Source organism: Dactylosporangium aurantiacum (genome assembly GCF_000716715.1).
GTDB classification, from domain to species: domain Bacteria; phylum Actinomycetota; class Actinomycetes; order Mycobacteriales; family Micromonosporaceae; genus Dactylosporangium; species Dactylosporangium aurantiacum.
Genome location: NZ_JNYJ01000004.1, coordinates 113,704 through 229,046, shown reverse-complemented (window position 1 = coordinate 229,046; position 115,343 = coordinate 113,704). Strand labels below are relative to the sequence as shown.

The window sequence follows — 115,343 nt, the reverse complement described above, 5'->3', positions numbered from 1 at the left end:
GGCCGAGGACGGCACCTTCAACGTGGTGCGCCCCAACGACGAGCGCAAGGCCAAGGAGCTGCACGGCCTGTCCCGCACGCTCATCGCGAACATGGTCATCGGCGTCACCGAGGGCTACCGCAAGAGCCTTGAGATCGCGGGCACCGGTTACCGCGTCACGGCGAAGGGTTCCGACCTGGAGTTCGCGCTCGGGTTCTCCCACCCCGTGGTCGTGACGCCCCCCGCGGGCATCACGTTCACCGTCGAGCGGCCGACGCTGTTCCACATCGCCGGCATCGACAAGCAGCAGGTGGGCGAGGTCGCCGCCAACATCCGCAAGATCCGCCCGCCGGAGCCGTACAAGGGCAAGGGCGTGCGGTACCAGGGCGAGGTCATCCGCCGTAAGGCTGGAAAGGCAGGCAAGAAGTGAGCGCCACGCTGCTCAAGCGCCGCAACGCAGGCGGCACCGCCGCGGCGCGCCGAGTCGGGCGCGCACGCCGGCACTTCCGCATCCGCAAGCACGTCAGCGGCACGGCCGAGCGTCCCCGCCTGGTCGTCACCCGCTCGCTGCGCAACATCACCGCGCAGATCGTCGACGACCTCAAGGGCCACACGCTGGCCTCGGCCTCGACGCTCGACGCGAGCATCCGCGGCACCGACGGCGACAAGAAGGCGCTGGCCGGCAAGGTCGGCACGCTGCTCGCCGAGCGGGCGAAGGCCGCGGGTGTCGGCAAGGTCGTCTTCGACCGTGGCGGTAACCGTTACGCCGGCCGCATCGCGGCCCTGGCCGAGGCCGCCCGCGAAGCCGGACTCGAATTCTAGGAAAGGGAACGTTCATGCCTGGTCCTCAGCGCAGGGGCGGCGGGTCCGGTGGGAACACCGAAGGTGGCGGCCGTCGCGAGAACCGTCGCGACGGAGGCGGCCGCGGTAACGCGCCCGCCGAGAAGACCCCCCACCTCGAGCGGGTCGTCGCGATCAACCGTGTCGCCAAGGTCGTCAAGGGTGGTCGGCGCTTCAGCTTCACCGCCCTCGTCATCGTCGGTGACGGCGACGGCACCGTCGGCGTCGGTTACGGAAAGGCCAAGGAGGTGCCCGCGGCCATCGCCAAGGGCGTCGAGGAGGCCAAGAAGCACTTCTTCAAGGTTCCGCGGATCGCGGCGTCGATCCCGCACCCGGTGATCGGCGAGGACGCCGCCGGTGTCGTGCTGCTCAAGCCGGCCTCCGCCGGTACCGGTGTCATCGCCGGTGGCCCGGTGCGCGCCGTCCTGGAGTGCGCGGGCATCCACGATGTCCTGTCCAAGAGCCTCGGGTCCTCCAACGCGATCAACATCGTCCACGCGACGGTGGCGGCGCTGAAGAAGCTCGAGTCGCCCGAGGTCGTGGCCGCGCGCCGTGGCCTGCCGGTCGAAGACGTCGCGCCCGCGGCCATGCTGGCCCAGCGTGCCGGGGCGGGTGCATGACCATGGCTCGCCTGAAGGTCACTCAGATCCGGTCCGAGATCGGCACCAAGCAGAACCAGCGCGACACGCTGCGTTCGCTCGGCCTGAAGCGGATCCGCGACGTCGTCGTCAAGGAAGACCGTCCGGAGATCCGCGGCATGATCCACACCGTGACGCACCTGGTCACCGTGGAAGAGGTGGAGTAATCCGATGACGATCAAGCTGCACCACCTGCGGCCCGCCCCGGGCGCCAAGACCGCGAAGACCCGTGTGGGTCGCGGTGAGGGCTCCAAGGGCAAGACCGCCGGTCGTGGCACCAAGGGCTCCAAGGCCCGGAAGAACATCTCGGCGGCGTTCGAGGGTGGGCAGATGCCCCTCCACATGCGCCTGCCGAAGCTCAAGGGCTTCAAGAACCGCAACCGCATCGAGTTCCAGGTCGTCAACCTGGCCCGCCTGGCGGAGCTCTTCCCGAACGGCGGCACCATCGGGGTCGACGAGCTCGTCGACGCCGGCGCCGTCCGCAAGGGCGAGCTCGTCAAGGTCCTCGGCGACGGGGAGCTCGGCGGAGTGAAGCTGCAGGTCAGCGCGCACAAGTTCAGCGCGACGGCCCGCGAGAAGCTGGAAGCGGCGGGCGGCTCCGCCACGCTGCTCGGCGGCTCCGCAGCTGAGTAGATAACGCGCTACCGTGGCGTCCACCGGAGTGGTTTTGGTGGGCGCCACGCGGCGCCTAAGGATCGGTACCAGTACTACCTGAAAAGCTGAGGGATCGCCGGGGCGTGATGTGCTGCGGGCATCCTGTTAGAGTCCGTTGTCGCAGTAACACACTCGACTCATCCGCTCAGCCGCACCACCCGCACCAAGCACCACCAGGACCCCACCTCGTCGGCCCACCTGGCCGCCTTGCGCAGGAGGAAGAACGTTGCTCTCCGCCTTTGCCAGCGCGTTTCGCACGCCTGACCTGCGCAACAAAATCTTGTTCACATTGCTCATGATCGGCCTGTACCGGGTGGGCGCCACGCTGCCCAGCCCCGGTGTGTCGTTCGGCAACGTGCAGAAGTGCCTCGACATCGTCGAGAGCGGTGACAGCGCCGGGGTCGCGACCCTGCTGAACCTGTTCTCCGGTGGCGCGCTGCTGCAACTTTCAGTCTTCGCGCTCGGCATCATGCCGTACATCACCGCGAGCATCATCCTGCAGCTGCTGACCGTGGTGATCCCGCGCCTGGAGCAGCTGCGCAAGGAAGGCCAGTCCGGCCAGGCGAAGATCACCCAGTACACGCGCTACCTGACCCTCGGGCTCGGCGTCCTGCAGGCCGCCTCGATCGTCGCCCTGGCCCGCTCCGGCCAGCTCTTCGGCGGCGCCTGCGACCAGAGCCAGTTCCCGGTCATCCCCGACACCGGCAAGATCCCCCTGTGGCTCACCCTCACCGCCCTGGTCGTCACGATGACCGCCGGCACGGGCATGGTCATGTGGTTCGGCGAGCTCGTCACGGACCGCGGCGTCGGCAACGGCATGTCCGTCCTGATCTTCACCTCGATCGCGGCCCGCCTCCCCAACGAGGGCATCCAGATCTGGCAGGACGACAAGACGACCTTCTTCGTGATCGTCGGACTGGCCGTCGTCGTCATCGCCTTCGTGGTCTTCCTCGAGCAGGCCCAGCGTCGCATCCCGGTGCAATACGCGAAGCGGATGATCGGCCGCCGCATGTACGGCGGGACGTCGACCTACATCCCGCTGAAGGTCAACCAGGCGGGTGTCATCCCGGTCATCTTCGCCTCCTCGCTGCTCTACCTGCCGCAGCTGGCGACCTCGTTCGCCGGCGCGGACACGACGAACCGCACCATCCTGTGGATCCAGCGCAACATCGTGGCCCAGGACAAGGCAGCGCACATCATCCTGTACTTCACGCTGATCATCTTCTTCACGTACTTCTACGTGTCGATCACGTTCAACCCGACCGAGGTCGCGGACAACATGCGCAAGTACGGCGGCTTCGTGCCGGGCATCCGCCCCGGCAAGCCGACCGCCGAGTATCTTGACTTCATCCTCAGCCGCATCACCCTCCCCGGCGCGCTCTACCTGGGCATCATCTCGATCCTGCCCAACCTGCTCATCGGTATCGTCGGTGGCGGACAGGCTCTGCAAAACTTCCCGTTCGGCGGCACCGCGGTGCTCATTATTGTTGGTGTGGGCCTCGAGACGGTGAAGCAGATCGAGAGCCAGCTCATGCAGCGCAACTACGAAGGGTTCCTCCGGTAGTGAGGCTGGTGCTGGTAGGTCCCCCCGGGGCGGGCAAGGGGACCCAGGCCGAGTTCATCGCCGCGCACCTCGCCGTGCCCAAAATCTCCACGGGCGACATCTTCCGGGCCAACGTCGGGCAGGGCACCCCGCTCGGCGTCGAGGCGAAGCGCTACATGGACGCCGGTCAGCTCGTCCCGGACGAGGTCACCATCAACATGGTGTCCGACCGGCTGGCCGAGGGCGACGCCGCCGACGGGTTCCTGCTCGACGGCTTCCCGCGCACGGTCCCGCAGGCCAACGCCCTGGACAAGCTCCTGGCCGACCTCGGCACCGGCCTCGACATCGTGCTCGAGCTGGTCGTGGAGAACGAAGAGGTCATCCGGCGGCTCTCCGGCCGCCGGACCTGCCGCGGCTGCGGCAAGATCTGGCACGTCGAGTTCGACGCCCCCGTGCACGAGGGCGTCTGCGACCGCTGCGGCGGCGAGCTCTTCCAGCGCGACGACGACAAGGCCGAGACGATCGCCGAGCGCCTGAAGGTGTACGCCCGCGACACGTCCCCCCTCGTCGACTACTTCGGCGCGCAGGGCAAGCTGGTGGGCATCGACGCCACCGGACCGGTCGAGGACGTGACCGTCCGCGCGATCGACGCCCTGCGCTCCTACGGCGGCTGACCCCGTGGCGCACCAGGTCGAGATCGAGCTCAAGACGCCCGACGAGATCGGCCGCATGCGCCGCGCCGGTCTCGTCGTCGCGGACGCCCTGGCCCGCATGCGGGCCGCGGTGGCGCCCGGGGTTTCCACCGCCGACCTCGACGCGATCGCCGAGGAGACGATCCGGGCCGCCGGCGCGATCCCGTCGTTCAAGGGCTACCACGGCTACCCGGCGTCGATCTGCTCGTCCGTCAACGACCAGGTCGTGCACGCCATCCCCAGCCCCCGCCAGGTGCTGCGCGCCGGCGACCTGATCTCCATCGACTGCGGCGCCGAGCTCGACGGCTGGCACGGCGACGCGGCAATCACCGTCGGCGTCGGCGAGATCAGCAACGACCTGCGCCGCCTCGTCACCGTGGCCGAGGACGCCATGTGGGCCGGCATCGCCGCCGCCGCCCGCGGGGTCCGCTCCGGCAAGGGGCGGCTCACCGACATCTCCTTCGCGATCCAGTCCGCGGTGCGCAAGGCCGGCCGCTACGGCATCGTCGACGGCTACGGCGGCCACGGCATCGGCAGCGCGATGCACCAGGACCCCTTCGTCGAGAACTCCGGCCGCCCCGGCAAGGGCCCCGCCCTGCGCCCCGGCATGGCCCTCGCGATCGAGCCGATGATCACGAAGGGCAAGCCGAAGGTCGCGGAGCTCGACGACGGCTGGACCGTGGTCACCGTCGACGGCTCGATCGCCGCTCACGTCGAGCACACGATGGCGATCTGCGACGACGGGGTCTGGGTGCTCACCGCCCTCGACGGCGGCCGTGTCCGCCTCGGCGACCTGGTCACCGCCCGCCAGCAGGTCAACGCGTAACCCTCGGACCCTTTTGCGCCGGTGGGGTGGAGGAGCGGCATCGGCGGATGGGATGCTGCTCGTGCGGCAACGCGACTCGGGGAGGGTGGCAATGGCGGTGGCGGACCGGCGGGCGAACCTGCGTGCAGCCGACGTCGACCGGCAGTTCGTGGCGGAGCGGCTCAAGGCCGCGCTCGACGAGGGCCGGCTGTCACTCGGCGAGTACGACGACCGGCTCAAGGAGACCTACGCCGCCCGGACGTACGGTGACCTCGACGTCATCCTCAGCGACCTGCCGGGATTCCACCCGGTGGACGAGGCAGCCGTGGCACCGGCCAGTGGTTACGCCGCCGCGCCCGCCGACCCGGAGCAGGTGACCGGCGGCAAGGGGCAGTTCGGCCGGCAGCCGAACTGGCTGCTGGGCATCTGGAGCGGCTGGCTGATCGCCGTCACCGTCAACGTGGTGATCTGGGCCCTCGTCAGCATCTCCAGCGGCGAGGCCGTCTACTTCTGGCCGATGTGGGTCGCCGGGCCGCTCGGCGCCGTGCTCCTCGCCACTTCGGTGAGCACCTATCTGGCGGGTGGCCCGGACGCCGCGAGGGAGCTGCGGCGCGAGCGCCGGCGGCAGCGCCGAGGGGATTGACACCCCGATTTGGTGCAACGCGTTCACCGCGCGTAGACTCGTCCATTGGCGCAAAGCGTCCACTCAGGCATGCCCCCACGCGCTTCTAGTGGCAGGCCTGAGCCGCGGCTGGCGCGGTCCCTCCATGGGGACCGTGAAAAGGATGCGAGCGTCAACACCCAACCCGATCGTCAGGTAGCGGAGGACATGCCGAAGAAAGACGGGGCCATCGAGATCGAGGGCCGAGTGATCGAGCCACTCCCGAACGCCATGTTCCGGGTGGAGCTCGCCAATGGCCACAAGGTCTTGGCGCACATCAGCGGGAAGATGCGGCAGCACTACATCCGTATCCTGCCCGAGGACCGAGTGGTCGTCGAGCTGTCGCCGTATGACCTGACTCGCGGGCGCATCGTCTACCGCTACAAGTAAATCGGTGTCGGTTCCCAGGAAACGGTCGGGACTGTCGCTCCCATGTAGGGGTGCGCAGCGAGAGTTAGGCACACCGTGAAGGTCAAGCCGAGCGTCAAGCGGATCTGCAACAACTGCCGGATCATCCGGCGGCACGGCCGGGTCATGGTCATCTGCAGCACTGACCCGCGCCACAAGCAGCGCCAGGGCTGAGCCCAGGCGGCGGATCCACCTAGCACCACCTGTTTTAGCCCGTTCCAGCCCCGGGCCACCGCGCGTCGTGCGCGCGGAGCGCGTGGGCTGCACCCCCGGTCGGAGGCCGGGGCCCGTCTGTGGGCAGACGGGAGTGGAGCGGGCTCAGACCTCCGCACACGCAAGGAGCACGCCCACCTATGGCACGTCTCGTTGGTGTTGATCTCCCGCGCGAGAAGCGCACCGAGATCGCACTTACCTACATCTATGGCATCGGGCGCACCCGATCCATCGAGCTGCTCGCCGCCACCGGCATCGATGGCAACAAGCGGGCTCGTGACCTGACCGATGAAGAGATCGTGCAGCTGCGCGACTACATCGAGGCCAACTTCAAGGTCGAGGGCGACCTGCGCCGCGAGGTCGCCGCGGACATCCGCCGCAAGGTCGAGATCGGCTGCTACCAGGGCATCCGGCACCGCAAGGGCCTGCCCGTGCGCGGTCAGCGCACCCGGACCAACGCCCGCACCCGCAAGGGTCCGAAGCGCACGGTCGCCGGCAAGAAGAAGCCGGGCAAGAAGTAGTAGTCGGTCGGTAGAAGAAACAATCTAGGAGCGCATAGAGAATGCCGCCGAAGGCTCGCGCCGGCGCGACCGCTGTCAAGAAGGTCCGGCGCAAGGAACGCAAGAACGTCGCCCACGGGCAGGCGCACATCAAGAGCACCTTCAACAACACCATCGTGTCGATCACCGACCCGACCGGTGCTGTGATCTCCTGGGCCTCGGCCGGCCAGGTGGGCTTCAAGGGCTCGCGCAAGTCGACCCCGTTCGCCGCGCAGCTGGCCGCCGAGGCCGCCGCCCGTCGCGCGATGGAGCACGGCATGCGCAAGGTCGACGTGTTCGTCAAGGGCCCCGGCTCCGGCCGGGAGACCGCGATCCGCTCGCTGCAGGCCGTCGGCCTGGAGGTCGGGCAGATCTCTGACGTCACGCCGCAGCCGCACAACGGTTGCCGTCCGCCGAAGCGCCGCCGGGTCTAAGGGAAGAGATAGAAGATGGCTCGTTACACAGGTGCCGACTGCCGTCGCTGCCGGCGCGAGAAGATGAAGCTGTTCCTCAAGGGCAGCAAGTGCGACGGGCCGAAGTGCCCGTTCGAGTCGCGTCCCTTCCCGCCCGGCCAGCACGGCCGCGGCCGGCCGAAGGAGACCGAGTACCTCCTGCAGCTGCGCGAGAAGCAGAAGGCCCGCCGCATCTACGGCGTCCTCGAGCGTCAGTTCGCCGGCTACTTCGACGAGGCTGTGGCCAAGCCCGGCAAGACCGGTGAGGAGCTGCTCAAGATCCTCGAGTCGCGCCTCGACAACGTGGTGTACCGCGCCGGCCTCGCCACCTCGCGTGACGCGGCCCGCCAGCTGGTGAGCCACGGCCACATCCAGGTCAACGGCAAGAAGGTCGACATCCCGTCGTACCGGCTGCGCGAGCACGACATCGTGCAGGTGCGGCAGAAGTCGCGGGAGCTCACCCCGTTCCAGATCGCTCAGGGCCTCGCGGGCAGCAAGACCGTCCCCGCCTGGCTCGAGTTCATCCCCAGCGAGCTCAAGGTCCTGGTGCACAGCCTGCCGGCGCGGCAGGTCATCGACACCCAGGTCCAGGAGCAGCTGATCGTCGAGCTCTACAGCAAGTAGTTCTCGGCTTGCGGGGGCGGGGCGACCACGTTCCGCCCCCTCAGGCGCACCGAACAGCGTGCGCTTACTCGGAGCGCGTCAAATAGCGGGCGCGCAACGAACTGGAGGAACCGAAAGTGCTTATCTCCCAGCGTCCGAGCCTCGCCGAAGAGTCCATCAGCGAGACCCGGTCCAAGTTCACCATCGAGCCGCTCGAGCCGGGCTTCGGCTACACCCTCGGCAACTCGCTGCGTCGCACCCTGCTCAGCTCGATCCCGGGCGCGGCCGTGACCAGCATCAAGATCGACGGTGTCCTGCACGAGTTCACCACCATCCCCGGTGTCAAGGAGGACGTGGTCGAGCTCGTCATGAACGTCAAGGAGCTGTGCGTCAGCTCCGAGCACGACGAGCCGGTCTCGATGTACCTGCGCAAGCAGGGCCCCGGCGACGTCACGGCGGGCGACATCCAGCCCCCGGCCGGCGTCTCCGTGCACAACCCCGACCTGAAGCTGGCCACGCTCAACGGCAAGGGCCGGCTCGACATGGAGCTGACCGTCGAGCGCGGTCGCGGCTACGTGACCGCCAACCAGAACAAGCAGCAGGGCCAGGAGATCGGTCGCATCCCGATCGACTCGATCTACTCCCCGGTGCTCAAGGTCACCTACCGCGTCGAGGCCACCCGCGTCGAGCAGCGCACCGACTTCGACCGGCTCATCATCGACGTCGAGACCAAGGCGTCGCTGACCCCCCGCACCGCGCTGGCCTCCGCCGGCTCGACCCTCGTCGAACTCTTCGGCCTGGCCCGCGAGCTCGACGAGACCGCAGAAGGCATCGACATCGGCCCGTCGCCGCAGGACGCGCAGCTCGCTGCCGACCTGGCACTGCCGATCGAGGAGCTCGACCTCACCGTCCGCTCGTACAACTGCCTCAAGCGCGAGGGCATCAACTCCGTCGGGGAGCTGATCAGCCGCACGGAAGCAGACCTCCTCGATATAAGGAATTTCGGTCAGAAGTCGATCGACGAGGTCAAGATGAAGCTCGCCGGGATGGGTCTGGGTCTGAAGGACTCCGCCCCGACGTTCGACCCGGCACACGTCGTGGACTCGTTCGCCGATGTTTCCTACGACGACACCGACGACTACCGCGAGACCGAGCAGCTCTAAACCGGCTGCTGTTCGATTTGAGGAGCCCCAATGCCCACGCCCACCAAGGGTCCCCGCCTCGGCGGCAGCCCCGCGCATGAGCGGCTGATGCTGGCGAATCTCGCCACCTCACTGTTCAAGCACGGACGCATCACGACCACCGAGACGAAGGCCAAGCGGCTGCGCCCGCTCGCCGAGCAGCTCATCACCAAGGCCAAGCGCGGCGATCTGCACGCGCGCCGTCAAGCGCTCGCCGTGGTGCGCGACAAGGACGTGGTGTTCCAGCTGTTCGACCAGATCGCGCCGCGGTTCCACAACCGTCCGGGTGGCTACACCCGCATCGTGAAGACCGGCCCGCGCAAGGGTGACGCCGCTCCCATGGCGATCATCGAGCTGGTCGAGGAGCTCGAGGTCGCCGCCGCGCCGGCGCCGCGCAAGGCCGCCGCCCGGAAGGCCGCCAAGGCCGACTCGATCGCGGTCCTGGCGGGCGAGGACACGGACGAGGCTCCCGCCGCGGCTGCCGCGGACTCGGCTCCGGCCTCCGCGTCGGCTTCGGACGCTTCGGACGACGACGCCGCGGCGTCCGCCGAGTCGGACGAGGACGGCGAGAAGAAGGCCTGATCACAGGCCTGTATTCGACGGCCCGGCACCCTGCGTAATCGGGTGCCGGGCCGATTTTTTTGAAGGGTGTAGCGTTGAGGAGAATCCGTGTCCGCCTCGACGTGGCGTACGACGGGACCGACTTTTCAGGGTGGGCCGTGCAGCCGACCCGCCGCACCGTCGCCGGTGAGCTGACCGCCGTCCTGACCCGCCTGTTCGGCACGGTCGAGGGCCTGACCGTCGCCGGCCGCACCGACGCCGGCGTCCACGCCACGGGCCAGGTCTGCCACGTCGACGTCCCCGCCGACCGCTGGGACGCCCTCAGCGCCGCGCTGCTGCGCAAGCTCGCCGGTCTGCTGCCGCCCGACGTGCGGGTGCTCGCCGCCGCCGAGGTCCCGCCGGAGTTCGACGCCCGGTTCTCCGCCCTGTCGCGCCGGTACGAGTACCGCGTCACCGACGCCGCCTGGGGCGCCTCGCCGCTGCGCCGGCACGACACGGTCGCCTGGCCCCGCCCGCTCGACCTGGACGCCCTGAACGCCGCCGCCGAGGGTCTCGTGGGGGAGCACGACTACGCCGCGTTCTGCCGGCGCAAGGAGCACGCCACGACCATCCGCGCCGTCAACCGCCTCGACTGGCGCCGCGACCCCGACGGCATCCTCGTGGCGACCGTCCAGGCCGACGCGTTCTGCCAGCAGATGGTCCGCAGCCTGGTCGGCGCCCAGCTCTTCGTCGGCGACGGCCGCCGCCCCGCCGCGTGGCCGGCGGGCCTGCTCACCCGCCGCGTCCGCGCCGACGAGGTGACGGTCGCCCCGGCCCACGGGCTGGCCCTGGTGGAGGTGACGTACCCGGACGACCCGGCCGACCTGCTCGCCCGCGCCGAACTGACCCGCCGCCGCCGCGACGCCGACGACCAGCCCGCGCCCCCGGCCGACGGGACTGAGCCGACGGGACTGAGCCGACGGGACTGGCCGGCGGGACTGACGACGGGACTGAGCCGACGGGACTGAGCCGACGGGACTGAGCCGACGGGACTGAGCCGACGGGACTGAGCCGACGGGACTGAGCCGACGGGACTGGCCGGCCGGGACCCGCTCGTTTCGACCCGGACGACCCGCCGGGCGCTTGCGAAGCTCGTTTCGGTCTCGGGCGACCCGCCGGCACTCATGAAGTTCGTTTCGGTCCGGACGACCCGGCGGGCGCCCGCGAAGCCGCTCCGGACGAAACGCCGGGTGAGTTCGGCTCGCGGCCCGCTGGGCGCGTTCGGCCCGGAGAAGCCGCCGGGCGGCCACGATGCGGAGTGAGCCGACGTGGCCGTCTGCGAAGCCGCCGCGCGTAGCGGCCCGAAGCCGCCGCGCGTAGCCGCGAAGCCGCCGCCAGTAGAAGCCGCGCGTAGAAGCCGCGACGCGGAGGAACACCGGTGTGTGATCCCGGGGGTTCCTCCGCGTCGTGGGGAGCGGGCGGGCGGTCAGCTGGGTGGTGCGGCCGGCAGCGATGCCGCCGGGGTGGCGTCGGGCTGGACGATGGCCCGGTTGCCGATGATGCCGTTCTCCAGGTACGTCTCGACGATGTCGTACGTGATCTGGTTCGGGTACGGGTCGTCGGGCGCGAACTCCTTGCCGTCGACCCTGGCGATGACGACGAACGCGATGAAGTGGCCGCGGTAGTTCCAGCCGAGCTGGGTCGGGGCGCGCACGATGGCGTCGGTGCCGGTGCCCGCGCCGACGCTCATGCCGGCGAAGCGGCCCTTCTGACCGTCGACGATGGGCTTGACGCCGTCGAAGGCGGTGGCGGCGGCCTTCTCGGTGTCGAGGTTGAAGATGCCGGCGGTGATCAGGTACTCCTCGTTGGGTGACTTCATCGTCGCCCGGACGACCTCGGAGCAGCCGGCGCCGGCGAGCAGGGTGGCGAGCTCGTCGGTGGCGGCGGTCTTGCAGTCGGGGGAGGCCTGGGTCTTGAGGATCACGTACGGTGGCTCGTTCGCCACCGCGACGATGTTGTTCTGAGGGAAGACCTCGGCCTCGGTGAGCGGGGCGGGGTCGACCTGGCGGCTGCTGATGTCGCGCTTCTTCGGGCCGGCGGTGGCGCTGGAGCGGGCCGAGTCGGGGCCGTTCTTCTCGTCCTTGAAGATGAACCACGAGCCCAGGCCGCACGCGGCGAGCAGCACGAACACGCCGATGGCGCTCAGCGCGGCGATCCACCGGTGCGGCTTGTGCTCGACCCGCACGGGGTCGACGACGGCGGTCCGGGGCTTGCCGGGGCGGCGGTTGTCGGGGCGGCCCGCGGGGCGGGTCCCCGCTGGCTCGCGCAACGCGCGTTGGGTGCCGCCGCTGGTGTACTCCCCGGTGCCGCGTCCCCGTCCCCGCCGACCGGCGCCGGACGGCTCGTCGAACGGCAGCCCGTCGTCGAGCGGCCGGCGCTGGTGGGGTGCCTCGTCCGCCGCGGGGCGCCGCCGGGTGGCGGTGCCGCTCGCCTCGAACGCGGCGCTGTGCGGCTCGAACCCGGCGGGCTCGAACCCGTCCCGCCGCCGGGTGCCGGTGTCGTCGCGGCGGGCCGGGTACTCGTCGAAGCCACGCCCGCGCCGTCCGGTGCCGGTGTCGTCGCGCCGGAAGCCGGTCGTGTCGTCGCGCCGGAAGCCCGTCGTGTCGTCGCGGCGCCGGGCCGCGGGGTCGTCGCGCCGCCGATCGTCGATGTCGTCGCGCCGGAGGGCGGTGGTCTCGTCGGGTGCGCCGGTGTAGAAGCCGCCGCGCCGTGCGGTGGCGGGTCCGCCGGTGCCGGGTCCGGCGTGGCCGGGACCGGAGGCCGGGCCGGCGGCGGGGCCCGACACGGGGGCGCCGTACGCGGGACCGGAGACGGGACTGCCGTACGCGGGGCCCGAGACGGAGCTCGGGTCGGCGCCGGGGGCGTAGCCGGATCCGGTGGACGGGCCGCCGGCGAGGCCGGGGCCGGAGCGCTGCCGGCCGATGCCGGTGTCGGGGCCGACCGGCTCGAAGCCGCCGCGGCCGCGCCGCGAGGTGCCGGTGTCGTCGCGGCGCGAGACGCCGGTGTCGTCCCGCCGGGACGTGCCGGTGTCGTCGCGCCGGAGCGCGGCCGGGTCGTCGGCGGCGCGGGACCGCCGGCCCCCGGTGACGTCCTCGGGGGCGTCGGGGCGGGCCCGGCGCCCGGCGGGCTCGTCGAACCGCCGGCGGGCCCCCGTCGAGGTCGTGTCCGGCTCGTCCGCGGCGCGGCGGGCCCGGCGGCCGGTCGCGCCGCCGCTGGTCGGGCTGCTTTCGGGGCGCATCGACGGGAAGATCGGCACGAGCGGCGGCGGCTCGGTCGTGGTCCGTGGCGGGGTGTAGTCCGCGAGGGGTTTGATGATCGGTTCGAGGGCGGGGCCGTGGTCGTACGACTCGGAAGGGCGACGCTCGGGGGCGCGCCTGCCGCCGCTGGAGGGCTCGTCGTCGGTGCGGGCCCGGCGCCGGCCGCCGCCCTGCGTGGTCGGCTCGACGGGCAGTGGCGGCTCGATCGCGGCGCGTGCCGGCGGCGGTGCGGCCGGACGGGTGAAGACCCCGCTGGGCGAGTCGCCGCGGCCGGCCCGTGGACCGGCGGGCTCGTCGCGGACCGGCCGGAACGCACCACCGGCGGCGTCGTCACGCAGCGGCCGGAACGTCCCACCGGGCGGGTCGACCCGCGGCGCCCGGAAGGAACCGCTCGGCGATTCGTCCCGCGGCGCGCGGAAGGAGCCACTGGGGGACTCGTCGCGAGGGGCCCGGAAGGAGCCACTGGGCGAGTCGTCCCGCGGCGCCCGTCGCCGCCCGCCACCGGCAGGCCCCTCCGGCACCCGCGGACCGGCCGGCGGCGCGGCCCTGAACGACCCGCTGGGCGATTCGTCCCGCGGCGCCCGGAAGGACCCGCTGGGCGAGTCGTCCCGCGGCGCCCGGAAGGACCCGCTCGGCGAATCGTCCGGACGCGAACGACCCGGCCGCCCGCCACGGGGGCCGTCGTCGAATCCAGGTTCGTCGAACGACGGCGGCGGGGCCGAGAACGGGTCCGGTCCGCTGCCGCGGAGCCCGGCCAACCAGTTGTCGGCCTCGTCCGCCTCGTCCCGGCGGAACGAGTCGGATCGCCGCTTCCGGCGCTGCTCGTTCCCAGAAGTCATGTCGCACAGGGTAGCCGACCCTCCTGGGTGGTGGCGTGTCGGCGATGTTTCGCGCAATCCGAACGAGTGGGGCGCGAGCAGGGCCGTTCACCTGCTTGGGGACAATGCGTTGCGTCACCGGTCGAAGGAGGGTCATCGTGTCCGGCGAGCACTACTTCACCGCCGATCCCGCGGCGGACGCCACCCGGCACACGGTGGTGTTCACCGTGCATGACCAGGAGTTCCGCCTGGTCGCCTCGGCCGGGGTGTTCTCCGCGAGCCGGCTGGACCCGGGCACGTCGGTGCTGCTGCACCGGGCGCCGCTGCCGGACGGGGACACGACGGGGCACCTGCTGGACCTCGGCTGCGGGTACGGGCCGATCGCGACGGTCCTCGCCGCGAACGCCCCGCGGGCGACGGTCTACGCCGTCGACGTCAACCAGCGGGCCCTGGCGCTCGCCGGCGAGAACACCGGCCCGAACGTGGTCACCGCGCTGCCGGACGAGGTGCCCGACAGTGTCGGGTTCACGCAGATCTGGTCCAACCCGCCGATCCGCATCGGCAAGCCGGAGCTGCACGCGCTGCTGCTGCGGTGGCTGCCGCGGCTGACCCCGGACGGCACGGCGTGGCTGGTCGTGGCCAAGAACCTGGGCTCGGACTCGCTGCAGCGGTGGCTCGTCGAGCAGGGGTTCGAGGCCGAGCGGTACGCCAACCACAAGGGCTTCCGGATCCTGCGGGTCCGAAAAGCGGGCGACGGAACGACCGGCGCCGCGCAGAATTCCTGACTTGTGGGATACGTGGACGTGGCAGGGGTCGGGCACACCCTCGCAGATGGTCGTGAGCTGTTCGCCGAGGTGTCGTTCCGGGTCGGTGAGGGCGCCAAGGTCGCGCTGGTCGGGCCGAACGGCGCCGGGAAGACGACGCTGCTGAAGATGGTCGCCGGCGACCTGCCGGTGCGCACCGGCACGATCGCCCGGGCCGGCGGGCTGGGCGTGATGCGCCAGTTCATCGGCATGATCGGTGATGACCGCACCCTGTACGACCTGGCGCTGCAGCTCGCCCCGGGGCAGCTGCGGGCGGCCGGCGAGCGGCTGCACGCCGCGGAGGTCGCGATGCACGCCGAGGGCACCGAGAAGGCGCAGCTGCGCTACGCGAACGCGCTGGCCGCGTGGGGCGAGGCCGGCGGGTACGACGCCGAGGTCCTCTTCGACACGGTGAGCGTCGCCGCGCTGGGCAAGCCGTGGGACGAGACCCGCGACCGGCCGGTGCGGACCCTGTCCGGCGGGCAGCAGAAACGGTTCGCGCTGGAGCTGCTGCTGCGCGGCGACGACGAGGTGCTGCTGCTCGACGAGCCCGACAACTTCCTGGACGTACCGGGCAAACGCTGGCTGGAGGACCGGCTGCGCGAGTCGGCGAAGTCGGTGCTGTACGTGTCGCACGACCGTGAGCTGCTCGCCAGATCCGCGGACCGGGTCGTGGCGGTGGAGGGCGGCTCGGCGTGGGTGCACCCGGGCGGCTTCGCGTCCTGGCACGAGGCCCGCGTCGCCCGGCACGAGCGCCTCGACGAGCAGCGCCGCCGCTGGGACGAGGAGCACCAGAAGCTCAAGGACCTGGTGCTCATGTACAAGACGAAGTCCGCGTACAACGACGGGCTCGCGTCGCGGTACCAGGCGGCGCAGACCCGGCTGAAGAAGTTCGAGGAGGCCGGCCCGCCGCCGACCCCGCCGAAGGACCAGGACATCCGGATGCGGCTGGCCGGCGGGCGCACCGGCAAGCGCGCCGTCGTGGCCGAGCAGCTGGAGCTGGACAATCTGACGTTCCCGTTCGACCTGGAGATCTGGTACGGCGACCGGGTCGCGGTCCTCGGCGGCAACGGCACCGGCAAGTCGCACTTCCTGCGGCTGCTCGCCCGGGGCGGCACCGACCCGGACCCGACGCAGACCCCGATCGGGGTGCAGATCGCGCCGGTCGCGCACGGCGGGTCGGTCCGGCTCGGCGCGCGGGTGCGGCCCGGGCACTTCTCGCAGACGCACGACCGGCCGGAGCTGCTCGACAAGACCCTGGTGGAGATCCTGTGGCGCGGCGACGACTGGCGCAGCGGGCTGCCGCGGCCGCAGGCGATGCCGGCGCTGTCCCGCTACGAGCTGGCCGCCCAGGCCGACCAGCGCTTCGGCACCCTGTCCGGCGGCCAGCAGGCCAGGTTCCTGGTGCTGCTGCTGGAGCTGTCCGGGGCGACGCTGCTGCTGCTCGACGAGCCGACGGACAACCTGGACCTGGCCAGCGCGGAGGCGCTCGAGGAAGGGCTGCGCACGTTCGACGGCACGGTGATCGCGGTGACGCACGACCGCTGGTTCAGCCGCTCGTTCGACCGGTTCGTGCTGTTCCGCGCCGACGGCGAGGTGGTGGAGGTACCGGAGCCGGTGTGGGAGGGGCGCGGCTGACGGACGCCCTGTCCGTGGCGGTGCGTCACCACGTGCTCACATGGCCCCGTGGATCCCTCTGTTGTGCTCACCGTCGGCGCGTCCGACTCGTCCGGTGGTTCCGGAATCCAGGCTGACCTGCGCACCCTCGCCGCGATGCGGATGCACGGCGCGTCGGTCGTGACGGCGGTGGTGTCGCGCAACACGCGTGGCACCACCGACGTGTACCCGCAGCCGACGACGGTGGTGTCGGGGCAGCTCGGCAGCGTCCTGGACGACCTGCCGGTGGCCGCGGTCAAGACGGGCATGTTCCCGAACCCGGACACGGCGATCGCGGTCGCCGCCCGGGCCCGCTCCGGCGCCCTGCCGAACCTCGTCGTCGACCCGGTCCTCACCACCGGTGGCGACCCCCGGGCGGCCGGCGCGTCCCGCCGGGGGCTCGCCGCGGCCCTGGAGCGGCTCCTGCCGCACGCGCTGGTCGCGACGCCCAACCGGGAGGAGGCGTCGCTGCTGGTCGGCTGGGAGGTCGTCACGCCGGACGACATGGCGAAGGCGGCGGCGCAGCTGGCGGCGGGCGGTCCGCGGTACGTGGTGGTCACCGGTGGCGACTTCGTCGCCGCGGGCGACGCGATCGACGTGCTCTGGGCCGACGGCGCCGCCAGGCTGCTGCACAGCCCACGGGTCAGCAGCCGCAACACCGACGGCAGCGGCGCCACGTTCGCGACCGCGGTCGCCGCCCGGCTCACGCTCGGCGACGACCCGGCCGAGGCGGTCGCCTGGTCGAAGGGGTTCGTCGGGCGGGCGATCAGCGACGCCGCCGACTGGCGCATCGGCGCCGGCACCGGCCCCATCGACCAGTTCGGCTGGTCGGCCCTCACCCTGCGGTAGTCGCCCCCGCGGCAGGCATGATGCAGGTATGGATGAGAAGACGCTGCTGCACCAGATCTCCGCGCTCGTGGACGACGAGCACAAACTCCGCACGCAGCTGCAGGCCGGCAAGATCACCGAGCAGGAGGAGCACGACCGGCTCGGCGACATCGAGGCGCAGCTCGACCAGCTGTGGGATCTGCTGCGCCGCCGCCGGGCGGCGAAGCTGCAGGGCGTCTCACCCGACGAGGTCCAGCCGCACACCCTCGACGAGGTCGAGCGCTACCTGCAGTAAGAGGTCGAGCGTTACCTGCATCAGCGGCCCCGCCGCCGCAGGTGACTAGTCGACCCGCAGCCGGTAGCCGCGCTTCACCACCGTCTGCACGAACGCGGGACCGCCGAGCGCGGCCCGCAGCCGGGCCACGGCCATCTCGACCGCGTGCTCGTCGGCGCCGCGGGGCAGCTCACGCAGCAGCGCCGCCCGGGACAGGACCCGTCCGGGCGACGCTGCGAGCGCCCGCAGCACCGCCATCGGGCCGGGGGCGAGGGGCTTGAGCGTGCCGTCGATGATCGCGGCGTGGCCCCGCAGCGTCACCGCGGCGCCCGCCACGTGCAGCGTGGGGGCCCGCTTCGGCAGCTCGTCGACGAGGATGCGCACGAGCGCGCCCAGCCGGGCCCGCTGCGGCGCCGCGACGGGCACGCCGAGGCGTTTCAGCGGCGCGGCGGTCACCGGGCCCACGCAGGCGGCCAGGACGTCGGTCCGCAGGGCCTCCAGCACGTCCGGCGCCTCCGAGCCGGCGACCCGCAGCAGCGAGCTGACCGCCGGCGCCGACGTGAACGTCACCGAGTCGACGAGCCGGGAGCAGATCAGGTCGACGAGCCGCCGCAGGGGCGCCGGGTCGACGGGCGGGGCCCACCGGTACACCGGGATCTCCACGACGATCGCGCCGGCGTCGCGCAGCGCGGTGGTGAACTCCGGGTGCGGCTCGCCGTGCAGCTGCAGCGCGATCCGCCGGCCGGCGATGCCGCCCGGGAACCCGCCGCCGAGCAGGTAGTCGAGGACCTCGTCGCAGCTCTCCGTGTCCGGCGACCAGGCCTCGATCATGCCGGCGGCGCGGACCGCGCCCTTCGCCTTCGGACCGCGGGCGATCAGGTACGCGTCGCTGAGCCGGGACCGCAGCGCCTCGCCGAGCCCCCACCCCTCGGCCGCCTCGATCCAGCCGCGCAGGCCGATGCCGGTCGTCGCGATCACGATCTCCGGCGGGATGTCGACGCACGACACGGTCGCGGCCTTGAGCTCGGTGTCGTCGGCGACCGGCACGATCCGCAGCGCCGGGGCCAGCACGACCCGGGCGCCACGGCGCTCCAGGAGCGCGCTGAGCTCGTCACGGCGCCGGTCGGCGGTCACCGCCACGGTGAACCCGGCCAGGGGCAGATCCTCGCCGGACGCCGGGCGGGCCTCCAACGTACTACTCGCACTCACGACGACACCTCCGCTGCGCTCCGGCGTCGCCGCGAGCCAAGACTGAGCCCATGGTTCACGGCCACTCCGCTGCGCTCCGGGCCGCTCACGACGACACCTCCGCTGCGCTCCGGCGTCGCCGCGAGCCAAGACTGAGCCCATGGTTCACGGCCACTCGGCTGCGCTCCGGGCCGCTCACGACGACACCTCCGCTGCGCTCCGGCGCCGCCGTGAGCCAAGACTGAGCCCATGGTGAGCGGCCACTCCGCTACGCTCCGGGCCGCTCACGTGACCACCTCGGCCGCCGAAGCCGCGGGCGTGGCGACCTCCACCAGGCCGTCGCGCACGCGCACCGGGTACACCGGCACCCGCACCCCGGGCTGGTCCAGGCACTCGCCGCTGCGCAGGTCGAACGCCTGCTTGTGCATCGGCGACGCGACCGTCGGCACGTCGCCGCGGCTGCCGACGATGCCGCGCGACAGCACCGCCGCGCCGCTGATCGGGTCGAGGTTGCCGATGGCGTGCACCTCGCCGCCGTAGACCCGGAACAGTGCCACCTGCGCCCCGTCGACCAGGGCGGCGACGCCGCGCTCCGGCTCCAGGCGGGGGTACGGGCAGACCACGGTCCACTTCATGAGCGCACTCCAAGGACGACGGGAACGGGCTGTCCACGTTCGGAAGCGAAGGAGATGGTCGGGTCCGGGGTGTCCGGCGCGTTGACGAACGACACGAAGCGGGCCAGGCGCTCCGGGTCGTTGATCGTCGCCTGCCACTCGTCGACGTAGGAGCCGACGTGGTGGGCCATCATGGCGTCGAGCTCCTCGGCGATGCCCAGGGAGTCCTCGACGATCACGGCCCGCAGGTAGTCCAGGCCGCCCTCGAGCCCTTCGATCCACGCCGAGGTGCGCTGCAGCCGGTCCGCGGTGCGGATGTAGAACATCAGGAACCGGTCGACGAGCCTGATCAGCTCCTCGGTGGACAGGTCGCCGGCGAGCAGGTCGGCGTGGCGGGGCCGGAAGCCGCCGTTGCCGCCGACGTACAGGTTCCAGCCGTTGTCGGTGGCGATGATGCCGAAGTCCTTGCCCTTCGCCTCGGCGCACTCGCGGGCGCAGCCCGACACCGCCGACTTGAGCTTGTGCGGCGCGCGCAGTCCCCGGTACCGCAGCTCCAGCTCGACGGCGAGCCCGACGGAGTCCTGCACGCCGTAGCGGCACCAGGTGGACCCGACGCACGACTTCACCGTGCGCAGCGCCTTGCCGTACGCGTGCCCGGACTCGAACCCGGCCGCGACGAGGCGGTGCCAGATGGCCGGCAGCTGCTCGACCCGGGCGCCGAGCAGGTCGATGCGCTGCCCGCCGGTGATCTTCGTGTAGAGGTTGAAGTCGCGGGCGACCTCGCCGATGACGATCAGCTTGTCGGGCGTGATCTCGCCGCCGGGGATGCGCGGGACCACCGAGTAGGTGCCGTTGCGCTGGATGTTGGCCAGGAAGTGGTCGTTGGTGTCCTGCAGCGCGGCCTGCTCGCCGTCGAGCACGTAGTCGTTGTGCAGGGAGGCGAGGATCGAGGCGACGGTCGGCTTGCAGATGTCGCAGCCGCGGCCCGTGCCGTGCTCGGCGACCAGCTGCGAGAACGTGCGGATGCCGCGGACCCGGATGATGTCGAACAGCTCCGCCCGCGACTGGCTGAAGTGCTCGCACAGCGCCTTGCTGGCCACCACGCCGCCCTCGGCGAGCAACTGCTTGAGCAGCGGCACGCACGAGCCGCAGCTGGTGCCGGCGCGGGTGCAGGCCTTCAGCGCGGCCACGTCGGTGCAGCCCTGCTCGTGGATCGCGGTGGTGATCTGGCCCTTGGTGACGGCGTTGCAGGAGCAGATCTGGGCGTCCTCGGACAGCGCGGCGCGGGGCGCGTCGCCGGCCAGCAGCGCCAGGGGGCTCGCCGGCAGCGGGCCGCCGACGCTGGCCCGCAGCGCCGGGTAGGCGCTGGCGTCGCCGACGAGGATGCCGCCGAGCAGGGTCTGCGCGTCGTCGGAGAGGACCAGCTTCGCGTACGTGCCGCTGGCCGGGTCGAGGTAGACGACGTCGAGCAGGTCGGTGCGCAGCGCGTCGCCGAAGCTGGCGACGTCGACGCCGAGCAGCTTCAGCTTCGTGGACGTGTCCGCGCCCGGGAACGACGCGTCGCCGCCGAGCAGCCGGTCCGCGACGACCTCCGCCATCGCGTACCCGGGCGCCACCAGGCCGTAGCAGCGGCCGTCGATCTCGGCGCACTCGCCGATCGCGTACACCGCCGGGTCGTCGGTGCGGCAGCCGGCGTCGACGACCACCCCGCCGCGCGCCCCCGTGGTCAGCCCCATGGTGCGGGCCAGCTCGTCGCGCGGTCGGATGCCGGCGGCCACCACGACGATGTCGGCCGGGATGTGCGCGCCGTCGGACAGGGTCAGCGCCAGGGTCGCGTTGACGGACTGGCTCTGGCGGATCGCGGTCGTCGCGGCGCCGAGGTGCACCCGGACGCCGAGGTCCTCGACGTACTTGCGCAGGACCGCGCCGCCGGCCTCGTCGACCTGCACCGGCATCAGCCGCGGCGCGAACTCGATCACGTGCGTGCGCAGGCCGAGCAGGCGCAGCGCGTTGGCCGCCTCCAGGCCGAGCAGGCCGCCGCCGATGACCGCGCCGACCTCCCTGCCCCGCGCGTGGGCCCGGATCGCCTCCAGGTCGTCCAGGGTGCGGTAGACGAACACGCCGGGCTGGTCGACGCCGCTGATCGGCGGCACGAACGCCGACGAGCCGGTGGCCAGGACGAGGGCGTCGTACTCGTACATGCCGTGGGCGGTGGTGACCTTCCGCGCCGCCCGGTCGATCGCCAGGGCCGGCTCGCCGAGGTGCAGGTCGACCCCGTCGGGCACGTCGTAGGTCAGCTCCTGCGCGGTCGCGCCGTCGAAGAACGCCGACAGCCGCACCCGGTCGTACGCCGGGCGGCTCTCCTCCGCCAGGACCGTGATCTCCCAGCGGCCTTCGGTGTCGCGGGCGCGCAGCGCCTCCAGGAACCGGTGCCCCACCATGCCGTGGCCGACGACGACGACCTTCACCGCGCACCATCCATATCGACGGCGGCCGTTGCGACCGGTGGTGCCTGCGGGTGACGCGGGCATGGCGGCACGGTTTCGGCGTTGTTACCGGCGGCGGCCGGCGGGACGCCGGGGCGCGAGCTGGGGATGGCGACCGCTTCGGACATGGCCAAAAGGCTGCCGCCGAGCGGTTTCGCTCCAGGGTCCCGAATGTTTCGCGCCTGCTAAGAGCGCCTCACACGACCACTGAGCAGGAAGTTACCGCCACGGGGCCCAACGGCGTCGACGGCGGTCGATCGATCTGGGCGGTCGCGGACGTGCCAGATCCTCCCACGGTAGGGTTCGACGATCTGCTCGCGGGGGTAGATACAAACGGACCCCGATATGAGGAGGAACCAGATGCGCTCGACCGCCAAGGTCACCATCGTGGCCATAACGGCGCTGGGCATCGGACTCGCCGGCTGCAGCGACGGCTCCGGCACCCCGGGCGCCGCCAGCAGCGGCACGACCTCGGCCGGCGCCTCGCCGGCGACCTCGGCCGGCGCCTCGTCCGGTGCGCCCGGCGGCACGACCGGGACCGGTGCCGCGGCGCCCTGCCTGGTCGGCACCTGGAAGGCCACCGGCCTGTCCGGCAAGCTCAGCGGCCCCGTCACGGGCTCCTTCACCGGTGGCGGCGGCACCACGCTGACCATCGACGCGGCCGGCAAGACCCAGGTCGACTTCACCCCGATGCAGCCGGTGACCTTCGCGTTCACCGTCTCCGGCGGCGACGTCAAGGGCAGCTTCAGCTACGGCGGCAAGGTCAACGGCACCATCAAGACCGCCACCGCCGCGACCGGCACCTGGGAGCCGGCCGGCACCGTCGACTTCAGCACCCTGACCGTCACGGTCGACCTGACCAGCCCCGCGGCGGTCCGGGTCGCCGACAAGTCCTCGATCGCCGACTTCGCCGGCACCGGCACCGCCGACACCGGCGGCGCGGTCGACGCCCAGCCCGTGCTGAAGAAGAGCAGCTACGACTGCTCCGGCGGCACCACCCTCAAGCTCGGCCCGCCGCAGGGCGGCCCGGACACCGGCACCTGGACCTTCACCAAGGCGTAACGGCACGCCCGCTCCCCGTCGCGCGGCGGTTCTCACAACCGGGGAACCGCCGCGGTGGGGGAAACGTTGCGGCGAGGACAAGTTGCGGTGCGCGCGACCGAAACGTGGCGCACCTAGCTTTCAGCACCATGACTCTCGCCGTGGAAACCACCGAGCCGGGCGCGCAGCCCCCGCGCCCCCGCCGCGGCCGCTGGATCACCGACTGGCGGCCGGAAGATCGCACCTTCTGGGAGGACGGCGGCGCGAAGATCGCCCGCCGCAACCTCATCGTCTCCATCCTGTCGGAGCACATCGGCTTCTCCATCTGGAGCCTCTGGTCGGTCTTCGTGTTGTTCCTCGGCCCGAAGTACGGCTTCGACCCGGCGCAGAAGTTCCTGCTCACCAGCGCGCCCACGCTCGTCGGCGCGGTGCTGCGCCTGCCGTACACCTTCGCCGTGGCCACCTTCGGCGGGCGCAACTGGACCATCTTCAGCGCCCTGATGCTGCTGGTGCCGAGCATCCTCGCCGGCATCGTGCTCGAACCCGGCGTCTCCTTCACCACCCTGCTGATCGTGGCCTCGGTCGCCGGCGTCGGCGGCGGCAACTTCGCCTCCTCGATGGCCAACATCAACGCCTTCTACCCGCAGCGGCTCAAGGGCTGGGCCCTGGGCATCAACGCCGGCGGCGGCAACATCGGCGTCCCCGCCGTGCAGCTCGTCGGCCTGCTCGTCCTGGCCACCGCCGGCGCCGCGCACCCGCGCCTGATCATCCTGATCTACCTGCCGCTGATCGTCATCGCGGCGACCCTCGCCGCCATCTACATGGACAACCTGACGCACGCCTCCAACGACCGGCGCGCCATGCGCGACGTCGTCAAGGACCGGCACGCCTGGATCATGTCGCTGCTGTACATCGGCACGTTCGGCTCGTTCATCGGCTTCGGCTTCGCGTTCGGCCAGGTGCTGCTGGTGCAGTTCAAGTCCGACTTCGACACCCCGGTCAAGGCGGCCTACCTCACGTTCCTCGGCCCGCTGCTCGGCTCGCTCATCCGCCCCGTCGGCGGCGCCCTCGCCGACCGGTTCGGGGGGGCCAGGATCACCTTCTGGAACTTCGTCGGCATGGCCCTCGGCGCCACCCTGGTGCTCACCGCGTCCCGGCAGCACTCCCTGCCGCTGTTCCTCACCGGCTTCATCGCCCTGTTCATCTTCAGCGGCATCGGCAACGGCTCGACGTACAAGATGATCCCGGCGATCTTCCGGGCGAAGTACCCCACGGACGAGAACCAGGCCCGGCGGCTCGCCACGGCGCTCATCGGCGTCGCCGGGGCGATCGGCGCGGCCGGCGGCGTCCTGGTCAACCTCGCCTTCCGGCAGTCGTTCCTGGCGTACAAGACCGGCGACGGCGCCTACATCGCCTTCCTCGCCTTCTACGCCGTCTGCTTCGCCGTCACCTGGTTCGTGTACCTGCGCAAGTCACCCGCTCGGCTGGAGGGGGTCTGAGGAGGCCGTTTTGACCGCACAACAGCGGCCCGGTATCGTGGACCGCTGTTGTGCGATGACAAGGCGTCCCCACTGTTCGGGTACGCTAGGTGGTCGTGCGCCCCTTAGCGCCGCCATGAGAGCGCACCCCAGAACCGACGACGTGGAAGACAAGGTAGACCTGTGGGTACGTACAGCCCGAAGCCGGGTGAAATCGAGCGCGTGTGGCACGTGATCGACGCGTCGGACGTCGTGCTCGGCCGCCTGGCCACGCACGCCGCCACGCTGCTGCGCGGTAAGCACAAGCCGACGTTCGCCCCGCACGTGGACACCGGCGACTTCGTCATCGTGATCAACGCCGGCAAGGTGGCGCTGACCGGCAACAAGCGGCAGTCCAAGGTCGCCTACCGTCACTCGGGTCACCCGGGCGGTCTCAAGGCGGTCGGCTACGAGGAGCTGCTGACCAAGAACCCGGAGCGGGCGATCGAGCTGGCCGTCAAGGGCATGCTGCCGCACAACCGCCTCGGTGCCCGGCAGATCCGGAAGCTGAAGGTCTACGCGGGCGCCGAGCACCCGCACGCCGCCCAGCTGCCCCAGCCGTTCGAGATCAAGCAGATCGCGCAGTGAGCGCGGACGAAGGACTGAGCGTGACCGACGAGATCATCGACGTGGCGGCAGAGCCGGCCGACGTCGCCACCGTTGTCGAGACCCCCGCGCCCGTCACCGCGACGGCGTCGGCCCCGACTCGTTCCCGCCGCGCCGGCCAGCCGATCCAGACCGTTGGCCGCCGCAAGGAGGCCATCGTCCGGGTCCGCCTGGTGCCCGGCACCGGCAAGTTCCTGCTCAACGGCCGCGAGCTGGAGAACTACTTCCCCAGCAAGGTGCACCAGCAGTCCGTCAAGGAGCCGCTGGTCATCGTCGAGAAGCTCGAGCAGTTCGACGTCTTCGCCAACCTGCGTGGCGGCGGCACCACCGGCCAGGCCGGCGGCCTGCGCCTCGCGATCGCCCGGGCCCTCGTCGAGAACGACCCCGACGACCGCGCCGCGCTGAAGAAGGCCGGCTTCCTCACCCGGGACGCCCGTGCCACCGAGCGCAAGAAGTACGGTCTGAAGAAGGCCCGCAAGGCCCCGCAGTACTCGAAGCGCTAACCAAGCTTCTCGGCCGGGTGCACCCTGGAGGTGTACCCGGCCGATTTGCGTTCGCGGCCGTACAGCTCAACGGAGGTATCGCAGTGGGGCGACTCTTCGGCACCGACGGCGTGCGTGGACGCGCCAACGCCGACCTGACTCCCGAGCTGGCCATGGCCGTGGCCATCGCCGCCGCGCAGGCGCTGTTCGAGCGCGACCACTCGCACGCGCCCCTCGCCGTGGTCGGCCGCGACCCGCGGGCCAGCGGCGAGATGCTGGAGGCGGCCGTCGTCGCCGGGCTCACCAGCGCCGGCGCCAACGTGGTGCGGGTCGGCGTGCTGCCCACCCCGGCGGTGGCGTACCTCACCGGCGTGCTGTCCGCCGACATCGGCGTGATGCTGTCCGCCTCGCACAACCCGATGCCCGACAACGGGATCAAGCTCTTCGCCGCCGGCGGTCACAAGATCCCCGACGACGTCGAGGACGAGATCGAGCGGCTCATCACCGAGGGCACCAAGCACCGGCCCACCGGCGCCGGCGTCGGCCGCGTCACCGACCTCGCCGACGGCGAGGACCGCTACGTGCGGCACCTGCTCACGTCGCTGCCCGCCCCGCTCGTCGAGCTGACCGTCGTCGTCGACTGCGCCAACGGCGCCGCGTCGTCCGCCGCGCCCGAGGCGTACCGCCGGGCCGGCGCGCACGTCATCGCGATCAACGCCGACCCCGACGGCCTCAACATCAACGAGGACTGCGGCTCCAACCACCTCGAGCAGCTGCGCGCCGCCGTCGTCGAGCACGGCGCCGACCTCGGCATCGCCCACGACGGCGACGCCGACCGCTGCCTCGCCGTCACCGCCGACGGCACCGAGGTCGACGGCGACCAGATCATGGCCGTGCTCGCCCTCGCGATGCGCGACGCCGGGCAGCTCACCGACGACACCCTCGTCGCCACCGTGATGAGCAACCTCGGGCTGAAGATCGCCATGGCCGACGCCGGCATCCGCCTGCTCGAGACCCGCGTCGGCGACCGGTACGTCCTGGAGGAGCTGCGCGCTAAGGGTCTCGCCCTCGGCGGCGAGCAGAGCGGCCACATCGTGATGCCCGCGTTCGCGACCACCGGCGACGGCGTCCTCACCGCCCTGCACCTCATGGGCCGTATGACCGGCACCGGCCGCAGCCTCGCCGACCTCGCCTCCGTCGTGCACCGGCTGCCGCAGGTGCTGATCAACGTGCCCGTCGGCGACCGCGCCGCGGCGGCCAAGGCAGCCCAGGTCCTCGACGCCGCCAAGCAGGTCGAGGCCGAGCTCGGCGGCACCGGCCGGGTCCTGCTGCGCCCCTCCGGCACCGAGCAGCTCGTCCGGGTCATGGTCGAGGCCGCCACCCTGGAGATCGCCCGCGAGGCCGCCGAGCGCATCGCCGGCATCGTCCGCACGGTGTCGCCTACCCGGTAGTAACGTGCGGCGCATGACTGACGCCCGCACCGTTCTCGTCACCGGCGCCTCCCGCGGCATCGGCAAGGCGACCGCCGTCGCCTTCGCCGCGCAGGGCTGCAACGTCGTGCTCACCTCCCGCGACCAGGACGCCCTCGACGCCGTCGCGGAGGAGATCCGCGCCGCCCACCCGTCCGCCGGGGTGCTCGCGCACGCCGCCCACGCCGCCGAACCCGACCAGGCCGGCGCGGCCGTCGACGCCGCCATGTCCCGCTTCGGCGCGATCGACGTCCTGGTCAACAACGCCGGCACCAACCCGTACTTCGGCCCGCTGATGGACATCGACCCGGTCCGCGCCGAGAAGACCGCCCGCCTCAACCAGTTCGGCCCCGTCCTGTGGAGCCAGCTGGCGTGGAAGGCGTCGATGTCGGCCCGCGGCGGCGCGATCGTCAACGTCGCCTCCGTCGGCGGCCTGCTCACCGAGCCCGGCATCGGCTACTACAACGCCACCAAGGCCGCCGTCATCCACCTCACCCGCCAGCTCGCCGCCGAGCTCGCCCCCACGGTCCGCGTCAACGGCGTCGCCCCCGGCATCGTGCGCACCAAGCTCGCCCGCGGCCTGTGGGAGAACAACGAGCAGTACCTCAGCGACCACCTGCCGCTCGGCCGCATCGGCGAACCCGACGACATCGCCGACGTGATCACGTTCCTCGGCGGGCCCGCGTCCCGGTGGATGACCGGCCAGACCCTCGTCATCGACGGCGGTGCGCAGATCCGCTCCTCCCTCGCCTGATCGCCCTCCGGCGGGTATGACAGGGTTACCCGTGTGAGCCGGATCGCAGCAGGGAGCCGACCGTGAGAGCCGCATGGCGGGTGGCGCAGGTCCGCGCCGCCGAAGAAGCGCTGATGAAGACGCTGCCGGGCGGTGCGCTCATGCAGCGTGCCGCCGCCGGTCTCGCCAGGCGCTGCGCGCAGAGCCTGCCCAGGGTGTACGGCAGCCGCGTGCTGCTGCTCGTCGGTCCCGGCAACAACGGCGGCGACGCCCTCTACGCCGGTGCCATGCTCGCCCGCCGCGGCGCCCACGTCGAGGCGCTGCTGATGGACCCCGAGCGGGTCCATCGCAGTGCCGCGGCCGCCCTGCTCGCCGCCGGCGGCGGCGTGACCAGGACCGTCCCGGCCCGCGTCGACCTCGTCGTCGACGGCATCCTCGGCATCGGCGGCCGGGGCGGGCTGCGCGAGCCGGCCGCGAGCCGGGTCGCCGAGGTCTCCGGCGCGCTGCGCGGCGCCCCGGTGATCGCGGTCGACGTGCCCTCCGGCGTCGACGCCGACACCGGCGCCGTCACCGGCATGGCCGTGCGCGCCGACGTCACCGTCACGTTCGGCGCGCTGAAGCCCGGCCTGCTCGTCGGCGCCGGCGCCGTCCACAGCGGCCTCGTCGAGCTGGTCGACATCGGTCTGGAGCCGCACCTCGACGGCGACCCCGCCTGCTACGTGCCCGACGTCGGCGACGTCGCCGCCTGGTGGCCGCGGCCCGCCGCCAACGACAACAAGTACTCGCGGGGCGTCGTCGGCGTCGCCACCGGCTCCGCGCAGTACCCGGGCGCCGCCGTGCTGTCCGTCGCCGGCGCGCTCGCCGGCCCGGCCGGGCTGGTGCGCTACGCGGGCGCGGCCGCCGACGCCGTGCGCTTCCACCACCCGCCGGTCATCGCCGCCGACCGGGTCGCCGACGCCGGCCGGGTCCAGGCCTGGACCTGCGGCAGCGGCCTGGGCACCGACGATCGCGCGTACGCCGAGCTGCGTACCGTCCTCGGCGCGCCCGTCCCCGCCTGCCTCGACGCCGGCGCCCTGACGCTGCTCGTCGACGCGCGGATGGCCGACTGGCTGCGCGACCGGGACGCCCCGACGGTCGTCACCCCCCACGACGGGGAGTTCCAGCGGCTCGCCGGCGGCGCCCCCGGCGAGGACCGGGTCGCCGCGGCCGTGCACCTCGCCGAGCGGATGGACTCCGTCGTGCTGCTCAAGGGCGACCGGACGATCGTCGCCACACCCGACGGCCGGGTGTTCGTCAACCCGACCGGGACCGCGGCCCTCGCCACCGGCGGCACCGGCGACGTCCTCGCCGGGCTGCTCGGCTCGCTGCTCGCCGCGGGCCTGCCGGCGGAGCACGCCGCGGTCGCCGCCGCGTTCGTGCACGGTCTCGCCGGCCGGCTCGCCGCCGAACGCGGCCCGGTCACCGCCGCAGACGTCGCCACCCACCTCCCCGAGGCCATCGGGACCCTGCGCCGCTGACCCGGGACCGGGTACCGGGCCGCCCCCGGGGGCACCGCTTACCCTTAGACCCATGTGGCAGGCTCAGGTCCGGATCGACCTCGACGCGATCCGGCACAACGTGGCGACCCTGCGCGGGCTGCTGCGGTCGGGGACCGCCCTGATGAGCGTCGTCAAGGCCGACGCGTACGGGCACGGCCTGCTCCCCGTGGCCACCGCCGCCGTGCGGGCCGGCGCCACCTGGCTCGGCACCGCCACCCTGGAGGAGGCACTCGCCCTGCGCGAGCACGGCATCACCACCAGGATCCTGTCGTGGCTGCACAGCCCGGGCCGACCGCTGCACGAGGCGGTCGCCGCCGGCGTCGACCTGTCCGCGGCGTCGCCGGCCGCCCTCGCCGAGATCGCGCGGGCCGCCCGGCAGACCCGCCGGCCCGCCGCGGTACACCTGAAGATCGACACCGGGATGTCCCGCAACGGCGCCACCCGCGCCGACTGGCCGGCGCTGCTGACCGCGGCGGCGAAGGCCCAGGCCGACGGCGACGTCGAGATCGCCGCGGTGTGGAGCCACTTCGCCTGCGCCGACGAGCCCGGCCACCCGTCGATCCTGCGCCAGCAGCTCGCGTTCGACGACGCGCTCGACGAGGCCGCCCGGCTCGGCGTCGAGCCGCCGCTGCGGCACCTGGCCAACTCCGCCGCCACCCTCACCCTGCCGGAGAGCCACTTCGACCTGGTCCGGGCCGGCCTGGCCACCTACGGCCTGTCGCCGATCCCGGGCGCCGCCCCGGACCTGCGCCCCGCGATGAGCGTCCACGCGAAGGTCGCCCTGGTGAAGGCGGTCCAGGCCGGCGAGGGCGTCTCCTACGGGCACACGTACAAGGTCCTCAAGGACACCACCCTGGCGCTGGTCCCGGTCGGTTACGCCGACGGCGTGCCCCGCTCCGCGAGCAGCCGCGGCCTCGTCGAGATCGGTGGCAAGGTCCGCCGCGTGGTCGGCCGGGTCTGCATGGACCAGATCGTCGTCGACTGCGACGGCGACGACGTGCGCCCCGGCGACGAGGCCGTGCTGTTCGGCGCCGGCAGCCGCGGCGAGCCGACCGCCGACGACTGGGCGGCCGCCGCCGACACCATCAGCTACGAGATCGTCGCGCGCATGGGCAGCAACCGCACGCCCAAGGTCTACGTGGGGGAGGACGCATGACGGGCACCGACGTGGAGGTCAAGGGCAACCGCCGGCGCACGGTCGGCATCATCGGCGCGATCCTCGGCGTGGCCGCCGCCGGTGTCGCCGCCGGTGTCGCCACCGAGCGCTACATCGTCAACCGGTCGAAGCGCGGCGACGACGTCTACGCCGACGAGGAGTTCGGCGTCTGGGACTTCGACGAGGAGCTCACCGTCACCACCGACGACGGTGTCGACCTGCACGTCGAGATCGTCGACGGCCCCGACGGCGAGCCCGGCAAGCAGCAGCCCACGCTGGTGTTCGTGCACGGGTTCTGCCTCGACATGGGCACGTTCCACTTCCAGCGCAAGGCGCTGCAGGGCAAGCACCGCATGGTCTTCTACGACCAGCCCGGCCACGGCCGCTCCGGCCGGCTGCGCAAGGGCGAATACACCCTCGACGCGCTCGGCGCCGGCCTGCGCTCGGTCCTGCAGGCGACCGCCCCGACCGGCCCCGTCATCCTCATCGGCCACTCCATGGGCGGCATGACGATCATGGCGCTCGCCGAGCAGGTCCCCGAGCTGTTCGAGTCCCGCGTCCAGGCGGTCGTGCTCATCTCGACCTCCGCCGGCAAGCTCGACCAGGTCAACTTCGGCCTGCCCGACGTCGTGGCGAAGTTCCGCCGCCCGCTGCTGCCGGTCGTCGGCATCGCCGGGCCGATCAGCTCCGGCGTCGTCGACCGGGCCCGCCGCGCCTCCACCGACCTCGCGTGGCTGCTCACCCGGCGGTACGGGTTCGGCACCGCCCGCCCCAGCCCGGCACTGGTCTCCTACGTCGAGAAGATGAACACCACCACCTCGACCGACGTCATCGCCCGGTACCTGCGGACCCTCTACACGCACGCCCGGCTGCTCGTCCTCGGGCCGCTGCGCCGCGTGCCGGTGCTGCTGATCTGCGGCGACCGGGACGTGCTCACGCCGCTCACCCACACCCGCGAGATCGCCGCCGTGCTGCCGGAGGCGGAGCTCGTCGTCATCGACGACGGCGGCCACGTCGTCATGCTCGAGCACGCCGACGAGGTCAACGAGGCGATCGAGGGGTTCCTCAAACGGGTCGCCGCGTCGTGAGCGGCCAGCGCAGCGGCTCGGGCCGTGAACGATTGGGTCAGGTTGGCTCGCGGCGGCGCCGGAGCGCAGCGGAGGTGACGGCGTGAGCCGCACCCCGCCGACCGTCACCCTGCCGACCGCCGCGGACACGCACGCCTTCGGCCGCCGGCTCGCCCCGATCCTGCGCGCCGGCGACCTCGTCCTGCTCACCGGCCCGCTCGGCGCCGGCAAGACCGCCCTCGCCCAGGGCATCGGCGCCGGCCTGCGGGTGCAGGGCGCGGTGACCTCACCGACGTTCGTGATCGCCCGCGTCCACCGGCCCGCCACCACCGGCGGCGTCGCCATGGTCCACGTCGACGCGTACCGCCTCGGCGACGTCAAGGACCCCCTCGGCGAGATCGACGCCCTCGACCTCGACGCCACCCTCGAGGAGTCGGTGACGCTGGTCGAATGGGGCGAGGGCCTCGTCGAGCGGCTCGCCGAGGACCACCTCGAGCTGCGCCTGACCCGCCACGACGACGACACCCGCACCGTCGCCGTCGTGCCGCACGGCCCCGGCTGGCCGTCGCGGCTACGCGGGCTGCAGGACCTCCCACACGTCGACTGACGTGCCCTCGTCGTCGGTGCAGCGGGCCAGCAGGTGCCGGCCCTCGTGGCAGAACGCGGTCCGGATCTGCCGCGCCGGCGACAGGTCCGCGCGGAACACCTCCGACTCGGTCTCGACGTCCCGGACCCGGATCGAACCGTCCTGCACGGCGGCACGCAACCGCCCGTCCGGCGTCGACATCTCCGTCGCGAACGCGTCCGCGCGGCTCGAGCCGGCGTAACCGGCGAACCGCCGGGTCAGGTCCTCGCCGACGATCCGGTCGAGACGCTCACCGGTCGCCAGGTCCCACACGGTCGCCACGTCCCGGCGGTACCGCCCGACGCTCGCCGCGCCCTCACCGGTGGCGACGAGCCGCCACTCACCCTCGTTGACCAGCACCGCGTCGGGGCGGTGGTGATCGGAGAAGCTGCTGGTCATGCGCCCCGACAGCACGTCCCACACGCAGAAGTGGCCCTCGGCGTCCCAGGTGACCAGCGCCAGCTGCTGATTCGGGCCGAGCGCGACCTGCCCGTGCTGCGGGCGGCCGGCGCCGCGCCCCGGGCGCAGCTCCGTGACGAGGGCGCCGCTGTCGATCGACCGGACCTTCACGTACTCCCCGGTGCGGGAGCACTCCACCAGCATCCGCCGGTCCGGCATCAGCAGCCAGTCGCCGCTGACCCGCAGATGGTGGCGTTTCGCCAGCTGGAACCGCTCCATCACCGGCGACAGTCGCACGTGCGCGGCGGCCATCCCGGACACGACCATGCCGCCCGGCGGCACCCGGTGCTCCAGCAGCACCCCGTCGGCGCGGCCCGCGGTCAGGTCGTACACCCGGTCGTCGGCGGTGCGCACCTGGGCCAGCGGCGCGCCCTGCGGGTACTGCTCACCCTCCTTCACCAGCCAGCGGACCAGCCGCCCCCGCCCGCCCGGCACCGTCCACGCCAGCGGCTCCACCCGCCACGGCGCCGGGTCCGCCGGCAGCGCACGCCCCTCGCGGCCACCGGCCAGCCGGGCGGCCCCCCGCAGCACCGCCAGCTCCGGCTCCGCCGGCCGGACCAGCGGCCGGCCCAGACCCTGCCGCAGCGCCGGCCCGACGCTCGGCAGGTGCGCGCTGCCACCGACCAGCAGGACCGCCGCGACGTCCGCCGGCACGATCCCGGCCCGCGCGATCACCGCCCGGCAGCTGGCCACCAGCCACCGGTTCGCCGGCTCCGTCAGCTGATCCAGCTGGTCCCGGCCGATCGTGTACGGCGGGACCCCCGGCTCGACCTGGTCCGTCGCCTCCTGCGCCTGGCTCAGCTGGTGCTTGAGCCGGCGCACGATGTCCAGCGCGTGGAACCCGGCCCGCACACTCACGTCGCCGCCGGCCGTGAACGCCGGCTCCACCCACTGCGCCAGCCGCGCCCGCAGGTCCGCGGCGAGCACCACGTCCAGGTCCCGGCCGTGCCCGGAGCTCTCCTGGCTCACCGGCACCGGCACCCCGTGCTGCAGCTGCGTCAGCGTCGCGCTCCAGGTCGCACCCAGGTCGCAGACCAGCAGGTAGCCACCGTCCGGGACCTCCAGCGCCGCCACCGGATCCGCGACCGCCGCCACCGGGTCGTGGACCAGCTCGACATCGGGGAACCCGGCGACCGCCGCCGCCGACACCAGCGTCTCGCGCCGCGGGTCGTGCGTGCGGTACGCCGCCGGCACCGTCACCACCAACCGCCCGATCCCGCCGTGCTGCCGCCGGGCCTCGGCCGCGACCGCGTCGAGCGCGGCCGCGACCAGCTCCGCACCGTTGACCAGCTGGTCACCGAGCCACACCGGCGCGTTCGCGTCGACCGCCCGGCGCGCCCCGTCGACGTAATGCCGGGGACGCTCGTCACGCATCCGCTCCGCCGCGCCGCCGACCGACAGCCGGGGGCGGCCCGGCGCCGGGTCGAGGCTCGCACCGCCGGGCCAGCGGGTCCCCCCGCCGACCGGCTCACGAACCAGATGCAGCTGATCGTGCACGACCACGGCGGCGGACATGGCCCAGGAACCCAGGTCCACGACGAGCACAGGCTCAGTCATCGGTCTCTCCTGACGCGAAACCCGCGTAGATGTCGGCCGATGCTAGGCCCGGCTCGTTGCGAATCGGTTAACTGATCGTGGTTGTGACCGCGGACATGCGTCACGCGGCGGTCGGTAGAGTTGGCGCCGTGCTGGTGATGGTGGTGGACTCCTCGACGCCCGCGGTGACGGCCGCGCTCGTCCACGTCGCCGACGACACGGACGACCCGCAGGTCACCGTCGTCGCCGAACGGGTCACCGTCGACGGCCGCGCCCACGGCGAGCTGCTCGCCCCGCAGATCCAGCAGGCCCTCGCCGACGGCGGCGTGGCCCCCGGCGACCTGGCCGCCGTCGTCGCCGGCACCGGCCCCGGCCCGTTCACCGGCCTGCGGGCCGGCATGGTCACCGCCGCCGCCCTCGGCCACGCCCTCGACATCCCCGTCTACGGCGTCTGCTCCCTCGACGGCATCGGCCACGGCCGGCCCGGGCGGCTGCTCGTCGCCACCGACGCCCGCCGCAAGGAGATCTACTGGGCGGTGTACGACGACGGCGCCCGCATCGATGGACCGGCCGTCGACAAACCCGCCGACGTCGCCGCCAGGGTCCACGCGAGCGCCGCCGCCGGCGACGGCGCCGACCGCTACGCCGACGTCCTCGGCCTGCCCGTCGTGCCGCCGCTGTACCCGTCCGCGCGCGCCCTCGCCGAGCTCGCCGCCGACCGGGTCCGCGCGAAGGCCCCCGGCGAGACCCTCACCCCCCGCTACCTGCGCCGCCCCGACGCGGTCGCGCCCGGCACCCGCAAACCGGCGCTGCCGTGACCGTCGAGCTGGCCGAGCTGCGCTGGTTCCACATCGAGGCGCTGCTCCCGATCGAGGACGAGCTGTTCGGCGAGGAGCGCTGGTCCGCCGGCATGTTCTGGAACGAGCTCGCCGGCGGCCACCACTACCTCGTCGCCCTCGACGGCGACGGCGACGACGTCCTCGGCTACGCCGGGCTCGCCCTCGCCCCGCCCGACGAGGCCTGGATCCAGAACATCGGCGTGCGCAAGGACGCCCAGCGGCGCGGCATCGGCCGGCGCCTGCTGGAGGCCCTCCTCGCCGAGGCGCGGCGGCACGGCACCCGCCAGGTGCTGCTCGAGGTCGCCGTCGACAACCTGCCCGCCCAGCGGCTCTACGCCGGCTACGGCTTCGAAGGCGTCGGCGTCCGCAAGGGGTACTACCAGCCGAGCAACACGGATGCACTGGTGATGATGCGTGAGAACTGAACCCCTCGTCCTGGGCATCGAGACGTCCTGCGACGAGACCGGCGTCGGCATCGTGCGCGGGCACACCCTGCTCGCCGACGAGGTCGCCTCCAGCGTCGAGGAGCACGCCCGCTTCGGCGGCGTCGTGCCCGAGGTCGCCAGCCGCGCCCACTTCGAGGCGATGGTCCCGACCGTCCAGCGGGCCCTCGACACCGCCGGGATCACCCTCGCCGACGTCGACGCGATCGCCGTCACCGCCGGGCCCGGCCTCGCCGGCGCGCTGCTCGTCGGGGTCGCCGCCGCCAAGGCGTACGCCCTCGCCGCCGGCAAGCCGATCTACGGCGTCAACCACCTCGCGGCGCACGTCGCCGTCGACACCCTCGAACACGGCCCGCTGCCGGAGCCCGCGATCGCCCTGCTCGTCTCCGGCGGCCACTCGTCCCTGCTCCAGGTCGACGACCTGGCCGGCCGCGTCGAACCGCTCGGCGCCACCATCGACGACGCCGCCGGCGAGGCGTTCGACAAGGTCGCCCGGCTGCTCGGGCTGCCGTTCCCGGGCGGGCCGCCGATCGACCGGGCCGCCCGCGACGGGCAGGTCGCCATCCCGTTCCCGCGCGGGCTCACCGCCGCCCGGGACCTCGTCGAGCACCGGTTCGACTTCTCGTTCTCCGGGCTGAAGACCGCCGTGGCCCGGTGGGTCGAGGCCCGGCAGCGCGCCGGCGAGCCCGTCCCCGTCAACGACGTCGCCGCCAGCTTCCAGGAGGCGGTCTGCGACGTCCTGACGAACAAGGCCGTCGACGCGTGCCTCGAACGCGGCGTGCGGACCCTCGTCATCGGCGGCGGCGTCGCCGCCAACTCCCGCATCCGCGCCCTGGCCCAGGAACGCTGCGACCGGCACGGCATCACGCTGCGCGTCCCGCGGCCCAAGCTGTGCACCGACAACGGCGCCATGGTCGCCGCCCTCGGCGCCCACCTCGTCGCCGCCGGCGCCGCACCCGGCCGGCTCGCACTGCCCACCGACTCGGCCATGCCGGTCACCCTCGTCACGGCGGGACAGCGATGAGCGTGGCATGACCGGCCCGCAGCGGAGCGAGGAGCTGGTCATCATGGGCGCAGTTCGACGGTCAGGGCGGCGCCGGAGCGTAGCGGAGGGGACGGTATGACCGGCCCGCAGCGGAGCGAGGAGCTGGGCATCATGGGCGCAGTGGTTCGGTCAGGGCGGCGCCGGAGCGCAGCGGAGGGGACGGTATGACCGGCCCGCAGCGGAGCGAGGAGCTGGTCGTCATGGGCGCAGTGGTTCGGTCAGGGCGGCGCCGGAGCGTAGCGGAGGGGACGGTATGACCGGCCCGCAGCGGAGCGAGGAGCTGGTCATCATGGGCGCAGTTCGACGGTCAGGGCGGCGCCGGAGCGCAGCGGAGGGGACGACATGACCGGGATGGGAGTAGAGTCCAGCGCCGTGATCGTGCGCATGTGGGAGGTCCGGGCCCACCCGGAGGCGTTCGACGAGCTGCTGTCCTGGGTCTGCGAGGCGATGCTGCCCAAGGTCGAGGTCCACCCGATGCACATCTCCAGCGAGGTGTTCTCCTCCACCGACCACCGGCTCGTGGTCATCGCCAAGTGGCGGGGCAGCACCCCCGAGGAGTTCGCCGACCCGCCGTCGCACCTCGTCTCCCGCCGCCCGCAGGCCTGGGACTTCACCCAGGTCGATCGCTGATGACGGCCAGGTGCCCCACCCAGCTCGACCGCTGACCGGCGGCCGGGAAATGTAAGGCGCCGACCGGGGTCGCCGGGTTACCGTCGGCGGGCCATGAAACGGTTACCGCTGCCCGAGCCCGGTGAACCCGACAGCAGGTCCGCCGCCCGCTATCTGCTGTGGATCCTGCGCAACCAGCTCCCGACGATCCTCGCCGGCATCGTGCTGGGCATCGTGTGGATGGTCAGCCAGGCGCTCGTGCCCGCCGCGGTCGGCGCCGGCGTCGACGCCCTCACCAGCCACGACCGCACCGCCCTGCTCGGCGCCGGCGGCGCGCTGCTCGGCCTCGGCACCGTCACCGCGGTCAGCGGCATCATGCGGCACCGCTTCGCCGTCACCAACTTCCTGGACGCCGGCTTCCGCACCATGCAGGTCACCGCCCGGCACGCGACCCGCCTCGGCGCGACCCTGCCGAAGAAGGTCGCCACCGGCGAGGTCGTCAGCATCGGCACCACCGACTTCGACCACATCGGCTACTCGATGGACGTCAGCGCCCGGGCCAGCGGCGCCGTCGTCGCGATCGTCGTCGTCGCGGTGCTGCTGCTCGACGTGTCCGTGCCCCTCGGCCTCGTCGTCGTCATCGGCGTGCCGCTGCTCGTCACCGTCGTCGGCCTGCTCCTCAAACCCCTCCACCAGCGCCGCCGGGCCCAGCGCGAGCTGGCCGGCGCCCTCACCGGCCGCGCCGCCGACATCGTCTCCGGCCTGCGGATCCTGCGCGGCGTCGGCGGCGAGGACGTCATGTCCGCCCGGTACCGGGCCGAGTCCCAGCAGGTCCGCGCCGCCGGGGTACGGGTCGCCAAGGTCGAGAGCCTCCTCGAAGGCGCGCAGATCCTGCTGCCCGGTCTCTTCGTCGCCCTCGTCACCTGGCTCGGCGCCCGGTTCGCCGTCGCCGGCAGGATCACCCCCGGCGAGCTGGTCGCCTTCTACGCCTACGCCGCGTTCCTCGTCGGCCCGCTGCGGACCCTCACCGAGTTCGCCGAGAAGCTGACCCGCGGCCTGGTCGCCGCCGGCCGCGTGGTGAGCCTGCTGCGGGTCGAGCCCGAGTTCCACGACCCCGCCGCACCCGCCCCCGTCATCGGCGGCGACCTCGACGACCCCGGCTCCGGCTTCGCCGCCGCCGAGGGCCGGCTCACCGCCATCGCCGCCACCCGGCCCGAGGACGCCGCCGCCATCGCCGACCGCATCGGCCTGCTCGACCCGGCGTCGGAGGCGCGGCTGGTCGGCGTACCGTTGCGGCGACACACGACCGACGAGGTCCGGGCACACATCGTCGTCGCCGACAACGACGACCGCCTCTTCCGTGGGCGCCTGCAGGACGAGCTCGGCACCCGGCCCGCCGCCGTGCTCGCCGCGCTCGACGCCGCCGCGGCGCGGGACATCGTCGACGCCCTGCCCGCCGGCCTCGACACGGAGATCGCCGAACGCGGCCGCGACTTCTCCGGCGGCCAGCAGCAGCGGCTCCGCCTCGCCCGCGTCCTCGCCCTCGACCCGCCCGTGCTCGTCCTCGTCGAGCCGACCAGCGCCGTCGACACCCACACCGAGGCCCTCATCGCCCGCAACCTGCCCGCCGCGCGCGCCGGCCGCACCACCGTCGTGTGCACCACCAGCCCGCTGCTGCTCGACCGGGCCGACACCGTCGCGTTCGTCGACGCCACCGGCCGGGTCGCCGCCACCGGCACCCACCGCGAGCTGCTCGCCACCTGCCCCGCCTACGCCGCGACCGTCACCAGGGAGGAGGACAGCTGATGCCGCTGCCCGTCGCGACCGGCGCCGAGGTCCGCGCCCACCTGCGCCGCCTGGTGAAGGTCCACCCGCGGATGCTCGCCCTCGTGGTGACCCTGCACGTCAGCGCCGCCGTCGCCGGCCTCGTCACCCCACGCCTGCTCGGCGACCTGGTCGAGCAGACCTCCGCCGGCACCACCACCTGGACCGTCGACCGCATCGCGCTGACCATCACCGGCTTCGTCGTGGTCGTGTCGGTGCTGGTCCGCTACGCCCGGCTCGCCTCCGCCCGCCTCGGCGAGCAGGTCCTCGCGACCCTGCGCGAGGAGTTCGTCGACCGGGTCCTCGCCGTGCCACCGTCCACCGTGGAGCGGGCCGGCACCGGCGACCTGCTCACCCGCGCCTCCCGCGACGTCGAGGGCACCTCCGACACCGTGCGCTTCGCGCTGCCCGAGGTCGTCGTCGGCGTCCTGCAGGTCGTGCTCACCGTCGGCGCTGTCGCCCTGGTCTCGCCGCTGCTGCTCCTGCCGGCCCTCGTCGCTGTGCCCGTGCTGTGGTGCAGCTCCCGCTGGTACTTCCGCCGCGCCCCCGCCGGCTACCTCGCCGCCAGCGCCTCCTTCGCCCAGCTCACCGACGGCCTCGCCGAGACCGTCGAGGGCGCCCGGACCGTCGACGTGCTGCGCCTGCGCCGGCGGCGGGTCCAGCGCACCCAGGAGCACCTGCACGACCTGTACGGCACCAACATGTACACGCTGGGACTGCGCACCGTCTGGTTCCCGCTCACCGAGTTCGGCTACGTCCTGCCCGGCGCCGTCACCCTGGTCGCGGGCGGCTGGTTCGTCGCCGCCGGGTGGACCACGGTCGGCCAGGTCACCGCCGCCGTCCTGTACTTCCTCGCCCTCATCGACCCGCTGGACCGGGTGCTGTCCTGGTTCGACCACCTGCAGATCGGCATCGCGTCGTTCGCCCGCATCGTCGGCATCCGGTCGGTACCCGTCCCCGCCCCCGCTCCTGGTCGTGCGGCCGGCCCGGCCGACGAGCGGATCGTCGCGCGCGGGGTGCGGTATGCGTACGTCGACGGCCGCGACGTCCTGCACGGCATCGACCTGGAGATCCGGCCCGGCGAACGCCTCGCCGTCGTCGGCCCCTCCGGCGCCGGCAAGTCCACCCTCGGCCGGCTCCTCGCCGGCATCCACGCCCCCGGCGCCGGGACCGTCACCGTCGGCGGCGTGCCGCTGGCCGACCTGCCCCTGTCGCAGCTGCGCCGGCACGTCGCCCTGGTCACCCAGGAGCACCACGTCTTCCTCGGCACCGTCCGCGACAACCTGGTCCTCGCCCACCCGTCCGCCGGCACCGAGGAGCTGCGCCGCGCTCTCGCCACCGTCGACGCCCTCGACTGGGTCGACGCCCTGCCCGACGGCCTCGACACCACCCTCGGCGAGCCGCCGCTGTCCCCGGCGCAGGCGCAGCAGCTCGCCCTGGCCCGGCTCGTCCTCGCCGACCCGCACACCCTGGTCCTGGACGAGGCGACGTCCCTCATCGACCCGCGCGCCGCCCGCCACCTGGAGCGCTCCCTGGCCGGTGCGCTGCACGGTCGTACCGTGATCGCCATCGCGCACCGGCTCTTCTCGGCGCACGACGCCGACCGGGTCGCGGTCGTGGAGGACGGCCGGATCACCGAGCTCGGCAGCCACGACGAGCTGGTCGCCGCCGACGGCGCCTACGCCGCGCTGTGGCGCTCCTGGCACGGCACGGACCGCCGGCCCACCGCCGACGCCGCCGGTCTCTGACCTATTGCCGCCCGTCTCTGACCTTCGCCGCCCGTCTCTGACCTTCGTCGGCGTTTTTTGAGCTTCGCCGGCGTTTTTTGAGCTTCGCCGGCGTTTTTTGAGCTTCGCCGGCGTTTTTTGAGCTTCGCCGGCGTTTTTTGAGCTTCGTCGGCGTTCTTGAGCTTCGCCGGCGGGCGCTGCGCTTTGCGGGCAGACGCTGCGCGATGCGTAGGATGAGTGCCGGCGAAGCCGTGGCGCTACTTTCGGTGATTGCCTCGATGGGCGATTAGGACGCGTGGTGTAAGGTGCTCGTGAAGCAGCGCGCCGTCACCGGGCTCGGACGTGTGTGTGGTGCTGCGTCGCCTCGATGACGCGCTGGCGGTCGCCGTCGGAGGCGCGTATCGGTCAGCGGGCCGCGATGTCGGCGAGGACGGCGCCCGTCACCTGGACCAGGTCGTCGGGGGCGAGCTCGATCTGCAGGCCGCGGCGGCCGCCCGAGACGTACATCGTGGACAGTGCCGAGGCGGAGGCGTCGATGACGATCGGCAGGCGGGAGCGCTGGCCGACGGGGGAGATGCCGCCGGTCACGTAGCCGGTGGCGCGTTCGGCGGCGGCGGGCTCGGCCATCGTGGCGCGTTTGCCGCCCACGGCGGCGGCCAGGGCCTTGAGGTCCAGGGACGCGGAGACGGGCACGACACCGACCGTGAGCTGGCCGTCGATGGTGGTGACGAGGGTCTTGAACAGCCGGGCCGGGTCGACGCCGAGGGCCGCGGCGGCCGCCTCGCCGTACGAGCCGGCTCTGGGGTCGACCTCGTAGGTGTGTGGGGTGAACGCGATCTTCTGCCGCGTCAACAGTGCGGTCGCCGGAGTGCCCTTGCTCGCCACTGGCCCACAATAGCGAGATGCAGATCGGTGCCGTCCAGATGTACCTGGGCTATGGGCACATCTTCCTGGGCGCCACGAGCGGCCGTGACATGTCCGTCTTCGACGGTGACGGGCCGGTCACGGCGACCGACCGGCACGTGCGGGTCGCGGCGCGGCCGCAGGTCGGGCTGGTCAGGGTGCGGCTGTGGCAGGGGGCCGGGCCGCGGGTCGGCCGGCTGGTGTTCGACGGGGTGCTCGACCTGCCCGATGCCAGGTTCTGTGTGGAGGAGGCGACGGGGCTGTCGCGGTTCGTGACGAAGGTCAGCTCGGTGGAGCCGCGGGTGCTCGTCGCCGTCGACGACCCGGGGCACGCGTCGCGGATCGACGTGGTGCTGGAGCCGGAGTTCGTGCCGCGCAGCGCGCAGGTGTGGACGTCGGGCGACCCGCCGTTCCCGAAGCTGACGGTCGCGCCGACCGCGCCGCGGCACCGGGCCGACGTGTTCGCCGACGCCCTGGCCGGCCACGACTTCCCGCGCCGGCGGCTGGCGGCGGCGCTGACGGTGATGGGGGAGGAGCGGCGGGTCCGCGGCTCGGAGCAGATCGTCGCGTTCTTCATCAACGACGTCGTGGAGTGGCTGCGCTGGCTGCACGAGCGGGTCACGTGGGACATGTGCCGCGAGTCGGGGCGGATGCTCGCGGACCAGCTCGGCCGCCGGCCGCCGGAGGAGCTGGCCGACGACGTGCTCATCGACCTGCAGCGCCGGCTGGGTCAGCAGCTGTACTGAGGCCCGCGCCGGTGACCCGGTCCAGCAGCAGCACGGCGGGCGCGCCGGCGACCCGGGTCAGCGCGATCACCGCGGCCCGGGTCCCGGACAGGCGCAGTGACCTGCGCAGCTCCTCCACGTCCAGCGCCGAGCCGCGTTTCAGGATCGTGAGCGAGCCGACGTCCAGCGACCGCAGCGCGCCCCGCAGCCGCTTGACCGCCACCGGCAGCTGGTCGAGCACCTGATAGCAGCGTCCGTACGGGCTGGGCACCGCCGACGCGGTGTGCACGTACGCGATGGTCGGGTCGGCGAGGGTGCCGTCGACGGTCGCGGCGAACTCGGCCACGAGATGCGACCGGACCACCGCCCCGTCCGGGTCATAGACGAAATTTCCGACAGGTCCGACAGGAGCGGACGCCAGGCCGGTGCCCGTCAGCGACACGACCTCGGCACCCTGGAACAGGGTCGCCCGGCGCGGCGCGGTCGCGAGGGGACCGCACCACGCGGCCGCCTCCACCACGTCGCCGTCGACCGAGACCCACTCGCCCTCGGCGCCGGGCGGCAGCAGCGCGTGGTCGATCCCGGGCGCCAGTTTCAGCACCGTCATCGGTACCCGGGCCGCCAACCCGACGACGAAGTCCCACGGCGGCGAATAGGCCCGCGGGTCGAACACCCGCCGGCCGCCGGACGTGCGCCGGGCCGGGTCGCAGAACACGGCGTCGACCTCGTCCAGCGCGACGTCGGTCGCGTCGCGGGTCTCCACGTGGACCCGGTCGGCCAGACCGAGCGCGCGCACGTTCGCGTCCGCCGCCGCGGCCGCTTCGGCGGACGCGTCGACCGCGTGGACGCGCAGGCCGGCCCGGGCGAACGCGACGGTGTCGGCGCCGATGCCGCAGCCCAGGTCGGCGACGTGGGTGGCGCCTGCGGCGGCGAGCCGGGCCGCCCGCCGGGCCGCGACCGGACCCCGGGTGGCCTGCTCCAGCCCGGCGCGGGTGAAGTGCATCACCGCCGCGTCGGCGCCGAACTTGGCCGCCGCCTTGCGCCGCAGCGCCACCTGCGTCAGCGCCGCCGCGGCGAGGTCCGGCGGGAAGCCGGCCGCCCGCAGCGCCGACGCGGCCGCGAGCGGGTCCCCGTCGGGCAGGGCCGCCGCGGCCTGGAGCGCCTGTTCGAGCATGCGTTATGAGATCCCTAGGATGCCGTTGGCCTTGCCGAGACTCTTCTTGACCTTGAAGGTATAGCTGTCGCCGGCGTTCGACGAGCCCCGCACCAGCCAGTAGTCGCCCTTGTCCTCCTTGGGCTGGCTCTCCGTCCAGTTCGGCGGGGCCTTCTTGCCGCCGTAGGAGCCGGCGATGGAGTTGCTGGAGTAGGTCGCCATGCGCTGCGTGTTGCCGTTGTACCAGGCGTTGATGAAGTTGTTGACGTAGCTGGACGGGTCGGACGGGTACTCGGTCTTCTCGATCACGACGTCCGTGACGGCCTGCGGCTTGCCGAGGTTGTGCTCGTCGAGGGTGACCTGGAGCTGGTCGCCGTGGTCGTTGCGCAGGACGCAGTCGGAGCCGTCCTTCTTCACGTACTTCCAGTTGGCGTCGGCGCCCTTCTCGATGTACTGGAAGTTCGACACGGCGCCGCCGGCGGCCAGCTGCTTGATGCGGCCGGAGTCGTTCCTGGTCCACGCGGAGACCACCGCCTGGCAGTAGCCCTTGGCATCGCCCGGGTAGGTGGGCCCGGCCGGGCTCTTGTCCGCCGACGACGGCTCAGCGGTGGCGGACGGGTTGGCTGGCTGGCCACTGCCGCCCGGGCCCTCGCCGAACGCGGCGGAGTCGGTCGGGCCGGTGCTGGCGGCGGCCTCGGGCGTGGCGCCGCCGTCCTTCTTGCCGCAGGCGGCCACGGACCCCACGGTGAGAATGGCGACGATCAACGCGCCGAACAGCCTCTTCATACCGCCGAGGGTAGATCTCGCGGAGGTGTCCGGCCGCTGTGCGTCGCGTAGCCGACGGCGGGTGATTTCGTGGCGTGTTTGGCACTCTCCTTGACGGAGTGCTAGCCAGCGACATAACCTCCGATTAGCACTCTCGTGTCGAGGGTGCCAGCCAACCGGCTGGAGCCGGCACCCGCGACGACGGCTTCACCGGGCACTCGATAGCGTAAGAATCAATACCCCAGGAGGGTATGCCCGTGACTACCGCGACGAAGGTTGCGATCAAGCCGCTCGAGGACCGCATCCTGGTCCAGGCCAACGAGGCTGAGACGACCACCGCCTCGGGCATCGTCATCCCGGACACCGCCAAGGAGAAGCCCCAGGAGGGCACCGTCCAGGCTGTGGGCCCCGGTCGTGTCGACGACAAGGGCAACCGGGTCCCGATCGACGTCAAGGTCGGCGACACCGTCATCTACTCGAAGTACGGCGGCACCGAGGTCAAGTACGGCGGCCAGGAGTACCTCGTGCTCTCCGCCCGTGACGTCCTCGCGGTCATCGAGAAGTGACCCAGACCAAGTAGAGCAGTGGCCACCGCCCCGGACCCGTGCGCGTAGCGCTGGCAGCCGGGGCGGTGTCGCTTTGAAGGGACATCACACGCATGGCGAAGATCCTGAGCTTCTCCGACGAGGCGCGCCACCTGCTGGAGCACGGCGTCAACCACCTGGCCGACACGGTCAAGGTCACCCTCGGCCCGCGCGGCCGCAACGTCGTGCTGGACAAGAAGTTCGGTGCACCGACCATCACCAACGACGGCGTGACGATCGCGAAAGAGATCGAGCTCGCCAACCCCTATGAGAACCTCGGCGCCCAGCTGGTCAAAGAGGTCGCGACCAAGACCAACGACGTCGCCGGCGACGGCACCACCACCGCCACGGTGCTGGCCCAGGCGCTGGTCAAGGAGGGTCTGCGCAACGTGACCGCCGGCACCAACCCGGCGGGCATCAAGCGCGGCATCGACCAGGCGGCCGCGGCCGTCGTCAAGGCGCTCAAGGACAAGGCGACCCCGGTCGCCAGCCACACCGAGATCGCCCAGGTCGCCACCATCTCCGCGCAGGACGCCACCATCGGCGACCTGATCGCCTCCGCCATGGAGCGGGTCGGCCGCGACGGCGTCATCACGGTCGAGGAGGGCTCCACCCTCACGACCGAGCTCGAGGTCACCGAGGGCATGCAGTTCGACAAGGGCTACATCTCCCCGCACTTCGTGACCGACGCGGAGTCGCAGGAGGCGGTGCTCGAGGACGCCTACGTCCTGGTCACCACCCAGAAGATCGCCGCCATCGAGGAGCTGCTGCCGCTGCTGGAGCAGATCGTCAAGGACAACAAGCCGCTGCTGATCATCGCCGAGGACGTCGAGGGCCAGGCCCTGTCGACCCTGGTGGTCAACGCCATCCGCAAGACCTTCAAGGTCGTCGCGGTCAAGGCCCCCGGCTTCGGCGACCGCCGCAAGGCGATGCTCCAGGACATCTCGATCCTCACCGGCGCCGAGCTGGTCGCGCCCGAGCTCGGCTACAAGCTCGAGGCGGTCGGCACCGAGGTCCTCGGCAAGGCCCGGCGGGTCGTCGTGGGCAAGGAGCTCACCACGATCGTCGACGGCGCCGGCGATCAGAGCGAGGTCACCGCGCGGGTCGAGCAGCTGCGCAAGGAGATCGAGGCCTCCGACTCCGACTGGGACAAGGAGAAGCTCAACGAGCGGGTCGCGAAGCTCGCCGGTGGCGTGGCGGTCATCAAGGCCGGCGCCGCCACCGAGGTCGAGATGAAGGAGCGCAAGCACCGCATCGAGGACGCGATCTCCGCGACCAAGGCGGCGGTCCAGGAGGGCATCGTCCCCGGCGGCGGCGCCGCCCTGGTCCAGGTGCTCCAGGTCCTCGACGGTGACCTCGGCCTGACCGGCGACGAGAAGGTCGGCGTCTCGATCGTGCGCAAGGCGCTCGCCGAGCCGCTGCGCTGGATCGCGCAGAACGCCGGCTTCGACGGCTACGTCGTGGTCGGCAAGGTCTCCGCCCTCGACTTCGGCCACGGCCTCGACGCCGCCACCGGCGAATACGTCGACCTGGTCAAGTCCGGCATCGTCGACCCGGTGAAGGTGACCCACAGCGCGGTCTCCAACGCCGCGTCGATCGCGGGTCTGCTGCTCACGACCGAGAGCCTGGTCGTGGACAAGCCGGCCGCCCCGGAGCCCGCCGCCGCCGGCGGCCACGGCCACGGGCACGGCCACGGCCACTCGCACGGCCCCGGCTTCTGAGCCGATGCGGGGCCCGGTGCACGCACCGGGCCCCGCACTGTATTAGGGAATGCTTACCGCCCTTGGTGGGCGTTGCCCCGCGGCGCAGACTGGAGCCGTGCAGACTCCCAGGTTCGCGGCGTTCGCCGGGCTGGCCGCCGCCGCGGTGGCCCTCGGCGTCGCCGAAGTCGTCGCGATCCTCACCGGCGCGACCACCTCCCCGCTGGTGTCCGTCGGCGGGGTCGTGATCGACGCGGTGCCGGCGTCCGTCAAGGACTTCGCCGTCGCCGTGTTCTACACCTACGACAAGCTCGCCCTGCAGGTCGGCACGCTGCTGATCCTCGCCGTGTTCGCGGCCGGCGTCGGGATCCTCGCCACCCGCCGGATGGTGTACGGGTACGCCGGCATCGGGCTCTTCGCGCTCGTCGGCGCCGCCGCCGCGCTGACCCGCCACGACGCGCCCTGGTACGCGTTCGTGCCGACCCTCGTGGGAGCGGCCGCCGGCGCCGGGGTGCTGCGCTGGCTGCTCGTCCGGCCGCCGGTGCAGACCATCGACGAGCGCCGCGTCTTCCTGCGGGCCGCCGGCGGCACCCTCGCCGCCGCGTTCGTCGCCGGCCTCACCGCCCGCTGGTGGGCGACCCGCCGCGGCGTGCAGGCCGACCGGGCCGCCGTGCGGATCCCCGCCGTGCCCGACACGGCCGCGCCGCTGCCCCCGCAGGCCGACGCCGGCCTGCCCGACCTCGCCCCGTTCGTGACGCCGAACAAGGACTTCTACCTCATCGACACGACTCTCGTCGTGCCGCAGGTGTCACCCGACGACTGGACGCTGCGCATCCACGGCCGGGTCGAGAAGCCGCTCACCCTCAACTTCAAGGAGCTCCTCGCGCGGCCCATGATCGAGCGGTACGTGACGCTCGCGTGCGTCTCCAACGACGTCGGCGGCGGGCTGATCGGCAACGCGAAATGGCAGGGCGTGCGGATCGCCGACCTGCTCGACGAGGTCCGCCCGAAGGCCGGCGCCGACCAGGTGGTCAGCCGGTCCGTCGACGGGTTCACCGCCGGCACCCCGACCGCGCTGCTGCGCGACGGCCGGGACGCGATGCTCGCCATCGCGATGAACGGCGAGCCGCTGCCGATCGAGCACGGATTTCCGGTTCGTATGGTGGTGCCGGGCCTGTACGGATATGTGTCGGCCACGAAATGGCTCGCCGAACTGGAACTGACGTCGTTCGCCGATTTCGACGCGTACTGGATCAAACGCGGCTGGGCGCGGGAAGGACCGATCAAGACGCAGTCGCGGATCGACACCCCGCGCGACGGCGGCAACCCCGCCGCGGGGCCGGTCACGATCGCCGGGGTCGCATGGGCGCAGCACCGCGGGATCTCCAAGGTCGAGGTCCGCGTCGACGGCGGGCCCTGGCAGGAGGCGACGCTCGCCGCGGTGCCGTCGATCGACACGTGGCGGCAGTGGACGCTGCGGTGGACGGCGACCCCCGGCCGGCACCGGCTCACCGTGCGCGCCACCGACAACGGCGGGGACACGCAGACAGAAGCCGTGGCGCCGCCGGATCCCGACGGCGCCACCGGATGGCACTCGGTGCAGGTGGACGTGCGCTGACCGGCCCGCGGGCCGGTCCGGCACGAGCTACCTGGCTGCGGGGCGGGCGCGGTCCGTGCCCGCCCGCCGGCGCTGGGCCGGCACGTTCGGCGCCGGGTGGGTACGCACCGTGCGCAGCGGGACCAGCGGCGGCGTCGGACGCAGCCCCAGCTTCGCCTCGAGGCGCGACACGTCGACGGTGCTGCGACCGCGGTCGGCGCAGTCCTCCCAGCCGACGGCCAGCAGCCGCAGGCGCTCGCCCTCGCTGAAGCCGCCCCACACGCCGTAAGGCTCGCGGGTCGCCAGCGCCTGCGCCGCGCACTGCGCCCGCACCGGGCACGCGCGGCACACGTTCTTCGCCGCGGCCTCACGGCGGCCGCGTGACGCGCCCCGCTCGCCGTCCGGGTGGAAGAACTGCGCGCTGTCCCTGCCGCGGCACAGACCCAGGCGCTGCCAGTCCCACACGTCCGCGATCGGGCCGGGCAGTCGAGTCACATTCGTCATTCGCCCCTCCTTCCTAGCTTGCGGGCTGGAATTCGCGGGTCGCACAATCCATGTACAACGCGCGAGACCGCCGCAGGTAACGGGATGTCGCCGGTCAATTTCTCGTAGGCCAATCGCGGCGAAACCACGTCTAGATCTCGCCATTTCGTGTTTCTCTCTTTGAGAGAGAGGAGCACGACGGTGCGTACGATTTTGGTGTGTGTGCGAACACAGGTCGCGGCACAGACGGTCGCCGCGGCCGCGGCCAGGCTCGGGGTGGCACACGCGGTGCGGACCGCCGTCACGATGGTCGAGGCGCTGGCCCGGCTCAGTGAGCAGCCCGCGGACCTGGTGCTGGCCGACCCGACCCTCGCCCGGCCGGACAGCGCGGAGTTCTCCCGGCGGGTCCTGGCGGTGTCGCCGGCCTCGACGGTGGTGTTCTTCGGCACGGAGGAGCCGCGCGCGGCGGCCGCCGCCATCGCCGCCGGCGCCAGGGCGGTCATCCGGGTCGACACGGCGGACCCGGTGACCACGCTCGCGAAGGCGGTGCTGCTGGTGCTGAGCCAGGTCGGCCGCGGCAACGGCGAGCCCGTCCTGCCCGCCCGGGTCGGCACGCCCGCCCAGCCGGCCGCCGGCGTCATCCCGGCGGGCCGGGGGCTGTCCGCCGCGGCGCGGACCGCCGTGGGGATGCCCAACGCGCGCGTCGCGGGCGCCGGGGTGCCGCAGCAGCGCGGCGACGTGCCCGGCGAGCCGCCACGGCGGCGCGTCGAGCTGACCGAGCGCGAGCTGCAGGTGCTGCGCGGCATGGCTGACGGCAAGAGCAACGCCGAGATCGGCCGGGAGCTCTTCGTCTCGGAGGACACCGTCAAGACGCACGCTCGCCGGCTGTTCCGCAAGCTGGGAGCACGCGACCGGGCACACGCCGTCGCGGCGGCATTCCGTGCCGGACTGGTGAGCTAGCGTCGCGGGCCATGCCGCGTCGGTACCCCGCGCGCGGCAAACCTAAACGAGGGCAGCCGGCGGCTCAGCCGTCGTTGTCGTCCGTCGCACTCGCCAGTGCGTCGTGGACCCCGTCAGCGTAACCCCGCGCGTACTCCCACGTGACGTAATGGTCCGGATCGGGGTCGAACGCCGGCTCGTGCACCCGCGGCCGGCCCGACGTGAGCAGGTGCTTCAGGTTGCCCCGCAGCAGGTCCCAGTCGAAATAGTGTGGCTCGTGGCAGTCCTCGCACTCGATGACGAGCCCACGGACGCCGATCGCCGTGAGCAGCGCCTGGTAGATCTCGAGGTCGGCAAGGTCCTCGAGAACGTCCTGGCGCTCGGCGGCGGTCAACGGGTCGTCGGCGCCGCTGTCGTCGAGCTCGGCCGAGGGATCGGCCGGGTCACCGGCGAACGGGTCGATGGGCTCTTCGTGCACGCCTCAACGGTAGCCCCAATAGCCGCGCGTGTGGGGCTCGGCGTGCAGAGCGCCGCCCGGCGCCACCCCCGGGCGGCCGGGGGTCCGGGCGGGGTGGAGTAACCCAGGGCACGTCCGGCTATGGCGGAGGGGTGCGCCGCCAGGTCGGAAGTACGATGAGACGCACCCGCCGGACGATCGAGAGCTGGGATGCGCTTCATGGATTACACGCAGCGACCTGACGTGCTGCCGTTGGGCCTGACCTTCGACGACGTGCTGCTGCTGCCGGGCGAGTCCGACGTCGTGCCCAGCGCCGTCGACACCTCCAGCCGCGTCACCCGCAACATCACCCTGCGGATCCCGCTGGTGTCCAGCGCGATGGACACGGTGACCGAGGCGCGCATGGCGATCGCCATGGCCCGCCAGGGCGGCATCGGCACGCTGCACCGCAACCTGTCGATCGAGGACCAGGCGCAGCAGGTCGACCTGGTGAAGCGGTCCGAGGCCGGGATGGTCACCAACCCGGTGACCTGCTCACCCGACGACACCCTCGGCGAGGTCGACAAGCTCTGCGGGCGGTTCCGCATCTCCGGCGTCCCGGTCGTCGACGCCGCCGGCCAGCTCGTCGGCATCGTCACCAACCGCGACATGCGGTTCGTCTCCGACCCGGCCACGCCCGTCCGCGAGATCATGACCGTCGCGCCGCTCTACACCGCGCCCGTCGGGGTCAGCAAGGAAGAGGCCCGCGCGCTGCTGCAGAAGCACAAGGTCGAGAAGCTGCCGATCGTCGACAGCGCCGGCCGGCTGCGCGGCCTCATCACGGTCAAGGACTTCTCCAAGAGCGAGAAGTTCCCGCACGCCACGAAGGACGACGCGGGCCGGCTGCGGGTCGCCGCCGCCGTCGGGGTCGGCGACGACGCCTACAAGCGCGCCCGCACCCTCATCGACGCCGGCCTCGACATCGTCATGGTCGACACCGCGCACGGGCACAACCGGCAGGTCGTCGAGATGGTCGCCCGGCTCAAGAAGGAGACCACCGTCGACGTGGTCGGCGGCAACGTGGCCACCTACGCCGGCGCCAGGGCGCTGGCCGAGGCGGGCGCCGACGCGGTCAAGGTCGGCGTAGGGCCCGGCTCCATCTGCACCACCCGCGTCGTCGCCGGCGTCGGCGTGCCGCAGATCACCGCGATCATGGAGGCGTCCCGCGCCTGCGCCCCGCTCGGCGTGCCGGTCATCGGCGACGGCGGCATGCAGTACTCCGGCGACATCGCCAAGGCGATCGTGGCCGGCGCCAGCACCGTGATGCTCGGCAGCCTCCTCGCCGGCTGCGAGGAGAGCCCCGGCGACCTGATCTTCATCAACGGCAAGCAGTTCAAGTCCTACCGGGGGATGGGCTCGCTCGGCGCGATGCAGTCCCGCGGGCAGGCCAGGTCGTACTCGAAGGACCGCTACTTCCAGGACGACGTCCTGTCCGACGACAAGCTGGTGCCCGAGGGCATCGAGGGGCAGGTCCCCTTCCGCGGCCCCCTCGCCGCGGTCGCCCACCAGCTCGTGGGCGGTCTGCGCTCCGGCATGGGCTTCGTCGGCGCCGCCACCGTCGCCGAGATGCACGAGCGGGGCCAGCTCATCCGGATCACCGCGGCCGGGCTCAAGGAGAGCCACCCGCACGACATCCAGATGACCGTCGAGGCACCCAACTACCACTCGCGGTAGCACACCCCCAGCAGGCCCAACACAAGCAAGGGCAGGAGCCGAAATGCGTGACGTGGTCGAGATCGGGCTGAGCAAGAGCGCCCGGCGTGGCTACCACCTGGACGACATCGCCATCGTCCCGACACGGCGCACCCGTGACGTCGACGACGTGTCGACCAACTGGCAGCTCGACGCGTACCCGTTCAAGATCCCGTGCGTGGCGCACCCCTCCGACGCCATCATGAGCCCGGCGACCGCCGTCGAGCTCGGCCGGCTCGGCGGGCTCGGGGTGCTCAACGTCGAGGGCCTCTGGACGCGCTACGCCGACCCGTCCAAGATCCTCGAGGAGCTGTCCGGCCTCGACGACGACTCGCACGCCACCAAGCGCCTCCAGGAGGTGTACGCCGAGCCGATCAAACCGGAGCTCATCGGCGAGCGGGTCAAGGAGATCCGCGACGGCGGGGTCACCGTCGCCGTGCGCGTCTCGCCGCAGCACACCCTGGCCCTGGCCCCGGTGATCCTCGACGCCGGTGTGGACCTGCTGGTCATCCAGGGCACCCTCGTCTCCGCCGAGCACGTCTCGACGACCGACGAGCCGCTGAACCTCAAGGAGTTCATCGCCGACCTGGACCTGCCGGTCATCGTCGGCGGCTGCACCAACTACCAGACGGCGCTGCACCTGATGCGCACCGGCGCGGCCGGCGTCATCGTCGGCATCGGCGCCGACGAGTGGTCCACGACCGACCGGGTCCTCGGCATCCGGGTGCCGATGGCCACCGCGATCGCCGACGCCGCCGACGCCCGGCGCGACTACCTCGACGAGACCGGCGGCCGGTACGTCCACATCATCGCCGACGGCAACCTGCAGACGTCCGGCGACATCGCCAAGGCCCTCGGCTGCGGCGCCGACGCCGTCATGGTCGGCGAGCCGCTGTCGCGCAGCGAGTCGGCCCCGGCCGGCGGCGCCTGGTGGCACTCCGCCGCCAGCCACCCGAAGCTGCCCCGCGGCTCGTTCGGCGCCGCGGAGGAGTCCCTGGGCTCCCTCGACAAGGTCCTGTACGGCCCCTCCGAGGACCCCGACGGTGTGCTCAACCTATTCGGCGGCCTGCGGCGCGCGATGGCCAAGTGCGGCTACCGCGACCTGAAGGAGTTCCAGAAGGTCGGCCTGGTCCTCGACCGCTGACCGTGCCTTGCCGCGACGGCCCGGACCGACCATCGGTCCGGGCCGTTTCACGTGCGGCGGCCTCCCGCGCTACCGGCGCGTCCCACTGCGGGCGCTCCGCCGGCGGGGCGCCCCGCTGTGCCGGGCCGTCGGCGATGCCGGGCACTCCGCGTGCCGGCACTCCGCGTGCCTGGCCGTCGGCGGTGCCTGGCCGTCGGCGGTGCCTGGCGGTCAGCGGTGCCTGGCGGTCAGCGGTGCTGCGCGGTCAGCGGTGCTGCGCGGTCAGCGGTGCTGCGCGGTCAGCGGTGCTGCGCGGCCAGCGGTGCCGGGCGCTCCGCGTGCCGGCGGGGCGTTCGTGTGCCGGAGCGGTGCGCGCGGCCGGTTCGTTCGCTCCACCCGGAGGCATCGCGGTCCACGGCGCCCGGTCGGCGGCGCCGGGCGGTGCGGAGGGCTGGCCGGGGCGGTGCCGGGTCAGCGGGGGAGGGCCTGCTGGAGCTCGGCGCGCAGCGCGGGGGTCAGCATCTCACCGGCCTGCTTCGCCAGGCGGGCCATCTCGTAGCCGACGACGCCGATGTCGGCCTCGCGGCCGGCGAGGGTGGCGAGGATCGAGCCGTCGCGGATCGTCATGACCAGGAAGAAGCCCTGGCCCATCTCGACCACGGTCTGCTTGACCTCGTCGCCGTCGAAGATGCGGGCGGCCCCGCTGGTGACGCTGACCAGCCCCGACGTCACGGCGGCCAGCTGGTCGGCGCTGTCGCGGGGCAGATGGTCGGAGACCGCGACCAGCAGGCCGTCGGACGACACCACCACCGCGTGCGCGATGCCCGGCACCCGTTCGGTGAAGGCGTTGATCAACCAGCTCAGGTCCCGTGCTTGTTGGCTCAGGGTCACGCCGTGCTCCCTCGATGATCGTTGATCGGCACCGTGGGTACCTCATCTTCATTCGCGGCCCGGTGCACGCCACTGTAGAACCGGGTGAGCATGCTGCTGACGCTCGCGGGGTCCGGCTCGGTGTGCGACGACACCATGATCGGTTGCGTCGCTTCCGGCACGCCCCCCTGCCCGGTGTCCCCCGGCAACTGTGCCAGCGGCACCCGGATCGGCAGGCCGCTGGCGCTGGTGCCCGCGGTCACCGGGGTGCGCTGGGCCGGGACCGCCGGTGCGGCCGAGGCGGGCGCGTCGCCCGCGCCGGCCTTCGACCACCAGCGGGTGCCCTTCGCCGGCGGTGCGGCGTTGCCCCGCGCCGCCGCGCCGATGATGTCCTCGGCCCGGCTGGGCCCACGCCGCGCCGGCGTCCCGGCGGGGCCGCCGTTCGACGACCGCTGCGCCGGCGGCCCGGAAGCGGGCGCGGCAGGCGCGCCGGCCGGAACCCCCGAGACAGGAACCCCGGCACCCGACACTGGCACCCCCGACACGGGCGCCCCGGACACCGGCACCCCAGCGCCGGCGGCACCGGGGACCCCAGCGCCGGCAGCGCCGGGCCCGCCGGAAGCGCCGGCGACACCCGGGACGGCGGTGCCGGCGCCGTTGGTGGCGCCCGGACCAGCCGCCACGGGCACACCCGACACGGGCACGCCGCGCATCGGTCCACCGGACACGGGCATGCCTGACACCGGTACACCTGACACGGGCACAGCGGAGACGGGCGCCCCGGACACGGGACCGCCCGACACCGGCGCCCCGGACACGGGCACCCCGGTCACCGGAGCCCCGGACACCGGCATGCCGGGCACGGGCACGGGCACGGGCACGGGCACGGGCGGCTGGGTGTCGCCGGAAACGTCCTGACCCGCAAAGCCGTTGCCGTTGGCGGCCACCGCGTCGGAGCCGGCCTGCGCGGACGAGGCGACCGGCCAGGTCATCGTGGCCGCCGGCACCGAGGGCAGCGGCGGCGCCGCGACCGCCGGCACGTCCTCCTCGACGGGGGCGCCCGGCCGGCCGGGCAGCGCGGGCAGCACCGCCGTCGGCGCGTCCTCGGCCGAGATCACCGCGGGGCCGGGGCGGGCGTCGGCCTCGGCGGTGATCGGCAGGCGGGACATGCCGGCGACCCGGTTGCCGCTGCCGTGGTAGAGCCCGGCGCCCTCGGGCGGGGCCGCGAGCAGCCGCGCCGGCAGGGTCACGTACGCGGTGACGCCCTCGTCGCTGGCGTCGAGCCGGACCTGGACACCGTGCCGTGCGGCGAGGTGGCCGACCACGACGAGGCCCATCCGCTCGGACGCGGCCACGTCGATGGCGATCGGGGCGGAGACGCGGTCGTTGGCGTCGACGAGGCCGGACTCGGTCATGCCGAGGCCGCGGTCCTCGATGACGATCGTGGCTTCCTTGGTCTGCTTCGAGGGCCAGCCGGAGACGGTGACGACCGTGTCCGGCGGCGAGAACGTCGTGGCGTTCTCCAGCAGCTCGGCGAGCAGGTGGACGATGTCGGAGACGGCGTGCCCGACCACGAACACGTCGGTGGCGACGTCGTGGCGGATGCGCGCGTACTGCTCGATCTCCGCCATCGCGGCGAGCGTCACCGCGGACAGCGACACCGGCTGCGCCCACCGCCGGGTCGCCTCGCTGCCGGCGAGGACGAGGAGGTTCTCGTCGTTGCGCCGCATGCGGGTGGCGAGGTGGTCGAGGCGGAACAGGTTCGCCAGCTGGTCAGGGTCGGTCTCGGCGGACTCCAGCTGGTCGAGCAGCTGCAGCTGGCGCTCGACGAGGGTCTGCGAGCGGCGGGCCAGGTTGACGAACATCGAGTTGACGTTGCGCCGCATGACGGCCTGCTCGACGGCGAGGCTGACCGCGCTGCGGTGCACGGCGGTGAACGCGTCGGCGACCTCACCGATCTCGTCGGTGGATCTGACCCTGGTGGTGGTGTCGACGGTGACCGTCTCGCCCCGGGGCAGCGTCCGCAGCCGCTGGATGGCCTCGGGGAGGCGGTGCTGCGCCACGTCGAGCGCCTGGGCCCGCAGCTGCCGCAGCGAGCGCGCCATCGACCGGCCGATGAGCCAGGACAGCAGCAGCGCGACGAGCATGACCAGCACGATCGCCGAGGTGGCCAGGATGGCGTCGGTGCGCTGCGCGGCGCTGCGGTTGGCGGCGCCCTCGATCGCGTCCTCGAGCAGCTCCTGCTCGATGGTGCGGATGTAGTCCAGCTCGCTGGTGCTGGCCAGCCACCACTCCTCGGGGGTCACGCCGACGGCGGCACCCTGGGCGCGGGAGATGACCTGCTGCTGGAGCCGGGCGACGGTGCCGACGGCGGTCTGGCGCAGGTTGCGGTCGTACAGGGCGAGGTGCCGCGGGCTGGCGGAGCCGCGGAACCGCTCGACGGCCGCGACGTGGCGGGCCTGGATCTCGGAGAACGTCGCGAAGTCGTCGGGGGCGAACTTGCCCGCGCTCGCGGCCGCGAAGATCCGCCCGCGCAGCTGGTCCTTGAGCTCCTTGGCCTGGGCGAGGTCCATCAGCGAGGAGACCTCGTCGACGGACTGCGAGTCACCGCCGATGTCGGGCCGGTCGGGCACCAGGTCGAAGAGGTGCTGGATGGTGGAGGAGTACTGGTCGAAGACCGCCTCCTCGCGCAGCCACCGCTGTTTCACGCCCTCGCGGACCAGGTACAGGTCCTGGAAGTCGGCGCTGACCCGGTTCTGCGACTGGTTGAAGATCGGGTTGGTCAGCAGCGGGCGGGCGGCCTTGGAGAACGCGGCCAGGGCCGCGTCCGTGGCGGCGTAGTTGGCCGACAGTTCCTGATTGCTCGAAGTCGATCCACTCGTCGCCGGGACGGTGGTCGACTTGGCGAGAACTCCGGCCGTTCGGTCCCTTTCCAGCTGCAAATAGTGGATGAGGTTGGTCAATTGGCGACCGACCTTGACCCCTTGGGCGAATTGGTCGAGCTTGGAGGCGTCCTGCACGGAGGCGTTGATCTGGACGCCGGCGATGACGAGGAAGGCGACCGCGGGCAGCACGAGGACGGCGGCGAGCTTCGTGGGCACGCGCCAGTCGCGGACGCGCAACAGCGACGCGCTGCGTCGCTGCGGCTCCCCTGGCCTGCGCCGCCGGTGGCTGTTCACCTTCATGACGACGGCAGGAGCCCTCGATGAAGGTGGCGAAGCGAAGGTCTGCACCCCTCACACCTTTCGCATGCGTCATCGCGCCGCCTCAGCAGCGTGCGAGCCTTATCAAACCAGGGTTGTGACATCTGTCCAACCACGGCATTGTGGTGCAGGTCACATTAGCTGAAGCACGACCCTTGAGGCTGAGACGGGGGTTGAAACGCATCGACCAGACAGGAAGGATACGGCCGTCCGACCTGCCGCGCGTCCCGAGGAGTCCACTGCCGTGCCCACCCTAGGCCGCCGGCCCGCTGTGGCGGTGTCCGCCGTGGTCGCGGCGCTGCTCCTCCTGACCGCCTGCACGAGCAAGGGCAACCCGGCGCCGAAGGTCCCGGCGACGCTCACCGTCGGGCTGCTCGTCTCCACGACCGGCCCCAACGCCGCGATCGGCCAGCAGGCGCAGCTCGGCGCCAAGCTCGCCGTCGAGATGGTCAACAACGACGTCAAGGATCTGCTGATCAACCTGCCGCTGAGCGCGGGCGCCGGGCTGCGCAACGGCGCGAAGCTCAACCTCGCCGTCGGCAACACCGACAGCGCGCCGGAGAAGGTCGAGAAGGAGGCCTCGCGCCTCGTCGCCGAGGGCGCCGTCGGGCTGGTCCTCGCCGACACCCTCGACGTCGCCGCGCCCGCCGGCCGGGAGACCGACACCATCGGCGTGGCCCTGGTCGACGCGCTGAGCACCGCCGACACGTTCGTCGAGCTCAACCGGTCGGCGCACTTCCGGATCCAGCCGAGCGACCGGCAGATGGTCTCCACCGCGCTCGCGCTGCTCTACCGGCAGCGCGGCACGGAGAACCAGATCCGCCGGATCATCACCGCGTCGGGCAAGGCCAGCGGCGCGACCGGCGACGAGATCGGCAGCGTGCGGGCCTCGATCGAGGACCTCGGCCGCGCCGCCGGGTACGAGACCGGCGGCGCCAAGGAGCAGATCACCCTGGCCGCCGACGGCGCCGGCGACAGCGGCTTCGTCGAGAAGGGCGACGCCGTCCTCGCGGTCGTGACCAACCCGCAGGAGGCCGCCGCGGCCGCGGAGCTCGCCGGCCGGCTCAAGGGCAAGGCGCCGGTCGTCGCGCTCGGCCCCGGCGTCGGCGCGCTCGACGCGATCAAGGGCAACAACCAGGTCCTGCGGGCCAGCGGCTGGTCCGGCGAGTTCGCCGGGCGCAACCCGGTCGCCAGGATCGTCGGCGGCATGTTCGAGCAGGCGTTCAAGACCAAGATGACCGACGTGGCGGCGGCCGCGTTCACCGCGACGATGCTGCTGGCCCTGGCGATGAACTCGGTCACCGAGCTGACCGCGCCGGTGATCCGCAACGCGGTGCAGCAGCTGTCGCTGCCGGCGACCCAGATCGTCATGCCGTGGAACGGGATCCGGTTCGACGGCGGCGGCTACAACCAGCTCGCCGCGGGCGTCGTGGAGCAGCACGTGCCCAACGGGTACCAGGTGATCCACCCGGTCGAGCTGGCCGCGACGCCGACGCTCAGTCTGTAGGGCCGCCGGCGAGCAGCCGGCGCAGCTCGTCGGGGCGCTGGTAGAGGCCGTTGAGGTCGAGCACCTCGCCGTCGGGCGCGACCAGGCGGCGGGCGACCAGCGGGTGCTCGCGCCGCCAGTCCTTGCGCAGCAGGGTGTACTCGACCAGCACCGACAGCAGCACGACACCCATCCACGGCGGCGGGGGCTGATCCTCGCCGCCGCCGGCCGGCTCGCCGCGGCGGGCCCGCTCGACGTCGACCGGGCGGCGCAGCAGCGTGCCGGCGAGCTCGTCGCGGTCGTCGGGGTCGCGGCCGAGGACCGTGCGCACCGCCTCGACGTACTCGCGGGCCTGCCGCTCGACCTCATGGGCGTACACCTCGGTGGGCAGCTCGCCGAAGCGGGTCCAGGCGCCGTCGCCGGCGATGACCTCGGCCGCGAGGGCCTGCTCCTCCTCGGCGGTCAGGTCGTCGAGGGACACCGCGTCGGCGGCCAGGCCGGGCTTCGGCACCCCGCCCAGGGCCCGCAGCTCGGCGGCGAGCCCGGGGTGCCGCCGCGGCACCTCGTCGAGCAGCGCGTCGCCGTGCACCGCGGGCGCGCCCCAGCGGGCCAGCCGCAGCCGCCAGCCCGCGTGCAGGTCCGCGATCCGCACCGGGACGGTGCCGCCGCCGGGCCCGGCGCCGTCGCCGTCCCCCGTGGCGGTGATCAGGTGGCGGCCCTCGGCCTCGGCGAACGCGGCGAACGCCGTGTCGATCGTGGCCGCCCGCAGCAGCGCCGCGGCGGCGTCCTCCACGCCGGACAGCCCGCCGCCGCCCGCGGCGATCGCGGCGGCGTCACGGACCTGCTCGACCGTCACGTGCAGCGGCTCGGTCGCCGCCAGCAGTTTCGCGCCGGCCGCCTCCCGCGCGGTCCCCGGCGGCCCGGCGTCGGCCGCCGTCCGGGCGGCGAGCAGGCCACGGACCAGGTCCACGTGGCGGGTGTCCGGCAGCGCCAGCTCGTGCGCCAGCACGATGCGCAGGTGGTCGGCGGGCAGCCCCCACACCAGCGGCAGGCCGACGCGCAGCACGCCGCCGGTGTACTGGACGGTGCCGGCGCCGGTGAGTGCGACCGCCGCGGGCGGTGGCGCGTCGGCGTACTTGGCCGCCTCGATGACCAGGGAGTGCAGGGCCGCGTGCCGGGCGGCGCTCACGGTGGCGGGACCCGGGCCGCCGGCGCGGGCCGGGCCGGCACCGCGCAGCAGCCGGCGACCACGCCAGGCGGGCAGGCCGCCGGGAAGTCTCGCCATGCGCCTCAGTGTGCCGTACCCGCGACCGGTGTCCGGGGAGGCGCTCCGCGCGGACTGACGCCCGCCGATACGAACTGGGTACTTCCCAGTAACTTACCGGTGAGTCACCATGAGGCGTGCGATATGACGTGGTGGTCATCGGTTCGGGCTTCGGCGGCAGCGTGACCGCGCTCCGCCTGGCCGAGAAGGGCTACTCGGTCGCGGTCCTGGAGGCCGGCCGGCGCTTCGCCGACGACGAGTTCCCCAAGACGTCGTGGGACGCCAGGCGCTTCCTGTGGGCCCCCGCCCTGCGCTGCTTCGGCATCCAGCGGCTGACCCTGCTGCGCAACGTGCTGGTGCTGTCCGGCTCCGGCGTCGGCGGCGGGTCGCTGATCTACGCCAACACCCTCTACCGGCCGCTCGAGCAGTTCTACGACGACCCGCAGTGGCGCGGCATCACCGACTGGCGCGCCGAGCTGGCCCCCTTCTACGACCAGGCCGAACGCATGCTCGGCGTCAGCGTCTACCACCGCATGACCCGCGCCGACGTGGCGGTCAAGGCCGTCGCGGAGAAGATGGGCGTCGGCGACACGTTCCACCAGACCCCCGTCGGCGTCTACTTCGGCCGGCCCGGCGTCGACCCGTACTTCGGCGGCGCCGGACCGCTGCGGCACGGCTGCGAGCACTGCGGCGCGTGCATGACCGGCTGCCGGGTCGGCGCGAAGAACACCCTGGTCAAGAACTACCTGCACCTGGCCGAGCGGCTCGGCGCCGAGGTGCACCAGCTGACCACGGTGGTGTCGGTACGACCGGAGGACGGCGGCTACCGCGTCGACACCCGCGGCACGGGCCGCCGGCGGGACCGCCGCACGTTCCACGCCGCCCAGGTCGTGTTCGCCGCCGGTGCGCTCGGCACCCAGAACCTGCTGCTGCGCATGCGCGCCGACGGGCACCTGCCCGGCCTGTCGGCGAAGGTCGGCACGCTCACCCGCACCAACTCCGAGTCGGTCGTCGGCGCCCGCTCGCTACGCAAGGACGTCGACTTCACCGACGGCGTGGCGATCACCAGCTCGTTCCACCCCGACGCGCACACCCACATCGAGCCGGTCCGCTACGGCCCCGGCTCCAACGCCATGGGCCTGCTGCAGACGGTGCTCACCGACGGCGGCCCGTGGCGGCCGCTGCGCTGGTTCGGCGCGTTCTTCCGGCACCCGATCAAGCACACCCGGGTGCTGTCGGTGCGGCGCTGGTCGCACAAGACGGTGATCGCGCTGGTCATGCAGTCGCTGGACAACTCCCTCAACGTCCGGCTGCGCCGCGGCTGGACCGGCCGGCGCAAGCTCACCACGTCGCAGGGGCACGGCGAGCCGAACCCGACCTGGATCCCGGCCGGCAACCAGGCCGTCCGCCTGCTCGCCGAGGAGATCGGCGGGATGCCCGGCGGCAGCTGGTCGGAGGTCTTCAACATCCCGATCACCGCCCACATCCTGGGCGGCGCGCCGATCGCCGACTCGCCGGAGCGCGGGGTCGTGGACCCGTACCACCGCGTCTACGGCCACCCCGGCCTGCACGTCGTGGACGGCGCGGCGGTGAGCGCCAACCTGGGCGTCAACCCGTCGCTGACCATCACCGCCCAGGCGGAGCGGGCCATGTCCATGTGGCCCAACCTCGGCGAGCCCGACCCGCGCCCGCCGCTCGGCGCCGCCTACCAGCCGGTGGCCCCGGTGCCACCGGTCAACCCCGCGGTGCCGGCCGGCGCACCCGCCGCGCTGCGGCTCACCCCCGTACCCCCGCCGCGAACGCGCGAGGAGGCGCCCTGAGGCGCAGGTCACGTCGGGGCGCCGACTAGGCTCGGGGCATGACCACGCCGCCGCCGGTTCTCGTCGTCGACTTCGGTGCCCAGTACGCGCAGCTCATCGCCCGCCGGGTGCGCGAGGCGCACGTCTACTCCGAGATCGTCCCGCACTCGATGCCGGTGGCGCAGATGCTCGCGAAGCGCCCCGCCGCGATCATCCTGTCCGGCGGTCCCTCGTCCGTGTACGAGGAGGGCGCCCCCCAGGTCGACGCGGAGCTGTTCGGCGCCGGCGTGCCGGTCTTCGGCATCTGCTACGGCTTCCAGGCGATGGCGGTCGCGCTGCGCGGCGAGGCGAGCCACACGGGGCTGCGCGAGTTCGGCGGCACCCCGCTGAGCATCGCCGCGGACGGTGGCGTGCTGCTGCGCGGCCTGCCCGACGCGCAGTCGGTGTGGATGAGTCACGGCGACTGCGTCACCGCCGCCCCGGAGGGCTTCACGGTCACCGCCGGCTCGCCGGCCGCGCCGGTCGCCGCGTTCGAGGACGTCTCCCGCCGCCTCGCCGGGGTCCAGTTCCACCCCGAGGTCGCGCACACCCCGCACGGCCAGGAGGTGCTGCGCCGGTTCCTCTACGACATCGCCGGCATCGAGCCCACCTGGACGTCCAACAACATCATCGAGGAGCAGGTCGAGGCGATCCGGGCCCGTGTGGGCACCAAGCGCGTGCTGTGCGCGCTGTCCGGCGGCGTCGACTCCGCCGTCGCCGCGGCGCTCGTGCACAAGGCCGTCGGCGACCAGCTGACCTGCGTCTTCGTCGACCATGGCCTGCTGCGCGCCGGCGAGGCCGAGCAGGTCGAGAAGGACTACGTCGCCGCGACCGGCATCACGCTGAAGGTCGTCGACGCCTCCGAGCGCTTCCTCGGCGCCCTCGCCGGCGTCACCGACCCGGAGCAGAAGCGCAAGATCGTCGGCCGGGAGTTCATCCGCGTCTTCGAGCAGGCCGCCCGCGAGCTGGAGGCCGAGGAGCACGTCGAGTTCCTCGTGCAGGGCACGCTCTACCCCGACGTGGTCGAGTCCGGCGGCGGCACCGGCACCGCCAACATCAAGTCCCACCACAACGTCGGCGGGCTCCCCGAGGACCTGCAGTTCTCGCTGGTCGAGCCGCTGCGCACGCTCTTCAAGGACGAGGTGCGGGCGATCGGCGCCGCCCTCGGCCTGCCCGAGGAGATCGTCATGCGGCACCCGTTCCCCGGCCCGGGCCTGTCGATCCGGATCATCGGCGCGGTCGACGAGGAGCGCCTCGCCATCCTGCGCGCCGCCGACCTGATCGCCCGCGAGGAGCTGACCGCCGCCGGCCTGGACCGCTCGGTCTGGCAGTTCCCGGTCGTGCTGCTCGCCGACGTGCGCAGCGTCGGCGTCCAGGGCGACGGCCGCACCTACGGTCACCCGATCGTGCTGCGCCCCGTCTCCAGCGACGACGCGATGACCGCCGACTGGTCCCGGCTGCCGCACGAGCTGATCGCCAAGATTTCCACCCGGATAACGAACGAGGTCCGGGAGGTCAACCGCGTGGTCGTGGACGTTACGTCCAAGCCGCCGGGCACCATTGAATGGGAATGAATCACCCTTCACGGGGGCGTCGCCCTTGCCACCGGCCGGAATTGCCGGACAATTTATCGACGTGACTCCTGCGTTACAGCCGCTGCGGCGCATCGCGGCCTACTGCGTCATCGCCGACTCCGACGAGTTCCTCCTGGTCCGGGCCTCGGCGAAGTCCGGCACGCCTGGGGTCTGGTCGCTGCCCGGCGGCGCCGTGGACCACGGTGAGAACCCGGTGGACACCGTCGTGCGGGAGACCGCCGCGGAGACCGGCCTGTCCGTGGCCGTGCTCCGCCTGCGCGACGTCCTGGCCGACATGCGGGCGCTGCCGGACCGCGGCCTGACGATCCACACCGACCGGCTCATCTACGAGGTGTCGGTGCGCGGCGGCGCGCTGCGCGACCGGGTCGGCCAGCCGACGGACCTGGCCCGCTGGGTCACCCGCGAGGAGGCGGAGCAGCTGCCGCTGCGCCGGTTCACCGCCGACGCGCTCGGCCTGCGCGAGGCCGCCGTCGACCTGCGCCCCGACGGCGTGCCCGAGGTGCCGTCCTTCTACGCCGTGCCCGGCCCGGACGGGCTGCACCGCGCCCAGCGCTTCGCGGCGTACGCGGTCTGCACCGACCGGCGCAACCGGGTCCTGCTGACCCGCATCTCCGAGGGGTACCCCGGCGGCGGCTCCTGGCACCTGCCGGGCGGGGGCACCGACTTCGGCGAGCAGCCCGGGGTCGCCCTGATCCGCGAGCTGGCCGAGGAGACCGGGCAGGACGGCCGCATCGTCGAGCTGCTCGGCGTCGCCTCGCACCGCGACGCGGCCCAGCTCGGCCCGGAGGGGTACCCGATCGACTGGCACGGCGTCCGCGCGTTCTACCGGGTCCACGTGGCCCGCTCCAGCCGCCCCGTGATCCACGACGTCGGCGGCTCGACCGCGGAGGCCCGCTGGTTCGACCCCGACGAGCTCGACGAACTGGCATTGACGGAGGTCACCGAGGAGGCGCTGCGCGGGGTAGGCCTACGCTGAGATCATGACCGCATCCCGGATGATCTCCGTCTACGGCCGCCGCCCCGGCGGCACCGACGACATCGGGGGGCCGGTCCGCCACGGCGAGAGCCCCACGACCGCGCTGGTCCGGCACTTCGTCGAGCAGGCGGACCTGTCCGTCGTCGTGCTGTCGGTGCTGGACGTGCACGCCGTCGTCACGCCCGACCTGCACGAGGACCGGGTGATCTTCGAGGTCGCCCCGGCGCCCGGCGCGGCGGTCGGCGACTTCACCGAGCGCGCGGACCCCAACGGTCTGCCGACCGGGCAGCGGTTCGCCGCGTACGGCTTCGTCACCGACCCCGACGAGCGGGTCCTGCTCACCCGGATCGCCACCGGCTATCCCGGCGCCGGCAAGTGGCACCTGCCGGGCGGCGGCACCGACCCCGGCGAGCAGCCCGCCGACGCGCTGCTGCGGGAGCTGTTCGAGGAGACCGGCCAGCGCGGCGAGGTCACCGAGCTGCTCGGCGTCACCCACCGGCGCAACCCCGGCGTCGTCGGCCCCGAGGGCTACCCGATGAACTGGCACGCGGTGCGCGCCCTCTACCGCGTCCTGGTCCCCGAGCCGGGTACACCCACAGTGACCGAGGCGGCCGGCGGCTCGACCGCGGCGGCGGCCTGGTTCACCCGGGCGGAGCTGTCCGGCCTCCAGGTCACCGAGGTCGTCCAGTGGGCCGCCTCACTCCCGCGGCGGGGAAGTGATCGTCATCGTTAAGATAAATTGTAGGTAAATTTAGGACTACGCTGAGTAGTCCGGTGTCACCCCTGGAAGAGCATGTTTCTAGGCTGGTTCCTATCTGAGCCATCGCCAAGCGCGACACGATATGCGATGGTGTAGATCGCGAGGCACTCTCGCGAAGACGGACTAGTCGGGGCAAAACGCCCTGGAATGCGACCGTAGGAACCCCGTTCCTGCATGGAGGATCAGTGCCGAGAGCACCTTGGCAGCGACGACGCACCACGGACAGCCCGCGCCCCGGTGGTGGCAGGCAGTGGGCAGGGCGGCTGCGACGCAGCGGTTCGCTCGCCCGTCAGGTGCTCTTCGCCGGGCGGGTCGGCCGTCGCGGTGACGGCAACGTCGCCGGCGCCACCTCGCTGCTCATGCCCGCGCCGGACGAGACCGACACCCGCCAGGGCCGCGTCCGGCTGCCCCGGCTCCGTATGCGCCGCCGTGACGGACTGTCACGAGACGTCGTGGCCGTCGCGCCGGTCAGCCCGGCCGTGCCGCCGGTCACCACCGCCCCCGACGACGCCCCCGGCTTCAGCATCCCGCTGCTGCCCGGCGAGCGTACCCTCGCCCGGCGCATCCGCTTCGCCCTCGTCAACGCCTGCACGATCAGCAGCCTGCTGCTCGGCCTGTCCGCGATCTTCGTCGCCGTCAACCACGGCGACGTGCGGATCGCGGCCACGCTGCTCATCGCCTGCGTCGTCTTCGACGGCCTCGACGGTTTCCTGGCCCGCCGCCTCGGCGTCGCCAGCCCGTTCGGCGCGCAGATGGACTCCCTGGCCGACATGTGCTCCTTCGGCCTGGCCGCCCCGGTCGTCGTCTACGCGTGGCTCAACGGCTCCGCCCCGGCCGCCGTCCTGATGCCGGCCTGCGCCCTGGTCGCCGCCTGCGCCGCGATCCGCCTGGCCCGCTTCAACGTCTCCCCGAAGGACGGCCGCTTCTTCTGCGGCGTGCCGACCACGATGTGCGCGGCGGTGCTGGCCCTGGCCACCCTCATCGCCCCGGAGATGCCCCCGGCCCTGCGCGTCGCCGGCGTGGCCGTCCTGGGCCTGGCGATGGTGTCCAGCTTCCCCTACGCGAAGCTCGCCCGCCTCGCCAAGCTCCCGCCGTGGCTCTTCGCCCTGCCGGTGGTGGGCGCCCTGGTCGACTTCCGCCTGACGTTCGTCGCGGTGGTGCTCGCGTACCTGGTGAGCGGCCCGATCCTCTGGCTCCGCCAGCGCCGCCACGTCACCGCCTGACCTGCGCCTCCGCTCCACCAGCGCCCCGCACCGGTCCGCCCGGCCGCGGGGCGCTGCCGTGTCCGGCGCGTCCCCGCACCGGGGGAGCGTTCACGCGGGCGACGGCCCCGGGCCGGAAAAGCGCCGGCAGGACCGGGGCACGGCCGCGAACGGCCGGCGCCCGGTCCTGCCGGAGGTGCACCGCGTCAGAGCCAGGTGGCGATGACCGTCGCGCCGCCCACGACACGGTCGCCGGGGGCGACCGCCGGGGTGGCCTTGTCGGCCGGGAGGTACACGTCGGTGCGGGAGCCGAACCGGATCAGGCCGAACCGCTCGCCCTTGGCCAGCAGGGAGCCGACCGGGGCGCGCTGCACGATGCGCCGGGCGATCAGGCCGGTGCGCTGGACGACGGCGACCGGGCCGTGGGCGGTCTCCAGCAGGGTGTACGCCGCGACGTTGTGCTCCGCCTCGGGCTTCATCGCGGCGGCGTAGCCGCCGTCCTCGACGAAGTAGTCGACGACCTTGCCGGCGACGGGGGCGCGGTTGACGTGCACGTCCAGGACGGACAGGAAGACGGCGATGCGGAGGAACTCCATGTCGCCGAAGCGCTTGTCGTGCAGGCGCTCGACGCCGAGGACCTTGCCGTCGCTGGCGGCGACGACGGCGCTGCTGTCCTCGGGGACGTCGCGCTGCGGGTCGCGGAAGAACGCGGCGACCGGGGCGGCGGCGAGCGCCGGGACCAGCCACAGCTTCGACTTCGGGCGGGCGGCCTTGGCCAGGGCGGCCAGGCCGAGGGCGATGCCGGCGGCGGCGACGCCGTTGGAGTCGATGTGCATGCCCCGGGTGAGGGGGACGCTCGACGGGCGCAGGGCCGGCAGCAGGTTGCTCGCCGCGGCGTGGTGGGCCGGGGTGTGCCGCAGCCGGTGCACGCGGACCGGGGGCACGTTGCGCAGGACGAGGTCGCTGCCGACGCCGTACAGGGCGGCCTGGCGCTCGACCTCGTCGGCGGCGCCGTTGGGCAGGCGGGTCGCCGGGACCACGACGGTGAGGACGCCGCCGGCGTTGACCAGCTTGGTGAGGTCGGCGAGGACCGCCCGGGCGTCGTCGGCGCTGCCGGCCAGCGGCTCGGCGAGGATGACCACGTCGGCCGGCTCGGCGTCGGCGAGCGACTCGACGACGCGGGTCCGGTCGGTCACCCAGCGGCCCTGCCGCTCGACGTGCTCCCGCAGCGCCGCGGCCGCCCCGAACCGACCGCCGCCGGCACCGGTGGCACCGCTTGCGGCGGTCGCGACGACGGTCAGCCGGTCCTCGGGCAGCAGCGCGTCGATCGCGGCCGCGAGCGTGGCGGAGCCGGCCGGCGCGCCGACCAGGAGGCCGGTCTTGGGCCCGCCGTGACGGGCGAGCTCGGTGGCGAGGACCCGGGCGGCGCGGTCACCGATCTGGATCGGGCGGCGGGAGACGCCGGACGCGCCGCCAACGGGGAACTGGGTCATGTCTGGGGAGCTCCTCAAGCAACGAGACGAGACGAGACGACAAGGCAAGGGCCGGCGGGGGAGCACGCCCCCGCCGGCCCAGCATATTCCGTGTCTAGTCGACGTCGTCCGGGTCGTGCGACGACGGTACCGACGACGCCGGCACCGAACTGGACGGCTTGTCGGATTTGTCCGAGCGCAGCGCCCCCAGCAGCCCCAGCAGCCCGAAGACGATCAGGCCGATGGCGACGATCCAGCCGGCGTTGAGATGGACGTTGACCGCCTGGTTGAACAGCCACACCACCACGATGCCGAGAAAGATCAGGCCGAATGTGAGGGAGAGGCCGTCGGTGCGGTGCGGCTTCATCGGGTCACCTCCAGGTTGCCCCAGCGAACGTCGAGGTCAAGGCGGAGCTCGCCACCGCCGACGCCGTCGGCCCCGTTGTCGGTGAACTCGTTGGTCTGGTTGAACCCGCCGCACGGGCGGCCGAAGACGCGGCAGTCGCCGCCCTCGACCCGGACGTCGACGGTGGCGTCCACGTTCGGCGGCAGGATGATGCGGATGTTGCCGGCCAGGTCGACGCGGAAGCTGACGTCGACGTCCTCGCCGGTGAAGTCGACCCGCGACAGGTCGGCGTTGATGTCGCCGATGTCGGTGCGGTACTCGTGGTCCAGCTCGGCCGCGGTGGACGGGCTGATGCTGATGTTCTCGATGTGCCGCTGCCGGTCGCCGTTGTCGGCCCGCGAGGCGGTCGCGATCGCCAGGGCGATGCTCAGCACGACGCCGAGCAGGATCATCAGCCTGGCCCGGCCGAACCACGCGCCGACGATCAGGCCGAGCGCGACGATCGCCAGGGGCACCGCGAAGTAGGTGCTGACCAGGAAGTCCTGGCTGGTCACCTCGAGCGCGGCGAGCACGCCCAGCGACAGGCAGATCAGCGAGAAGATCACCCGGCCGAGTCGCGAGCGCACCTTGGGCGGCTTCGGGGGCCTCGGCGGTGTCGGTGCGAGTCCCGGGTACGGCGCCCCCGGCGCGCCCGGCGGCGGGAACCCCAGCGACGCCGCGTAGGGGCTGCGCCCGCCGAAGGGCCCGTGCGGCGCGAACGGCGGCCGGTAGCCGACCGGCGCGAGGGGCGGCAGGGGCGGCAGCGGCGGTGCCGGCGGCACGACGGTCGGCGCGGGTGCCGGGGGCACCACGGGCCGGGTCGCGGTCGTCTGCTGCTGCAGCCACGCCGGGTGTACCGCCGGAGCCCCGGCAGCCGCGGGCTGCGCCTGGAACGGCGGGACGGACGGCGGGAACGGTGCCGTGGGCGCGGGGGCCGGCGGCGGCACGAACGGCCCGGGCGGCGTCCCCGGCGGTGTGCCGCCCTGCGGCTCGCCCAGCGGGGCCGGCGGCAGGTTGCCCTGGCCGCGCACGAGCAGCGCGACCACGCCGATGACCACGGCGAGGCCGACCGCGGCGGCGCCGACGTTGCGCGACATCACCAGCAGGAACGCCACCACCGCGCCGACGCCGATCACGATCGCCAGGGGCGCCGACGTCGTCGACCTGCCCCGGCCGAGCAGCGCCTCGAGCGGGGAGCCGGTGTCGCCCTCCGCCGGCAGCAGGAGCCAGCCCAGCAGGTACGCGACGATGCTGACCCCGCCGGCGAGCGTGAGCACGGCGAAGATGACCCGCCACAGCGTCGGGTCGGTGTTCGTGGCCCGCCCGATCGCGGCGCAGACGCCGGCGACGTACCGGCCCTGTAGCGGCCGCACCAGGTTGCCGCGGTTGAAGCCGCTGCCGAACGGCGTGCCGAACGGGTTGTTGCCGCCCGGAGGGGGCCCGAACGGCCCGTCGCCCGGCGGCGTGCCGGGGGGGCCGGGTGGGAACCCGCCGGGCGGCGTGCCACCGGGTGGCGTGGCGCCCGGCGGCGTGGGGCCGGGCGGGACGGACCCCGGCGGGGGCACGGCGCCCGCGGGGGACGTGAAGCCCTCGTCGGCCGGTGGCGTGGAGACGGGCTCGCCCCGCTCGACCTTGGTCAGGTCGACCTCGGGCCGCTCCGCGGCGGCGACCAGCGGGTAGGTGGGGGCCTCGCCGGCGGGCGTCTCGTCCGCCTGATCCGCGCTGACGGGAGCGGCGCTGACGGGAGAGGCGCTGACGGGAGCGGCGCTGACGGGAGCGGCGCTGACGGGGGCCGCGCTGACGGGGGCCGCGCTGACGTGGGCGGCGCTCACCGGGGCGCCGCTGACCGGGGCCGGGTCGGCGGGCGCGGCGCTGGCGGGCTCCGCGCTGACCGGGGCGGCGCTGACGGGAGCGGCGGGGGGCGCGCTCACCGGGTCGGGCCGTGCGGTGCCCGCGGCGGGCTCGCCGTCGGGCAGGTAGTCGGCCTCGTAGCGGGGCGCCGCCGGCTCGTCGGCGGCAGGCGGGTTCGTCATGCCACTGATCGTCGCCGACGCGGAGCCCTGGCCGCCTCAGGCATCGACCCTGACACCACCCTGATTTGCCGGTTCCAGGGTCGCTCGGAGTGGTCCCGGCGTCGGTCCGCGTGTGACGATTTGCTGGACGCCGCACGGCCACCCCGCCCACCACGAGCCGAAACGAGCCCGATGAGCAGCCCAGTCCCCGTCCGCCGCCTCTACCGCGAGCCCGCGGACCGGGTCGTGGCGGGGGTCGCCGCCGGCATCGCCGCGCACCTCGGCGCCTCCGTGGTGCTGGTGCGGGTGGCGTTCGTGGCGCTCGCCGCGTTCAACGGGCTCGGCGCGCTGCTCTACGCCGCGTTCTGGGCGGTGCTGCCGATGCCGCCGCACGTGCGCTCCAGCCGCCGCAACGTCAACCAGCTGTTCTCGTTCCTGGCGCTCGGCGTCGGGATGGTGCTGCTGGTGCTGATGGTGAAGCCGACCGGCGGGCTGCAGGCGGTGATCGGCTGGCTGGCCGCGGTCATCGCGCTCGGCGCCGGCATCATCTGGCACCAGGCGGACCCGAAGCGCCGCGAGCGCTGGTCGGCGACCGTGCCGGGGATGCCGTGGCTCGGCGCCGTCATGGACAACAACCGCAAGTCCTACCTGGTGCGGTTCATCGGCGGCGGGCTGCTCGTCGTGATCGGCATCATCGGCGCGTTCGTCGCCGGCGTGCCGATCAGCGGCGCCACCCTCGCCTCGATCGGCTACGGCCTGGGCTTCGCCGCCGTCGCGCTCGCCGGCGTCGGGCTCGCCCTCGCCCCGCTGCTGTACCGGATGTTCACGCAGCTCAGCACCGAGCGCGAGGCACGGGTGCGCGAGCAGGAGCGGGCCGAGCTGGCCGCCATGGTCCACGACCAGGTGCTGCACACCCTCGCCCTGATCCAGCGCAACGCCGGCGACGTCAAGGAGGTCCAGCGCCTCGCCCGCGGCCAGGAGCGGACCCTGCGCAACTGGCTGTACAAGCCGACCGCGTCGCCGACGGAGAAGTTCAGCGCGGCGCTGGAGGAGGCGTCGGCCGAGGTCGAGGACACGTTCGCGATCGCGGTCGAGACGGTCGTCGTCGGCGACGTTGACGTCGACGAGCGGGTCGCGGCGATCGTCGCCGCCGCCCGGGAGGCCCTGGTCAACGCGGCCAAGCACGCCAAGGTCGAGACCGTGTCGCTCTACGCGGAGGTCGAGCCGGACTGCGTGAGCGTGTTCGTGCGCGACCGCGGGGTCGGCTTCGAGCTCACCGCCGTGGAGTCCGACCGGCACGGGGTCCGCGGCTCGATCCTGGCCCGCATGCAGCGGCACGGGGGCAAGGCGGAGATCCGCAGCACACCGGGCGACGGCACCGAGGTGCGGTTGAGCCTGCCCATCGATACGGAGAAATGATGACTGACGAGACGCAGCGCCTGCGGGTGTTCCTGGTCGACGACCACGCCATGTTCCGGGCGGGGGTCCGCGCCGAGCTCGGTGTGCACGTCGACGTGATCGGCGAGGCCAGCGGGGTCGCCGAGGCGGTCCAGAAGATCACCGCGCTGGAGCCCGACGTGGTCCTGCTGGACGTGCACATGCCCGACGGCGGCGGCCGGGCCGTGCTCGACGCGATGCGCCGCACCCGGCCGCAGGTGCGGTTCCTGGCGCTGTCGGTCTCCGACGCCGCCGAGGACGTCATCGGGCTGATCAGGGCCGGCGCCCGCGGGTACGTCACCAAGACCATCTCGCCGGACGAGCTCGCCGACGCGATCCGCCGGGTCGCCGACGGCGACGCCGTGTTCAGCCCCCGGCTCGCCGGGTTCGTGCTCGACGCGTTCGCCGCCCGCCCCGACGCGCCGGTCGCCGACCCGGAGCTGGACCAGCTGACCAACCGGGAGCGGGAGGTGCTGCGGCTGCTGGCGCGGGGGTACGCGTACAAGGAGATCGCCAAGGAGCTCTACATCTCCATCAAGACGGTCGAGACGCACGTGTCCAACGTGCTGCGCAAACTGCAGATGTCCAATCGATATGAGTTGTCGCGCTGGGCGGCGGATCGCCGTCTGGTTTGATTTTTTCCCCGGTTTATCCGGACAAACTGGTGTGACTGGTGTGACTGGAGTGACGCCCGAGGTGACAGGAGGGGTCTCGGACCGCTAGAAACGAGCGTCCCCCTGATTCTCTTCAAAGGTGGTCCAGTCACCGTGTCACGCCTCTCCCGTCTGGCCGGTCTGGCCGCAGCGGTGTTCGTCGGGGGTGCCGTCGCGCTCAGTGGAGCCGGCGCCGCCCATGCCGACACCGTCACCGGCACTCAGGTCTACCTCGATGACCCCAAGAGCGCGATCAAGGTCATCAACTCGAAGGACACCAAGGACAACCCGAACGGCAACGAGACCGGCGCCCCGCGTCTCGGACTCAAGGTCGCCGGCGCGTCCGAGCCCGTCCTCGCGTACTGCATCGACTTCGCGCGCGACATCACCGACCCCGCCTATGTCGAGGCGGCGTGGTCGAGCAACAAGAACTCCTCGCCCACCGAGGCCGAGCTCGGCCAGGTGCAGTGGGTGCTGACCCACGCGTACCCGACCGTGAGCGCCGACGCGCTGCTGCAGGCGGCCAAGGGCACCAAGCCGGCGGGGATCGACGCCGAGCTGCTCAAGAAGCTGGTCTACGCCGGCACCCAGAGCGCCATCTGGACGATCACTGACGGCAACCTGTTCGCACTGCGCGACACCAACGACGGCTTCAACACCGGCAACACGCTGGAGCAGTACAAGGTGATCGTCGCCGTGAGCGAGTACCTCGTGAAGGCGTCGAAGAGCCCGGCCGCCGACCCGCAGCCGAAGCTGGAGATCAACCCGAACACCCTGACCGGCGAGGCCGGCAAGAAGATCGGGCCGTTCACCGTCGTCTCCGGCGGTGGCAACGCCGCGCTGACCGCCGTCGGCGGCAAGCTCGTCGACGCGGACGGCAAGGACGTCACGTCCCTGCCCAACGGCGGCAAGTTCTACGTCGTCGCCGACGCGGCGGGCACCGTCACGATCCAGGCCAAGGGCAGCGGCTCCGTGCCGATCGGCCGGATGTTCATCACCGCCAAGAAGCCGAACGACACCCAGAAGCTGATCCTCGCGGGCGTCGCCGGCACCCAGCTCGAGGCGCAGGCCACGGTCACCGTGACCCCGCCCGTGCCGCACCTGCCGGTCACCGGCGTAAAGCTCACCGGCGCGATCACCGCGGGTGTGCTGCTCGTCGCGGGCGGCGTGGCGCTGCTGCTGATGGTCCGTCGCCGGCGGGTCCGCTTCACCGCGTAACGCTGTTCGTGCTGAGGGCGGCCGCTCCGGGTTCCGGGGCGGCCGCCTCTTTGCGCGGTGCCGCCTCAGACCGTGTGGAACACGGAGAACGCCTCCGCCAGACTGCCGTCGGGCAGGCCGCCCGCGCTCGCCGTGGCCGCCAGGCGCTGGCGCATCAGGCCGTCGAGGTCCTCCAGGTGGGACGTCTGCGACACGTGCGCCCGCAGCGCCTTGAGCTTGCGTTCGTACGTCGCGGTGATGTCGACCAGGTGGTCGGGGTCGGGGCCGCCGGAGTACCAGATCTCGCGGACGGTCCACTCGGGCAGGCCCAGCTCGGTGAACGTGAACGGGTTGCGGGCGTCCGGGTACACCGCGCACGTCGTGGCCTCGCCGGTGGCCAGGTGGTCCGGGTGGCTCGGCCCGGCGATGCGGTCCCAGCGGCGCAGCGGCGAGTTGGTCAGCACCCGGTCGGGGCGGAACCTGCGGATCGCCGCGGTGATGTCGCGGCGCAGCTCGATGGACGCGGTGAGCACCCCGTCGCGGTACCCGTCCAGGAACTCGACGTGGTTGACCCCGACGACCGACGCCGCCGCGCGCTGCTCCGCCTCCCGCAGCGCGGGCATCAGCATCCGCGGGGTGTCGTCGAAGCCGCCGGCGTCGCCGCGCGTCACCAGCAGGTAGCCGACCTCGATCCCGGCGTCGACCCAGCCGGCGACGGTGCCGGCGCTGCCGAAGTCGACGTCGTCGGGGTGGGCGAACACGCAGAGGACCCGCTGGACGTCCGGCAGCGGGGTGGCTGATCTCGGGAAGCTCATGCTTCCTGTGTACAGCCTCCGCGGGTGTACGGGCGCCGCCACCTCCCTGCCCGCACCCCGGCGCGCGCGACTTCCTCGGCGCGGCGCTGCCTGGCGCGTGGGCTCCTCGCGGGGGCGTGCCCGGCGGGACCCTACAGGGGGCCGCGGCCGGCGCGGAGGATGAGCAGGGCCAGCTGCGTGCCGTCGGCGCCGAGCTCGGCGGAGAAACGCTCGAGGATCTCCCGCTCGCGGGACAGCACTAGGCGGGTGCCGCCGGCGGCGACGCGGGTCGCGCCGACCTCGCGGGAGATCGCGGCGCGCTCCTTCCAGAGCGCTACCAGCGCCGCGTCGATCTCGTCGATCCGGTTGCGCAGACCGGCGATGTGCTCGTCGGCGGCGGGCTGCTGTTCCATGGTGATGGCGGCCATTCTCTCGTCCTTGTCAGCTCTGGCTCTGGTGCCCCGCCCCGGGAACGCGAACGCCCCGGGCTCGGGAGCCCGGGGCGTCGGTAGGTTCAGCGATCAGGCGCGACCCACGGCTGCCGGACTCCCGGAGCCGTAAAAAAAGTAGGGGCGCACCTGCTCGATCACGTCGTCGAGTATGGCACGGGATTCTCTGCGACGTGAAGGCCTCCGCCGCTTTTCTGTCACTCCCGCGCGGGCAAGGCTCGCGGAAGTGTCGGTGGGTCGGCATAGACTCGCCGGTGCGATGCATGCTCTCTTCGATCTTCCCCAGTCCGAGCCGGCCGGCGTGACCGCTCCCGCCCCGGCTCAGCCGTCCCGCCGCCGCGACCCGGAGACGCTGCTCGACGGGCTCAACGGTCCGCAGCGTGACGCCGTCACCCACGAGGGCGCGCCGCTGCTCATCGTGGCCGGCGCCGGCTCGGGCAAGACCAAGGTGCTGACCAGCCGGATCGCCTATCTGCTCGCGGCCCGCGGCGTGCACCCGGGCGAGATCATCGCGATCACGTTCACCAACAAGGCCGCCGGTGAGATGAAGGAGCGCGTCGCCAACCTCGTCGGCGGCCGCGCCCGGCTGATGTGGGTGTCGACGTTCCACTCGGCGTGCGTGCGCATCCTGCGCGCCGAGCACGACCACGCCGGCCTCAAGTCGACGTTCTCCATCTACGACGCCGACGACTCGCGCCGGCTCATGCAGCTGGTCATCCGCGAGCTGGACCTCGACCCGAAGCGCTATCCCGCCCGGGGCCTCGCCGCCCAGGTGTCCAACCTGAAGAACGAGCTGGTCGACCCCGAGACCTTCGCCGCCAAGGCGGTCGGTCCGGCGGAGCGGGCCCTCGCCGAGGCGTACACGCTCTACCAGCAGCGCCTCACCGAGGCCCACGCGCTGGACTTCGACGACCTGATCATGCGCGTCGTGCACCTGCTGCAGAGCCACCCCGAGGTCGCCGAGTCCTACCGCCGGCGTTTCCGCCACGTCCTGGTCGACGAGTACCAGGACACCAACCACGCGCAGTACATGCTGGTGAAGGAGCTCGTCGGCAGCACCGGCGAGCTGTGCGTGGTCGGCGACGCCGACCAGTCGATCTACGCGTTCCGCGGCGCCACGATCCGCAACATCCTGGAGTTCGAGCGCGACTATCCCGACGCCAGGACCATCCTGCTGGAGCAGAACTACCGCTCCACCCAGACGATCCTGTCCGCCGCCAACGCCGTCATCGGCCGCAACACCGAGCGCAAGCCCAAGCGCCTGTGGAGCGACCAGGGCGCCGGCGAGCAGATCGTCGGCTATGTCGCCGACACCGAGCACGCCGAGGCCGACTGGGTCGCCCGCGAGATCGACCGGCTGTCCGACAACGCCGGTGTCCGCCCCGCCGACGTCGCCGTCTTCTACCGCACGAATGCGCAGTCCCGCGTGTTCGAGGAGATGTTCATCCGGTTCGGCCTGCCGTACAAGGTCGTCGGCGGCGTCCGGTTCTACGAGCGCAAAGAGGTCCGCGACGCCCTCGCCTACCTGCGCGCCGTGGTCAACGACGACGACACCGTCAGCATCCGCCGCATCCTCAACACGCCCCGCCGCGGCATCGGCGAGCGGGCCGAGGCCTGCGTCGAGGCCCTCGCGTCCCGTGAGCGCATCTCCTTCGGCGCCGCCCTGCGCCGCGCCGCCGAGGCCCCCGGCATCTCCACCCGCGCCGTCAACGCGATCGGCGACTTCGTCGCCCTCCTCGACGAGCTGCGCACTCTCGCCGAGACCGCGCTGCCCGAGGAGGTCCTGGAGGCCGCCATCGAGCGCTCCGGCTACCTCAGCGAGCTGGAGGAGAGCACCGACCCGCAGGAGGTCGGCCGCGTGGAGAACCTGCAGGAGCTGGTCAGCGTCGCCCGGGAGTACACGGAACGCGCCGAGGCCACCATCGCCGTCGCCGCCGAGCAGGGCGACGCCACCGCGGCGCCGCCGCCGACCGTCGCCGGCTTCCTGGAGCAGGTGTCCCTCGTCGCCGACGCCGACCAGATCCCCACCGACGACCCCGACCACACCGGCGTCGTCACCCTCATGACCCTGCACACCGCCAAGGGCCTCGAGTTCCCCGTGGTCTTCCTCACGGGCCTGGAGGACAGTGTCTTCCCGCACCAGCGCTCGATGAGCGACCGCAAGGAGCTGGAGGAGGAGCGCCGCCTGGCGTATGTCGGCATCACCCGCGCCCGCCAGCGCCTCTACATCTCCCGCGCCGTCACCCGCTCCGCCTGGGGCCAGCCCGCCTACAACCCGCCGTCGCGCTTCCTGGAGGAGCTGCCGCCCGAGCTGGTCCGCTGGGAGCGCACCGACGCCGCGTACACCAGCTGGTCCGGTGGCGGCGGCGTCGGCGGTCGCGGCTCGGGCGGCGGCGGCCAGTCCCGCACCTCGTCCTTCGTCGGCGGCACCCCGAAGGCCGCCCAGCTCGCCGCCAAGCTCGGCCTCGACGCCTCGAAGCTGGCCACCGCCAGCGAGCTGTCCCGCAACGTGCCGTCCCTCAGCGTCGGCGACCGGGTCAACCACCAGCGCTACGGCCTCGGCCGGGTCCTCGCCGTCGAGGGCGCCGGCCCGCGCGCCCAGGCCCAGGTCGACTTCGGCGACCAGGTCATGTGGATCGTCCTGCGCCACGCCCCCCTCGACAAGCTCTGACCCCCGTCCCGGCCGCCGCCCAGCCGGGCCGCGCGGGCAACCCCACGGGACGCGGCTGATCCCTGCTGGACGGCCTACCTGGTCGGGCGGTGTGGCTGGTAGGGCGGTGTGGCTGGCCGAGCGGTGCTGGCCCTAGCCCGTGCGGCATTCTCCGGCCGGGTCCCGCTCGGCAGCCCCGTCGTCGGCCACGGTCGAGTCGCGCCGGTCAAGGCCAGACAGCCAGCCGTGATCTCGGGCTGGCGGTGATCTCGGGTCAGCGTGCGCCGTCCGACCGGCGAAGGACGATCCACCGGAACGGTGACCACCGGGATGGCGCGCGCATGCGCAGGAAGCTGCCGCGCGAAGCGCATGGCAGTGCGAGCGGCAGCGAGCATGGGGGTGCGGGGTGGGAACCCCCCGCCGAGACCCGCCGCGCCAGCGGTGGGGCAGCTGGAAACAGTGGGGCAGCTGGAAACAGTGGGGCAGCCAGCTCAGCGGTAGATGTCCTCGGTGTGCTTCTGGATGTCGACGCCGTGCTTGCGCATGAAGGCGAGCGGCTCGACCGGCCTGTCGTGCTCGCGGACCTCGAAGTGCAGGTGTGCGCCGAAGGAGTGGCCGGTGTTGCCGGTGAGGGCGATCGGGTCGCCGGCCTTCACCAGCTGGCCTTCCTTGCACAGGAGCTTGGAGGCGTGGCCGTACACGGTGACGATGCCGCCGCCGTGGTCGATCATGACGTTGTAGCCGTAGCCGCCGTTCCAGCGGCACAGGATGACCTTGCCGGCGGCGACGGCGTTGAAGGGGGTGCCCTGAGGGGCGCCGAGGTCGACGCCCGGGTGCAGGCGGCCCCAGCGTTCGCCGTAGAAGGACGTGAGGGTGTAGCGCTGCATCGGCAGGATCCACACGTCGGGGGCGGGCATGGTGACCGTCGACATGGCGCCGGTGCGGGAGCGGGCGGCGCGGTCGCCGGCGCCGGCGCGGGTGGTGATGTCGTCGAAGTTGCTGCTGGCCTCGAAGGACAGGTCGTTGTGCCGTTCGGGCAGGGCGGTGGAGACGCCGAGGGCGACGATGCCGGCGCCGACGACGGCGGTGGTGAACACGGCGGCGTACCTGGTGCGGGGCAGCCCGGCCCGGCGGCGGCCACGATAGGCGCGGGGTGGCTGCTGGGTCTCGTCCACGCGCCGCACCTCCCGTTTCCCACCGCGGCCCTGCGGGTCGCGGTGCCCTTGCCGAGTCGCGGCCGCCGGTGCGGTCCGCGCTGCCACTGCTGTCCGCGGCGGCGGCACATCGGTGTGTCGCCGGCACCGCGGTGTTCGAAGCGCCGCGACTGCCGTCGCGGTGTGGTGCGAATGCGAGATCCGCGGGAGTCGTTCCCGGTCCGCGAATGTCATATGCGTCGCGGCCGATTTGTGCCACGGTTTCCGAAGAGGGCGGCGGTTCCGAAACAACCGGAGACGCCGGTGCACAGCAAATGCCGAGCCGCTGGTCACCGTAGCCAATCCGTAATGCGCGCCACAAGCACCGACGGGCCGCCGGCGCAATGAGTGCCCGCGGGGTTGGTTGTGCGTAACCACGGGTGCGCAAGGTCGTTGCGGGCGGCCGATGCGGTACCTTCGGCCACAGGTGCGTGCCGCAACGGAGCGGCGCCCCAACGGGAAGGACCGTGAGGATGAGCGCGCGGACCCGCGTCGTCATCGCCAAGCCCGGCCTCGACGGGCACGACCGAGGCGTCAAGATCGTTGCCCGGGCACTCCGGGACGCAGGCATGGAGGTCATCTACACGGGCCTGCACCAGACGCCGGAGCAGATCGTGGAGACCGCCATCCAGGAGGACGCCGACGCGGTCGGCCTGTCCGTGCTGTCCGGGGCGCACATGACCCTGTTCCGGAAGGTCATCGAGCTGCTCGCCGCGCGCGGCGCCGAGGACATCTTGGTGTTCGGCGGGGGCATCATTCCCGACGACGACCTGCCGGAGCTGGAGCGGCTCGGGGTCAAGAAGATCTTCACGCCCGGGGCGACCACCGAGTCGATCGTGGAATGGGCGCGGGAGCACATCGCGCCGGCGCATGCGTAATTGACCCAGATGGATCAATAAGCGGAAAAGGGGGAGAGGCCGGACGCACCCCTCACACGTCCGGCCTCTCTATCGCACGATGCCCCGCCGCCACCCCTCGACCGACAGGGCATCGGCCGTTTTGGTGCCGGCCCTGCCCCCTCGGGGAAACCCGCGCGGGCGGGCCGACACTGCACTCAACGACGGTCCCCGGGCCGGGTTACGCGGCGGCGCTCGGGTCCCCCGAAAGGGTTCACGAAGGGGCCGGCGGGCACGTGAGCGCTGTGGAATCGGGCACACCGCGCACCCGCCAAGTCGCAGCCTGTTCCGGCCGGTTTAGGCTGCGAACGTTGAGCCGTCCTCGCGATGGGGCAGGCGGCACGGTTGACGGAACGGGACCACTGTGGACCTGTACGAGTACCAGGGGCGCGCCCTCTTCGCCAAGCACGGCTTGCCGGTGCTGGGCGGCGGCGTCGCGGAGACCCCTGAAGAGGCCCGGGCTATCGCCGAGGAGCTCGGCGGCCGGGTCGTCATCAAAGCCCAGGTGAAGGTCGGCGGCCGTGGCAAGGCCGGCGGTGTCAAGCTGGCGGAGGGCGCCGACGAGGCGACCAGCCACGCGACCAACATCCTCGGCATGGACATCAAGGGCCACACGGTCCACAAGGTCATGGTCACGACCACGGCCGACATCGCCGAGGAGTACTACTTCTCGTACCTGCTCGACCGGGCGAACCGCACGTTCCTGTGCATCGCCAGCGTCGCCGGCGGCATGGAGATCGAGACCGTCGCGCACGACGCGCCGGAGAAGGTGGCCAAGGTCGCCATCGACGCGGCCAAGGGCGTCGACGAGGCGACCGCGCGGGCGATCGTCGAGCAGGCGCAGTTCCCGGCCGACGTCGCCGAGCAGGTCGTGCAGATCGCGGTCAAGCTGTGGCAGGCGTTCATCGCCGAGGACGCCACGCTGGTCGAGGTCAACCCCCTCGCGAAGACGACCGACGGCACGGTGCTCTGCCTCGACGCCAAGGTGACCCTCGACGAGAACGCGGGCTTCCGCCACGCCGACCACGAGGAGCTCGAGGACAAGGCCGCCGCGGACCCGCTCGAGCAGGCGGCGAAGGCCAAGAACCTCAACTACGTGAAGCTCGACGGCAACGTCGGCATCATCGGCAACGGCGCGGGCCTGGTCATGTCGACGCTCGACGTGGTCGCGTACGCGGGCGAGGGCCTCGGCAGCAAGCCGGCCAACTTCCTGGACATCGGCGGTGGCGCCAGCGCCCAGGTGATGGCCGACGGCCTGGAGATCGTGCTCGGTGACCCGGACGTGAAGAGCGTCTTCGTCAACGTCTTCGGCGGCATCACCGCCTGCGACGCGGTCGCCAACGGCATCGTGCAGGCGCTGCAGCTGCTCAAGGACCGCGGCGAGACGGTCGCCAAGCCGCTCGTGGTGCGCCTCGACGGCAACAACGCCGAAGAGGGTCGCCGGATCCTCGACGACGCCGCCAACCCGCTGATCGAGCGGGTCGACACGATGGACGGTGCGGCCCGCCGCGCCGCCGAGCTCGCAGCGAGTGGGGTGTAACGACCATGGCGGTATGGCTGACGGAGAGCAGCAAGGTCATCGTCCAGGGCATGACCGGTGCCGAGGGCTCCAAGCACACCCGGCGGATGCTCGCCGCGGGCACGGACGTGGTCGGCGGGGTCAACCCGCGCAAGGCCGGCACGCAGGTCGACTTCGACGGCACGAAGCTGCCGGTGTTCGCCAGCGTCGCCGAGGCGATCGAGCAGACGGGCGCCGACACCACCGTCATCTTCGTCCCGCCGGCGGGCACGAAGTCGGCGGCGCTCGAAGCGATCGACGCGCAGATCCCCCTCGCCGTGGTCATCACCGAGGGCGTGCCGGTGCACGACACCGCGAACTTCTGGGCGCACCTGCAGTCCAGCGGCAGCAAGACCCGGATCATCGGGCCGAACTGCCCCGGCATCGCCAGCCCCGGCAAGTCCAACGCGGGCATCATCCCCGCCGACATCACCGGCCCCGGCAAGATCGGCCTGGTGAGCAAGTCGGGCACGCTCACGTACCAGATGATGTACGAGCTGCGCGACATCGGCTTCTCGACCTGCATCGGCATCGGTGGCGACCCCGTCATCGGCACCACGCACATCGACGCGCTCGCCGCGTTCGAGGCCGACCCGGAGACCGCGGCGATCGTCATGATCGGCGAGATCGGCGGCGACGCCGAGGAGCGCGCGGCCGACTTCATCAAGGCCAACGTGCGCAAGCCGGTCGTCGGCTACATCGCCGGCTTCACCGCCCCGCCCGGCAAGACCATGGGGCACGCCGGTGCGATCATCTCCGGCTCGGCGGGCACCGCCGAGGCGAAGAAGCTCGCCCTGGAGGCCGCCGGCGTCCGCGTCGGCAAGACCCCGACCGAGACCGCCAACCTGATGCGGGACCTCGTCAAGGCACTGTAAGTCAGCGAAGATTGGGGCGGCCGGGGTGAGTGACCGGCCGCCCTGTCTTTGACAGAGTTAAGAGCGATGTCCACCACCCCAGAGGAACCAGACGAGGGGGCGCAGACCCGGCTGGCCGAGCGGGAGACCGTCCGCCTGCCGATCCAGCGACGCTCCACGCGGGGCCGGCCTCCTGGCCGGCGCCCCGCCCGGCGTGCGCCGCTGCTGCTCGCCGCCACGGTGACCACGTTCTGGGCCGCGGTGGTGACGCTCGTGCCGACCATCGTCGTGGTCTGGCTGCTGCACGCCATGGACAGCTCCGGTGCCCCCGCCTGGCAGATCGTGCGGGTCGGCGCGGCCGGCTGGCTGCTCGCGCACTGGGTGCCGCTCTACACGGGGATCGGGCCGCTGTCCCTCGCCCCGCTCGGCCTGACCGCGGTCGCCGCCTGGCGCGTCTACCGTGCCGGCGTCCACACGGCCCGCGCCATCGGTGCCCGGGCCCGCCCCGCCGGTGGCGCCTGGACGCCGTGGCCGGCGGCCCGCGCGGCGGTGGGTGTCGCCGTCGTGTACGGCGTGCTCGGCGCCCTCACCGCGATCGTCGCGGAGCACCGCGGCGTGCTGGTCTCCGCGCCCGTCGCCGGCCTGACGTTCGCCGGGTTCGGCCTGGTAGCGGGGGGACTGGGCGCGTTCGTCGAGGCCCGCGGCATCGCCCGGCTCGCCGGCCGGCTGCCCGGGGTGCTGCGCGACGCGACCCGCACCGGCGCGGTCAGCGCGCTGCTCATCCTCGGCGCCGGCGCCGCCGTGGCCGGCATGGCGGTCGCCGTCAGCGGCGGCGACGCCGCCCAGATCATCGACGACTACCACACGGGCCTGGCGGGGCAGATCGGGCTCGTCGTGGTGTGCGGGTTCTACAGCCCGGACGTGGCGGTGTGGAGCGCCAGCTACGTGGTCGGGCCCGGGTTCGCGGTCGGCGCCGAGACGACGATCAGCGCGGCCGAGGTGTCGGTGGGCCGGCTGCCGGCGGTGCCGCTGCTGGCCGGGCTGCCCTCGACGCCGGCGACCGGGTGGGCGCCGCTGCTGCTCGGGCTGCCCCTCGCGGCGGCGCTGGTCGCCGGGTGGCTGCTGGCCCGCCGGTCGCTGCGCAACGACCCCGCGCGCGGCTGGCTGCCGCTGCTCGGCGCGGCCGCGCTCGCCGGCCCGGTGGCCGGTCTGCTGCTCGGGCTGGTGTCGGTCGCGGCGAGCGGCTCGATCGGCGGTGGCGGGCTGCAGCGGGTCGGGCCAAACGCCGGTGAGGTGGCGTTCGTGGCGATGCTCATGGTCACGATCGGCACGGTGCTGGCGACGGCGGCGACGAAGATCGCGCTACGGGTCCGCCAGGCGACGCCCTGAGCCCCTGACACATTGACGCCGCTGGCGCCGCTGGCGCCCGGGCCGTCGACCGGCGCACCGGACCGCACGTCGGCCCCGAGACGTTGCGGAACGCGTCCCCCGTCGGCCTGTGCCGCGCTCGTACCATATGAGCGAAACGCAAAAGGCCCGGCCGCTGCGAACAGCGAACCGGGCGTTTGCGTCGGGCCTGTCGCCCGGGCCGGTCTAGTAGACGAAGAAGCTGCTCGACCCGACCGCGAAGTAGAAGACCCAGATGGCGATCTCGATGACCACGCCGACGGCGCCGGTGATGATGCCGGCCAGGGCCATGCCGCCGTTGTTGGCGACGCCTTCCTTGACCTTCTGCTGGCCGAGGTAGCCGAGCACGATCGCCGCGGCACCGAGCAGGAAGCCGATGTAGCAGCAGGCGAGCGGGATCGACACGATGCCGAGGATCATCGAGACGAGACCCAGCGTGTTCTGCTGCTGCGGCTGGCCGTAACCGGGCTGCTGGAAGCCGGGGGTGCCGTAGCCGGCGGGCGGGTACGCGCCACCGGAGGTCGGGTAGCCGCCGCCCGAGGTGGGGTACGGGGTCCCGGACACCGGCGGCTGCTGCGCGTACGGGTCCTGGTACGCCGGCTGCTGCGGCTGCGCGTACGGGTCCTGGTACGCCGGCTGCTGCGGCTGGGCATAGGGGTCAGGCTGCTGCGGCTGCCCGTACTGCGGCTGCTGGCCGTACTGCGGCTGCTGGCCGTAGGGGTCCTGGTACGGCTGCTGCTGCCCGTACGGATCCTGGCCCTGTGGTGGGTAGCCCATTGCGGTGGCTCCTAAGGCTGGGGACGTCTGTCGAGAAGTGTTCGCATCAGGGTAGTCCCGAGGGGATACGGAACTTGGGCAGCGTACTGGTCAGGATCGAATCTTCGCAGTGGCGGAACGGTGGAACATCGGCAACTTGCGGCTTTCGGTGACATATGTCGCCCAGCCCGGCGCTGAGCAGGGCTGACCCGGTCGGTAGAGTTTCACGGTGACCGTTCGGCTTGTCGTGCTCGTGTCCGGTTCCGGCTCCAATCTGCAGGCGCTGCTCGACGCCGCCGCCGACCCGTCATACGGTGCCTCGGTCGTCGCCGTCGGGGCGGACCGGCCCGACATCGAGGGCCTGCGGCGGGCCGAGAAACACGGCATCCCCACGTTCGTGGCGTCGGTGCCGGCGTTCGCCACCCGCGACGAGTGGGACGCGTTCCTCACCGGGGCCTGCCAGCAGCACGCGCCCGACCTCATCGTCTCGGCCGGCTTCATGAAACTGGTCGGGCCGCGGTTCCTCGCCGCGTTCGAGGGCAGGTACATCAACACGCACAACGCGCTGCTCCCGGCGTTCCCAGGCATGCACGGGCCGCGCGACGCCCTCGCCTACGGGGTGAAGCTCGCCGGCGCCACGCTGCACTTCGTCGACAGCGGCGTCGACACCGGGGCGATCATCGCGCAGGTCGCGGTGCCCGTCCTCGACGACGACACCGAGGACACCCTCCTCGAGCGGATCAAGGTGGCCGAGCGCCGCCAGCTGGTCGACACCGTCGGCCGGATGGCCCGCGACGGCTGGACCGTCAACGAACGAAAGGTCAGGTTGGGTCGTGGCTAACCGCCGTCCCATCAGGCGCGCGCTCATCAGCGTCTACGACAAGACCGGGCTGGAGGACCTCGCGCGCGCCCTCGCCGGCGCCGGCGTCGAGCTCGTCTCCACCGGCTCGACAGCGGCCCGCATCGAGGCGGCCGGCCTGCCGGTCACCAAGGTCGAGCAGCTCACCGGGTTCCCCGAGACCCTGGACGGCAGGGTCAAGACCCTCCACCCGCGCGTGCACGCCGGCCTGCTGGCCGACCTGCGCCTCGAGACGCACGCCGCGCAGCTCGCCGAGCTGTCGATCGAGCCGTTCGAGCTGCTGGTGTCCAACCTGTACCCGTTCACCGAGACCGTCGCCTCCGGCGCCTCCGACGACGAGTGCGTCGAGCAGATCGACATCGGCGGGCCGGCGATGGTGCGGGCCGCGGCGAAGAACTTCCCCTCCGTCGCCGTGGTGACGTCACCCTCGTCGTACGGTGCGGTCGTGTCCGCCCTGTCCGAGGGCGGCTTCACGCTCGACGAGCGGCGCGCGCTGGCCGGTGTCGCCTTCGCGCACATCGCCGAGTACGACGTCGCCGTCGCCGAGTGGTTCGCCCGGGACACCGCGGACTTCGCCGGTACGGCGCTACGCAAGTCGGCGTCGCTGCGGTACGGGGAGAACCCGCACCAGAGCGCCGCGCTGTACGTGGACCCCGCCGCCGCCCCCGGCCTCGCCCAGGCGGAGCAGCTCGGCGGCAAGGAGATGTCGTACAACAACTACGTCGACGCCGACGCCGCCTGGCGCGCCGCGCACGACTTCACCGAGCCCTGCGTGGCGATCATCAAGCACGCCAACCCGTGCGGCATCGCCATCGGCGCCGACGTGGCCGAGGCCCACCGCAAGGCGCACGCCTGCGACCCGGTCAGCGCCTTCGGCGGGGTCATCGCCGTCAACGCGCCGGTGACCGTCGACCTGGCCAAGCAGATCAGCGAGATCTTCACCGAGGTCGTGGTGGCCCCGGCGTACGAGGAGGGCGCGGTCGCCGTCCTCACCGCCAAGAAGAACCTGCGGGTCCTGCGCGCCCCGGCCTGGGCCCCGGCGGCGGTCGAGTCCCGGCAGATCTCCGGCGGCGTGCTGGTCCAGGCCGCCGACCGTATCGACGCCCCCGGCGACGACCCGGCGAACTGGAAGCTGGTCACCGGCGAGGAGGCCTCGCCCGAGGTCAAGCGCGACCTCGCGTTCGCGTGGCGGGCCGTGCGCGCGGTCAAGTCCAACGCCATCCTGCTCGCCTCCGGCGGCGCGACCGTCGGCGTCGGCATGGGCCAGGTCAACCGGGTCGACTCGGTGCGCCTCGCGGTCTCCCGCGCCGGCGACCGGGCGGCGGGCTCGGTGGCCGCCTCCGACGCGTTCTTCCCGTTCGCCGACGGCCCGCAGGGGCTGATCGAGGCCGGCATCGCCGCGATCGTGCAGCCCGGCGGCTCCATCCGCGACGAGGAGGTCATCGAGGCGGCCCGCGCGGCCGGGGTGACGATGTACCTCACCGGCACGCGGCACTTCTACCACTAGGTGTTCCCGGGGGGCCCGGCGCGCGTCGCCGGGCCCTCAGGGCGTCGTGATCTTCGCCGGTACGGGTGCGCCGAAGTACATCGCCACCGCGTCGCTCACCGCGTGCGCGCCCTTGCCGAGGGTGCCGCTGGGGCCCTGCTCGTACATGGCGGCCACCACGTACCGCTCCCCGGCACCGGCGAACCCGACCGTGTGCGTGACCCACACCGTCCGGCCGTTGACCGGCTTCTGCGCCCAGCCGTCCTTGTTGCCCGGGGTCAGCCCGCTGCCGGCCGCCCAGACGCCCCAGCGCTGGTTGCCCGCCACCCCGCGCAGCGTCTTCACCAGGTACGCGCGGTCGGCCGGGTCGAGCTTGTCCAGCACGTACCCCATCAGCGCCTGCAGGTCCTCGGCGCTGCAACGCAGGTTCCGCCAGAACGTGTCGTAGCCGGCCACGACGCTCAGCCCGCTCATGCCGAACCTGCTCTTGAACCGCCCCAGCATGCCGGGCCCGTCGTACCGGTTCCACAGCGCGGTCGCCGCGTCGTTGTCCGAGTTGATCAGCGCCTTGTCCAGGTTGGCCCGGTCGGTGCCGTCGAGCGTGACCGCCTGCTGCCGGTGCCGCTCCAGCAGGTCGGCGGCGATGGCCAGCTTGATCGTCGACGCGGTCCAGGTGGTGGCGGTCGTGTTGCCCGCCTTCCAGACGGCGCCGGTCCTGCGGTCCCGGACCACGATGCCGAAGGTGCCGGGCTGCTGCTTGACGAACGCCGCCGCCCTGGCCTCGTTGCTTTGCTGTGGGCTGGCCGGTGTCGTGGGGCTTTTGGCCGGGGTCGGTTCGCTTGCCGGGGTTTGCGCGCCTGGGGCGGTCTGCTCGCTCGCCGCGGGTGGCGCACCCGCCGCGGTTCGCGCGGGTTTGTCGCTTCCGCAGGCGGCAAGCGTCGTGATGGTGAGGAGGGCGACAAGCCACCGCCGGACGGACACCCCCGAGACTGTAATGGCAGGATCCATCCCGTGACGGCAACGATGCTCGACGGCAAGGCCACCGCGGCCGCGATCAAGGACGAACTCCGCGAACGGGTCAAGGCCCTCGCGAACCGGGGCGTCGTCCCCGGCCTCGGCACCGTCCTGGTCGGCGACGACCCGGGCTCGCACGCGTACGTGGCCGGCAAGCACCGCGACTGCGCCGAGGTCGGCATCGCCTCGATCCGCCGCGACCTGCCCGCCACCGCCACCCAGGCCGAGGTCGAGGAGGCCGTGCGGTCGCTCAACGCCGACCCGGCCTGCACCGGGTACATCGTCCAGCTGCCCCTGCCCGCCGGCCTCGACGAGCAGCGGATCCTGGAGCTCGTCGACCCCGCCAAGGACGCCGACGGCCTGCACCCGACCAACCTCGGCCGCCTGGTCCTCGGCATCCCCGCGCCGCTGCCCTGCACCCCCGCCGGCATCGTCGAGCTGCTGCGCCGCTACGCCATCCCCACCAACGGCGCCACCGTCACCGCCATCGGCCGCGGCACCACCGCCGGCCGCCCGCTCGGCCTGATCTTCACCCGCAAGAGCGAGAACGCCACCGTCACCCTCTGCCACACCGGCACCCGCGACCTGGCCGCGCACACCCGTACCGCCGACATCGTCATCGTCGCCGCCGGCTCCGCCGGCCTGCTCACCCCCGACATGGTCAAGCCGGGCGCCACGGTCATCGACGTCGGCGTCACCCGCGTCGTCCAGCCGGACGGCAAGGCCCGCCTGGTCGGCGACGTGGCCCCCGAGGTGGCGGACGTCGCCGGCCACCTGGCCCCGATGCCCGGCGGCGTGGGCCCCATGACCCGCGCCATGCTCCTGGCCAACGTCGTCACCCTGGCCGAGCAGCAGGCTTCCTGACGGCTCGGCCCCCCGCGGCCGGCCCGGCGGTACGGGTGCGTCGGGGCGTGCGCGGCCTGATCGCTCGGCCCGCCTGACTCCTTGCCCGGCGCCGCCACCGTGGAGCGGACGAGGCCAGCGCCGCGCCGGACGCTCGCCACACCACCGAACCGGCTGACGGCCGGTGTCTGCGTCGCCCGCGTGACGTCCTGAGCCGCACGGCCGCGGCGGGCTTCTGCGGTTCTTCCGCGATGGCCGGCGCGGGCTGTCGGGGAGCCCGGCTGGCCCGCACCAAGGACCCGTGCCTGGCGGCGCGGGTGCTTGGCGGCGGCCGGGAGTTGCGGGCGGGGGATTCACCCTCCCTCGTGCGCGGGTCGTGCCCGCGCGAGTCTGTGCCGGCCCGTCCTGTGCCGGCCCGTCCTGTGCTGGCCCGTCCTGTGCTGGCCAGGGTCCGCGTCGTCCGTGTCGGCCGTGCCTGTGTCGCCTGTGCCCGCGCCGCCCTCGTGCCACCCCCGGGGTCTGTGCCAGCCTGGGCGCCCGGCGTCGCAGAGGCTTCACCGGCGGGCGAGGCCGCACGGTCGGGCGTCAGCCGCAGTGGTGCCCCCGCACATGCGCAGGCCCATCCCCGCAGAGCCCCCGTCGGCGGGCGCGGTCAGCACCGTTGGCGCCATCAACTGCGGCGGCGGTCTGTTGCCGCGCAGGACTTGCCTTCGCGCGGCCCCCGCACCGGTCGTAGCCGCTTCCGTGCAGGCCCACTCCCACGCATGCCCCGCCCCGCCGGAGACGAGAGCGGCGTCGGCGGGCTGCGGCTGGATGTCCGTCGGGTAATCGCGGACCCCGGTCAGATGACGCTTAAGCACTGCTGTCGCGCTGGTCCCGCCGGCGGGCGAGGTCAGCGCCGTTGGTGCCATCGACCGCAGCGGCGCCCCGCCTCCGTTCAGGCCGTATCCCGCACAGGCCCGCCGGCGAGCGAGATCAGCTTCGGTGATGCCATCAACTGCGGTCGTGGTCCGTCTCCGCGCCTGCCCTGCCCTCGCGCAGGCCCCGCCCCGTCGTGACGACCTTCCGCGCAGGCTCTGCCCCGGCGGCAGGCTCCCCGCTGTGGACAAGGGCGGCGGCGGAAGCGTGGGGGCGCGTCCGGCGGGCGGGTGTGGAACCGGTCAGGTGACGCTCAGGTACAGCTCCGTGGCCTTCTCGTCCCGGGTCGTCACGACGGCGTGGGTTGGGGTGGCGGCGACGGAGACCTCGGGGCAGCGGGTCGCGCAGGTGATGGTGCGGTCCTCGGTCGAGCCGCCGTCCGTGGTGCGGGCGCCGATCAGGCGGAGGCGGCCGTCGGGGGCGCGCCACAGCACATACGCCTTGTCGCCGGCGGTGGTGGCGGTCAGCGGCTGGTGACCGCCGAGGCCGGGCAGGCCCACGTCCCACTTCACGGCGCCGGTGCGGGCCTCGACGGCGGTGAGGTGGGCGCGTTCGGCGCTCGGCTCGGCATACAGGAGCAGGCCCTCGGCGGTGGGCACGGCCAGGGTGCCGGCGGCGTCGTGGCGGGTGCCGACGGTGCCGGTCTCGGCGTCCATGTAGACGGCGCGGCGGGGCGAGGCGCCGGTGACCGTGACGAAACCGGCGCCGGTCGCGTAGACGCGCAGCTCGCTGGGGCTGCGCTGGATGGCGTGCCAGGACCAGCGCTCCGCGCCGGTGGTGGCGGTCAGGCCGACGGCGACGTCGTCGACGCCCTGGGCGCGGCAGCGCAGGGCGACCGCGACGGTGTCGGCGGTCGTCGCCAGGTCGGTGACGTCGCAGGGGCCACCGTTGCGGGCGGGGGTCCAGCGCCACAGCAGCCGGCCGTCGGTGGTGTCGAGGCCGAGGACGTCGCCGGCGCCGATGCCCGCGCCCGACAGCACGGCGGTCCGGCCGGCGCCGTGGACCGAGGCCATCTTCCCGGCCGGGTGCCGCCCGGTGAACCGCACCTGCCCGCTGCCCGCGTCCAGCGCGGTGACCAGCACGCCGTCGTCGGTGCCGAAGACCACGACGACCGTGTCGCCGACGAGGCCGGCGGTCTGGGTCGGCAGGTCCGAGCGCAGATACCGCCACGCGATCGCGCCGCTGGCCAGCCACACGGCCCGCACCCCGTCCTCGGCCCGCACGATCGCCAGCCGGTCGTGGACCCCGACGAGCTGCACCCCGACATACGGCAGCGGCCAGGTCTGGTCGCCGCCGCCGGTGGGCGGATCGCCGGCGGTCGTGGCGTCGACGAAGCGCCCCTCGCGGGCGTAGTCGACCCCGAACCCGGCCACGAGCACGAGCACGACGGCGGTCGCGGCGACGGCCAGCCACGGCCGGGCCGAGCCGGGCAGCGGACCCGGCAGCGGGCCCGGCCCGCCGGCGAGCAGCAGCAGCCAGCCGAGCGTGACCGCGGCGGCGCCGGCGACGGTGACGGGGCCGCCGAGCCCGACCCCGGCGCTCGGCTCGACCAGCCTGGCGAGGCCGACGGCGACCAGGGTCGCGGCGAGCCCCGCCACGGCCGCGACGGCCGCGGTCAGCCGGTGCCGGCGCGGCTCGGCGCGCACGTATGCCACGCACAATCCGCTGATCAGCGGCCCGAGGAAGGCGATGCCGGCGATCGTCACGCCGTCGGGGTGCCGGCTGCCGGCCAGGGTCCAGGGCAGCGCGAGGCCGGCGACGACGGCGACGGTGCCGAGGGCGACGGCGGTCAGGCCGACCCCCCGGACGGCGGGCCATGTGGCGGAGCGGTTCACGAGGAACAGGATGCCGGGTACGTACGACAATTTCACGCGGCACCGATCGGGGCCCCCGGCTCTTGATCCGTTCGATGCAGTACGCTCGTACTGCTAAGCGAAGGCAAGCCGCGAGAGGAGCGCCCGGCCGATGGCGAAGATCAAGGTAAACAACCCTGTCGTCGAGCTCGACGGCGACGAGATGACCCGCATCATCTGGAAGCAGATCCGCGAGCAGCTGATCCTGCCGTACCTCGACGTCGACCTGAAGTACTACGACCTGTCGATCGAGTACCGGGACCAGACCGACGACCAGGTCACCGTCGACGCGGCCAACGCCATCAAGCAGTACGGCGTCGGCGTCAAGTGCGCGACGATCACCCCTGACGAGGCCCGGGTCGAGGAGTTCAAGCTCAAGAAGATGTGGCGGTCGCCGAACGGCACCATCCGCAACATCCTCGGCGGCGTCGTCTTCCGTGAGCCGATCATCATGGCCAACGTCCCGCGGCTCGTCCCGGGTTGGACCAAGCCGATCATCATCGGCCGTCACGCCCACGGCGACCAGTACAAGGCGTCGGACTTCGTCGTCCCCGGCCCCGGCAAGGTCACCGTGACCTACACCCCCGAGGACGGCAGCGCGCCGATCGAGTTCGAGGTCGCGAAGTTCTCCGGCGGCGGCGTCGCCATGGGCATGTACAACTTCGACGAGTCCATCCGTGACTTCGCCCGCGCGTCGCTGCGGTACGGCCTCGACCGCGGCTACCCGGTGTACCTCTCCACCAAGAACACGATCCTGAAGGCGTACGACGGCCGCTTCAAGGACCTCTTCGCCGAGGTGTTCGAGAACGAGTTCAAGGACGAGTTCGCCGCCGCCGGCATCACCTATGAGCACCGGCTCATCGACGACATGGTCGCCGCCGCGCTCAAGTGGGAGGGCGGGTTCGTCTGGGCCTGCAAGAACTACGACGGCGACGTGCAGTCCGACACCGTGGCCCAGGGCTTCGGCTCGCTCGGCCTCATGACCAGCGTCCTGATGACCCCGGACGGCAAGACCGTCGAGGCGGAGGCCGCCCACGGCACCGTCACGCGGCACTACCGCCAGTGGCAGAAGGGCGAGAAGACCTCGACCAACCCGATCGCCTCCATCTTCGCGTGGACGCGTGGCCTGGCCCACCGCGGCAAGGTCGACGGCACGCCCGAGGTCACCGCGTTCGCCGACACGCTCGAGCAGGTCTGCGTCGACACCGTCGAGGGCGGTCAGATGACCAAGGACCTCGCGCTGCTCATCTCGCGCGACGCCCCGTGGCTGACCACCGACGAGTTCATGAACGCGCTCGACCAGAACCTGGCCAAGCGCCTCGCGGCCTGATCGGGAGCTACCGCCAGAGGCCCCGCCGCACCGAGGTGTGGCGGGGCCTCACTCAGATGCCGTGCCCCCGGCGGTGCAGCGCGCCGAGCACGCTCTCCACCTTCACCACCCCGGTGACCGCGGCCAGCGCGATCGCCGCCCTCGGCTCGCGCCAGTTCGAGCGCATCGCCGCCTTGGTCCACAGCCACGCGTCGCGGCGGTTGCCCGAGGCGGCGGACCAGCAGGCGAGCTGGCCGTAGACGCGCCCCGCGCCGGTGCCGGAGCCGGCGATCTCCGGATGGCGGGTCATCATCCAGCGCAGCGACGCCATCTTGGTGGCGTACTCGTACGCGAACATCGACGTGCGCCCCCACAGCACGCGCACGAGCGGCTCGTCGACGTGGACGATCTCGCCGCGCTTGGCGGCGCGCAGCAGCAGGTCCCAGTCCTCGTTCTGGCTTCCCGGGGCGTCCTCGGCGACCAGGCCCATCTCGTCCTCGGCGAACACGAACCGGCGCACCAGGAACGTCGAGGAGTGCAGCATCGACATCCTGGAACGGACCAGGTCGTCGAGGCCGACCAGGGAGGCGCCGGCCAGCCGCGGGGTGAGCCGGTCGCCGAACTCGACCTCGATCGCCGCGGTGCAGAACTCCGCCTGCGGCCGCTGCTGCAGGGCGAGCACCTGGCGGCGCAGCTTGGTCGGCGTCCACGCGTCGTCGTCGTCGCAGAACGCGACCAGGTCCGTGTCCAGGGCGACGATGCCGGTGTTGCGGGCCCCGGCGAGGCCGGGCTTGCGCAGGTTCGGCAGCACGTCGAGCGGGCGGTCGCCGCCGCGGCACAGGCTCACGTCGGGATCGTGCTGGTCGAACACCACGATCGTGCGCACGGGCCCCGGATAGTCCTGCGCCACGATCCCTTCCACCGCCCTGGCGAGCAGTTCCGGCCTGTTCCGCGTCGGTACGACCACACCCACGCTGGGCCAGTGCCCCGCGGTGTTCATCGGGCACCCCGGTAGCCGTACATGCCGAGCAGGGGAGCGGTGAGGGCGCTGACGACCCGCCGCTGCCGCCCCGGCAGGGCCGTGCGCCACGCGTCGTCGCGGCGCAGCGGGACCGGGCCGACGGTGAACCGCATCGGGTTGCCGGCCGCGCTGTGGCAGGGGCCGAGCTGGGCGGTGCCGCCGCGCAGGAAGTCCATCCCGGGCGCCGGCAGGCCGGAGAACCCGGCGATCTCGGACAGCACCTGCTCGGGGGAGTCCAGCAGCGACTCGTACCGCACCCGCATCACCGGCACACCGCACCGGTCCAGCACCGACAGCGCCATGTTGTGCGCGTTCCACAGCAGTGCCGAGCGGCTGGGCGAGTACCGCGTCATCTCCTCGGCGCCGTCGGTCTCCGGCCGCTGTACCTTCTTCGTCCAGGAATACGCGACCCCCCGGCTGTCCCGGACCACGTGCACCACCCGCAGGTCGATGCTCGGGGCGAAGCGCAGGCAGTACGCCAGCGCCGCGTGCTTCGACGAGTCGACGAGCACCTCGGCCCCCGACACGACCGCCGCCGCCTCGTAGAGCCGGGCGTACCAGTCGGCGTACTCCTCGACGAGCAGCCGGTGCGACGCGCTCATCCGCACGCTGGCCAGCCGGGGGATGTGCCGGGTCCGCTCGACCGCGTGCCGCAGCGCGAGCACCCGCCACACGTCGACGTGCTGCCACCCGCCGAACGCCTTCTCCCCGACCGCCTGCCAGAAGTCGCAGGCCGAGAAGTGTGCCCCGCAGGCGCAGCGCTCGTCACCGGCGACGTCGCGCTCCCACAGGTGGACGACCTCGCCGAGCGGGCACACGCCGGGCAGCTCGCCGAGCAGGCGCTCCAGCAGGGTGGTCCCGCTGCGCCCGAGCCCGCCGAGGAACAGAACGCGTACCAACCGTCCTCCTTGGTCGTTTTGGTAGATATGTCAGCTGTGCTGGCATCTGTTACCTCTAACGACAAATTACGGATGAACGATGCTGCACACCAGAGCACGCTGGCGCCGGGTCCCTCTCGGCGGCCTCGCCGTCGACCCATTGACCGAGGCTGAGGTCGTCGCCCACGTACGCTCGGCCCTCGCCCGCGGTGAGGGCGGCTGGATCGTCACCCCGAACGTCGACATCCTCCGCCACGTCTCCCGCGACCCGCAGCTGCGCGCCCAGCTCCGCGAGGCCGACCTCGTCGTCGCCGACGGCACGCCCCTGGTCTGGGCCGCCCGCCTCGCCGGCTGGAACCTCCCCGCCCGCGTCGCCGGCTCCGACCTGATCTGGTCGCTGTCGCGCGCCCTCGCCACCGACGGCCACGGCGTCTTCGTCCTCGGCGGCGCCCCCGCCGCCGACGGCCCCGACGGCGCCTACCGCGCCGCCGCCGTCCTCGCCGACACCTGCCCCGGCCTGCGCATCGCCGGCTCGCTGTGCCCGCCGTTCGGCTTCGACGCCGACCCCGCCCAGCTCGAGTCGGTCTGCGCCGCCGTCATCGACGCCCGGCCCGAGATGGTGTACGTCGGCATCGGCTTCCCCCGCCAGGAGCACCTCATCCGCCGCCTGCGCGCCGCCCTGCCCGCCACCTGGTTCCTCGGCTGCGGCGCCGCGGTCAACTTCGTCGCCGGCGACATCCGCCGCGCCAACCCCGCGATGCAGAAGGCCGGCCTGGAATGGCTGGACCGCCTCGCCCGCGAACCCCGCCGCCTCGCCCGCCGCTACCTGCGCGAGGACGCCCCGTTCGCCGCCGCGCTGCTGGCCCGGTCGCTGCACCACCGCCTCACCCACCGCCCGGCCCACCGGGCCTGACCACCGCCCGCGCTCCGGAGCAGCCGGGTCGACGAAGGATCCGCGGCCAGAGGCGGAGCGGAGCCGGCGAGGCGGCACGCGGTGGCGAGCGGGCGCCGACGAACGACAACGGCGGGGACCGCGGCCAAACGCGGCGAACCGCCGGTGCTCAGAGGGGGTGAGGGGCGGCGAGCGGCGGCGCCTGTGAGCCGGTCGAGGGTGCGGTGGAGGGCTGACGTCGGCCGACCCCGCCACCGCGTCTTTGCGGACGGCGGAAAGGTCAGGCGGCCGGGACCGGGTCGCCGGGGACGGTCCTGGGCAGCTCGGCGGTGCTCCAGCCGGGCAGCTGGGTGTCGTGCACCGGCTCGCCGCCGATGCGGCGGGTCGCCGGGTCGGGTGGGGGAGGCCGTGCCGGCAAGGACGGCGGCGAAGCAGCGTCAGCGAGCCGGCCGAGCGTGCACTGGACCAGTCGCCGCGCGGTGGAGGGCGGACGTCCGACGGCCGGACCCCCGTGCCCGCGTGGACGGCCGACGTCCTGAGGCCGGACCCGCCACCACGCCCCGTGGACGGCCGACGTCCTGAGGCCGGACCCGCCACCACGCCCCGTAGGCGGCGGACGTCGGACGGGCCGACCGCCGCCGCGCGATGAGCGGCTGACGTCGGCTGGGCCCGCCGCCACGCCCGCGCCCCGCGAACGTCGGGCGGCCCGGCCCGCAGCCGCGCGCCCCCGAGGGCGGGGAAGGTCAGGCGGCCGGGACCGGGTCGCCGAGGACGGTCTTGAGCAGCTCGGCGGCCCAGTCGAGCAGCTGGGTGTCACGCATGGGCTCGCCGCCGACGCGGCGGGTCGAGGGGCGGGGCAGGGAGACCGTGTCGGCGGCCGCCTTGTAGACCGACTCCGGGTAGAGCCGCTTCAGGCGCATCTGCTTCGAGTCGGCCAGCTGCAGCGGGCCGAAGCGGACGTGCTTGCCCTGCAAGGAGACGTCGGTCAGGCCGTAGGCGCGGGCGAGGAAGCGGAACCGGGCCACCGCCAGCAGGTTGGCGACCGGCAGCGGCGGCTCGCCGTAGCGGTCCTTCATCTCCGCGACGATCTCGTCGAGGGCCGCGTCGTCCTTGGCGCCGGCGATCTTGCGGTAGATCTCCAGGCGCAGCCGCTCGGCGGAGATGTACTCCAGCGGCAGGTGCGCGTCGACCGGCAGGTCGATCTTGACGTCGGGCTCCTCCTCCTCGGGGCGCTCGCCCTTGAACTGCTGGACCGCCTCGCCCACCATGCGCACGTACAGGTCGAAGCCGACCCCCTCGATGTGGCCCGACTGCTCGCCGCCGAGCAGGTTGCCGGCGCCACGGATCTCGAGGTCCTTCATCGCGACATACATGCCGGCGCCGAGCTCCGTGTGCTGCGCGATGGTGGCCAGCCGCTCGTGCGCGTGCTCGGTCAGCGGCTTGTCCGGCGGGTAGAGGAAGTAGGCATACGCCCGCTCGCGGCCGCGGCCGACCCGCCCCCGGATCTGGTGCAGCTGGGACAGGCCGAGCAGGTCGGCGCGCTCGACGATGAGGGTGTTGGCGTTGGGGATGTCGATGCCGCTCTCCACGATCGTGGTGCAGACCAGGACGTCGAACTCCTTCTCCCAGAAGCCCACCATGATCTTCTCGAGGGCGTCCTCGGTCATCTGCCCGTGGGCGACCGCGATGCGCGCCTCGGGCACCAGCTCGCGCAGCTTGCGCGCGGCGCGCTCGATCGAGTCGACCCGGTTGTGCAGGTAGAAGACCTGGCCGTCGCGCAGCAGCTCGCGGTGGATGGCGGCGGAGACCTGCTTGTCGTCCTGCGCGCCGACGAACGTGAGGACCGGGTGCCGCTCCTCCGGCGGGGTCGCGATCGTCGACATCTCCCGGATGCCGGTGATCGCCATCTCCAGTGTGCGGGGGATCGGGGTGGCGGACATGGTCAGCACGTCGACGGAGGCCCGCAGCTGCTTCAGGAACTCCTTGTGCTCGACGCCGAAGCGCTGCTCCTCGTCGACGATGACCAGGCCGAGCTGCTTGAACCGGGTCGCGGTCTGCAGCAGCCGGTGGGTGCCGATGACGATGTCGACGCTGCCGTCGCTGGCCTTCTCCAGGGTCAGCTTCGTCTCGGTCGGGGTCTGGAAGCGCGACAGCTGCCGCACCTCGACCGGGAACTGCGACACCCGCTCGGAGAACGTGTTGAAGTGCTGCTGCGCGAGCAGCGTCGTCGGCACGAGCACGGCGACCTGCTTGCCGTCCTGGACGGCCTTGAACGCGGCCCGCACCGCGATCTCGGTCTTGCCGTAGCCGACGTCGCCGCAGATCAGCCGGTCCATCGGGGTCGGCTTCTCCATGTCGCCCTTGACCTCTTCGATCGCGGCGAGCTGGTCGGGCGTCTCCTGATACGGGAACGCGTCCTCCAGCTCCCGCTGCCACGGCGTGTCGGGGCCGAACGCGTGGCCCTGCGAATTCTGCCGCACCGCATAGAGCTGGATGAGCTGCGCGGCGATCTCCCGGACCGCCTTGCGCGCCCGCGACTTGGCCTTCTGCCACTCGGAGCCGCCCATCTTGTGCAGGGTGGGCGTCTCCCCGCCGACATAGCGCGACAGCTGGTCGAGCTGGTCGGTCGGCACGAAGAGCCGGTCGCCGGGCTGGCCGCGCTTGGTCGGCGCATACTCCAGGACCAGATACTCCCGGTCGGCGCCGTTGACCGTGCGCTGCACCATCTCGATGTAGCGGCCGATGCCGTGCTGCTCGTGCACCACGTAGTCGCCGGTGCGCAGCTCCAGGGGGTCGATCTGGTTGCGCCGCCGGCTCGGCATCTTGCGCATGTCCTTGGTGGACGCGCCGCGGCCGCCGGAGATGTCGGTGCCGGTGATGATCGCCAGGCGGGCACCCTCGTCGAGGTAGCCGTTGCCGAGCGAGCCGGTGGTGACGGTGACCACACCGGGGTCGGGGACCTCGGCGATCCCGTCGACCAGGGTGACGCCCAGGCCGGCGTCGCGCAGCACCTCGACGGCCCGCTGCGCGGGACCGGAGCCCTCGAAGACGAGCACCAGCCGCCACCCGTCGCCGGCGAGCCGCTTCAGGTCGTCGACGACCCGCGCGGTCTCGCCGTGGTACAGCGGCGCGGGCTGCGCGGGCAGGGCGATCGAGATCGCGTCGTCGGAGACGGTGACCTCGACCTCCTCGCCGAGCCGCCACGGCTCGTCCGCCCCGGCCGGGGACGCGGCGATGGAGAACGCGCTCAGCGACCACCACGGCAGGCCCAGCGACGCGGCCGCCGCCCGCACCTCCGACAGGCTCTTGAACGCGGCCGCGCCCAGGTCGATCGGCGCCTTCCCGCCGACCGCGGCGGCCGCCCAGCTCGCCTCCAGGAACTCCTCGCTGGTGCGCACCAGGTCGTGCGCGCGGGTGCGGATCCGCTCCGGGTCGCACAGCAGCACGTGCGTGCCGGCCGGCATCGTGTGCAGCACCAGCTCCAGCGAGTCGGTGCCGCCGAGCAGCGCCGGCGCCAGCGACTCCATGCCCTCCACGGGAATGCCCCCGGCGAGCTTGTCCAGCAGCTCCGCCAGCTGCGGGTGGTCGGTGGACAGGGCCGCGGCCCGGGCCCGGACCTCGTCGGTGAGCAGCAGCTCCCGGCACGGCGGTGCCCACAGCCGGTCGACCTTCTCGATGGTGCGCTGGTCGGCGACGGCGAAGGAGCGGATCTCCTCCACCTCGTCACCCCAGAACTCCACCCGCAGCGGGTGCTCCTCGGTCGGCGGGAACACGTCGAGGATCCCGCCGCGGACCGCGAACTCGCCGCGCTTGGTGACCAGGTCGACCCGCCCGTAGGCCAGCTGCGCCAGCCGGGTCACGAGCGCGTCGAGGTCGGCGGAGCCGCCGGGGCGCAGCTCGATCGGCTCCAGGTCGCCGAGGCCCTTGAGCTGCGGCTGGAGCACCGAACGGACCGGGGCGACGACGACCCGCGGCAGGCCGGCCTCGGGCGTCGGGTGGGCCAGGCGGCGCAGCACGGCGAGGCGCCGCCCGACGGTGTCGGAGCGCGGCGAGAGCCGCTCGTGCGGCAGCGTCTCCCAGGCCGGGTAGACCACGACGTCGGCCGGGTCGAGCAGGCAGCCGAGCGCGGCGGCGAGGTCCTCGGCCTCCCGCCCGGTGGCGGTGACCGCCAGCACGGGCCGCTCGGCGGCGACGACGGCGGTGACGAAGGTGCGCAGCGCCGGCGGCGCGGTCAGGTCGACCTGGTCGCTGTGGCCGCCCCGGGCCAGGTCGCGGGCACGGGCGAGCGCGGGGTCGGTGAGCGCGGCGGAGGTGAGACCGGCGAGCCTTGGCATCGGTGCAACCCAATCTGCACGGCAAACAACCCCGCGCCCAACATGGGCGGGGGTGTATCGAGCAGTCCCAGCCTATCCCCGAGGTCCGACAAAATCACCGAGGGTGAGCGGACGCCTGAACTTGAGACCTGACTCACCGGATGCCCACGGTGCGTGGCCACAGCCGATACGATGCCGGTGAAAACGGACAGCGCCGTCCCAGCCGACTCGCCCGGAGGGATCCAGCATGTCTGCAGAGGCACCCGCGTCCAGCGACGCCGACGCGGCGCTGCGCGCCGACATCCGCCGTCTCGGTTCACTGCTCGGGCAGAGTCTCGTGCGCCAGGACGGCCAGCAGCTGCTCGACCTCGTCGAAGAGGTCCGCGCGCTGGTGCGCACCGACCCCGAGGCCGCCGCCGAGCGCCTGACCGGCCTCGACGTGGTCGCCGGCACCCAGCTGGCCAGGGCGTTCTCCACGTATTTCCACCTGGCCAACATCACCGAGCAGGTCCACCGGGCCCGTGAGCTGCGCCGCATCCGCGTGCGCGAGGGCGGCTGGCTGGAGCGGGCCGCGAAGCTGATCGCCGACCGCGGCGTCGGGGTGAAGGAGATCGGCTCGATCGCCTCGAAGCTCGCGGTGCGGCCGGTGTTCACCGCCCACCCGACCGAGGCGGCCCGCCGCTCGATCCTGACGAAGCTGCGCGCCGTCGGCGACGAGCTGGACGCCGAGGCGGTCGCGACCGCGCTGGACGGCTCGCTGGAGCCGGACAAGACCCGCACCGCCCGCACCGACCGCCGCCTCGCCGAGCTGCTGGACCTGCTGTGGCAGACCGACGAGCTGCGGCTGGAGCGGCCCGAGCCGAGCGACGAGGCCCGCAACGCGGTCTACTACCTCGCCGACCTGGCCGGCGGCGCCGCCCCGCAGGTGCTCGACGACCTGTACGACACGCTGAAGGACCTCGGGGTGCAGCTGCCCCCGACCGCCCGCCCGCTGAGCTTCGGCTCGTGGATCGGCGGCGACCGCGACGGCAACCCGTTCGTCACCCCGGCGGTCACCCGCGACGTCCTGCTCATCCAGCACGAGTACGGCATCCGCGCCGCCGAGGGCGTCATCGACGGCCTCATCGACGAGATCTCGGTCTCCAAGCGCCTGCGCGGGGTGTCGCTGGACCTGTCCGCGAGCCTCGCCGCCGACCTGGACAACCTGCCGGAGCTGCCGGCCCGCTACCGGCGGGTCAACCTGGAGGAGTCCTACCGGCTGAAGCTGCGCTGCATCCGGCTCAAGCTGCAGCACACCCGCACGCGCCTGGCCACCGGCACGCCGCACAAGCCGGGCCGCGACTACCTCGGCACCGGCGAGCTCATCGCCGACCTGGAGCTGATGCGCGCGTCGCTGGCCCGCAACGGCGGCCAGCTCGCCGCGACCGGCAAGCTCGCCTCGGCGATCCGGACCCTGTCCGCGTTCGGCCTGCAGCTGGCCACTCTCGACGTGCGCGAGCACGCCGACGCCCACCACGAGGTCCTCGCGCAGCTCTACCGGCGCGTCGGCGAGGTCGACTACGCGCACCTGGACCGCGACTCGCGCCGCCAGCTGCTGATCGACGAGCTCAACGGCCGCCGGCCCCTCGCCACCCGCGACACCGGGCTGACCGACACCGCGCGCAAGACGTTCGACGTCTTCGCCGCGATCCGCGAGGTGCAGGAGCGCTTCGGCCCCGAGGTCGTGGAGACCTACATCATCTCGATGACCCAGGGCATCGACGACGTGCTGGCCGCGGTCGTGCTGGCCCGCGAGTGGGGCCTGGTCGAGGTGAGCGCCGGCGCCGGGTTCGGCGGCGCGTCGATGGAGTCCGCCCGGGCCAGGATCGGGTTCGCGCCGCTGCTGGAGCAGGCCCGCGAGCTGGAGATGGCCGGCGAGATGCTGGACGACCTGCTGTCGATCCCGGTGTACCGCGCGATCGTGCGCGCCCGCGGCGACGTGCAGGAGGTCATGCTCGGCTACTCGGACTCCAACAAGGACGCGGGCATCACCACGTCCCAGTGGATGATCCACAAGGCGCAGCGGCAGCTGCGTGACGTCGCCGCCCGGCACGGCGTACGGCTGCGGCTCTTCCACGGCCGCGGCGGCACCGTCGGCCGCGGTGGCGGCCCGACCCACGAGGCGATCCTGGCCCAGCCGTGGGGCACCCTCGACGGCGCGATCAAGGTCACCGAGCAGGGCGAGGTCATCTCCGACAAGTACACGCTGCCGGCCCTGGCCCGGGAGAACCTCGAGCTGACGCTGGCCGCCGTGCTGCAGAGCGCCCTGCTGCACACCGAGCCCCGGCAGCCCGCCGAGGCCCTGGCCCGCTGGGACGCGGCGATGGAGACGGTGTCCTCGGCCGCGTTCGCCAACTACCGCGCCCTGGTCGAGAACCCGGACCTGCCCGCGTACTTCTGGGCGGCGACCCCGACGGAGCTGCTCGGCGCGCTCAACATCGGCTCCCGCCCGGCGAAGCGGCCGAACGCCGACGCCGGCCTCGGCGGCCTGCGGGCGATCCCGTGGGTGTTCGGCTGGACGCAGTCGCGGCAGATCGTGCCCGGCTGGTTCGGCGTGGGCAGCGGCCTGGAGGCCGCCCGGGTCGCCGGCCTCGGCGACGTGCTGCGCGAGATGCACGAGAAGTGGCACTTCTTCGGCACGTTCCTGTCCAACGTCGAGATGATGCTGGCCAAGACCGACCTGGAGATCGCGTCGCGGTACGTCGACACGCTGGTGCCGCAGCCGCTGAAGCCGATCTTCGACGTGATCCGCGCCGAGTACGAGAAGACCGTCACCGAGGTCCTCGCGATCACGGGCGAGTCGAGCCTGCTGGAGCGCCAGCCGGTGCTGGACCGCACGCTGGGCGTCCGCGACAGCTACCTGCAGCCGCTGCACCACCTGCAGGTGTCGCTCCTCGCGCAGTACCGGGCCAGCAAGGTCGCCGACACCGGCGTCTGGGGCGGTGGGCGCCGGTCGTCGCCGGACCCGGCGCTGGAGCGGGCGCTGCTGACCACGGTCAACGGCATCGCCGCCGGCATGCGCAACACCGGCTGAGCGGGCACCCGAGCACCCCGGCGGGAGGCCGCCGGGGTGCTCGCGCAACCCCGGCGGGAAACCGCCGGCGAAAACTGACAGACTGTCACGCGTGTCTGTGAACGGTTGGGTTGCCGACGGTTGGACGTTGCCGGACGAGGTGCTGCGGGACGCACCGACCTACACCCCCAGGCCGTCGGAGATCGCCGACCTGGAGCTGCTGCTGTCGGGTGCGTACCGGCCGCTGACGGGTTTCCTCGGCCCGGCCGACCTGACCTCGCTGCGGCGCAACGGCCGGCTCGCCGACGGCACCGCCTGGCCGGTGCCGGTGACCCTGGAGGTGCCGCAGGCCGTCCTGCGGCAGCTCGACGTCGCCGACCCCGGCAAGCGGGTGCTGATCCTCGCGGACCTGGAGGGCGCCCCGATCGCCGCGCTGGACACCACCGAGGTGTATCCGACGCGGGAGGGCTTCGGCGGCGCCGCCGGCCGGGTCAAGCGTCTCGGCGACGGCGGTCACGGGGCGTTCCGCCGCATGCGCCGCACCCCGGCGGAGGTGCGCGGCACCCTGCCGCAGGGCCGGGTCCTCGGCGTCATCGCCGACCGGCCGCTGCACCGCCCGCAGCTGGCGCAGATCGCGCGGGCCGCCCGGACCCTCGCCGCGCACCTGCTCGTGCTGGTGCCGGTCGGCGCGCCCGGCGCCGACGGCCTCGCCCCGGAGGCCCTGGTGCGCTGCGTGCTCGCCGCCCGCGACCGGATGCCACCGTGCACGATCGTGGCGCTGCCGCTGCCGGACCAGGGCGGTGACGACATCCGCGCCGCGATGCTGCGCACCCGGGTCGCCGCCGCGTACGGCGTCACCCACCTGCTCGCCTCCAGCGACTCGATGCTGTCCGGCGGCGGGCTGCGCGTCCTGGTGCCGCGGGAGCTGGCCTACGACGGCCGGGACGGGCAGTGGCGCTCCCTCGACGACATCCCGCCGAAGCACCGCCGGCTGCCGCTGACGCCCGCCGAGATCGAGGACCACCTCGACCGGGGCACGATCCTGCCGGAGTGGCACACGCCGCCGGCGGTCGCCCGCGAGCTGGCCCGGGCCCGGCCGCCGCGCCGGCAGCGGGGCCTGGTGGTGTTCTTCACCGGCCTGTCCGGCTCCGGCAAGTCGACGATGGCGACCGGGGTCGCCGACGCGCTGCAGGAGTCGGGGGAGCGCACCGTCACCCTGCTCGACGGCGACATCGTGCGCCGCCACCTGTCGGCGGGCCTGACGTTCTCCGCCGCCGACCGCGACACCAACATCAAGCGGATCGGCTGGGTCGCCGCCGAGGTCGGCCGCCACGGAGGGGTGGCGATCTGCTGCCCGATCGCGCCCTACCACGAGGCGCGGGCCGCGGCGCGGGAGTTCGCCCGTAACGCCGGCGCCGGTTTCGTGTTGGTCCATGTGTCGACGCCCCTCGCGGAGTGCGAGCGGCGCGACCGCAAGGGGCTCTACGCGAAGGCGCGGGCAGGCCTGATCAAGGGCATGACCGGCATCGACGACCCGTACGAGACGCCGACCGACGCCGAGCTGACGATCGACACGACGGACCTGTCCTACGGCGAGGCGGTCACGACCGTGCTGCGCTACCTGGGCAACAACGGCTGGCTCGACCCCCGCCCGATACCCTGAACGGATAAAGCGGGCACATCAGCCCATTACGCCTAGCGTCCCGCGAGCGTTAGCCCCTGGAGAACCTGACGCCGAAGGGGCCGCCGCTTCATGGACGCCAACCGCCAGCTTTCCGCCGATACCGATTCACCGGGCGTCGACCTGCTCGGCATGGCCCGGCGCCATTGGTGGCTCGTGCTCCTCATGGTCGGCGCGGGTCTGCTCGGCGCCGGGCAGTTCACCGGCATGCAGCAGAAGGTGTACGAGTCCGCGACGTCGGTCCTGGTCTCGCCGCTGGGCAACGGGCAGGACGCGAACTCCACCAACGGCCGCACCAAGGGCGACATCAACCTCGACAACGAGGCGCAGCTGGTCACCTCGACGACGGTCGCCACCGACGCCCGTGACCTGATGCGCGCCGCCGAGCTGCCCGACGAGCTGGCCCGCCACGTGCGGGTCGAGGTGCCGCCGAATACCACCTTCCTCGTCATCACCTACTCCTCCGGCGACGCCCGCACCGCCCAGGCCGGCTCGCACGCGTTCGCCGAGGCGTACCTGCGCAACCGCGAGGAGAGCGCGAAGGCCGAGGTCGCCGGGCGGATCGCGATCCTCAACGACAAGCTCAACCAGCTCAACGCGAGCCTGCTGCAGATCAACAACCGGCTCGCCAACCTGCGCCCGACCGACCCCAACCGGCCCAACCTGGAGAGCCAGCGCAGCACGGCGACCTCGCAGATCAACACCCTCGCCGGGCAGCTCAACCAGCTGCTCACCACCACCATCAGCGCCGGCAAGATCATCCGTGACGCGGACCTGCCGTCCCGCCCGGTGAAGCCCAACAAGCTGCTCAACCTGGCCAGCGGCGCCATGGTGGGCCTGCTGCTCGGCGTCGGCGCGGCCCTGCTGCGCGAGCGGCTCGACCAGCGCGTACGCCGCCCCTCCGACCTGCCCCGCCGGGTCGACGTCGCGGTCCTCGCCGCCGTGCCCGGCCGGGTCAAGCCGCGCCTCGACGACGTGTTCGCGCCGTTCGGCGCCGGCGGCCGCATCTTCAACCGGCTCCGCAACGAGGTCCTCGCCAGCATCCCCGCGCCGCACGGCGCCGACGCCCGGGTCGCCCTCGCCGGGCAGGTGGTCGTCGTCGCCGGGGCCAGCCGCGGCGCCGCGTCGACCGTCGTGGCGGCCAATCTCGCCGCCGCGTTCGCCCGTACCGGCGCCGAAACGGTCCTCGTCTGCGCGCACCTGCCCGACAGCCTCGTCGACACCGCCAGCGTCAACCGGATGCTCGGCGTGCGCTCGGTGCCCGGCCTCTCCGACGTGCTCGCCGGCCGGTTCTCGCTGAGCAGCGCCACCCAGCGGGCGCCCCGGCACCCGAACCTCAGCGTCGTCACCACCGGCGGCACCGCCAGCGCCGGCGGGCTGCTGCAGTCGCAGGCGCTCCGCGACACCCTTGCCACGCTTCGGGAACGCGCCGCGTACGTGGTCGTCGAGGCGCCCTCGACGGCGACCAGCGCCGACGCGCAGAGCCTGGCCAGCCTCGCCGACGCGGCGATCGTCGCGGTCGAGCTGCGGCGCACCCGCAACACCGAGGTCGCCGACGCGGCCGACCAGCTGCGCCGGGTCGGCACCCCGCTGCTCGGTGCGGTGGTGCTGCCGCGCCTGGCCGCCCCGCGCGGCGAGGAGCGCGACGGCCAGGAGCCGGTGACCGTCGCCGACGACATGACCACGGTGCTGGAGAAGCTGCCGCCGAAGGAGGCCGAGGAGCCGGCCGCGCCGAAGCGGATCCGCACCGCTGCCGTGCCCCCGGCCGCCGGCACCGCGGCGAAGGCCGCCGCCGGCACCGCGGCGAAGGCCGCCGCCGGCACCGCCGCGAAGGTCGCCCAGGCGCCGGCCGTGCCGAAGCGGCAGACCCGCACGATCTCGGTGACCCGCGTCAACGTCGACACCGCCGGTGAGAACGGCGCAGACAAGCGCCGATGAGTGAGCTTGCGAGCGAATCATGTAGCAGGTTCGGGGCACGCCGACGCCGGAGCGCAGCGGAGGTGGCGGCGTGAGTGAGCTTGCGAGCGAATCATGTAGCAGGTTCGGGGCAGGCCGGCGCCGGAGCGCAGCGGAGGTGGCGGCGTGACTGAGCTTGCGAGCGAATCATGTAGCAGGTTCGGGGCAGGCCGGCGCCGGAGCGCAGCGGAGGTGGCGGCGTGACCGTCCTTGCGGACCATCCGTCGCCGCAGGCGGCGGCGCCCGGTCCCGAACGGGCCAAGCGGCGGCACCGGCTGCCCGCCTGGCCCGTCACCGGCCTGCTCCTGCTGTTCCCGCTCTGGTGGGCGCTCGGCCTCGGCACCCTGATCTTCTTCCTGGTGGCGGTGCCGATGACCGTGTCGCTGGTGCGGCACCGCGCCTCCGGTCAGGTCGTGAAGCTGCCGCCCGGCTTCCTGCTGTGGCTGCTGTTCCTGGCCGTGGTCGGGCTGGGGCTGTTCAGCCTCGGCGCCGACCCGGCCGGCACCGTGCCCGGCACGGCGGCCAGCCGCCTGGTGTCCTTCGCGTTCCGCCTCGGTGGCTACCTCGCGATGACCGTGATCCTCGTGTACGCCGGCAACGTCGAGCACCGGCAGCTGCCGCAGCGGCGGTTCATCCGGCTGCTCGCCTGGCTGTTCGTGGTCACCGTCGCCGGCGGGCTGCTCGGCATGGCCGCGCCGCGCTTCGAGTTCACCGCGCCGCTGGAGCTGCTGCTGCCGCACCACCTGCGGGAGAACGGCTTCATCCAGTCGCTGGTGCACCCGACCGCCGCGCAGATCATGAACCTGCTCGGCGGGGAGACCCCGCGGCCCGGCGCGCCCTGGGGGTACACCAACACCTGGGGCAACAACGTCTGCCTGCTCATCGGCTGGCTGCTCGTGGCCGGCTGGGCGCTGGCGAAGCAGCGCTGGGCCAAGGTGCTCACCCTGGTGACGCTGCTGCTGGCGATGGCGCCGATCGTCTACTCGCTCAACCGCGGCCTGTGGATCGGGCTCGGGGTGATGGTGCTGTACGTGGCGGTGCGGCTCGCGCTGCGCGGCCGGTTCGGCGCGCTGTGCCTGGTCGGGGTCGCCGGGGTGGGCGTCGCCGTGGCCGTCGCCACCACGCCGCTCGGCGATGTCGTCACCGCCCGCCTGGAGGACGGCAAGTCCAACGGCGTGCGGATGTACACCACCGAGAAGGCCGTCGGCGGGATGGCCGAGTCGCCGCTGATCGGCTTCGGCTCCACCCGCAACACGATCGGCGGCCGCAACTCGATCGCGGTCGGCGAGAGCGACGACTGCGAGCGCTGCGGCAACTTCACCATCGGCGGCAACGGCCAGCTGTGGCAGCTGCTGTTCGCCCACGGGCTGCTCGGCACCGCCACCTACCTGGGGTTCTTCGCCGTGGGGCTGTGGCGGTTCCGGCGCGACGCGACCCCGGCCGGGCTGGCCGCCACCGCCGCGATCGTGTCCAGTTTCGCCGCGATGTTCTGGTACAACGCGCTCGTCACCCCGCTGGCGCTGACCTTCCTCGCGTACGCCGTCCTGTGGCGCAACCGTTTGGAGAGCCGATGAGCCCAGTGAAGACCGCACCGGCCATGCTGCGGGTCGACGACGAGCGGCTGCGCGCGCAGTACGTCGAGGAGGTCCTCGCCCTGCTGTACCCCGGGCAGGGCACCGCGAGGGTGGAGTTCCTGGTCGTGCCGAACACCCGCAAGCCGCGGCTGCTGGTGCCCGCCGACGACCGCCGGCTCGCCGCCGCCGCCGTGCGCCGCTACGCCGAGCCGCAGTCGCGGGTGGCGCGGCTCAAGCGCGACGCCGTCGTCGCCGCCCTGCGCAGCGGCGCGTCGTCGGTGCTGCTGCGCGACCGGATCGGCGTCACGACCGGTGCCGACACCATCGAGACCTACCTGCGTCGTGTACTGGCGACCGACGTGCGGCTCAGCGTCCACATCGGACCGGCGCGGGCCAACCGCAAGCCGGTGCTGCAGCTGCTCACCGCCGACGGCGCCACCGTGGCGTTCGCCAAGCTCGGCACGTCGGCGCTGACCAGGGCACTGGTCAAGGCCGAGGGCAACGCCCTCGCGGCGGTGTCGACCGCCGGGCTCAAGACGCTTCGGGTACCCGACGCGGTCCACATCGGACAGTGGGGCGAGCACGAGGTGCTCGTGCAGTCGGCGCTGCCGGTGTGGCGGCCCAGGGTCCCGCTGACCGCGCCGCGGCTGGCCAACGCGATGCGTGAGGTCGCCGCCTGCTGCGGTACCCGGCGCGGCCGGCTCGACGACAGCGGCTACTGGACCAGGCTGCGGGCCCGGCTCGACACGGTCGCCGAGCACCAGGAAGGCGGTGCGCTGCGGACCGCGGCCGAGCGCATCGCCCGCGCCGCCGGCGGCGTCCAGCTCACGTACGGCTCCTGGCACGGCGACTGGTCACCGTGGAACATGGCCGTCCTCGCCGACACGATCCTGGTCTGGGACTGGGAACGCTTCACCCCCGGCGTCCCGATCGGCTACGACGCGCTGCACCACGCGCTGCAGGTCGGCATCGGCCGGGAAGCGTCGGCCGCCCAGGCCGTCAACGACCTCATCGACGCCGCGCCCGAGCTGCTGCTGCCGTTCGGCGTGGTGCACCGCCAGGCGGTCGAGGTGACCACCCTGCTCTACCTCATCGACCTGGCCACCCGGTACGTCACCGACCGGCAGGCGGAGGCCGGCGCCCGGCTGGGCGTGCTCGGCAGCTGGCTGCTGCCCGTTCTCGTCGCGCGAGTGGAGGCGCTGTAACCATGCCCGTGCAGGTTCCCGACCCGGTGAAGCGGATCATCCACTTCGGATCCCGCAACTACGGCCAGCTGACCGCGAACCGGCGGATGCTGCCGCAGTTCCTCATCTGCGGCGGTCAGCGCTGCGGCACCACGTCGCTCTACCGCGCCCTCGCCGCGCATCCCGCCGTCATCAAGGCGGTGCTGCACAAGGGCGTGCACTACTTCGACGTGGGCTACCACCACGGGCTGCGCTGGTACCGCGGCCACTTCCCGCTGCAGCGGCGCGCGGCACGCATCCAGGACGAGCTCGGCGTGCCCGCGCAGACCTTCGAGTCCAGCCCGTACTACATGTACCACCCGCACGCCCTGGCCCGCATCGCCGCCGACCTGCCCGGCGTGAAGCTGGTCGTGCTGGTCCGCGACCCGGTCGAGCGGGCGTACTCCCAGCACGCGCACGAGGTCGCCCGCGGCTTCGAGACCGAGGTGGACTTCGGCCGGGCCCTCGCGTTGGAGCCGTCCCGCCTCGCCGGGCAGCGCGAGCTGCTGCTGGCCGACCCGACCGCGTACAGCTTCGCCCACCAGCACCACGCCTACCGGGCCCGCGGCGAGTACATCGAGTACATCGAACCGATGGCGGCGCTGCTCGGCCGCGACCGGGTGCACGTGGTGGACAGCACCGAGTTCTTCCTGCGCCCGGAGCCGGTGTACGACGCCGTCCTGGACTTCCTCGGCCTGCCCCGCACCGGGCAGTACCCGGCGTTCGAACGGCACAACGCGCGGCCCCGCAACCGCCTCGACGACTCGATCGCCTCGCAGCTCGCCGAGCACTACGCCCCGTACGACGAGCGCCTGGCCGCCTGGCTCGGCCGGCGCCCCTCCTGGCTGTCCACAGCGGACAGTCCGGCGTGACGGCGACGCTCGACACGCCCGCCGCCGGGACGGGACTGGAGTCGCGCAGCGGCATGCTGCGCGGCGCCGCCCGGGGCGGGCTGGCGAACCTCGCCGGCACCGTCTGCACCGGCGCCGCCGGGCTGGGCGTCACGTGGCTCGCCGCCCGCGCCCTGGATCCGCGCGGCGCGGGCGCGTTCTTCGCCGCCACGGCCGTGTTCGGCCTCGGCGTCACCGTCGCGAAGCTCGGCGTGCAGACGTCGCTGGTGTACTGGCCGGCCCGGATGCGCGCGACCGGCGACCTGTCCCGGCTGGGCGAGTGCCTGCGCGCCGCGCTCGCGCCCGTCGCCGTGGCCGCGCTGGTCATCGCCGGTGGCCTGTGGTTCGCCGCGGACCTGCTGCCCGGCCGCCCGGACCTGGTGCGGACCCTCGCGGTGTTCCTGCCGGCGGCCGCGGTCAGCGACGCGCTGCTCGCCGCGACCCGCGGCCTGCGCGCGATGCGCCCGACCGTGCTGCTCGACCGGGTCATGCGCCCTGCCGCGCAGCTGGTGCTGCTGGCCCTGGTGTGGGTGGCCGGCTGGGGCCCGGACGTCTTCGCCGCGCTGTGGGCGCTGCCGTACCTGCCCGCCGCGCTGTTCGCCGGGGTCGCGCTGACCCGCCTGCGCACCAGCCTCACGGCCGGTGCCGACGGCGAGCCGAGCGACTTCACCCCGCGGCGGTTCTGGGCGTTCACCGCGCCGCGCGCCGTGGCGAGCCTCGCCCAGATGGCGCTGCAACGCGTCGACGTGCTGCTCGTCGCCGCGCTCGCCGGCCTGGCCCCGGCCGCCATGTACGCCGTCGCCGGCCGGTTCGTCATCCTCGGCCAGTTCGTCAACCAGGGCGTCACCCAGTCGGTCCAGCCCCGCCTCGCCGAGCGGCTCGCCGTGCGCGACACCGCCGGCGCGAACCTGCTCTACCGCCAGGCGACCGCGTGGGTGGTGACCGCCTGCTGGCCGCTGTACCTGCTGATGTTCACCTACGCGCCGCAGTACCTCGACCTCTTCGGCGAGCACTACGAGGGCGGCGTGCCGATCGTGCGGCTGCTGTCGGCCACGATGATGGTGGCGACCGCGTGCGGGATGGTCGACGTGGTCCTGGCCATGGCCGGACGCACCTGGTGGAACCTCGCGAACGTCGGCCTGGCCCTGCTCACCATGCTGGTGCTCGACGCGGTGCTGATCCCCCGGCACGGCGCGGCCGGCGCCGCCGTCGGGCTGTGCGCCGCGGTGCTCGTCAACAACCTCGTCCCGCTCGTGCAGGTGGTGCGGGGGCTGGGGCTGCACCCGTTCGGCCGGGCCACGCTGCTGGCCGGCGGGCTCGCCGCGTCGTGTTTCGCCGTGCCGCAGCTGGCCGTGCTGCCGGTCGACGGGCTGTTTGTGCAATTCGCCGCCACGGGGGCGGGCGCGGTCGCGTACTGCTGCGCGGTCGTGCGTTTGAGGCAGGTTCTATTGCAGGGGGAACGATGAGAACTGACTACGCGGAGGTCTTCCAGTCGGACGCGGCGGTCGACAAGTACGAACGGGTGGTCTACGCGCCGGAGACCTACTCCACGGCGGTGAGCGACCGGCAGCGCGCGTTCCTGCGCCGCCTGGTCCGCCGCGAGTTCACCGCCCGCCGCCCCGTCCAGCACGACTTCGCGTGCGGCACCGGCCGGGCGATCAAGCTGTTGCACGGTGTCGTACGGGCGGCGCACGGCTACGACGTGTCGGCCCAGATGCTCGCGAAGGCCCAGGAGGCGGGCGTCTACGCGAAGCTGCACCAGGTCGCCGGCGACGGACCCGTCCCCGAGCCGGCCACCGTGGACGGGCCGGCGCTGGTGACCGTGTTCCGCCTGCTGCTCAACGCGCCGAAGGACGTCCGGGACCGGGCGATCGCGTTCGCCGCGAAGATCCTGCCCGAGGCCGAGTCGGGCCTGCTGGTCGTGGAGAACCACGGCAACCGCTCCTCGCTGCGGCACCTGCGGCACCGCTCCAACCGCGCCAACCAGTGGTTCGCCGAGCTGCACCACGCCGAGGTCGAGCAGCTGCTGGCGCGGCACGGCTTCGAGGTCGTGCAGCGGCGCGGCTTCGCGCTGTGCCCGGCCGGCGCGTACCGCCGCGAATGGCTGCGCCGGGTCGCCCGCCGCGCGGACGACCTCGCCGCCCGCAGCGCCCGCCTGTCCGGGGTGGCCACCGACGTGCTGTACGTGGCGCGGCGGATCCCCAAGTAGTCCCCATAGCGGAGGGATGTCCTCGCAGTGAAGCGGATCGGGCTCGTCATCGCCGTCGTGGTCGCCTGCCTGGCGGGCGCGACGGTGGTGACCCTCAGCGTGCTGTCCACGAAGGACACCCCGGCGCCCCGGCCGTCGCCGACCTCCGGGCCGGCGACGCCGGGCGCGCCACCGGCGATCGCGACCTCCGACGGGCCGTTCGCGGCCGGGCCGGTCGCGCCGCCGAAGCAGGGCTCGTACCTCGGCGCGTGGGTCCGCCCGGAGCACCTCACCGAGTCCGGCCGGCTCACCGCGATGAGCGCCTGGGAGAAATCCGTCGGGCGCAAGATGGCGATCGTCAACACGTACCGCCGCTTCGACGAGAACTTCTTCAACGCCTCCGACGAGCAGTTCGCCGCGCGCGGCACCACCCTCATGCTGTCGTGGGCCGGCGGCGACACCCGCCTGGTCACCATGGGCCGCTACGACGAGCTGATCCGCGAGCGGGCCCGGGAGCTCAAGGCGTTCGGCCGTCCGGTGTTGCTGCGCTACCGGTGGGAGATGGACCGGCCGAACCTGCGCGCCCAGATGTGGTCCGGTGAGGACTACGTCGCGGCGTGGCGGCACGTGCGGGGCATCTTCACCGCCGAGGGCGCCACCAACGCGTCCTGGGTGTGGTGCCCGACCGCGGAGGGCTTCCTCGGCGGCTACGCGGCACCGTTCTACCCCGGCGACGACCTGGTCGACTGGAACTGCGTCGACGTGTACGCGGGCTCCACGTACGACACGATCGGCGCGCTGATGCGCCCGTTCCTCGAGTTCTGCGCCCAGCACCCGGCGAAGCCGGTGATGGTCGGCGAGTTCGGCGTGGCCCGCGTGTGGGGCACCGGGCAGCGCGCCGCCTGGCTGCGCGACGCGTCGGCGACGTTCAAGGCCAACCCGCAGATCCGGGCCGTCATGTACTTCGAGTCCGACCCGACCGACAACAAGGGCCCCACGCAGCAGTTCCAGGTCTCCGACGACCCGGCGGTCCTCGGCGCCTTCCGCACCTCGATCGCGCAGGACCCGCACTACACGCCGATGACCGCCGCCAAGAGCGGCGCCAGGAACAGGAGGAAGTGACCATGTCCCGTGTGGGTGTGCTCGCGCTGGTCGCGGCCCTCGCGTGCGCGTCCCTGGCCGGCTGCCGGTCCGACCCGACCGTCGCGGCGTACCTCGGCGACGGCACCGTCACCATCGACGAGGTCGGCACCGTCGCCGCCGACCTGCCGGCCGGCCCGGCGCAGCGCGGCCAGGTCGCCGGCTACGTCCTCGGCTCCATGATCATCCGTGACGTCGGCCGGCGGCTCGTGGCGCGGCGCGCCCTCACCCTGTCCCAGGCGACCGCCGCCGACACCGTCGCCCAGTACTACGACCTGCCCGCCGACGCGCCCGTGGTGTCCCTCGTCACCGACACCCAGAACGTGCTGATCACCCTCGCCGGCGCCGTCACCCCCGTCGAGCCCGACCGCGACCAGCAGCGCGCCGCCTTCGAGGCGCTGTACTTCGCCACCGGCCGCCCCGTCTCGGAGCGCTACCAGTTCGAGCAGCTGCAGTACCTGCTCAACCGGGACAGCATCGGCCGGATGATCGCCTTGCGCCGGGTGCTCGACGAGGCCGTCGCCGCGTCCGGCATCACCGTCAACCCCCGCTACGCCGGCCTCACCTACGGCCTGCCGGTCGAGGTCCGGCTCGGCCAGGGCGGCGCCCTCGCGCGGGCCAGTATCCTGGTGCACCTGACCGTGGACGAGGTGCCAGCCGAGGAGGCCTGAGAACAAGTGCCGGGCAGCGTGGTCCTGCTGGTGACGTCACCCCGGCTCCCGGCCGGCGTGCTCACCGCCCAGGCGTGGGACGTCGTGCGTGCCCACCCGGTCCTCACCGCGGCCGACTCCGAGCAGGCCGACGCCCTGCGCGCGGCCGGCGCGAGCGTCACCGTCGTCGAGCCGGCCGTCACCGTCCTGCTCGACGCCCTGGCCGCGCACGGCACCGTCGTCTGGCTCGCCGCCCCCGACGGCGATGAGCAGCTGGCCCGTGAGCTGGGCCTGCGCCTGGCCCGCGAGCCCGGCCTGGCCACCCTGGAGCTGCTGTACGGCTCCTGGGACCCGCCCGGCGCGCGCGTCCTGGACGCCGTCACCGTCATGGACCGGCTCATGCACCCCGAGACCGGCGACGCCTGGAAACGCGCGCAGACCCATGCCAGCCTGGCGCCCTTCCTGCTCGAGGAGTCCTACGAGCTGTACGACGCCATCCGCGACAACGACCTCGACGCGGTCCGCGAGGAGCTCGGCGACGTCCTGCTGCAGGTCGTCCTGCACGCCCGCCTCGCCGAGGACACCCCTGACATCGCCAGCAGATTCACCCTCGACGACGTCGCCGGCGACCTGGTCGCCAAGCTCATCCGCCGCAACCCGCACGTCTTCGCCGGCGCCGAGGTCGGCGGCATCGACGACATCATCGCCAACTGGGAGCAGATCAAGCAGGCCGAGAAGTCCCGCGCCTCCGCCGTCGACGGCGTCGCCCTCTCCCAGCCCGCCCTCGCCCTCACCGCCAAGCTCCTGCACCGCGTCGCCCGCGCCGGCCTCACCGTCGACTTCACCCCCGCCGACCCGCTCGGCGCCGCCCTCTTCGCCCTGGTCGTCCAGGCCCACGAGCAGGGCAAGGACGCCGAGGCCGCCCTGCGCACCGCCGCCCTGTCCTACATGGACGCCGTCCGCCGCGCCGAGTAGGGATCCCGCACCGCCGCCGGCCTGCCGAGCCCGGCCGCGATGTCGAGCACCGGCCCGGCCGCCACGTAGTACCGCCCTTTGGTCTGCCCCCGCTGCTCCAGCAGTCCCCGGTCGAGCAGCATCCGCAGGTCCCGGGTCGCCTGGTCCGTCGTGAGCCCCTCGTCACGCTGGTACGAGGTGCGCCGCACCCGCCCACCCTCGGCCGCCGTGTAGAGCGCGGACGTCGTGCGGCCCGGCAGCCCGGAGGCCCTCCAGGCGCTCCCACAACGCAGGTAGTGGTAGCGGAACTCGGCCGAGTGAGTTGGACCTCTTGATCCCATGGGCGACCAGCTGCCGCCGCGGGTGGATCGTCGACGGGGTGCGCCGCGGCCACCTCGAGTCGCAGTGCCTCCCGCATTCGGACCAGGGCGTCCAGCACCCGCCGGTCGTCGGCCGCCAGCTCGGGCGTCGGGTAGAGCATGCCGAGATGTACATCGGCGACGCTTGGGATCACCGTCGCGTCGCCGGGGTGGTGGTGGCGGGGAGCGGGGTCGTGGGTGGTGCGGCGAGTGGAGGGGTGGCGGCGCGGCTCAGGCCGATCGCGAGGCCGGCGGCCACGGCGAGGACCCCGGCGAGCTGGCGCGGGTCCGGCGCGACCCGGTCCGTGACGGCGACCGTGGCCAGGGCGAACACCGGCACCAGGCCCACGAACACGCCGGCGCGTTCGATGCCGAGGTGGGCGACGCCGGTGTACCAGCAGACGAACGCGACCACGGTCAGCACCAGGCCGAGGAACGCCAGGGCGGCGGTCTCGCCGGAGGAGGGCAGGCGGGGGCGCTCGCCGCTGAACGGCAGGACGAGCAGCAGCAGGGGCACGGCCAGAGCGGTGCTCCAGGCCGACACGCGGACCGCGCCGAGGCGGGGCAGCAGCGGCGCGGCCAGCAGCGAGAACGCGGCCTCGCACAGCAGGACGCCGCAGGCGGCGGCGAGGCCGGGGGCGTCGATGCGCCCGCCGCCCTCGACGAGGACCGCGCCGAGCACCACGACCGCGGCCGCGAGCAGCAGGCGGGGGGAGGGCCGGCGGCGCTCCTGCAGCGGGCCGAGCAGCGCGAGCAGCAGCGGGCTGGCGCCGAC

100 protein-coding genes and 2 pseudogenes (2 of these 102 only partly in view) are annotated in these 115,343 nt (G+C 73.0%); 74 read left to right on the top strand and 28 right to left on the bottom strand.

Going from position 1 to position 115,343, the window contains the following annotated elements:
• The 17 genes and pseudogenes from rplF to truA form a co-directional block, all read left to right on the top strand.
• Positions 1-409, top strand: partial view of a 50S ribosomal protein L6 gene (gene rplF / locus OP18_RS05755; RefSeq protein WP_033357653.1) — the 3' portion only. 134 nt of this gene lie to the left of the window's left edge; the window shows 409 of its 543 coding nt (coding positions 135-543); its start codon lies off the left edge, out of view; it ends in the stop codon at positions 407-409.
• Positions 406-801 carry a 50S ribosomal protein L18 gene (gene rplR / locus OP18_RS05750; protein WP_043787287.1) on the top strand — a complete coding sequence of 132 codons (396 nt, stop codon included), beginning with the start codon at positions 406-408 and terminating at the stop codon, positions 799-801. Before rplF ends, rplR begins: the two co-directional genes overlap by 4 nt.
• A 14-nt stretch (positions 802-815) precedes the next feature.
• A complete protein-coding gene (gene rpsE, locus OP18_RS05745; RefSeq protein ID WP_033357652.1) occupies positions 816-1,439 on the top strand; it encodes a 30S ribosomal protein S5 in 624 nt (207 codons plus the stop codon).
• A gap of 2 nt (positions 1,440-1,441) precedes the next feature.
• A complete protein-coding gene (gene rpmD / locus OP18_RS05740; protein ID WP_033357651.1) occupies positions 1,442-1,624 on the top strand; it encodes a 50S ribosomal protein L30 in 183 nt (60 codons plus the stop codon).
• Between the two features lie 4 nt (positions 1,625-1,628).
• Positions 1,629-2,090 (top strand): 50S ribosomal protein L15, encoded by a 462-nt coding sequence (gene rplO / locus OP18_RS05735; protein ID WP_043787283.1) that lies wholly within the window; start codon positions 1,629-1,631, stop codon positions 2,088-2,090.
• 247 nt (positions 2,091-2,337) lie between these two features.
• The gene (secY, locus tag OP18_RS05730) at positions 2,338-3,675 is read left to right on the top strand and encodes a preprotein translocase subunit SecY (RefSeq protein ID WP_033357650.1); all 1,338 of its coding nucleotides are present in this window, start codon (positions 2,338-2,340) and stop codon (positions 3,673-3,675) included.
• Positions 3,675-4,328 carry an adenylate kinase gene (locus OP18_RS05725; protein WP_033357649.1) on the top strand — a complete coding sequence of 218 codons (654 nt, stop codon included), beginning with the start codon at positions 3,675-3,677 and terminating at the stop codon, positions 4,326-4,328. Before secY ends, OP18_RS05725 begins: the two co-directional genes overlap by 1 nt.
• Before the next feature lie 4 nt (positions 4,329-4,332).
• Positions 4,333-5,172, top strand: coding sequence for a type I methionyl aminopeptidase (gene map / locus OP18_RS05720; RefSeq protein ID WP_033357648.1), 840 nt, complete (start codon positions 4,333-4,335; stop codon positions 5,170-5,172).
• A 91-nt stretch (positions 5,173-5,263) separates the two neighbouring features.
• Positions 5,264-5,794: a DUF1707 SHOCT-like domain-containing protein gene (locus tag OP18_RS05715; RefSeq protein WP_052386274.1), complete on the top strand. Its 531-nt coding sequence runs from the start codon at positions 5,264-5,266 to the stop codon at positions 5,792-5,794.
• Positions 5,795-5,980: 186 nt separating this feature from the next.
• Positions 5,981-6,202, top strand: a complete 222-nt coding sequence (infA, locus tag OP18_RS05710) for a translation initiation factor IF-1 (RefSeq protein WP_007073013.1) — start codon at positions 5,981-5,983, stop codon at positions 6,200-6,202.
• A gap of 75 nt (positions 6,203-6,277) precedes the next feature.
• Positions 6,278-6,394 (top strand): 50S ribosomal protein L36, encoded by a 117-nt coding sequence (gene rpmJ / locus OP18_RS05705; protein ID WP_014687778.1) that lies wholly within the window; start codon positions 6,278-6,280, stop codon positions 6,392-6,394.
• Positions 6,395-6,573: 179 nt separating this feature from the next.
• Positions 6,574-6,954: a 30S ribosomal protein S13 gene (gene rpsM, locus OP18_RS05700; protein ID WP_033357647.1), complete on the top strand. Its 381-nt coding sequence runs from the start codon at positions 6,574-6,576 to the stop codon at positions 6,952-6,954.
• Between the two features lie 41 nt (positions 6,955-6,995).
• A complete protein-coding gene (gene rpsK / locus OP18_RS05695; protein ID WP_033357646.1) occupies positions 6,996-7,406 on the top strand; it encodes a 30S ribosomal protein S11 in 411 nt (136 codons plus the stop codon).
• A 15-nt stretch (positions 7,407-7,421) separates the two neighbouring features.
• The gene (rpsD, locus tag OP18_RS05690; protein ID WP_033357645.1) at positions 7,422-8,048 is read left to right on the top strand and encodes a 30S ribosomal protein S4; all 627 of its coding nucleotides are present in this window, start codon (positions 7,422-7,424) and stop codon (positions 8,046-8,048) included.
• Positions 8,049-8,164: 116 nt separating this feature from the next.
• Positions 8,165-9,190 (top strand): DNA-directed RNA polymerase subunit alpha, encoded by a 1,026-nt coding sequence (locus OP18_RS05685; protein ID WP_033357644.1) that lies wholly within the window; start codon positions 8,165-8,167, stop codon positions 9,188-9,190.
• 30 nt (positions 9,191-9,220) lie between these two features.
• Positions 9,221-9,790 carry a 50S ribosomal protein L17 gene (gene rplQ / locus OP18_RS05680; protein ID WP_033357643.1) on the top strand — a complete coding sequence of 190 codons (570 nt, stop codon included), beginning with the start codon at positions 9,221-9,223 and terminating at the stop codon, positions 9,788-9,790.
• Positions 9,791-9,864: 74 nt separating this feature from the next.
• A pseudogene (gene truA / locus OP18_RS05675) lies at positions 9,865-10,668 on the top strand (tRNA pseudouridine(38-40) synthase TruA); the annotation flags it as partial.
• A gap of 566 nt (positions 10,669-11,234) precedes the next feature.
• Here truA and OP18_RS52070 read toward each other — a convergent pair.
• Positions 11,235-13,904: a hypothetical protein gene (locus tag OP18_RS52070; protein ID WP_156089315.1), complete on the bottom strand. Its 2,670-nt coding sequence runs from the start codon at positions 13,902-13,904 to the stop codon at positions 11,235-11,237.
• A gap of 137 nt (positions 13,905-14,041) precedes the next feature.
• Between OP18_RS52070 and OP18_RS05665 the strand changes: the two genes are divergently transcribed.
• Genes OP18_RS05665 through OP18_RS05650 form a run of 4 tightly spaced genes read left to right on the top strand, consistent with a single transcriptional unit; the run spans position 14,042 to position 17,465 of the window.
• The gene (locus OP18_RS05665; protein WP_033357642.1) at positions 14,042-14,668 is read left to right on the top strand and encodes a class I SAM-dependent methyltransferase; all 627 of its coding nucleotides are present in this window, start codon (positions 14,042-14,044) and stop codon (positions 14,666-14,668) included.
• 3 nt (positions 14,669-14,671) lie between these two features.
• Complete coding sequence (locus OP18_RS05660; RefSeq protein ID WP_033357641.1) at positions 14,672-16,324, top strand: ABC-F family ATP-binding cassette domain-containing protein; 1,653 nt, start codon at positions 14,672-14,674, stop codon at positions 16,322-16,324.
• 48 nt (positions 16,325-16,372) lie between these two features.
• Positions 16,373-17,191 carry a bifunctional hydroxymethylpyrimidine kinase/phosphomethylpyrimidine kinase gene (thiD, locus tag OP18_RS05655; protein ID WP_033357640.1) on the top strand — a complete coding sequence of 273 codons (819 nt, stop codon included), beginning with the start codon at positions 16,373-16,375 and terminating at the stop codon, positions 17,189-17,191.
• A 28-nt stretch (positions 17,192-17,219) separates the two neighbouring features.
• Positions 17,220-17,465, top strand: a complete 246-nt coding sequence (locus OP18_RS05650) for a DUF2630 family protein (RefSeq protein ID WP_033357639.1) — start codon at positions 17,220-17,222, stop codon at positions 17,463-17,465.
• A 45-nt stretch (positions 17,466-17,510) separates the two neighbouring features.
• Here the strand turns inward: OP18_RS05650 and OP18_RS05645 are convergent, their stop codons facing one another.
• The 3 genes from OP18_RS05645 to nirB all read right to left on the bottom strand — a co-directional run bounded on the left by OP18_RS05645 (position 17,511) and on the right by nirB (position 21,714).
• Entirely contained in the window at positions 17,511-18,605 is a 1,095-nt protein-coding gene (locus OP18_RS05645) for a uroporphyrinogen-III synthase (RefSeq protein ID WP_033357751.1), read from the bottom strand.
• Between the two features lie 311 nt (positions 18,606-18,916).
• A complete protein-coding gene (gene nirD, locus OP18_RS05640; RefSeq protein ID WP_033357638.1) occupies positions 18,917-19,267 on the bottom strand; it encodes a nitrite reductase small subunit NirD in 351 nt (116 codons plus the stop codon).
• Entirely contained in the window at positions 19,264-21,714 is a 2,451-nt protein-coding gene (gene nirB / locus OP18_RS05635; RefSeq protein ID WP_279327154.1) for a nitrite reductase large subunit NirB, read from the bottom strand. The genes nirD and nirB overlap by 4 nt, the downstream gene beginning before the upstream one ends.
• A 378-nt stretch (positions 21,715-22,092) precedes the next feature.
• Here nirB and OP18_RS05630 point away from each other — a divergent pair, with 378 nt between their 5' ends.
• From OP18_RS05630 to tsaE, 10 genes are all read left to right on the top strand, one after another.
• Positions 22,093-22,794, top strand: a complete 702-nt coding sequence (locus OP18_RS05630; protein ID WP_033357637.1) for a hypothetical protein — start codon at positions 22,093-22,095, stop codon at positions 22,792-22,794.
• Positions 22,795-22,922: 128 nt separating this feature from the next.
• Positions 22,923-24,272, top strand: coding sequence for a nitrate/nitrite transporter (locus tag OP18_RS05625; RefSeq protein WP_033357636.1), 1,350 nt, complete (start codon positions 22,923-22,925; stop codon positions 24,270-24,272).
• A 162-nt stretch (positions 24,273-24,434) separates the two neighbouring features.
• Positions 24,435-24,878 (top strand): 50S ribosomal protein L13, encoded by a 444-nt coding sequence (gene rplM / locus OP18_RS05620; RefSeq protein WP_033357635.1) that lies wholly within the window; start codon positions 24,435-24,437, stop codon positions 24,876-24,878.
• Positions 24,879-24,898: 20 nt separating this feature from the next.
• Positions 24,899-25,399, top strand: coding sequence for a 30S ribosomal protein S9 (rpsI, locus tag OP18_RS51090; protein WP_052386272.1), 501 nt, complete (start codon positions 24,899-24,901; stop codon positions 25,397-25,399).
• Positions 25,400-25,482: 83 nt separating this feature from the next.
• Positions 25,483-26,829 carry a phosphoglucosamine mutase gene (gene glmM, locus OP18_RS05610; protein WP_033357634.1) on the top strand — a complete coding sequence of 449 codons (1,347 nt, stop codon included), beginning with the start codon at positions 25,483-25,485 and terminating at the stop codon, positions 26,827-26,829.
• 13 nt (positions 26,830-26,842) lie between these two features.
• Positions 26,843-27,601, top strand: coding sequence for an SDR family oxidoreductase (locus OP18_RS05605; protein ID WP_211273447.1), 759 nt, complete (start codon positions 26,843-26,845; stop codon positions 27,599-27,601).
• A 62-nt stretch (positions 27,602-27,663) separates the two neighbouring features.
• The gene (locus tag OP18_RS05600; RefSeq protein WP_033357632.1) at positions 27,664-29,097 is read left to right on the top strand and encodes a bifunctional ADP-dependent NAD(P)H-hydrate dehydratase/NAD(P)H-hydrate epimerase; all 1,434 of its coding nucleotides are present in this window, start codon (positions 27,664-27,666) and stop codon (positions 29,095-29,097) included.
• Between the two features lie 52 nt (positions 29,098-29,149).
• Positions 29,150-30,274: an alanine racemase gene (gene alr, locus OP18_RS05595; RefSeq protein WP_033357631.1), complete on the top strand. Its 1,125-nt coding sequence runs from the start codon at positions 29,150-29,152 to the stop codon at positions 30,272-30,274.
• Positions 30,271-31,362, top strand: coding sequence for an alpha/beta fold hydrolase (locus tag OP18_RS05590; protein WP_052386271.1), 1,092 nt, complete (start codon positions 30,271-30,273; stop codon positions 31,360-31,362). Before alr ends, OP18_RS05590 begins: the two co-directional genes overlap by 4 nt.
• Positions 31,363-31,444: 82 nt before the next feature.
• Positions 31,445-31,948: a tRNA (adenosine(37)-N6)-threonylcarbamoyltransferase complex ATPase subunit type 1 TsaE gene (tsaE, locus tag OP18_RS05585; protein WP_033357630.1), complete on the top strand. Its 504-nt coding sequence runs from the start codon at positions 31,445-31,447 to the stop codon at positions 31,946-31,948.
• Here the strand turns inward: tsaE and OP18_RS05580 are convergent.
• Positions 31,913-33,982 carry an Hsp70 family protein gene (locus OP18_RS05580; protein WP_081970401.1) on the bottom strand — a complete coding sequence of 690 codons (2,070 nt, stop codon included), beginning with the start codon at positions 33,980-33,982 and terminating at the stop codon, positions 31,913-31,915. The genes tsaE and OP18_RS05580 overlap by 36 nt on opposite strands.
• A 128-nt stretch (positions 33,983-34,110) precedes the next feature.
• Here OP18_RS05580 and tsaB point away from each other — a divergent pair, with 128 nt between their 5' ends.
• From tsaB to OP18_RS05550, 6 genes are all read left to right on the top strand, one after another.
• Positions 34,111-34,779: a tRNA (adenosine(37)-N6)-threonylcarbamoyltransferase complex dimerization subunit type 1 TsaB gene (gene tsaB, locus OP18_RS05575; protein WP_033357628.1), complete on the top strand. Its 669-nt coding sequence runs from the start codon at positions 34,111-34,113 to the stop codon at positions 34,777-34,779.
• Positions 34,776-35,225, top strand: a complete 450-nt coding sequence (gene rimI, locus OP18_RS05570; RefSeq protein ID WP_052386270.1) for a ribosomal protein S18-alanine N-acetyltransferase — start codon at positions 34,776-34,778, stop codon at positions 35,223-35,225. Before tsaB ends, rimI begins: the two co-directional genes overlap by 4 nt.
• Positions 35,215-36,267: a tRNA (adenosine(37)-N6)-threonylcarbamoyltransferase complex transferase subunit TsaD gene (gene tsaD, locus OP18_RS05565; RefSeq protein WP_033357627.1), complete on the top strand. Its 1,053-nt coding sequence runs from the start codon at positions 35,215-35,217 to the stop codon at positions 36,265-36,267. Before rimI ends, tsaD begins: the two co-directional genes overlap by 11 nt.
• A gap of 393 nt (positions 36,268-36,660) precedes the next feature.
• Positions 36,661-36,918: a hypothetical protein gene (locus tag OP18_RS05560; protein WP_033357626.1), complete on the top strand. Its 258-nt coding sequence runs from the start codon at positions 36,661-36,663 to the stop codon at positions 36,916-36,918.
• Between the two features lie 93 nt (positions 36,919-37,011).
• The gene (locus OP18_RS05555; RefSeq protein WP_033357625.1) at positions 37,012-38,703 is read left to right on the top strand and encodes an ABC transporter transmembrane domain-containing protein; all 1,692 of its coding nucleotides are present in this window, start codon (positions 37,012-37,014) and stop codon (positions 38,701-38,703) included.
• Complete coding sequence (locus OP18_RS05550; RefSeq protein WP_033357624.1) at positions 38,703-40,469, top strand: ABC transporter ATP-binding protein; 1,767 nt, start codon at positions 38,703-38,705, stop codon at positions 40,467-40,469. The genes OP18_RS05555 and OP18_RS05550 overlap by 1 nt, the downstream gene beginning before the upstream one ends.
• A gap of 384 nt (positions 40,470-40,853) precedes the next feature.
• Here the strand turns inward: OP18_RS05550 and ybaK are convergent, their stop codons facing one another.
• The gene (gene ybaK, locus OP18_RS05545; protein WP_033357623.1) at positions 40,854-41,333 is read right to left on the bottom strand and encodes a Cys-tRNA(Pro) deacylase; all 480 of its coding nucleotides are present in this window, start codon (positions 41,331-41,333) and stop codon (positions 40,854-40,856) included.
• Between the two features lie 17 nt (positions 41,334-41,350).
• Between ybaK and OP18_RS05540 the strand changes: the two genes are divergently transcribed.
• Positions 41,351-42,097 carry a hypothetical protein gene (locus tag OP18_RS05540; protein ID WP_033357622.1) on the top strand — a complete coding sequence of 249 codons (747 nt, stop codon included), beginning with the start codon at positions 41,351-41,353 and terminating at the stop codon, positions 42,095-42,097.
• Here OP18_RS05540 and OP18_RS05535 read toward each other — a convergent pair.
• Positions 42,057-43,250: a class I SAM-dependent methyltransferase gene (locus OP18_RS05535; protein ID WP_052386269.1), complete on the bottom strand. Its 1,194-nt coding sequence runs from the start codon at positions 43,248-43,250 to the stop codon at positions 42,057-42,059. The genes OP18_RS05540 and OP18_RS05535 overlap by 41 nt on opposite strands.
• A 3-nt stretch (positions 43,251-43,253) precedes the next feature.
• On the bottom strand, positions 43,254-44,015 hold the full coding sequence (locus tag OP18_RS05530; protein WP_033357621.1) for a hypothetical protein: 762 nt from the start codon (positions 44,013-44,015) through the stop codon (positions 43,254-43,256).
• A gap of 230 nt (positions 44,016-44,245) precedes the next feature.
• Between OP18_RS05530 and groES the strand changes: the two genes are divergently transcribed.
• From groES to OP18_RS05515, 3 genes are all read left to right on the top strand, one after another.
• Positions 44,246-44,560 carry a co-chaperone GroES gene (gene groES / locus OP18_RS05525; protein ID WP_063745435.1) on the top strand — a complete coding sequence of 105 codons (315 nt, stop codon included), beginning with the start codon at positions 44,246-44,248 and terminating at the stop codon, positions 44,558-44,560.
• 92 nt (positions 44,561-44,652) lie between these two features.
• Entirely contained in the window at positions 44,653-46,299 is a 1,647-nt protein-coding gene (gene groL / locus OP18_RS05520; RefSeq protein ID WP_033357620.1) for a chaperonin GroEL, read from the top strand.
• A 49-nt stretch (positions 46,300-46,348) separates the two neighbouring features.
• Positions 46,349-47,896, top strand: a complete 1,548-nt coding sequence (locus OP18_RS05515; protein WP_052386268.1) for a molybdopterin-dependent oxidoreductase — start codon at positions 46,349-46,351, stop codon at positions 47,894-47,896.
• Positions 47,897-48,013: 117 nt separating this feature from the next.
• On the opposite strand, the pseudogene OP18_RS61755 reads toward OP18_RS05515, so the two are convergent.
• A pseudogene (locus tag OP18_RS61755) lies at positions 48,014-48,379 on the bottom strand (WhiB family transcriptional regulator); the annotation flags it as partial.
• 180 nt (positions 48,380-48,559) lie between these two features.
• Between OP18_RS61755 and OP18_RS05505 the strand changes: the two are divergent.
• Positions 48,560-49,318: a helix-turn-helix transcriptional regulator gene (locus OP18_RS05505; RefSeq protein ID WP_033357618.1), complete on the top strand. Its 759-nt coding sequence runs from the start codon at positions 48,560-48,562 to the stop codon at positions 49,316-49,318.
• Between the two features lie 64 nt (positions 49,319-49,382).
• Here the strand turns inward: OP18_RS05505 and OP18_RS05500 are convergent, their stop codons facing one another.
• A complete protein-coding gene (locus tag OP18_RS05500) occupies positions 49,383-49,775 on the bottom strand; it encodes a DUF5319 domain-containing protein (RefSeq protein ID WP_033357617.1) in 393 nt (130 codons plus the stop codon).
• Between the two features lie 198 nt (positions 49,776-49,973).
• Here OP18_RS05500 and guaB point away from each other — a divergent pair, with 198 nt between their 5' ends.
• Together guaB and OP18_RS05490 are read left to right on the top strand one after the other, a co-directional pair.
• Entirely contained in the window at positions 49,974-51,467 is a 1,494-nt protein-coding gene (gene guaB / locus OP18_RS05495) for an IMP dehydrogenase (RefSeq protein ID WP_033357743.1), read from the top strand.
• A 43-nt stretch (positions 51,468-51,510) separates the two neighbouring features.
• A complete protein-coding gene (locus tag OP18_RS05490; protein WP_033357616.1) occupies positions 51,511-52,629 on the top strand; it encodes a GuaB3 family IMP dehydrogenase-related protein in 1,119 nt (372 codons plus the stop codon).
• A gap of 450 nt (positions 52,630-53,079) precedes the next feature.
• On the opposite strand, the gene OP18_RS05485 is transcribed toward OP18_RS05490, so the two are convergent.
• Complete coding sequence (locus tag OP18_RS05485) at positions 53,080-53,499, bottom strand: roadblock/LC7 domain-containing protein (RefSeq protein WP_033357615.1); 420 nt, start codon at positions 53,497-53,499, stop codon at positions 53,080-53,082.
• On the bottom strand, positions 53,496-56,711 hold the full coding sequence (locus OP18_RS52065; protein WP_156089314.1) for a nitrate- and nitrite sensing domain-containing protein: 3,216 nt from the start codon (positions 56,709-56,711) through the stop codon (positions 53,496-53,498). Before OP18_RS52065 ends, OP18_RS05485 begins: the two co-directional genes overlap by 4 nt.
• Before the next feature lie 247 nt (positions 56,712-56,958).
• Here OP18_RS52065 and OP18_RS05475 point away from each other — a divergent pair, with 247 nt between their 5' ends.
• Positions 56,959-58,188, top strand: a complete 1,230-nt coding sequence (locus tag OP18_RS05475) for an ABC transporter substrate-binding protein (RefSeq protein ID WP_162189746.1) — start codon at positions 56,959-56,961, stop codon at positions 58,186-58,188.
• Here the strand turns inward: OP18_RS05475 and OP18_RS05470 are convergent.
• Positions 58,178-59,452: a hypothetical protein gene (locus tag OP18_RS05470; protein ID WP_033357613.1), complete on the bottom strand. Its 1,275-nt coding sequence runs from the start codon at positions 59,450-59,452 to the stop codon at positions 58,178-58,180. The two genes, OP18_RS05475 and OP18_RS05470, sit on opposite strands and share 11 nt — an antisense overlap.
• A gap of 116 nt (positions 59,453-59,568) precedes the next feature.
• Between OP18_RS05470 and OP18_RS05465 the strand changes: the two genes are divergently transcribed.
• The 5 genes from OP18_RS05465 to OP18_RS05445 all read left to right on the top strand — a co-directional run bounded on the left by OP18_RS05465 (position 59,569) and on the right by OP18_RS05445 (position 65,823).
• The gene (locus OP18_RS05465) at positions 59,569-61,251 is read left to right on the top strand and encodes an FAD-dependent oxidoreductase (RefSeq protein ID WP_052386265.1); all 1,683 of its coding nucleotides are present in this window, start codon (positions 59,569-59,571) and stop codon (positions 61,249-61,251) included.
• A gap of 38 nt (positions 61,252-61,289) precedes the next feature.
• Complete coding sequence (gene guaA, locus OP18_RS05460) at positions 61,290-62,843, top strand: glutamine-hydrolyzing GMP synthase (RefSeq protein WP_033357612.1); 1,554 nt, start codon at positions 61,290-61,292, stop codon at positions 62,841-62,843.
• 61 nt (positions 62,844-62,904) lie between these two features.
• Positions 62,905-63,840, top strand: coding sequence for an NUDIX domain-containing protein (locus OP18_RS05455; protein WP_033357611.1), 936 nt, complete (start codon positions 62,905-62,907; stop codon positions 63,838-63,840).
• A gap of 4 nt (positions 63,841-63,844) precedes the next feature.
• On the top strand, positions 63,845-64,573 hold the full coding sequence (locus OP18_RS62455; protein WP_081970395.1) for an NUDIX hydrolase: 729 nt from the start codon (positions 63,845-63,847) through the stop codon (positions 64,571-64,573).
• A gap of 290 nt (positions 64,574-64,863) precedes the next feature.
• Entirely contained in the window at positions 64,864-65,823 is a 960-nt protein-coding gene (locus OP18_RS05445) for a CDP-alcohol phosphatidyltransferase family protein (protein ID WP_033357739.1), read from the top strand.
• 185 nt (positions 65,824-66,008) lie between these two features.
• Here OP18_RS05445 and OP18_RS05440 read toward each other — a convergent pair whose 3' ends face one another.
• From OP18_RS05440 to OP18_RS59495, 3 genes are all read right to left on the bottom strand, one after another.
• Positions 66,009-67,295 (bottom strand): phosphatidylserine decarboxylase, encoded by a 1,287-nt coding sequence (locus tag OP18_RS05440; RefSeq protein WP_033357610.1) that lies wholly within the window; start codon positions 67,293-67,295, stop codon positions 66,009-66,011.
• A 94-nt stretch (positions 67,296-67,389) separates the two neighbouring features.
• Positions 67,390-67,641: a hypothetical protein gene (locus OP18_RS05435; RefSeq protein WP_052386263.1), complete on the bottom strand. Its 252-nt coding sequence runs from the start codon at positions 67,639-67,641 to the stop codon at positions 67,390-67,392.
• Positions 67,638-69,692, bottom strand: coding sequence for a PspC domain-containing protein (locus OP18_RS59495; protein ID WP_052386262.1), 2,055 nt, complete (start codon positions 69,690-69,692; stop codon positions 67,638-67,640). The genes OP18_RS05435 and OP18_RS59495 overlap by 4 nt, the downstream gene beginning before the upstream one ends.
• 171 nt (positions 69,693-69,863) lie before the next feature.
• Here OP18_RS59495 and OP18_RS05425 point away from each other — a divergent pair, with 171 nt between their 5' ends.
• The 3 genes from OP18_RS05425 to OP18_RS05415 all read left to right on the top strand — a co-directional run bounded on the left by OP18_RS05425 (position 69,864) and on the right by OP18_RS05415 (position 72,979).
• Positions 69,864-71,090: an ATP-binding protein gene (locus OP18_RS05425; RefSeq protein ID WP_033357609.1), complete on the top strand. Its 1,227-nt coding sequence runs from the start codon at positions 69,864-69,866 to the stop codon at positions 71,088-71,090.
• The gene (locus OP18_RS05420) at positions 71,090-71,743 is read left to right on the top strand and encodes a response regulator (protein ID WP_211273446.1); all 654 of its coding nucleotides are present in this window, start codon (positions 71,090-71,092) and stop codon (positions 71,741-71,743) included. Before OP18_RS05425 ends, OP18_RS05420 begins: the two co-directional genes overlap by 1 nt.
• Positions 71,744-71,875: 132 nt before the next feature.
• The gene (locus OP18_RS05415) at positions 71,876-72,979 is read left to right on the top strand and encodes a thioester domain-containing protein (RefSeq protein WP_156089313.1); all 1,104 of its coding nucleotides are present in this window, start codon (positions 71,876-71,878) and stop codon (positions 72,977-72,979) included.
• Positions 72,980-73,044: 65 nt separating this feature from the next.
• On the opposite strand, the gene OP18_RS05410 is transcribed toward OP18_RS05415, so the two are convergent.
• Complete coding sequence (locus OP18_RS05410; RefSeq protein WP_052386261.1) at positions 73,045-73,773, bottom strand: PIG-L deacetylase family protein; 729 nt, start codon at positions 73,771-73,773, stop codon at positions 73,045-73,047.
• Positions 73,774-73,904: 131 nt separating this feature from the next.
• A complete protein-coding gene (locus OP18_RS05405) occupies positions 73,905-74,270 on the bottom strand; it encodes a chorismate mutase (RefSeq protein WP_279327157.1) in 366 nt (121 codons plus the stop codon).
• Between the two features lie 190 nt (positions 74,271-74,460).
• Here OP18_RS05405 and pcrA point away from each other — a divergent pair, with 190 nt between their 5' ends.
• On the top strand, positions 74,461-76,872 hold the full coding sequence (gene pcrA / locus OP18_RS05400; RefSeq protein ID WP_033357605.1) for a DNA helicase PcrA: 2,412 nt from the start codon (positions 74,461-74,463) through the stop codon (positions 76,870-76,872).
• Positions 76,873-77,342: 470 nt separating this feature from the next.
• Here the strand turns inward: pcrA and OP18_RS05395 are convergent, their stop codons facing one another.
• Positions 77,343-78,026 carry a M23 family metallopeptidase gene (locus tag OP18_RS05395; RefSeq protein ID WP_033357604.1) on the bottom strand — a complete coding sequence of 228 codons (684 nt, stop codon included), beginning with the start codon at positions 78,024-78,026 and terminating at the stop codon, positions 77,343-77,345.
• Between the two features lie 491 nt (positions 78,027-78,517).
• Between OP18_RS05395 and icmB the strand changes: the two genes are divergently transcribed.
• From icmB to OP18_RS05375, 4 genes are all read left to right on the top strand, one after another.
• On the top strand, positions 78,518-78,922 hold the full coding sequence (gene icmB, locus OP18_RS05390) for a coenzyme B12-dependent isobutyryl CoA mutase small subunit (RefSeq protein ID WP_033357603.1): 405 nt from the start codon (positions 78,518-78,520) through the stop codon (positions 78,920-78,922).
• A gap of 382 nt (positions 78,923-79,304) precedes the next feature.
• A complete protein-coding gene (gene sucC, locus OP18_RS05385; protein ID WP_033357602.1) occupies positions 79,305-80,480 on the top strand; it encodes an ADP-forming succinate--CoA ligase subunit beta in 1,176 nt (391 codons plus the stop codon).
• Positions 80,481-80,485: 5 nt separating this feature from the next.
• A complete protein-coding gene (gene sucD / locus OP18_RS05380; protein ID WP_033357601.1) occupies positions 80,486-81,373 on the top strand; it encodes a succinate--CoA ligase subunit alpha in 888 nt (295 codons plus the stop codon).
• 66 nt (positions 81,374-81,439) lie between these two features.
• Entirely contained in the window at positions 81,440-82,741 is a 1,302-nt protein-coding gene (locus OP18_RS05375; RefSeq protein WP_033357600.1) for a cell division protein PerM, read from the top strand.
• A 204-nt stretch (positions 82,742-82,945) separates the two neighbouring features.
• Here the strand turns inward: OP18_RS05375 and OP18_RS52060 are convergent, their stop codons facing one another.
• Positions 82,946-83,536 (bottom strand): DUF4190 domain-containing protein, encoded by a 591-nt coding sequence (locus tag OP18_RS52060; protein WP_052386260.1) that lies wholly within the window; start codon positions 83,534-83,536, stop codon positions 82,946-82,948.
• Positions 83,537-83,744: 208 nt separating this feature from the next.
• On the opposite strand from OP18_RS52060, the gene purN reads away from it, so the two are divergent.
• Positions 83,745-84,356, top strand: a complete 612-nt coding sequence (purN, locus tag OP18_RS05365) for a phosphoribosylglycinamide formyltransferase (RefSeq protein ID WP_033357599.1) — start codon at positions 83,745-83,747, stop codon at positions 84,354-84,356.
• Entirely contained in the window at positions 84,349-85,881 is a 1,533-nt protein-coding gene (gene purH, locus OP18_RS05360; RefSeq protein ID WP_033357598.1) for a bifunctional phosphoribosylaminoimidazolecarboxamide formyltransferase/IMP cyclohydrolase, read from the top strand. Before purN ends, purH begins: the two co-directional genes overlap by 8 nt.
• Before the next feature lie 36 nt (positions 85,882-85,917).
• On the opposite strand, the gene OP18_RS05355 is transcribed toward purH, so the two are convergent.
• Positions 85,918-86,592, bottom strand: coding sequence for a tat pathway signal sequence (locus tag OP18_RS05355; RefSeq protein WP_156089312.1), 675 nt, complete (start codon positions 86,590-86,592; stop codon positions 85,918-85,920).
• 279 nt (positions 86,593-86,871) lie between these two features.
• Between OP18_RS05355 and OP18_RS05350 the strand changes: the two genes are divergently transcribed.
• Positions 86,872-87,738, top strand: coding sequence for a bifunctional methylenetetrahydrofolate dehydrogenase/methenyltetrahydrofolate cyclohydrolase (locus tag OP18_RS05350; RefSeq protein WP_033357597.1), 867 nt, complete (start codon positions 86,872-86,874; stop codon positions 87,736-87,738).
• Positions 87,739-88,877: 1,139 nt separating this feature from the next.
• Here the strand turns inward: OP18_RS05350 and OP18_RS05340 are convergent.
• Positions 88,878-90,470, bottom strand: a complete 1,593-nt coding sequence (locus OP18_RS05340; RefSeq protein ID WP_156089311.1) for a PQQ-binding-like beta-propeller repeat protein — start codon at positions 90,468-90,470, stop codon at positions 88,878-88,880.
• 130 nt (positions 90,471-90,600) lie between these two features.
• Here OP18_RS05340 and OP18_RS05335 point away from each other — a divergent pair, with 130 nt between their 5' ends.
• Positions 90,601-91,818 carry an NADP-dependent isocitrate dehydrogenase gene (locus OP18_RS05335; RefSeq protein WP_033357594.1) on the top strand — a complete coding sequence of 406 codons (1,218 nt, stop codon included), beginning with the start codon at positions 90,601-90,603 and terminating at the stop codon, positions 91,816-91,818.
• A 52-nt stretch (positions 91,819-91,870) separates the two neighbouring features.
• On the opposite strand, the gene OP18_RS05330 is transcribed toward OP18_RS05335, so the two are convergent.
• The gene (locus tag OP18_RS05330) at positions 91,871-92,797 is read right to left on the bottom strand and encodes a glycosyltransferase family 2 protein (protein ID WP_033357593.1); all 927 of its coding nucleotides are present in this window, start codon (positions 92,795-92,797) and stop codon (positions 91,871-91,873) included.
• Positions 92,794-93,717 carry a sulfotransferase gene (locus OP18_RS05325; protein WP_033357592.1) on the bottom strand — a complete coding sequence of 308 codons (924 nt, stop codon included), beginning with the start codon at positions 93,715-93,717 and terminating at the stop codon, positions 92,794-92,796. The genes OP18_RS05330 and OP18_RS05325 overlap by 4 nt, the downstream gene beginning before the upstream one ends.
• Before the next feature lie 79 nt (positions 93,718-93,796).
• On the opposite strand from OP18_RS05325, the gene OP18_RS05320 reads away from it, so the two are divergent.
• Positions 93,797-94,609, top strand: coding sequence for a WecB/TagA/CpsF family glycosyltransferase (locus OP18_RS05320; RefSeq protein ID WP_033357591.1), 813 nt, complete (start codon positions 93,797-93,799; stop codon positions 94,607-94,609).
• A gap of 259 nt (positions 94,610-94,868) precedes the next feature.
• On the opposite strand, the gene OP18_RS56805 is transcribed toward OP18_RS05320, so the two are convergent.
• A complete protein-coding gene (locus tag OP18_RS56805; RefSeq protein ID WP_156089310.1) occupies positions 94,869-95,006 on the bottom strand; it encodes a hypothetical protein in 138 nt (45 codons plus the stop codon).
• Between the two features lie 325 nt (positions 95,007-95,331).
• Positions 95,332-98,922: a transcription-repair coupling factor gene (gene mfd / locus OP18_RS05315; protein WP_033357590.1), complete on the bottom strand. Its 3,591-nt coding sequence runs from the start codon at positions 98,920-98,922 to the stop codon at positions 95,332-95,334.
• Between the two features lie 226 nt (positions 98,923-99,148).
• On the opposite strand from mfd, the gene ppc reads away from it, so the two are divergent.
• The 11 genes from ppc to OP18_RS05260 all read left to right on the top strand — a co-directional run bounded on the left by ppc (position 99,149) and on the right by OP18_RS05260 (position 114,230).
• Positions 99,149-101,974, top strand: coding sequence for a phosphoenolpyruvate carboxylase (gene ppc, locus OP18_RS05310; protein WP_033357589.1), 2,826 nt, complete (start codon positions 99,149-99,151; stop codon positions 101,972-101,974).
• Positions 101,975-102,071: 97 nt separating this feature from the next.
• A complete protein-coding gene (gene cysC, locus OP18_RS05305; RefSeq protein ID WP_033357588.1) occupies positions 102,072-103,616 on the top strand; it encodes an adenylyl-sulfate kinase in 1,545 nt (514 codons plus the stop codon).
• 90 nt (positions 103,617-103,706) lie between these two features.
• Entirely contained in the window at positions 103,707-105,572 is a 1,866-nt protein-coding gene (locus tag OP18_RS05300) for a GNVR domain-containing protein (RefSeq protein WP_052386258.1), read from the top strand.
• A 218-nt stretch (positions 105,573-105,790) separates the two neighbouring features.
• Positions 105,791-107,164, top strand: a complete 1,374-nt coding sequence (locus tag OP18_RS05295; RefSeq protein ID WP_033357587.1) for a hypothetical protein — start codon at positions 105,791-105,793, stop codon at positions 107,162-107,164.
• Complete coding sequence (locus OP18_RS05290) at positions 107,161-108,369, top strand: hypothetical protein (protein WP_052386257.1); 1,209 nt, start codon at positions 107,161-107,163, stop codon at positions 108,367-108,369. The genes OP18_RS05295 and OP18_RS05290 overlap by 4 nt, the downstream gene beginning before the upstream one ends.
• 2 nt (positions 108,370-108,371) lie before the next feature.
• Positions 108,372-109,259, top strand: coding sequence for a sulfotransferase domain-containing protein (locus OP18_RS05285; protein ID WP_052386256.1), 888 nt, complete (start codon positions 108,372-108,374; stop codon positions 109,257-109,259).
• On the top strand, positions 109,256-110,743 hold the full coding sequence (locus tag OP18_RS05280; protein WP_033357586.1) for a lipopolysaccharide biosynthesis protein: 1,488 nt from the start codon (positions 109,256-109,258) through the stop codon (positions 110,741-110,743). The genes OP18_RS05285 and OP18_RS05280 overlap by 4 nt, the downstream gene beginning before the upstream one ends.
• Positions 110,740-111,486, top strand: coding sequence for a class I SAM-dependent methyltransferase (locus OP18_RS05275; RefSeq protein ID WP_033357585.1), 747 nt, complete (start codon positions 110,740-110,742; stop codon positions 111,484-111,486). Before OP18_RS05280 ends, OP18_RS05275 begins: the two co-directional genes overlap by 4 nt.
• A gap of 27 nt (positions 111,487-111,513) precedes the next feature.
• The gene (locus OP18_RS05270; RefSeq protein WP_245635263.1) at positions 111,514-112,587 is read left to right on the top strand and encodes a glycoside hydrolase family 26 protein; all 1,074 of its coding nucleotides are present in this window, start codon (positions 111,514-111,516) and stop codon (positions 112,585-112,587) included.
• Between the two features lie 2 nt (positions 112,588-112,589).
• Positions 112,590-113,276 carry a hypothetical protein gene (locus OP18_RS05265; protein ID WP_033357584.1) on the top strand — a complete coding sequence of 229 codons (687 nt, stop codon included), beginning with the start codon at positions 112,590-112,592 and terminating at the stop codon, positions 113,274-113,276.
• A gap of 6 nt (positions 113,277-113,282) precedes the next feature.
• Entirely contained in the window at positions 113,283-114,230 is a 948-nt protein-coding gene (locus OP18_RS05260; RefSeq protein ID WP_033357583.1) for a nucleoside triphosphate pyrophosphohydrolase, read from the top strand.
• On the opposite strand, the gene OP18_RS05255 is transcribed toward OP18_RS05260, so the two are convergent.
• Together OP18_RS05255 and OP18_RS05250 are read right to left on the bottom strand one after the other, a co-directional pair.
• The gene (locus tag OP18_RS05255; protein ID WP_033357582.1) at positions 114,200-114,418 is read right to left on the bottom strand and encodes a hypothetical protein; all 219 of its coding nucleotides are present in this window, start codon (positions 114,416-114,418) and stop codon (positions 114,200-114,202) included. The two genes, OP18_RS05260 and OP18_RS05255, sit on opposite strands and share 31 nt — an antisense overlap.
• A gap of 301 nt (positions 114,419-114,719) precedes the next feature.
• On the bottom strand, positions 114,720-115,343 hold the 3' portion of the coding sequence (locus OP18_RS05250) for a DMT family transporter (RefSeq protein ID WP_052386255.1). Its footprint extends 279 nt past the window's final position; only the last 624 of its 903 coding nucleotides appear in the window; its start codon lies off the right edge, out of view — the gene reads right to left on this strand; its stop codon occupies positions 114,720-114,722.

Excerpts from the sequence above, each read along its gene's own strand:
- rpsE (WP_033357652.1), top strand. The coding sequence starts at position 816 with ATGCCTGGTCCTCAGCGCAGGGGCGGCGGGTCCGGTGGGAACACCGAA.
- rpmD (WP_033357651.1), top strand. The coding sequence starts at position 1,442 with ATGGCTCGCCTGAAGGTCACTCAGATCCGGTCCGAGATCGGCACCAAG.
- rplO (WP_043787283.1), top strand. The coding sequence starts at position 1,629 with ATGACGATCAAGCTGCACCACCTGCGGCCCGCCCCGGGCGCCAAGACC.
- OP18_RS05715 (WP_052386274.1), top strand. The coding sequence starts at position 5,264 with ATGGCGGTGGCGGACCGGCGGGCGAACCTGCGTGCAGCCGACGTCGAC.
- infA (WP_007073013.1), top strand. The coding sequence starts at position 5,981 with ATGCCGAAGAAAGACGGGGCCATCGAGATCGAGGGCCGAGTGATCGAG.
- rpsM (WP_033357647.1), top strand. The coding sequence starts at position 6,574 with ATGGCACGTCTCGTTGGTGTTGATCTCCCGCGCGAGAAGCGCACCGAG.
- rpsK (WP_033357646.1), top strand. The coding sequence starts at position 6,996 with ATGCCGCCGAAGGCTCGCGCCGGCGCGACCGCTGTCAAGAAGGTCCGG.
- rpsD (WP_033357645.1), top strand. The coding sequence starts at position 7,422 with ATGGCTCGTTACACAGGTGCCGACTGCCGTCGCTGCCGGCGCGAGAAG.
- rplQ (WP_033357643.1), top strand. The coding sequence starts at position 9,221 with ATGCCCACGCCCACCAAGGGTCCCCGCCTCGGCGGCAGCCCCGCGCAT.
- OP18_RS52070 (WP_156089315.1), bottom strand. The coding sequence starts at position 13,904 with ATGACTTCTGGGAACGAGCAGCGCCGGAAGCGGCGATCCGACTCGTTC.
- OP18_RS05650 (WP_033357639.1), top strand. The coding sequence starts at position 17,220 with ATGGATGAGAAGACGCTGCTGCACCAGATCTCCGCGCTCGTGGACGAC.
- nirD (WP_033357638.1), bottom strand. The coding sequence starts at position 19,267 with ATGAAGTGGACCGTGGTCTGCCCGTACCCCCGCCTGGAGCCGGAGCGC.
- OP18_RS05630 (WP_033357637.1), top strand. The coding sequence starts at position 22,093 with ATGCGCTCGACCGCCAAGGTCACCATCGTGGCCATAACGGCGCTGGGC.
- OP18_RS05625 (WP_033357636.1), top strand. The coding sequence starts at position 22,923 with ATGACTCTCGCCGTGGAAACCACCGAGCCGGGCGCGCAGCCCCCGCGC.
- OP18_RS05605 (WP_211273447.1), top strand. The coding sequence starts at position 26,843 with ATGACTGACGCCCGCACCGTTCTCGTCACCGGCGCCTCCCGCGGCATC.
- alr (WP_033357631.1), top strand. The coding sequence starts at position 29,150 with ATGTGGCAGGCTCAGGTCCGGATCGACCTCGACGCGATCCGGCACAAC.
- OP18_RS05590 (WP_052386271.1), top strand. The coding sequence starts at position 30,271 with ATGACGGGCACCGACGTGGAGGTCAAGGGCAACCGCCGGCGCACGGTC.
- OP18_RS05580 (WP_081970401.1), bottom strand. The coding sequence starts at position 33,982 with ATGACTGAGCCTGTGCTCGTCGTGGACCTGGGTTCCTGGGCCATGTCC.
- OP18_RS05555 (WP_033357625.1), top strand. The coding sequence starts at position 37,012 with ATGAAACGGTTACCGCTGCCCGAGCCCGGTGAACCCGACAGCAGGTCC.
- OP18_RS05550 (WP_033357624.1), top strand. The coding sequence starts at position 38,703 with ATGCCGCTGCCCGTCGCGACCGGCGCCGAGGTCCGCGCCCACCTGCGC.
- OP18_RS05540 (WP_033357622.1), top strand. The coding sequence starts at position 41,351 with ATGCAGATCGGTGCCGTCCAGATGTACCTGGGCTATGGGCACATCTTC.
- OP18_RS05535 (WP_052386269.1), bottom strand. The coding sequence starts at position 43,250 with ATGCTCGAACAGGCGCTCCAGGCCGCGGCGGCCCTGCCCGACGGGGAC.
- OP18_RS05530 (WP_033357621.1), bottom strand. The coding sequence starts at position 44,015 with ATGAAGAGGCTGTTCGGCGCGTTGATCGTCGCCATTCTCACCGTGGGG.
- groES (WP_063745435.1), top strand. The coding sequence starts at position 44,246 with ATGCCCGTGACTACCGCGACGAAGGTTGCGATCAAGCCGCTCGAGGAC.
- groL (WP_033357620.1), top strand. The coding sequence starts at position 44,653 with ATGGCGAAGATCCTGAGCTTCTCCGACGAGGCGCGCCACCTGCTGGAG.
- OP18_RS05515 (WP_052386268.1), top strand. The coding sequence starts at position 46,349 with ATGCTTACCGCCCTTGGTGGGCGTTGCCCCGCGGCGCAGACTGGAGCC.
- guaB (WP_033357743.1), top strand. The coding sequence starts at position 49,974 with ATGGATTACACGCAGCGACCTGACGTGCTGCCGTTGGGCCTGACCTTC.
- OP18_RS05490 (WP_033357616.1), top strand. The coding sequence starts at position 51,511 with ATGCGTGACGTGGTCGAGATCGGGCTGAGCAAGAGCGCCCGGCGTGGC.
- OP18_RS05470 (WP_033357613.1), bottom strand. The coding sequence starts at position 59,452 with ATGGCGAGACTTCCCGGCGGCCTGCCCGCCTGGCGTGGTCGCCGGCTG.
- guaA (WP_033357612.1), top strand. The coding sequence starts at position 61,290 with ATGACCACGCCGCCGCCGGTTCTCGTCGTCGACTTCGGTGCCCAGTAC.
- OP18_RS62455 (WP_081970395.1), top strand. The coding sequence starts at position 63,845 with ATGACCGCATCCCGGATGATCTCCGTCTACGGCCGCCGCCCCGGCGGC.
- OP18_RS05440 (WP_033357610.1), bottom strand. The coding sequence starts at position 67,295 with ATGACCCAGTTCCCCGTTGGCGGCGCGTCCGGCGTCTCCCGCCGCCCG.
- OP18_RS05435 (WP_052386263.1), bottom strand. The coding sequence starts at position 67,641 with ATGAAGCCGCACCGCACCGACGGCCTCTCCCTCACATTCGGCCTGATC.
- OP18_RS59495 (WP_052386262.1), bottom strand. The coding sequence starts at position 69,692 with ATGACGAACCCGCCTGCCGCCGACGAGCCGGCGGCGCCCCGCTACGAG.
- OP18_RS05425 (WP_033357609.1), top strand. The coding sequence starts at position 69,864 with ATGAGCAGCCCAGTCCCCGTCCGCCGCCTCTACCGCGAGCCCGCGGAC.
- OP18_RS05420 (WP_211273446.1), top strand. The coding sequence starts at position 71,090 with ATGACTGACGAGACGCAGCGCCTGCGGGTGTTCCTGGTCGACGACCAC.
- OP18_RS05410 (WP_052386261.1), bottom strand. The coding sequence starts at position 73,773 with ATGAGCTTCCCGAGATCAGCCACCCCGCTGCCGGACGTCCAGCGGGTC.
- pcrA (WP_033357605.1), top strand. The coding sequence starts at position 74,461 with ATGCATGCTCTCTTCGATCTTCCCCAGTCCGAGCCGGCCGGCGTGACC.
- icmB (WP_033357603.1), top strand. The coding sequence starts at position 78,518 with ATGAGCGCGCGGACCCGCGTCGTCATCGCCAAGCCCGGCCTCGACGGG.
- sucD (WP_033357601.1), top strand. The coding sequence starts at position 80,486 with ATGGCGGTATGGCTGACGGAGAGCAGCAAGGTCATCGTCCAGGGCATG.
- OP18_RS05375 (WP_033357600.1), top strand. The coding sequence starts at position 81,440 with ATGTCCACCACCCCAGAGGAACCAGACGAGGGGGCGCAGACCCGGCTG.
- OP18_RS52060 (WP_052386260.1), bottom strand. The coding sequence starts at position 83,536 with ATGGGCTACCCACCACAGGGCCAGGATCCGTACGGGCAGCAGCAGCCG.
- OP18_RS05335 (WP_033357594.1), top strand. The coding sequence starts at position 90,601 with ATGGCGAAGATCAAGGTAAACAACCCTGTCGTCGAGCTCGACGGCGAC.
- OP18_RS05330 (WP_033357593.1), bottom strand. The coding sequence starts at position 92,797 with ATGAACACCGCGGGGCACTGGCCCAGCGTGGGTGTGGTCGTACCGACG.
- OP18_RS05320 (WP_033357591.1), top strand. The coding sequence starts at position 93,797 with ATGCTGCACACCAGAGCACGCTGGCGCCGGGTCCCTCTCGGCGGCCTC.
- mfd (WP_033357590.1), bottom strand. The coding sequence starts at position 98,922 with ATGCCAAGGCTCGCCGGTCTCACCTCCGCCGCGCTCACCGACCCCGCG.
- ppc (WP_033357589.1), top strand. The coding sequence starts at position 99,149 with ATGTCTGCAGAGGCACCCGCGTCCAGCGACGCCGACGCGGCGCTGCGC.
- OP18_RS05300 (WP_052386258.1), top strand. The coding sequence starts at position 103,707 with ATGGACGCCAACCGCCAGCTTTCCGCCGATACCGATTCACCGGGCGTC.
- OP18_RS05290 (WP_052386257.1), top strand. The coding sequence starts at position 107,161 with ATGAGCCCAGTGAAGACCGCACCGGCCATGCTGCGGGTCGACGACGAG.
- OP18_RS05285 (WP_052386256.1), top strand. The coding sequence starts at position 108,372 with ATGCCCGTGCAGGTTCCCGACCCGGTGAAGCGGATCATCCACTTCGGA.
- OP18_RS05275 (WP_033357585.1), top strand. The coding sequence starts at position 110,740 with ATGAGAACTGACTACGCGGAGGTCTTCCAGTCGGACGCGGCGGTCGAC.
- OP18_RS05265 (WP_033357584.1), top strand. The coding sequence starts at position 112,590 with ATGTCCCGTGTGGGTGTGCTCGCGCTGGTCGCGGCCCTCGCGTGCGCG.